This is a genomic window from Enterobacter cloacae complex sp. P18RS (genome assembly GCF_014982105.1).
Taxonomy (GTDB): Bacteria; Pseudomonadota; Gammaproteobacteria; order Enterobacterales; family Enterobacteriaceae; genus Enterobacter; species Enterobacter hormaechei_C.
Genome location: NZ_JADCKV010000022.1, coordinates 1 through 95282 on the forward strand (window position 1 = coordinate 1; position 95282 = coordinate 95282).

The following is a 95282-nucleotide window of genomic DNA, read 5'->3' on the forward strand; positions in this document are numbered from 1 at the left end:
TCCCCCAACCCTCTAAATTCCCCAACAAAAAAATAACTGTCATACTTTTCTGGCACTGTTGGACATATCGTGGAAATGCTCGCCATAATAAGGACGAGACGGATTTACCACGTCCTGTGATTGAACTGGAGTGTGAGCTGTAATGGGTCAGGAAAAGTTATACATTGAGAAAGAGCTAAGCTGGTTAGCATTCAACGAACGTGTACTTCAGGAAGCGGCCGATAAAAGCAACCCGCTGATTGAACGTATGCGTTTTTTAGGCATCTATTCCAACAATCTGGATGAGTTCTACAAGGTTCGCTTCGCCGAACTGAAACGCCGAATCATCATCAGCGAAGAACAGGGCTTGAACTCCCACTCCCGGCATCTGCTTGGAAAAATCCAGTCTCGCGTCATGAAAGCCGATCAGGAATTTGATGGCCTCTATAACGAGCTGCTGCTGGAAATGGCACGCAACCAAATCTTCCTGATCAACGAACGCCAGCTCTCCGCGAATCAGCAAAACTGGCTGCGCCACTATTTCAAACATTATCTGCGCCAGCATATCACCCCGATTCTGATCAACCGTGAAACCGATCTGGTGCAGTTCCTGAAAGATGATTACACCTATCTGGCGGTAGAAATCATTCGGGGTGAGACCATTAACTACGCGCTGCTGGAAATACCGTCTGATAAAGTCCCACGCTTTGTAAACCTGCCGCCGGAAACCCCGCGCCGGCGTAAGCCGATGATCCTGCTGGATAACATCCTGCGCTACTGCCTGGACGATATCTTCAAAGGCTTCTTCGATTACGACGCGCTCAACGCCTACTCGATGAAGATGACCCGTGACGCCGAGTACGATCTGGTGCATGAGATGGAGGCCAGCATGATGGAGCTGATGTCTTCCAGCCTCAAGCAGCGCCTGACGGCGGAGCCGGTGCGGTTTGTCTATCAACGCGATATGCCGGACGCGATGGTGGAGATGCTGCGCGATAAGCTGACCATCTCCCGCTACGACTCCATTATCCCCGGTGGGCGTTACCACAACTTTAAAGATTTCATTGGCTTCCCGAACGTCGGCAAGGCCAATCTGGTGAACAAACCGCTGCCGCGCCTGCGCCATATCTGGTTCGATAAGTTCCGCAACGGGTTCGACGCCATCCGCGAACGGGATGTGCTGCTCTACTATCCGTATCACACCTTTGAACACGTGCTGGAATTGCTGCGTCAGGCCTCGTTCGATCCGAACGTGCTGGCGATCAAAATCAACATTTATCGCGTGGCGAAAGATTCCCGTATCATCGATGCGATGATCCACGCGGCGCACAACGGCAAGAAAGTGACCGTGGTGGTTGAGCTCCAGGCTCGCTTCGACGAGGAGGCCAACATCCACTGGGCGCGCCGACTGACGGAAGCGGGCGTACACGTCATCTTCTCCGCGCCAGGGCTGAAAATTCACGCCAAGCTGTTCCTGATCTCCCGTAAAGAGGGCGAGGACGTGGTGCGCTACGCCCATATCGGTACCGGGAACTTTAACGAGAAAACCGCGAGAATCTACACCGACTATTCGCTGCTGACTGCCGATGCCCGCATCACCAACGAAGTGCGTCGGGTGTTCAACTTCATTGAGAACCCGTACCGCCCGGTGAGCTTCGATTATCTGCTGGTGTCACCGCAGAACTCACGGCGCCTGCTGTACGATATGATCGATAAAGAGATTGCCAATGCGCAGAACGGCTTGTCGTCCGGCATCACGCTGAAGCTCAACAATCTGGTGGACAAAGGGCTGGTGGACCGCCTGTACGCAGCCTCCAGCTCCGGCGTTCCGGTAAATCTGCTCATTCGCGGCATGTGCTCGCTCATTCCGGAACTGGAAGGCATCAGCGACAATATCCGCGTGATCAGCATTGTGGATCGCTATCTTGAACACGATCGCGTCTATATTTTCGATAACGCCGGTGATAAGCGCGTATACCTCTCGTCCGCCGACTGGATGACGCGTAACATTGATTACCGTATTGAAGTGGCGGCACCGCTGCTGGATCCTCGCCTTAAGCAGCGTATCCTGGACATTATCGAGATCCTGTTCAGCGATACGGTGAAAGCACGTTATATCGACAAAGAACTCAGTAATCGCTACGTACCGCGCGGCAACCGCCGTAAAGTGCGCTCGCAGCTGGCGATTTACGATTACATTAAATCACTTGAGCAATCCGATTAACCTATGCCAATAAACGATAATACCCCACGCCCGCAGGAGTTCGCCGCGGTCGATCTTGGCTCAAACAGTTTCCATATGGTCATCGCCCGCGAGGTGGATGGCGCGATGCAGATCATCGGTCGTCTGAAGCAGCGTGTGCATCTGGCCGATGGACTCGACGCGCGTAACATGCTGAGCGAAGAGGCCATGGAGCGCGGGCTGAACTGTCTGTCGCTGTTCGCAGAACGTTTGCAAGGCTTTTCGCCGTCCAGCGTCTGCATCGTCGGGACGCATACGCTACGCCAGGCGCTGAACGCGCCGGAGTTTCTTAAGCGCGCGGAAAAGGTTATCCCCTACCCGATTGAGATCATCTCCGGTAACGAAGAAGCGCGCCTGATTTTTATGGGCGTGGAGCATACGCAGCCGGAAAAAGGCCGCAAGCTGGTGATTGATATCGGCGGTGGTTCCACGGAACTGGTGATTGGCGAAGACTTCGAGCCGCGTCTGGTGGAAAGCCGCCGTATGGGCTGCGTCAGCTTCGCGCAGATGTATTTCCCGGGCGGCGTCATCACCCGCGAAAACTTCCAGCGCGCGCGCATGGCCGCCGTACAAAAACTCGAAAATCTGGCCTGGCAATACCGTATTCAGGGCTGGAACGTGGCGCTGGGCGCATCGGGTTCGATTAAAGCGGCCCATGAAGTGCTGCTGGCAATGGGTGAAAAAGACGGGTTTATTACGCCTGAGCGCCTGGTGAAACTCACCGAAGAGGTGCTTAAGCATAAGAGCTTCGACGCCCTGAGTTTGCCGGGTCTGTCCGACGAACGTAAAGCCGTGTTCGTACCGGGGCTGGCGATCCTCTGCGGCGTGTTTGACGCGCTGGCGATCAAAGAGCTGCGCCTCTCTGACGGCGCCCTGCGTGAAGGCGTGCTGTATGAGATGGAAGGCCGTTTCCGTCATCAGGATATTCGCAGCCGCACCGCGCAGAGCCTGGCCAACCAGTACAACATCGACCGCGAACAGGCGAAACGGGTGCTCGAAACCACGGTTCAGATGTACGAGCAGTGGGAGGAGCAGAATCCGAAGCTGGCGCATCCGCAGCTGGCCGCGCTGTTGAAATGGGCCGCCATGTTGCACGAGGTGGGGCTGAACATTAACCACAGCGGAATGCATCGCCATTCAGCCTATATTCTGCAAAACAGCGATCTGCCTGGCTTCAACCAGGAGCAGCAAACCATGATGGCGACGCTGGTGCGCTATCACCGCAAAGCCATCAAGCTCGACGATCTGCCGCGCTTTACGTTATTTAAGAAAAAGCAGTTCCTGCCGCTCATTCAGCTGTTGCGCCTGGGCGTGTTGCTCAATAATCAGCGACAGGCAACCACCACGCCGCCGACGCTGAAGCTAAAAACGGATGACTATCACTGGACGCTGAGCTTCCCGCACGACTGGTTTAGCCAGAACGCGCTGGTGCTGCTGGATCTGGAAAAAGAGCAGCAGTACTGGGAAGCGGTTACCGGCTGGCTGTTGAAGATTGAAGAAGAGAGTTCTGAGGCGGCAGCGTAACGGCTCAGGCGCTCTCCTGAGAAGGCTGCGTGTTGAGCAACGTATCAAGCTCAGTCGGCAACCCAATCAAATAGCCCTGCACATAATCGATACCTAGCGCGTGCACCGCGCTACGTATCTCTTCCGTTTCCACATATTCCGCCACCACCAGCATTTTCTTCATCCGGGCCAGATGGCAAATGGAAGCCACAATCTGGTAATCCAGGCTGTTGCTGACAATATTGCGAATAAAACCGCCATCGATTTTGAGAATGTCTGCGTCCACGCTTTTTAACCGCGCATAGCTGGCGTAGCCCGTGCCAAAATCATCAATGGCGATCCGGATGCCCATTTTTTGTAATTTCCTGAGGGTCGACGCCGCCAGATCCGCATGACCAAAGGCGCTGCTTTCGGTCACTTCAAAGATCAGCTGCCACGCTTCAACGGCGTATTTGGCTAACAGGCGGCTCACTTCAAGCGGGAACTGCGCCCGGTAGGCGGTAGAAGGTGCGAGGTTGATCGCAAAGCGCTGGCCCGGCAAACGCTGGCGGTGCTGTGCTAGAAAACTCAACGTATGCTCCAGTACCCATAAATCAACACGCGACGATAAACCAAACTCCTGTGCAATGGGCAGGAACTGCTCGGGAAAGATCAGCGCCCCGTTATCATCACGCATTCGCAGCAGCACCTCGTGATAACAATCACCGCGCAGCCCGCGAACGGGCTGAACCAGCAGGGTAAAAGCGTCCTGCTCCAGCGCGGCCTGCAAACGACTCATCATCGCGACCTTATCTTTCAGGCTACGCTGCAAATGAACAGCCCCGCGCTGCTGAAGATTTTCCGGGTGGTTGGTAGAAAGGGAGAGATCGGCCACGATGCCCAGCTCCCCCAGCACCAGATAGAGATGATTGACGGGTGAGCGTACATAGCAATAGCTCACGCCGACCTGAGGCTGTACCGGCATACCATCCCAGATAAAAACAAACTGCTTGATATGCTCGTCCAGCGTTTCAATGCGCTGTTGATGCGACTCCGCCTCCAGACGCACCGCCATGTCATACCCGGTGAGGTGATAGACTCGCTCATTGGGCCGAAGGGTGCCGTTTATCCATTGCGCCAGCTGCTGTTTATACTGGATCCGCAGCATCACGCCGTAATTGCGTCCCAGCACCTCCAGCTCGGGCACGCGCAGTAAACAGAGCGCTGACCACGGATGACTGGCCAGCTCGCGCGACAGCGCCCGCAGGTTGGGCATATGCACCACCGGATCGAGAAAAGCCTGACTGCGGGAGCGAATATTGATGGCCCGCTGACGTGTCGCCAGCATCGACATGTACGTCACAACGAAGGAAAAGACCAGATAGCTGGATGAGGTGATCGCCAGCTGAATGCCATACCCCTCTTGCACCGGAATGTAGTGATAAAAAAAGTGAATCGACACCAGCAGGACCGGCGTCCAGATGAGTGACATCAGCTTGTAGCCAAAGCGCATCGCCCCCCAGAGCATCACGGGCATCAGCAGGGACAAGGTGTAGTTGGTACTGAAAATGGAACTGTTTGCATTCATAGGCAGCAGCAGCATGACCAGCAACCCGCCCAGGGCTATAAACCACACCACAAACTCAAAGGCCGTCACCTTTTTGTCTATTTGCGCGCGGAGCTGGGACATCAGTCCCTTGATATAGCGCGGATGACGTATCAGACGGATCAGCAGGTAGCTTAGCGGCACGCCCGTCAGCCCGCTCACCAGCAGCCCCTGATTGTTAATAAGGGTCCGAATATTGAGGGGATTCAGTCCTGCGAGGCTCTGGCGGCTCTCATAGACGCCGAGATAGACCGCAAACTGAAACAGCAGCAGAAATAGCGTTGCCGGGCAAAACACCTGCCAGAAAATACGCTGCCCCATCAGGCGTATGTCACCGTAAGCGGTCATATTGCGCCGGGGCGCAAACACGCGATAACCGCCCCAGCAGAGCACCAGAGGAACGATAAAATGCAGAATGCCGGCCATGGCTTCAAATAACCCAACGGAGGGGTAATAACGTAAAAACAGCGACACCACCACCCCGGGGAGGGCTTCCAGGCCAAAGAATAACATCAGCGTCAGCAAAAAGGAGAGCGGGAGATAATAGAGCGCAACGATACCGTCGCCCAACTGCGTTAAGGTATTAGCCACACTAAGCACCGGGAGTAACACGACGGGTAAAATAAGAGGAAGTGCCCACCAGCGGTCTTTATTTTGCTTCAGGATGTGGTGAATATTCATAGATGCTCGTTTACAACCCTTGCGCTCCAGAGGGTAAATGAAGACAGGCATCCAACCTGACGTACACGTTGCCTGGAAAATTCCTGGCAAGCACAGTGGAGGAGGGATTTTAAATATCAACGACGGGATGCGGTTGACCTAAATCAAATTAATTTATCTGAATAAACCTTTCTTACGTTTTTTTTGAATATTTTTCCTGTAATTATCAATGCGATAAATAAAAGCGTTGTTTTTAATAACATAAATTAATGTAAGCATTGACGCTATTTTACATTTCGCCGAATTGACCCTGACTTGCGGCTGTGCCTTAATAGCCGTATCGCCCAAAAGGGTATACTCAGGAAAAGAAAGTGAGTCAGGCTACGCGTATGCGAAAACGACATCGATTTAACACCCGGATGACCCGCATCATACTGCTCATCAGTTTCCTGTTTTTCTTTGGCCGCTTTGTTTATTCCTCCATTGGCGCCTGGTATCACCATCAGGACAAAATTCAGTCACAGCAATCAGGTCTTGTGGTGGATTCGCCCGAGCGCTAAAGCGTGTTTGCTCCCGGCAGACAAACTGTATCGCACTGTATCCCGAGCGCTACGCTGACAAACCGGTACAACACGCCCGCAAAAGCAAACATCCCCGATACATAAAAATGGTCTTCTGTATCCCTCGCCATAATAAACTGATGAGGAGAGACACAGATGATTCGTCGATATTTCCTGCTTCCTGTATTTGCGCTGACGTCCTTTGCTGGCGCAATGGCCGCACCGTTGCATGGCCTGAGCGCCGCTGATGTCAACGGTCCAGCCGCCGTCGCCCCGCCTGAACACCCCCAGCCGCCAGCAAAACTGATTGTCGATCCGCCGCTGGCGGGACCGCTAAGTAAAGGTGCGGTCTTTATTCAGTACCGTGTCGAAAACCTGCGCATTGAACCTGTATTTGGACCCGACGCGCTGAAAGTCACTCCGCGTATCGGCCATATTCACGTTGTGGTGGATGACGCGCCCTGGCACTGGGCTGATACCAGCGGCGAGCCGGTGATCCTGGTCGGGCTGCCCGCAGGAAAGCACAAGGTGACGATCGTCGTTGCCGACCCGACGCATAAACCCATCGACCATAAAACCGTTGAATTCACCGTGCCGCCACACGCCGCGGTTCATCACTTTTAAGGAGCCTGTTATGAAAGCATTGTCTGTATTAACAGCGATGGTGCTGGCGGTTTCCACCAGCGCGCTGGCAGAGACGAAAGCCAGCGTAGTGCTGGTGCACGGGGCGTTTGCCGACGGCAGCAGCTGGAATAAGGTGATTACCCGGCTGCAAAAACACCATACCGAGGTCATTGCGGTACAACTTCCGCTCACGTCTCTGAAAGATGATGTCGCCACCACGCAGCGTGCTATCGCCCGGGCTCATGGGGATGTGGTGCTGATCGGTCACTCCTGGGGCGGGACGGTAATCAGCGAGGCGGGAAACAATGCCCGCGTGAAGTCACTGGTTTACGTTGCCGCTTTTGCGCCGGATTCCGGCCAGTCGACGGCAGCTCTGGCAAATAGCTTCCCTGCTCCGCCAGGGAGCGCCAGCCTCGCTAAAACCACAGAGGGGTATTTATATCTGCCGATAAAAGCGGTCAGCGAGAATTTCGCCCCTGACGTGAAGGACGTTGAGCGCAGCGTGATTGCCGCGACGCAGAGCCCCATTAAGGCCGATGCGTTTGGGGAGAAAATCGCGCATGCCGCCTGGCATGACAAACCGAGCTGGTATGTGGTCAGCAAAAATGACCGGATGATCAATCCTGAGCTAGAGCGCGCAATGGCGAAGAAAATCAACGCCAACACCACGGAGGTAGCGGCAAGCCATGTATCGATGGTCAGCCAGCCGGACGTCATTACCCGTACGATTGAACAGGCGTTATCGGGTCAACAGTGATAAAAAAGCCCGCATGATGAACGGTCCGACTTCGGGCCACGCCATCCTGCGGGCTTTATGCACTTCCGGCTCCTGCAACGGGGTTATGTGCGGTTTTGTCACAAACGCACCTTCCCCCTCGCTGAACCATCAGAAGCTGTACGTCACCTTCAAACTTCCCACAGGAGACGTTTTTCGCTGAACAATGGGGCTATCGCCAGCCTCTCCCGTCAGCTGCGTAACGCCAGCTGCGGCAAGCAGGCTCCAGCGGGAGGTAAGCTTATGGGTCCAGTCCAGGTTCAGCGAATACGCATATATTCCCGATCCGGCATCGTGTCGGGCAAAACCCGATGCGGCCGACTGGGCGGCATTCACCCCGTAGTAGGTTTGCACATACTTACTGGATCCCCAGCTACCGGTCAGCGCCAGCGTTAACGCATTTTTCGGAGATGTATAGAGCGGGCTGGCAATGCCGAAATGCACAGCTTCACCATTGTCTCTCTCAGAAACCGGGACCTCTGCCTGCAACTGCACGGTCAGCCAGTCAGTCACCCTGTATCCCAGCCCTGGCACAACGATAGCTGAGCCTTTAATGTCACCCATTCCTCGCAGGTCGTCGCTGCCGGAGGCGATCGAATCGCTGCTTACGTCGCGATCCTTACGTCCAGCGCGATAGCTCAGCGCTGCGTTGTAGTCCAGGTTACCAAAGCTGTTGCCGTAGCCGATCCCCCGCGTGGTGCTGACAAAAAAACCATTGGCCATCGCGTAATCAACCACCTGAGCCGCAGAGACCCGGCTCTTGTCCGAACCGGAATAGCGTGGCGCAACATCCACGCCGCCTCCCAGGGTTAACACGTTGCCCTGAGGCTGATCTGCCGCCAGGGTCGGGGTAGCCAGTAACGCCAGGACGGCCCCCGGCAAGATGCTTTTCATGCTGCGACGGATGCGTGAACGGGGGAAACTATTACGCAGTGTGATGTTTCTCATTAAAGAAGCCCTTTGGATTCAGATGATTGCGATACAAGCGGTGTTAAACGCCAGAGCGCTCATTCTGAATACTCACCCTAAGGTTCTTATGAGCCGTAAATGAAGAAATGCTGAAGCACGTGAAGGTTCTGTAAACCCTGAAGAATTCCTGTTACCGTTTTTTCTTCAGTTGTTCTTCATGCACTGTTGATACAGTTACCAATGTGAAAATTCTACTAATTGAAGACGACCTGGATCTCGGCAATGGCGTGCGTATCGCCCTTGCAGATCAAGGATTTGATGTCATATGGGTACGCCGCAAAGAGGATGCGCTGCATCAGCTTGGGATCTGCGTGCCGGAACTTATTTTGCTCGACCTGGGGCTGCCCGATGGCGATGGCATGAGCCTGATGACGCGCCTGCGTCAACAGCTTAAGGGCGTCCCTGTCATCATCCTGACGGCGCGAGGCACGCTACAGGACCGCCTGTGCGGGCTGGATGCAGGTGCAGACGATTATCTGGTCAAACCTTTTGTTCTCGCCGAACTGCTGGCGCGCGTGAGAGCCCTTGCGCGGCGCAGTTACGGTTTTGAAAATGAGGCAATAGAAATTCGCGGTTTGTCGCTTCATATTCCGACGCGTCGCGTAACGGTGAGCGCACGCCACGTTGAGCTGACGGCAAGCGAATATGCGCTGCTTGAAACGTTAATGCTGCGCGCCGATCGCGTGCTTACGCGACGGTATCTGGAAGAAAGGATATTTGGCACGAAAGAAAACCTCAGCAACGCGCTTGACGTGCATATGGGTAACCTGCGGCGAAAAATTGGCGATGGCTTTGTGCGAACGGTAAGAGGCGTTGGGTATGTCATCGATACCGTACCCGTTCAGAAGGCAGCAGGTTGATGCGTAATTTTTGGCACCACCTCCGGCTTCCCACGCTGGTCAGGCGAATGCTGGTCGCCCAGATGCTGCTGCTTACGTTGCTCTGGTGTCTCTTTTTAACCTTCATTTTGCTGGAAGACCTGCGTAGCCCTCCCATACTGACGGGCAGTGAGACTTATGAAACCCTGTTTTCCCTGGTAGAGAGCATGGACGATCGTCCGCAGGCGCGTGATGCTGTGCTGGCAGCGTTCAGCAAGGCGCTGCGGGAGGGCTATGGCGGCGGCGAAGATCCGGAGCTGTCCATCAACCTCATTGTTCGCAAGAATAACGAGATTATTTTTTCTTCGGATGGTGCGCCAACGGGGGTAAAAAATAGCCGTCTGGGGGTCATGCAGCATGTCCAGAGTGAGGACCATACATGGACGAGCCGTACCCTCAAATCCGCGCACTCCGACGTGGAAGTCACCCTTTTTACCCCTGCCGGTAGCTGGAATTTCTTTATCTATCTGAACTCGCGCGGCTACTACGTCATGCCGCTGATGATATGCATCCCTTTTCTTCTGTTCCCCGCGTGGCTGTCCATCCGCATCGCGATGCGCCCCTGGAACAAGGTGGTGAATGAAATTTCATTGCGCACGCCGGACGATCTCTCGCCTTTAAAAGCCGTCCCCAGACACAGGGAGCTTCGCCAGACAGTCGACGCGATTAATGACTTTCTGGCCAGGGTGCGGGAAAGCGCCGAAAGGGAAAGAATGTTTATTGCCGATGCCGCACACGAACTGCGTACGCCTCTGGCCGCGATGCGGATCAACGTCGAGGCGTTGCAGTCCTGGGTCATCAGCGAAAGCCAGCAGGAGCTGCTTGCGGGCATTGTTCGCAGCAATAGCCGTGCTGCGCGTCTCGTCAATCAGCTTCTGCTGATGATGCACAGCGAAGCGCACATCAGCACGGTGATGTCGCCTGTGCCGCTGACGACGCTTATTCAGGAGCGAATGGCTGCCCTGGAACCGCTGGCGTCCGGGCGCAGAATTGAGTTTGAATTCATCGCCGATGATGAAATCCATATCACAGGCATTCGGGAACGTCTGGTATCGCTGATCGACAATTTAATTGAGAATGCCGTGAAGTACAGCCCTGAGGGTGGACGCATTGAGGTACAACTGCAATCGCGTGATAAGTCCGCTCAGCTGCGCGTCTCAGACGCGGGTCCCGGCATTCCGGTTGAATTGCGGGAGCGTGTGTTCGACAGGTTCTTCCGCGATCCTAATCAGACCCAAAGCGGGAGTGGACTGGGGCTTGCTATCGTTAAAGCCGTTACGCAGCAACACAACGGCAGGGTCAATCTGAGTAAGTCAGCCGAAGGCGGTCTTATGGTGACCGTTGATTTCCCGAATCCGGCGTTCGCATGAACGTAAACGCGGCGCTACACGTCCTGACATGTGTCAGCGCAGCGTTACTTCACGTATGCCGCAGATTGCTTCAATAAAATTACCGTATTTGTTATATTGTTACTTACTGATTATTCACCTCTGCGGTGCCAAAAAGAACAAGATTCACCGCAACCCAGGACAGAAAAATGTTAGATTACCGCTTCCCGACAGCTTTGCAGATGGTTCTCAGCGTAGCGATGGCGGAGCAATCGGGTGAACGTTCGACGAGTGCAATCCTGGCTTACGGCCTGGAAGCGAATCCGAGCTTTATCCGCAAATTAATGGTTCCTCTCGCCCGCGACGGCATTATCGTCTCCACGCTTGGCCGCAACGGCTCTATTCACCTTGGCCGCCCGGCGGAAGAGATTACCCTGCGTGATATCTACCTCTCCGTCACTGAAGATAAAAAGCTGTGGGCGTCCCGTCCTGACGTCCCGGCCCGCTGCGTGGTCAGCGCCAACGCCTGCTGGTACTTCAAATCAATCGCTGATGAAGCGGAGCAGGCTTCGTTAGCGGTTTTAGCGCGCCATACCGTCGCCAGCGCGCTGGAAGAGGTGAAAAAAGCCGATACCAGCGGGTGCGATCCGGTGCCGGAACTCTGCACACAGCATAAAAAAGCGCCCTAATCCTGACAGACTGCGAAAAAAAAGCCGCCTTCATTGTGAAGGCGGCTTTTTGCTATCTGCTACGTCCTACGCAGGCAACACCTCTCTTTCCGCTTTACCGCGCGTCACGAACTTACGCAGCGTCACGTAAAAGACCGGCGTCAGGAACAGACCAAACAGCGTCACACCCAGCATCCCGGCGAACACGGTGATCCCGGTGACGCCGCGCACTTCTGCCCCTGCCCCGTGACCAAGGATCAGTGGAATGGTCCCGGCAATAAAGGCGATAGAGGTCATTACAATCGGGCGTAGACGCAGGCGGCACGCTTCCAGCGCGGCCTCCATAATGCCTTTGCCCTGAATTTCCAGCTCGCGGGCAAACTCCACGATAAGAATCGCGTTTTTACAGGCCAGCCCCATCAGTACCACCAGCCCTACCTGCACGAAGACGTTGTTATCGCCCCCGGTCAGCCAGACGCCGAACAGCGCGGAGAGCATCGTCATCGGCACGATGAGGATCACCGCCAGGGGCAGCGTCCAGCTTTCATACAGCGCCGCCAGCACCAGGAACGCCAGCAGCACCGCGACCGGGAAGACGATCAGCGCCGTGTTGCCCTGGGTGGCCTGCTGGAAGCTCAGGTCCGTCCATTCAATATTCATCCCGTTCGGCAGGATCTGCTTAGACATACCGTCCAGTTGCGTCATCGCCTGCGCGGAAGAGAGCACGCGCGGGTCAGCATCGCCAATCAGATCCGCCGCCGGGTAGCCGTTGTAGCGGATCACCGGGTCCGGACCGTAGGTGGTCGTGATTTTCACCATACTGCCAATCGGCACCATTTCACCCTGACTATTACGGGTGCGTAAATTCGCGATATCTTCCACGCTGTCGCGGAACTGCCCGTCGGCCTGTGCCATTACGCGCCAGGTGCGACCGAACTGGTTGAAGTCATTCACATAAGACGAGCCCAGATAGGTTTGCAGCGTCCCGAAGAGATCGGTGAGCGACACGCCCTGCGCTTTCGCCTTATCACGGTCAACCTGTACATCCAGCTGCGGAACGTTTGCCTGGTAGGTTGAGATAGGGAAATGCATCCCCGGCGTCTGCATAATCGCCCCGGACATGGTGTTCACCGCGTTTTGCAGCGCGCCATAGCCCAGACCAGCACGATCCTGAATGTACAGCGAATAGCCCGATCCCTGGCCCAGACCTAAAATCGGCGGCGGCAGAATCGAGAAGCCAAAGCCCTGCTGGATTTGCGCGATTTTCGCGTTGATCTCCGCGTTTATTTCCGCCGCAGTATGTTTACGCTGGTCGAAAGGCTTCAGGCCAAAGAAGACCGTCCCGGTGTTCGGCGTATTGGTGAACTGGAGCGCATTCAGGCCAGGAAACGCGACCGCATAATCCACGCCTTCGGTATTCATCCCGATTTCGCTCATTTTGCGGATCACCGCATCGGTGCGCGCCAGCGACGAGCCTTCCGGCATTTTCACGCCGCCGATCAGGTACAGCTTATCCTGCGTCGGAATAAACCCGCCGGGAACGGCTTTAAACATCACGCCCGCAGCGCAAAGCAGCAGCAAATAAACCACGAACACTGCCCCGCGTCGGCCGAGCGTTTTGCCCACCAGCCCCTGATAGCCAGTCGAGCTGCGGTGGAAAAAGCGGTTAAACGGACGGAAAATCCAGCCGAACAGACGATCGATAAGCCGGGTCGGGAAATCTTTCGGGGCGCCATGCGGCTTCAACAGCAGCGCGGCCAGCGCTGGCGAGAGCGTCAGCGAGTTGATCGCGGAGATCACCGTGGAAATGGCTATCGTTACCGCAAACTGCTTGTAGAACTGACCGGTCACGCCGGAGAGGAACGCCATCGGAACGAATACCGCACACAGCACCAGCGCAATGGCAATAATCGGTCCGGACACTTCACGCATCGCCTGATGCGCTGCCGCAAGTGGGGCGAGCCCCTCTTCGATATTTCGTTCGACGTTTTCCACCACCACGATGGCATCGTCCACCACGATACCAATCGCCAGCACCAGCCCGAACAGGCTCAGGGTATTCAGCGAAAAGCCCAGCAGGTAGAGAATACTGAACGTGCCCACTACCGATACCGGCACCGCAATCAGCGGGATTATCGACGCGCGCCAGGTTTGCAGGAACAGGATCACCACCAGCACGACCAGCACCACCGCTTCCAGCAGCGTTTGCACCACAGCGCGGATCGAGTCGCGTACAAACACCGTCGGGTCGTAAGGCGCCGCCCATTTCATATCGTCCGGGAATCGTGTGGACAGTTCGTCCATTTTGGCGCGTACCGCGTTAGACAGATCGATGGCGTTTGCCCCCGGCGACTGGAAGATACCAATCCCGACCGCGTCTTTATTGTTCAACTGGGAGCGCAGCGCGTAGCTGCCGGACCCCATCTCGACACGCGCCACGTCGCGCAGTCGGACGACCGTACCATCCTGCGTGGTTTTCAGGACAATGTTGCCGAACTCGTCTTCGGTATGCAGGCGGCCCTGGGCGTTAATGGAGATCAGGAAATCGCTCTCTTTCGGCAGCGGCTCGGCGCCAAGCTGCCCGGCGGACACCTGCACGTTCTGCTCCTGCATCGCCGTGACCACGTCCGAAGCGGTCAGCCCGCGGGCCGCGACCTTGTTCGGGTCCAGCCAGACGCGCATCGCGTATTCACCCGAGCCGAAAATCTGAATCTGCCCCACGCCGGGCAGACGCGCCAGCTCGTCCTTCACCTTCAGCGTGGCGTAGTTACGCATATACAGTGAATCGTACTTACCGCCAGGCGAAAACAGATGCACCACCAGCGTCAGCGTTGGCGACTGTTTCTGAGTCGTGATGCCCAGACGCCGCACGTCTTCCGGCAGACGCGCTTCGGCCTGCGCGACGCGGTTTTGCACCTGAACCTGCGCCTGATCCGGGTCGGTGCCCGGACGGAAGGTGACGGTAGTCACCAGCACGCCGTCGGAGCCCGCGACGGATTTCATGTACATCATGTTCTCAACGCCGTTGATCGCCTCTTCCAGCGGCGTCGCCACGGTCTCGGCAATCACTTTCGGGTTGGCGCCCGGGTACTCGGCGCGCACCTGCACGCTTGGCGGCACGACGTCAGGGTATTCGCTCACCGGCAGCAGCGGGATGGCGATTAATCCTGTGATAAAAATCAGAATCGACAGTACGGCGGCAAAAATCGGCCTGTCGATGAAAAAACGGGAAAAGTCCATGGATTGGATTCTCAGGTAAGGGATCAGTTGAGGGCGGCGCTGGCGGTCATGGCAACGGTTTTCGCGTTAACCGGCATACCCGGCATAAACACTTTTTGTAAACCATCGACGATGACTTTATCCCCGGGATTCAGCCCCTGCTGTACGATACGTAAACCGTCGGCCAGACGCCCGGGCGTAATGTCGCGGCGCTGCGCTTTCCCGTCTTTATCCACGATATAGACATATTTACGATCCTGATCGGTCAGCACCGCCTTATCGTCAACAAGCGTGGCTTTAAATTCCGCACTGCCCGGCAGACGCACGCGGGCAAAGAGTCCAGGCGTGAACTGACGCTGTGAGTTATCCAGCAGCGCGCGCATGCGGATCGTTCCGGTACCCGGTGTGAGCTGGTTATCCAGGAAATCCACTTTGCCCTGATGGGGATAGCCCTCCTCGCCCGTCAGGCCAATCTCCACCGGCAGCGCCGCATGATCGCCGGACACCCGCTGCCCGCTGCGGGCCAGGTTCTGATAGTGAAGGTAGGTTGACTCGTCCACGTCGAAGTAGACATAAACCGTTTTCTGCGAGACCAGGGTGGTGAGCACGCTGGCGCTGTCGCCCGCCGTCACCAGGTTACCGCTGGTGATCAGCGCCCGGCTGGCGCGACCGTCGATAGGCGCGGTCACTTTGGTGAAGTCGAGGTTAAGTTGCGCAGCGTCTACCGCCGCCTGCGCGGCGCGAATATCGGCCTGCGCCTGGGTAGCGGCGGAACGGCGCTGCTCCCACTCTTCGCGGGACACCACGTTGGTATTGACTAATTTATCGGTACGGTTAGCCTCGCTTCGCGCCAGACTGGCCTGCGTTTTGGCTCTCGCCAGGTTCGCCTGCGCCTGTTCCAGCGCGGCGCGATAGGTTCGGTCATCAATCGTGAACAGCACCTCGCCTTTTTTCACCTCCTGGCCGTCGGTGTAATTCACTTTCTCAATGTAGCCGGAGACGCGCGGACGCAGCTGAACGCTTTCCACCGCTTCAATGCGACCGTTAAAGCTGTCCCACTGGCTAATGGATTTCACCACCACGTCAGCAGCGCTGACAACGGGCGCTTGCGGCGCGGCATTTTGCGCGACGCTGTCATCGCACCCGACGAGAAGCGCGGAGAGTAAAACCACCCCCATCGCGCTCAGATGAAAGTTACCCCAGGTTTTTTGCAGGCTCATTATTTTTATTCCGGTTATTGTAGCCGCCGGGCAAGACGCAGCGGGAGGCGCCGCGCCACTTCCTTTGTCCGGTAGCTGGCTGAAGGCCATTTGTGTCGTTCATCGCCACAAAACTGTAACAGTTGCGAATACACTATCGCGGCGATTGTAGGAAGGCGCTTAATTAAGTGCAAGAATAATTGTTGCACTTTATGTGCTATTTGCGGCGAAGATAAATCACGCGTTTTGAGAAGGGATTTAAATGCAACAATAAAACTTGCAATTAATGTAAAAACGGGTCACCTTTAAGTGCAACAAACAAAGATGCTTTTTAATGCGTGGCGTAGGGGGAAGCAAAATGAACACGGGTGCATTCATTCACGATTTACTCGACTGGATCGACAACAACCTCGATAGCCGTCTGGACATTGAAACCGTCTCCAGGCGAGCCGGCTATTCGAAATGGCACCTCCAGCGGCTTTTCAAAGAACATACCGGCTCCCCTCTCGCCGAATATATTCGCGCGCAAAAGCTGCAAAAATCGGTTGAGCGCCTGGCCCACAGCGATGAACCGATTCTGAACGTGGCGATCGCGCTGGGCTTTGACTCTCAGCAGTCCTTCAACCGCAGCTTTAAGCGTCAGTATGGTCAGGCACCCGGCGCATGGCGACGCAGTATCGGCTGCCGTGAATCGCGGCAGATGAGCCAGTAGTTCACCGCCGGGCCGGATATCGGCCAAAAAGAAAAACCCTCTGTAAACAGAGGGTTTTATCAGTCTTACCTGCTTATAACTTCGCAGGAAAGGTTATGGGCTTACTCCCACTCGATCGTCGCCGGTGGCTTACCGCTGATGTCATACACCACGCGGGAAATACCGTTCACTTCGTTGATGATGCGGTTAGACACGCGGCCTAAGAAGTCATACGGCAGGTGCGCCCAGTGCGCGGTCATGAAGTCGATGGTTTCCACCGCACGCAGGGAGACAACCCAGTCGTACTTGCGGCCATCGCCCATTACGCCGACGGAGCGAACCGGCAGGAATACGGTGAACGCCTGGCTCACTTTGTTGTACAGGTCAGCTTTGTGCAGTTCTTCGATGAAGATAGCGTCCGCGCGACGCAGCAGGTCGCAGTACTCTTTCTTCACTTCGCCCAGCACGCGCACGCCCAGACCCGGACCCGGGAACGGGTGACGGTAGAGCATGTCGTACGGCAGACCCAGTTCCAGACCGATCTTACGCACTTCGTCTTTGAACAGCTCGCGCAGCGGTTCAACCAGGCCCATCTTCATCTCTTTCGGCAGGCCGCCCACGTTGTGGTGAGATTTGATGACGTGCGCTTTACCGGTTGCGGAGGCCGCAGACTCGATCACGTCCGGGTAGATGGTACCCTGCGCCAGCCACTTCACGTCTTCCAGCTTCAGCGCTTCTTCGTCGAACACTTCCACGAACACGCGACCGATGATTTTACGTTTCGCTTCCGGATCGTTCTCGCCTTTCAGCGCGTCCAGGAAGCGCTGCTCGCCTTCCACGTGAACGATGTTCAGACCGAAGTGGTCGCCAAACATGTCCATAACCTGCTGGGCTTCGTTCAGACGCAGCAGACCGTTGTCCACGAAGACGCAGGTCAGGTTTTTACCGATGGCGCGGTGCAGCAGCATCGCGGTCACGGAGGAGTCCACGCCGCCGGAGAGGCCGAGGATCACTTTGTCATCGCCAACCTGCTGGCGGATACGCTCCACGGCATCGTCGATGATTTTTGCCGGGGTCCACAGGGCTTCGCACTGGCAGATGTCACGCACGAAGCGCTCCAGCATGCGCATACCCTGACGGGTGTGGGTCACTTCCGGGTGGAACTGCACGCCGTAGAAGCGTTTTTCTTCGTTCGCCATGATCGCGAACGGGCAGCTTTCGGTGCTGGCAACGGTCACGAAGTCGGACGGGATAGCGGTGACTTTGTCGCCGTGGCTCATCCACACGTCCAGCAGCGGTTTGCCGTCTGCGGTCAGGGAGTCTTCGATACCGCGCACCAGCGCGCTGTCGGTGACGACTTCAACCTGTGCGTAGCCGAACTCACGCTCGTTAGAGCCTTCTACGTGGCCGCCCAGCTGCATCGCCATGGTCTGCATGCCGTAGCAAACGCCGAACACCGGTACGCCCGCTTCGAACACGTACTGCGGCGCACGCGGGCTGTTCTCTTCGGTGGTGCTTTCCGGGCCGCCGGACAGGATGATGCCGCTTGGATTGAACTCGCGAATCTGTGCTTCCGTGACATCCCACGCCCACAGCTCACAGTAAACGCCCAGCTCACGCACGCGGCGCGCCACCAGCTGAGTGTACTGAGAACCAAAGTCCAGGATGAGAATGCGATGTTTATGAATGTTTTCCGTCATTGACGCTAATTCCGAGGCAAGTGAAACAAAACAAAGCGCCCGGCATTGAGCCGGGCGCGGAAATTTATCAGGAGCCCAGACGGTAGTTCGGGGACTCTTTGGTGATCGTCACGTCGTGAACGTGGCTCTCCTGGATACCCGCACCGCTGATGCGTACGAATTCCGCTTTGGTACGCAGCAGGTCAATGGTACCACAGCCGGTCAGACCCATACAGGAGCGCAGGCCGCCCATCTGCTGGTGAATGATCTCTTTCAGGCGGCCTTTATACGCCACACGACCTTCGATACCTTCCGGCACCAGTTTGTCTGCGGCGTTATCGGTCTGGAAGTAACGGTCAGAGGAACCTTTAGACATCGCGCCCAGGGAGCCCATACCGCGGTAGGATTTATAAGAACGCCCCTGGTAGAGTTCGATTTCACCCGGGGATTCTTCGGTACCGGCCAGCATGGAGCCCACCATCACGGCTGCGGCACCTGCGGCGATCGCTTTGGCAATGTCGCCAGAGAAACGGATACCGCCGTCCGCGATGACCGGAATACCGGTACCTTCCAGCGCTTCAACCGCGTCAGAAACCGCCGTGATCTGCGGCACGCCTACGCCGGTGACGATACGGGTGGTACAGATAGAGCCAGGACCGATACCCACTTTCACCGCGCTGCAACCCGCTTCCGCCAGCGCGCGAGCGCCTGCGCCGGTTGCCACGTTACCGCCGATGATCTGGAGATCCGGGTATTTAGCACGGGTTTCACGAATACGTTGCAGAACGCCTTCGGAGTGGCCGTGGGAGGAGTCAATCAGCAGCACGTCAACGCCCGCAGCAACCAGCGCGTCAACGCGCTCTTCGTTACCCGCACCTGCGCCAACCGCAGCGCCGACGCGCAGACGGCCATGCTCGTCTTTACAGGCGTTCGGTTTACGTTCTGCTTTCTGGAAATCTTTAACGGTGATCATGCCGCGCAGGTGGAAGTTCGCGTCCACAACCAGCGCTTTCTCAACGCGTTTTTCGTGCATTTTCGCCAGCACCACGTCGCGGGTTTCGCCTTCACGCACGGTCACCAGACGCTCTTTTGGCGTCATGTAGACGCTGACAGGCTGGTTCAGGTCAGTCACGAAACGCACGTCACGACCGGTAATGATACCCACCAGTTCGTTGTCTTCAGTGACTACCGGATAGCCTGCAAAGCCGTTACGCTCGGTCAGGGCTTTCACTTCGTGCAGCGTGGTGGTTGGCAGAACGGTCTGAGGATCGGACACGATACCGGATTCATGCTTCTTCACGCGGCGAACTTCTTCCGCCTGACGCTCGATAGACATGTTTTTGTGGATAAAGCCAATGCCGCCTTCCTGTGCCAGGGCGATAGCCAGACGCGCTTCAGTCACGGTGTCCATTGCTGCGGAGAGCATAGGAATGTTCAGACGAATGGTTTTCGTCAACTGCGTGCTGAGGTCGGCAGTATTCGGCAGAACGGTGGAGTGAGCGGGAACGAGGAGGACGTCGTCAAACGTCAGTGCTTCTTTAGCGATACGTAGCATGGGCAATATCTCTGACCTGGGTGGTTAAATATTGCCGTGGCATTATACAGAGCGTAACCGATTGCATCCACACTTTTTTGAAAAAAATGCTTGCGCTCACCTCTCAGCAGGTTACTATCGACTGAATAACTTGCTGATTTAGAATTTGATCCCGCTCACATGTTATCCTCTCAATCCCCCTCAATTTATACTGTCAGCCGCCTTAATCAGACGGTACGTTTGCTGCTTGAGCAGGAAATGGGACAGGTCTGGATCAGCGGTGAAATCTCTAACTTCACGCAGCCTGCTTCCGGTCACTGGTACTTTACGCTGAAAGACGACACCGCTCAGGTGCGCTGCGCGATGTTCCGCAACAGCAACCGTCGCGTGACGTTCCGTCCTCAGCATGGCCAGCAGGTTCTGGTTCGCGCCAACATTACCCTGTATGAGCCGCGCGGCGATTATCAGATTATCGTCGAGAGCATGCAGCCCGCGGGCGAAGGCTTGCTGCAACAGAAGTACGAGCAGCTCAAAGCCATGCTTTCGGCTGAGGGATTGTTCGACCAGCAGTTTAAAAAGCCCCTGCCCTCACCCGCTCACTGCGTTGGGGTCATTACCTCGAAAACCGGTGCGGCCCTGCACGATATTTTGCACGTTCTGAAGCGCCGTGATCCTTCCCTGCCCGTCATTATTTACCCAACTGCCGTTCAGGGTGACGATGCGCCGGGGCAGATCGTGCGCGCGATTGAACTGGCAAATGCCCGTCAGGAGTGTGATGTATTAATCGTTGGGCGCGGCGGCGGCTCGCTGGAAGACCTTTGGAGCTTTAACGACGAGCGCGTGGCGCGGGCAATCTTTGCCAGCCTTATCCCGGTGGTAAGTGCCGTCGGTCACGAAACGGATGTAACGATTGCGGATTTTGTCGCGGATTTACGCGCGCCCACGCCGTCCGCGGCGGCAGAGGTAGTCAGCCGTAACCAGCTGGAGCTGCTGCGTCAGATCCAGAACGGGCAGCAGCGCCTGGAGATGGCGATGGACTACTTCCTCGCCAACCGTACCCGCCGCTTTACCCAGCTTCACCATCGTCTGCAACAGCAGCATCCGCAATTGCGTCTGGCGCGTCAGCAAACCGTGCTGGAACGTCTGCGTCAGCGGATGAACTTCGCGCTGGATAACCAGCTTAAGCGGGCGGTAGCTCGCCAGCAGCGCGTCACGCAGCGTCTGAACCAGCAAAACCCGCAGCCGAAGATTTATCGCGCACAAACGCGTATCCAGCAGCTTGAGTTCCGCCTCGCGGAAAATATCCGCTCACGCCTGAGCACCACGCGCGAGCGTTTCGGCAATGCGGTCACCCATCTGGAAGCCGTCAGCCCGCTCTCCACGCTGGCTCGCGGCTATAGTGTGACCACCGCGACGGACGGCAAAGTGCTGAAACAAACGAAACAGGTTAAAGCCGGGGATGTGCTCACCACCCGGCTTTCTGACGGCTGGGTCGAGAGTGAGGTGAAAGAGATCAAACCGGTGAAAAAAACGCGCCAGCGTAAAAGCGGATAAATCTTCGCCGGTTACAAACTATACTGCTGCTATTGCCTTTTTTAATAAGGAGAGCAGCATGCCCCATCTTCATAGCGTCATCCCTCCGTATATTCTTCGTCGAATTATCGAAAGCGGTTCTGAGCCGCAGCAGCGCTGCGCCCGTCAGACCTTAACCCACGTCCAGACGCTGATGGCCCATATGCCGGGCAAACCCGCCGCGCCGCATGTGAATAAAGCCGGTCAGCTTGAGCGTGACATCTACGATGCGAAACAGACCCAGGAGCTGCCGGGTAGCCAGGTGCGCTATGAAGGCCAGCCCTCCAACGGCGATGTGGCGGTGGATGAAGCGTACGATTATCTGGGTATCACCCATGATTTCTTCTGGAAAGAATATCAGCGCGATTCGCTCGATAACAAAGGGCTGATCCTCACCGGCACCGTGCATTATGGTCGGGAATATCAGAACGCCTTCTGGAACGGCCAGCAGATGGTCTTTGGCGACGGTGACGGAGAAATCTTCAACCGCTTCACCATTGCCATCGACGTGGTGGCGCATGAGCTGAGCCACGGCGTGACCGAGACCGAAGCCGGACTGATCTATTTTGAACAGTCGGGCGCGCTGAACGAGTCGCTGTCAGACGTGTTTGGCTCGCTGGTGAAGCAATACCATCTTAAGCAAACCGCCGATAAAGCAGACTGGCTGATTGGCGAGGGTCTGCTGGCGGAGGGTATCAACGGGAAAGGGCTACGTTCCATGTCTGAACCCGGTACCGCCTACGACGATCCGCTGCTCGGCAAAGACCCGCAGCCCGCGCACATGAAAGACTTCATCAAAACGCGCGAGGATAACGGCGGCGTGCATCTTAACTCCGGCATCCCCAACCGCGCGTTTTACCTGGCCGCAACGGCGATCGGTGGCTACGCCTGGGAAAAAGCGGGTTATGCCTGGTACGACACGGTTTGCGATCGCAACCTGGCGCAGGATGCGGATTTTGATGCCTTTGCAAAACTGACGATCGCGCACGGCGAGAAACGCTCCGGTAGCGACGTTGGGGCGGCCATTAAACAAGCCTGGGAACAGGTGGGAGTACTGTAAATGCAGGTTCCGGAACTGACGGATGACGCCGTGGTTGAGCTGGCCCGGGAAGGCGGCGTCGCCTTTATCCCTAAGCTGAGCGGCCAGCGCACCATTGCGCTCTCCTCGCTTAATGAGGCCCAGCGCCAGCGCCTGGTGAGCATTCTTGAGCAGGCTTTCCCGCGCGGCCAGCCGCCCGGGCAAGCCTCTTCCCCCGGCAGCGGTGACCAGCGCTATTTCCGCATCCAGATTATCTGGACCGGCCAAAATCAGGCGCACTACGCCGATATCATCGTGCTGGTACCCGAGCAGGAAGCACCCGAGTCGCTGGTGGAACTGTGGCAGAAAGGTGAAGGCTGCGTGTGCGATTAACCTTCAGCCCGAACAAACTCCACGCGTTTTTTAGAGATAAGACCGTGGCCGTTCTGGCAAAAATAGTCCACCGCACCGCAGGCTTTTAGTACCTGGAGTGGCTGATGACACTCCGGGCAGCGGGCTTCGAGCGCGATATCTTTATTACAATTTTCGCAGTGCGCTACCCCGTTCAGGGGCTCCAGCGGTGTCTGGCAATCCGGGCAGGTAATCGTCATGGTGACTCCTTCAAAGCGTTCAGGTCTGCGATAATTTTACCACGTCGCGTTCAGTGCGGGCCACGCAACTGTTGCTGTAAGGTCAGCAGCAGCGTCACCTCCTCGACCCTCCGGCGCGTCGTGCGGCTCACCTGGTGCGGATCCCGTTCAAAGAAACTTTTTGCCCCCAAAATATGCTCCGCAAGGCAATGCTCGTAGATCGTACCGGGAATATGCCAGCGCTGAATTTCTTTACCCTTAATCAGCTCCAGCACATCTTCTGCGCCGCGTCGGTCGTGGCTGACGATACGCCCGTCGCGCAAATGGAAGCGTAATCCCTTTTGCCCACCCGCAGGTCCCGCGTATTTGTTAAGCCAGATGTCCACCGGCACGCCGCTGATGCTTCCCTGCAAATGCGCCTCGCCTTCCGCCGTGGTCAGATCGCCCGTTGCGATTTCGCGGCCCAGGCGGTCTTTTGCTGTCACCACCTGCAACGTCATATCGTCACTGCCGCCCAGGTAACGCACCGTTTCACGCAGCATCGCCAGCACGTGCGTACCGATATCCAGAATCACACCATCTGGATGGCGAAGCATTCGCGCGTCTGGCTCGCCGGTGGCGAAGTTGAGCGCAATGGGCTCTCCTTCGGCGTTATACCCGCTTGGCTCCTGCAAAAAACCTTCGATTTTGACGATGTCAGAAACATGAGCGACCAGTGATTGCTTTACGCTATCGAGACGCGCCATCCAGTGATCGAGCGCCAGCACGCGGTCGGCGGCTCCCGGTTGAGCCAGCAGCGCTTTCAGTTTTTCAATTTGGGGCAGCGTGGCGACAATCGGTTTTTCTACCACAATACGCGACGCGGGTGAGGCCAGCGCCTGCTCAAGTACCTCGAGATGGTACAGGGAGGAAGTGGTGATAAACAGGGTATCCAGCGGGTGGGAAAGAAGTTCACCGAGCGACGCGCAACGTGTGACCCCTTCAGGCTGCTTCTCGGAATGAATATCAAAACCTAAACAGCGCGGAGTATCAGGAAAAAGATTTCGTATTGCCGGTAAGTAAGCCGTTTCAACCACAGCACCAAGCCCAACAAACCCTAACAGCATGTTCTTACCTCGTTAAGTCAATTGCCGGGGCATAACGCCACCCCGGCAAGGTCGAGGTTTATCAGGCGTTAGCGGCCGGTTTAGTCTGCGCATTTTCCAGCATGCGGCGCACCGGAACAATGAGGACGATCAGCACCGCAGCACAAATCAGCAGCGCAATGGAGCAACGGGCAAAGAGGTCTGGCAGCATATCCAGCTGGTCGGCCTTCACGTGACCACCAATCAGCCCCGCAGCCAGGTTACCCAGCGCACTGGCGCAGAACCACAGGCCCATCATCTGGCCGCGCATTCTCTCCGGCGCCAGCAGGGTCATGGTCGCAAGACCAATCGGACTCAGGCACAGTTCCCCGAGCGTCAGCATCAGGATACTGCCCACCAGCCAGAACGGAGAAACCCCTGCCCCACCGTTGCTCAGCACGTTCTGCGCCGCCAGCATCATCAGGCCAAAGCCCGCCGCCGCGCACAGAATGCCGATCACGAACTTGGTGATGCTGCTCGGACGAATGTTTTTGCTCGCCAGCTTCGGCCATGCCCAGCTAAATACCGGGGCCAGCAGAATGATGAACAGGGCATTGATCGACTGGAACCACACCGCCGGGATCTCAAAATCACCGATCATGCGGTTAGTGTAGTCGTTGGCGAACAGGTTGAAGGAGGTTGGCTTCTGCTCGAACGCGGACCAGAAGAACGCGGCGGAGACCAGCAGAATAAAGCACACCAGCAGCCTTGCGCGCTCTTTGCGATTCAGCCCGGCGAAGATGAACAGATAGATGAAGTAGAGCGCGACGGAGGCGGCAATCACATACACCAGCACGCTGGCGACCGCGACCGGATTAATCACAATCACGCCCTGGGCAATCAACGTTACGATGATTGCAACACCCACAGCCAGCGCCAGCAGCCAGGCACCCACGCCGTTACGTTTCACTACCGGACTGTTCCAGGTGGAGTCCAGACCGACTTCACTGTCGTAGCGCTTCATGGCCGGAACGGCAAACACGCGGAAGATAATCAGGGCGACCAGCATCCCGATACCACCGATACCAAAGCCCCAGTGCCAGCCGTGGGTTTTGATCAGCCAGCCGGAAATCAGAGGGGCAATGAACGAGCCCATGTTGATGCCCATATAGAACAGCGAGAAACCGCCGTCACGACGCGCATCGCCCTTTTTGTACAGTGTCCCCACCATGACCGAGATACAGGTCTTGAACAGGCCGGAGCCGAGCACGATAAACATCAGGCCGATGAAGAACAGGTTGTCGCCCATGATGGCCGACAGGGCGATCGACAGGTGCCCGAGCGCAATCAAAATCGAACCGTACCAGACGGCCCGCTGCTGGCCGAGCCAGTTATCCGCCAGCCAGCCGCCCGGCAGCGCAGCGAGGTACATGGTGCCGGCAAAGATGCCGACAATCGCCGAGGCGTTTTCACGCGCCAGGCCCATCCCGCCGTCATAGACGGTGGCGGCCATAAACAGAATCAGTAGCGGGCGAATACCGTAAAACGAAAAACGCTCCCACATCTCGGTGAAGAACAGCGAACCGAGCGGATAAGGATGGCCGAAGAAGGTTCGGCTCTCTTTTTGATTAACAGAGGATTGCATAATTCTCCCGAAAAGGTATGTGTCGTGCTTGTAAACACCAGCATGTACGCCGAACGGTTACGTATCCGATCGATTTTTTACATGCGGCGAAATGTTGGTTAACCATTTGATAACCAGGCGCTAGTTTTGTCTAGTACCGAACCCTGGACTTTAAGACGAAAATTCGATGATTGTCTACTTTCTTAGATATAAACATGGTTAAAAGCGAATAGTGATTGACATCACACAGGGAAGGCAGGCCTTTTGAATGGGCGAAAAAAACCCGCGACAGGCGCGGGTTTTAGTGAGTTCGGTAAGAATTATTTGCTTTTCTTAATGTGCTTAATCAAACGCTTACGCTTACGCATCTGGTTCGGCGTCAGGGTGTTGCGTTTATTCGCAAACGGGTTCTCCCCTTCCTTGAACTGAATACGGATAGGCGTACCCATCACGTCCAGCGACTTGCGGAAGTAGTTCATCAGGTAGCGTTTGTAGGAGTCCGGCAGATCCTTCACCTGGTTACCGTGGATCACCACGATAGGCGGGTTATACCCCCCGGCGTGAGCATATTTCAGCTTCACGCGACGACCGCGCACCAGCGGCGGCTGGTGGTCTTCAGCAGCCATGTTCATGATACGGGTCAGCATCGCCGTGCTCTGACGGCGGGTAGAGCTGTCATAGGCTTCACGAACGGATTCGAACAAGTTGCCAACACCACTCCCGTGCAGGGCAGAGATGAAGTGAACGCGGGCAAAGTCGATAAAGCCCAGACGGAAGTCCAGCGTCTCTTTCACCTGCTCGCGCACTTCATTGCTCAGGCCGTCCCACTTGTTGACGACGATAACCAGTGAGCGCCCACTATTGAGGATAAAGCCAAGCAGAGAGAGATCCTGATCGGAGATACCTTCACGTGCGTCGATGACCAGCAGCACCACGTTGGCGTCTTCAATCGCCTGAAGGGTTTTGATCACCGAGAATTTTTCTACCACATCGGTGATTTTCCCGCGCTTACGCACCCCTGCGGTGTCGATAAGTACGTACTCACGTTCATCGCGCTGCATTGGAATGTAAATGCTGTCACGCGTTGTGCCTGGCATGTCGTAAACCACCACGCGCTCTTCACCGAGAATACGGTTAGTAAGCGTAGACTTACCTACGTTTGGGCGACCCACGATAGCCAGCTTGATAGGCAGATCCTGCGGGTTGAAGTCGTCTTCCGGCTCTTCCTCGCCTTCCTCTCCGGCTTCAAACTGCGCCCAGTATTCAGCGTCCTCGTCCACCTCTTCCGGCGGGTTCACTTCATCTACCCACGGCAGCAGAACGGTTTCCAGCAGGCTGGTAACGCCACGACCATGCGAGGCCGCGATAGGATAAATATCGCCCAGGCCTAAAGACCAGAAATCCGCAACAGCCTGATCGGCATCGATGCCGTCAGTTTTGTTCGCCACCAGGAAGGTTGGCTTTTCGCGTGAACGCAGATGTTTAGCGATAGCAGAATCCGCGGGCATCAGGCCAGCGCGAGCATCCACCATAAACAGAACCACATCCGCTTCTTCGATAGCCAGCAGAGATTGCTCTGCCATGCGGGTTTCTACGCCGTCTTCCGTACCGTCAATACCCCCGGTATCGATACAGATGAACTCGCGTCCTTCCACCTCTGCACGACCGTACTTACGGTCACGCGTCAGCCCCGGGAAATCCGCAACCAGCGCATCACGGGTGCGTGTTAAACGGTTAAAAAGAGTGGATTTTCCAACGTTAGGGCGCCCGACAAGCGCGACCACAGGTACCATGTTTGAAGCCTCATAAAATTCAAAATAACGTCGCTTTCGCAGCGTTTTTAAAAATGTCAAAACGGCTCCTGAGTGAACAGGAGCCGTTTAGTATACTACAACCGCCGTGTAATTAACGCGTGATCGCGTACAGCGTGCCGTCTTTTGCCTGAATCAGCAGTTTGCCGTCAGCCACAACGGGCTCCGTCAGGAAGCCTGAGCTATCCACTTTCTGCTGTGCCACGAAGCGACCATTCTCTGGATCGATCCAGTGCATATAGCCTTCGCTGTCGCCCACCACCAGGCTGCCGTTATACAGTGCCGGTGCGGTCAGCAGACGGTGCAGCAGATCGCTCTGCGTCCACAGCGTCACGCCACCTTCGGTGCTCAGCGCCAGCAGACGGTCGTTCTGATCCACCATATAAATACGGTTGCCGTCGACGATGAAATCGTTCACGGAACCCAGCTCACGTTTCCACATGATCTGGCCGCTACGCAGGTCCAGCGCCGTCAGGTTGCCGTTGTATGCCAGCGCGTAAACCACACCGTCGACGATAACTGGCGTGGTGTCCACGTCACTCAGACGGTCAATTTCAGTTGAACCGGTCGCCTGGGAAATACGCTGCTGCCAGATCATCTGGCCCTGCTGCATCAGTACCGCGCTGACACGGCCGTTGTCACCGCCCACAATGGCGGCGCCAAAGGCGGTCGCCGGAGCAGATTCGCCACGCAGAGACAGCGCTGGCATATCCAGGTTAACCGTCCATTTTACCAGACCATCGGCTTCGTTCAGCGCCTGCAACTGGCCGTTGCTGGTATGGATCAGCACCAGGCCGTCGCTGACAACCGGACGCGACAAGGATTCACCGGCAACGGTGGTCTGCCATGCAACCGAACCGTCGCTGGCATTCAGCGCGTAAACCTGCGCTTTTTCGCTGCCCACATACACGTGACCGCCAGCAACGGTCAGGCCGCCAGAAAGCAGTGCAGGTTTACGGGAGAACCAGCCGTCTTTTTCCGCCAGGTTAATGGACCACACTTCTTTTCCGTCATCAGCGTTCAGCGCTTTAACGGTGCCTTTGCGATCGGCCGCATAGACAACGCCGTCAGCAAATGCCGGGTGCAGGTTGGAATAAAAATCGCCAATACCATCTCCCACAGAGGTGTCCCAGGCGGTGGATGGGGTGAACTGGTTTTCAACCGTCGGCAGCGGGGACATTTTAACAACGTCTTCTTCGCCACTGAACAGTGAACAACCACTCAATAACGTAACAGAAAGCAGTCCTGGCAGAAGTAATTTACGCAATTGCATTGGGTCCCTCTCAGACGGACAAATTATTTATTTTCATCTGCATCATTTCGCTCAGCGCAGGTGAAGCTTTACTATCCACGCCAGCTTGCCACGCTTTACGCGCGCCCGCTTTATCACCTTTACTCAGCAGTGCTTCACCGCGAAGATCGGCAACAATAGCGGCAAAGCCTTCGCCTTTGATGGTATCAAGCGTTTTCAGCGCGTCGTCGGCTTTTTTCTGCTGAACCTGGATACGCGCCAGACGCAGATTGATCACCGCTTTCAGATTTTCGTCACTGGCAGCAGCAAGCCCCTGAGACAGTTGCGCAGCGGCTTTGTCCAGTTCGTTTTTATCAACATACTGCTGAGCCACTTCCAGCGCAGCCAGCGCGCCGTAGGTGTTTTTGTTGTCAGCGGCAAATTTCTCCGCAGCCGTCAACGTTTGCGGCTGATCGGCACGGATTGCGCTAACGGTATTTTCGTAGTTCAGGGACGAACCGCGAGCAGAGTCAGCCTGATGATTGTTCCAGTAACGCCAGCCTACCAGCGCACCAACACCTAAAATAACCCCTACAACCAGTGCTTTGCCGTTTTCAGCAAAGAAGCGCTTAACCGCATCAACCTGGTCGTGTTCGTTCTCGTAAATTTCCACGCAGTCCTTCTCCTTAGCCCAATAGAGTGCGCAAGTGCGCCGCAACGCCATCCTGCGTTACCGTAGTTTGCTCACCAGAGCGCAGGTCTTTGACTACCACTTCGCCGTTGGCCACTTCGGACTCACCCAGCACCAGTGCGATACTTGCGCCCCACTTATCGGCACGAGCAAACTGTTTTTTAAAGTTGCCGCCGCCGTGGTTGGTCATCAGCTTAACGTCCGGCAGCGCATCGCGCACGCGTTCGGCAAGCTGCATCGCCGCAGACTGCGTATCCGCACCTGAGGCCACCAGGTATATATCGACAACAGGATCGGCTTTAAATTCCGGATTAACTGCCTGAACCAGCAAAACAAGTCGCTCAAGGCCCATCGCGAAGCCTACAGCCGGTGCTGCGCGACCACCCAGTTGTTCGACCAGACCGTCATAACGACCGCCGGCACAGACGGTGCCCTGCGAACCGAGGCTGGTGGTGACCCACTCAAATACGGTGCGGTTGTAGTAGTCCAGACCGCGCACCAGACGCTGGTTAACGGTATAAGCAATGCCCGCCGCTTCAAGCAGCTTGCACAGGCCGGCAAAGTGTTCGCGGGAGTCCTCATCCAAGTAGTCACCCAGCGCTGGCGCATCGTTCAGCAGCGCCTGTACGTCAGGATTTTTGGAATCGAGTACGCGCAGCGGGTTGCTGTACATACGACGCTTACAGTCTTCGTCGAGCTTCTCTTTGTGCTGTTCCAGGAACGCCACCAGCGCATCACGATAGTTCGCACGCGCTTCCAGAGAACCGATAGAGTTCAGCTCCAGGGAAACGTGCTCAGAAATACCGAGCGCACGCCACCAGCGGGCAGTAAGCATAATCAGTTCGGCATCAATATCTGGTCCTTGCAGACCAAACACTTCCACGCCAAGCTGGTTGAACTGACGGTAGCGGCCTTTTTGCGGACGTTCGTGGCGGAACATCGGGCCGATATACCACAGGCGCTGCTCCTGATTGTACAGGAGACCATGTTCGATGCCGGCGCGTACGCAACCCGCCGTCCCCTCAGGACGCAGAGTCAGGCTGTCGCCGTTGCGGTCCTCAAAGGTGTACATCTCTTTTTCAACCACGTCGGTTACTTCGCCGATCGCGCGTTTGAATAACGGGGTCTGCTCTACAATCGGCAAACGAATTTCGCTGTAACCGTAGCTGCCGAGCACCTGCTTCAGTGTGCCTTCAATGCGCTGCCAGATGGCGGTTTCGCCAGGCAGATAATCGTTCATGCCGCGGATGGCTTGAATGTTTTTTGCCACGTTTATTCTCTTTCTATATACAAAAAAGAACCCAAAGAATGGGTTCAATCATACATGGGAAGCAGCCTGCTTCCCATCACGTTATTTTTCAACCTGCTGAACGCTGATGCGCTTCGCTTCGTCCATCATCGTCGCTTTCGCGCGAATCCGGGCTTCGAGCTGGTCGATCATATCACTATTATCCAGACGATCTTTACGAACGCCATCTTCATAGAGACCACTTTTCTTGTTACCGCCGGTAACGCCCAGCGTGGACACCAGCGCTTCACCCGGACCGTTCACCACGCAGCCGATGATGGAAACGTCCATCGGGGTGATGATGTCTTCCAGGCGCTGCTCCAGAGCATTCACGGTGCCGATCACGTCAAACTCCTGACGTGAACAGGTTGGGCAGGCAATGAAGTTGATCCCACGCGCGCGGATACGCAGTGATTTCAGGATGTCGAAACCGACTTTGATCTCTTCCACCGGATCGGCGGCCAGGGAGACGCGTAACGTGTCGCCGATGCCTTCAGAGAGCAGCAGGCCGAGACCAATCGCCGATTTTACCGAACCGCTTCGCAGACCGCCCGCCTCGGTGATCCCAAGGTGGAGCGGCTGATCGATCTGTTTTGCCAGCAGACGATACGATTCAACGGCCAGGAAGACGTCAGACGCTTTCACGCTCACTTTAAACTGATCGAAGTTAAGGCGATCCAGATGATCGACGTGACGCATTGCGGATTCGAGCAGCGCCTGCGGCGTCGGCTCACCGTACTTTTCCTGGAGATCTTTTTCCAGTGAGCCAGCGTTCACGCCGATACGGATTGGAATGTTTTTGTCGCGGGCGCAGTCAACAACCATGCGAATGCGCTCTTCGTTGCCGATGTTGCCTGGGTTAATACGCAGGCAATCGACACCATATTCAGCGACTTTCAGCGCGATACGGTAATCGAAGTGAATATCGGCAACCAGCGGAACGCTCACCTGCTGCTTGATCAGTTTGAACGCCTCGGCGGCATCCATGGTCGGTACAGAGACGCGAACAATGTCCGCGCCTACGCGTTCTAATGCTTTGATTTGATTGACCGTCGCTTCTACATCCGTAGTACGCGTATTGGTCATCGACTGGACGGCGATAGGCGCCCCATCGCCGACTGGCACGTTCCCAACGTAAATCCGTTTCGATTTTCTACGTTGAATAGGAGCCTGATTATGCATGTAAAATCTCCCGCATTGCCCGTCTGTTACTGTGCTGCTGATTGTTCGGCATTAACGGTAAGACGCGCAACCTGGTTAGTTCTGATAAAGCGGCTCAGATCGACAGGTTTTCCTTGATACTGGATCTGTACCGCTGCCGGTGCGCCGATTTTAAGCTTGTAAGGTGCCTGGCCCGTTAGATTTAACGTGCCATCTTTACGTTGCAGGCCGCTGAACAGCTTTTTACCTGTCGCATCAGTCACTTCCAGCCAGCAATCCGCCGTGAAATTCATCACCAGCGCATTCGGGTCAACGGCAGGTGCCGCCGTACCCGCCGGGTCAGTTGGCAGTGACGCCGCGGTGTTATCTGCCGGTGCCGTTGCCGCAGGGGCGGTATCAACATTGGCCTGTGAAGGTGATACGACCGCGTTCTGATCCTGGGCCTGGGTGGCTGGTGCGGTATTCGCCGTCGCTTCTGGCGTCGTCGCTGGCTCGGTTGCAGGCGTGCTGCTTGCTGCCGCTTGAGGTTCGCTGGAGGTCGCAGCTCCTTCGGTGCTCAGCGGCACGCTTTGCGCGCCGTTATTACCAGACTGATTGAGCTCAGCGGAGGACTGATCGGCCATCGTCGTGATCTCTTCCTGCTGCGCTTTGTGGTTTTGCCACCACCATGCGCCCGTCAGGCCGACAACCACGAACAGGACCAGCCAGGTAAAGCTCATCAGCCAGCCATCGCGTTTTTTACGACGTTTACCCAGAGAGAAGCTCTGCATCGGCGCAACTTTTGCCGCACGCACAGGCGCCTGCTTCTCCATCATCGGCAGTAATTCGTCTTCAGGGATATGAACCAGTTTGGCGTAAGAACGGATATAACCGCGCAGAAACGTTGAAGCCAGATCGGCGGGTGCCTTATCTTCTTCAATATCGCGAACGGTGGAAACCTTCAGGCACAGGCGTTCTGCAACGGCTTGCTGGCTGAGTCCGAGTTGTTCACGGGCGTTGCGAAGACGAACGCCAGTGGAGAGTGCTGCATTTTGATCGTGAGTGGCTTCAGTATTCATTCGCTACAACTACTGGTACGTGAAAATAAGGGTTCAGGTGCCGGTGAGTCACAATGCCACCCGCACCGCGAAACTTTAGGTCAGTTAACCTGGAACAAACAGTATAAGACTGTCGGGCCGCAGATGACAGCGCTGGCAGGCCTTCACGCTAAACTGTTGTTACGTCGTTACATACTGCCCGAAAGTCGTATGAAACGCACCGTAATTATTAATCAGTCATAATGATTGTGACTGAATATTCAGTAAATTAATGCTTCACGGCGCAAAAAACGCGCCGTGTCTGCATAATAATCAAACGGTTTTGACCGCGATTGACTCACCCTGCATGCGCTTACGCAGCGTACGTTTGGTACGGTCAATAACGTCACCCGCCAGCTGACCACAGGCTGCGTCGATATCGTCGCCACGCGTTTTACGTACGATGGTGGTGAAACCATACTCCATCAGCACTTTTGAGAAGCGATCGATACGGCTGTTCGAGCTACGGCCATACGGCGCGCCCGGGAACGGGTTCCATGGGATCAGGTTGATCTTACATGGCGTATCTTTCAGCAGTTCAGCCAGCTCATGTGCATGCTCGGTACCGTCGTTAACATGATCCAGCATCACGTATTCAATGGTCACGCGGCCCTGGTTCGCGTTGGATTTCTCCAGGTAACGGCGCACGCCAGCCAGGAAGGTTTCGATATTGTACTTTTTGTTGATCGGCACAATTTCGTCACGGATGGCGTCGTTTGGCGCGTGAAGGGAGATGGCCAGCGCAACGTCAATCATGTCGCCCAGTTTGTCCAGCGCAGGCACAACGCCGGAAGTAGAGAGCGTAACGCGGCGCTTGGACAGACCAAAACCGAAATCGTCGAGCATGATTTCCATCGCCGGAACGACGTTGGTCAGGTTGAGCAGCGGTTCACCCATCCCCATCATCACCACGTTGGTGATTGGACGTGTACCGGTGACTTTCGCCGCGCCCACGATTTTCGCGGCACGCCAGACCTGGCCGATAATTTCCGACACGCGCAGGTTACGGTTAAAGCCCTGCTGCGCCGTAGAGCAGAATTTACACTCCAGCGCACAGCCCACCTGAGAAGAGACGCACAGCGTGGCGCGATCGTCTTCCGGGATATACACGGTTTCAACACGCTGATCGCCAACGGCAATGGCCCACTTGATGGTGCCATCTGAAGAGCGCTGCTCTTCCACCACTTCCGGTGCGCGGATTTCCGCCACTTCTTTAAGCTTATTGCGCAGCACTTTGTTGATGTCCGTCATGTCATCAAAGTTGTCGCTGCAATAGTGGTACATCCATTTCATGACCTGATCGGCACGAAATGGCTTCTCGCCCATCTCTTTAAAGAACTCGCGCATCTGCTGACGGTTCAGGTCCAGCAGGTTAATTTTTCCATTTTTATTGGGAACCGCAGGAATGGCGACTTCGGAGGTATTCACTAATTCAGACATAATTTTTTCCGGCCTCGTTGTTACACGTTGTGGCCCTTGGTGGGTTGAAAAGAAACGCCCCGGTAAGCAGTCTGCTCGTCCGGGGCGTTGCATTGTACAAAGTCTGGCGCAGGGATGCCACGTTTGCACGCGGCATTTACGAAATTATTAGCGAGTGCGCGGGCACACTTCGCCTTCAGCGAAGAAGAACGCGATTTCGCGCGCAGCAGATTCAACAGAGTCGGAACCGTGGGTGCCGTTCTCGGTGAAGCTGTCTGCATAGTCGGCGCGCAGAGTACCTGCCAGCGCGTTGTCCGGGTTGGTTGCACCCAGCAGATCGCGGTGACGCTGTACCGCGTTTTCGCCTTCCAGTACGGATACCACGATTGGGCCAGAGGTCATGAACTCGACCAGACCATCAAAGAATGGGCGACCTTCGTGCTCAGCGTAAAAACCGCGAGCCTGCTCAACGGTCAGGTGCAGCATTTTGGTGCCAACGATCTTAAACCCTGCTGATTCAAAGCGAGCGAAGATGCTGCCAATAACGTTTTTTGCCACCGCGTTTGGTTTGATGATGGAAAAAGTACGTTCAATAGCCATTGATAACCTCTGTAAAATGTTCTGTTGTTTTTGCATACCTGAGTATGGTGTGGCGCGGATTATAAAGAGCAATAGCGCCATTGCCTATGGTTATGCATAACATTTTTTTAAAATGAGACGAAGATTAGCAACAGCTCGTATTTCTCATACCGTGTTGATGATGAAAACAGAGCGGACACTGCTTTTCATCAGACGTAAATGACCAGAAATGACGGTGGCACGTCAGGCAAACGGCTTCATATGCCGGTATGGTCACGCTTTTCGCTGTTCCTTCTGTTTGCGTCACGTTTATCGCCGCATGCTGGCATACCGCTTCGCAGCCGCCGCACCCCGTACAGCGTCCGGTTTCCACGACCAGTTCAGCGTTCTCAAACCGAATCGCGTTTTCCGTACAACTCCGCCAGCACGCGCCGCACAGTACGCAGGATTCGGTATCGAGAGTTATCTCTGCCTCGCTAAACGCAGAAAACGCCCTGCGCAGTTCACGCTGACCGGGCACGACGCTACAGGCCTGGACATCCTCTCGGGGAACGTGCATCAGCACACGCCGGGCGGTATTAACCTCGTTGACGGGTATATATTTAAACGCCCACGCCGCTTCACCGCGTCGGCGAAGCGCCAGATTCAGCCGGGCAATCGCCAGCAACCAGTCAGGATTCTGCTCCGCGTCGATACTGATAAAACGAACGTGGTACTGCGCGTGCCACAGCAGAAGCTCATTCACCCCTGGCGCACGGTCAGTAAACGGCCCAACAAGCGTATCGCCACACAGAAAGCGTTTTCGCGGCGTGATGCCGGTGATGGCCTCAGCGGGGCAGACGAACAGGCAGTCACCGCATTCAATACAGCGGCTGTCATCAACCGAGACGCTTGAGTCGGTAAAAGTAAAAGCCTGCACAGGACAGACGTCCGCGCAGGCGAGGCAGGAAGAGTGGCGAAAACGGCGACGGACGCACGCATGCGTCACGTCCATCGCCGGGGCAAAGGTCAATCCGCCCATCAGCCAATACTGAAGAAAACGAAGCGCAGCATCAGCTCACCGACAATCAGCAATGCGCTTCCCAGCAGCATGGGAGATCGCGCCGCTTTCAGACCGCCCGCAGCAAAGCACAGCATACCCGCAACGGATACGCACCAGCTCAGCAGATGCACGGTTCGAAGTTGCTCCAGCATCTGTAGCGGTGCGTGAGGGAACGTCACCACGGTGTTGTCCAAAGCCGCAATATCTGCCAGCCAGACGGGCTGCATCACCAGACGCACAAGCACCAGGAGCGTGATAATGACAACCGCCGCACGCACGGTAGTCTGGGAACGCGTCCCAACGGCCATGCAGGCTGAACCGATAATCCCCACCGAACCGATAAACAGAACCAGAGTGTTAACGTGCTGCCATGTCACCACGGATGCGTGCATGTAGATCTGCGCCATGCAGAACACATCGACTAAACCAACCAGACCTGCCACAACCAACAGTGGCTTCCAGCCTGGCTTTTTGACAAACATCAGCAGCGTTGCGAAGCCAAGTGCCGCAAGATAAAGACTGGCAAAGATAATCTCACGACTCAGCCAGGAGCTGGATACGTGGCGCAGCGCGTTAAGAGCATTAAGCGGATAGCCCATGTGCAGCGCGGAGGCGAGCAGCCCCAGGCTCGCCAGCACAAACGCTCCGGCTGCCGGCAGCAGCGCGCTGCGTTGCGTGCTTCCGAACGCCAGCCACAGCGTAACGCCAACCGATCCTTGCAGGAACAGCGTAAAAATCAGCAGCGGTAACTCATGCATGACGTTTCCCCTCTTTCTCTGCGCCCTGATGCGCTTTGATCACCAGGTTTGGTTTGGTGATGGAGGAATCAGGCAAGCCTTTCACATCACAGACCGCACCATACTTCGCCCGCAGTTCATCAATCGGCCCGAATTTAATCGCTTCGAGTGGACAGGTTGCCACACAGACGGGCTGCTCTCCCTTCGCCTGGAGATCCACGCAGAAATCACATTTGGACATCTGCCCGGTCTGCTCGTTGAGCTGTGGCGCGCCGTAAGGGCAAGACCATGCGCAGTAGCCGCAGCCGACGCACTTATCAGTATCAACGCGCACAATGCCGTCCCCCGGACGCTTATGCATCGCTGTGGTCGGACAATTTTTGGTGCAGACAGGGTCTGCGCAGTGGTTACAGGAAATAGAGAGCGTGTAGGCAAAAACGTTGTTGCTGACGCCGCCCTGCCCGGTCGGGATAAAACTCCCGCCGTTGACTTCATAAACGCGACGGAAACGACGTCCGACCTCAAGGTTGTTTTTATCTTTGCACGCCACCTGGCATGCCTTGCAGCCCGAGCAGCGAGAAGAGTCGATATAAAAACCCAGCTGTTTGTCGCTCACCGGCGCGTAATGTTTAAACTGACTCATGCTTTAGCTACCTCCACCAGCATGGTTTGATGGGAATTCCCTTTCGTAAGCGCGGTAATACGGGCGGAACTGAGCACGTTCGCGCAGCCGCCTTTATCGATACCCTGCTCGTCCGGCTGCCACCAGGCGCCTGCCTGCATGGCCACCACGCCTGGAATGATGCGCGGCGTGACCTCCGCCGGGATCTCGCAAATGCCGCGCGCGTTATGAATACGCACGGTATCCCCCTGCGCAATGCCGCGCTTTTGCGCATCCTGCGGGTTGATCCACAGCTTTTGCTGCTGCGCCTCAATTAACCACGGGTTGGCGTACTGGGTGGAGTTAGCGCGGTTTTTTCCTTTCCAGGTGATCAGCTGGAGCGGGAAGGTTTTGACCAGCTCGTCTTCCGGCCCTTCATGGGCAGGCACGTAGTGCGACAGCGCCGGAATTTCCGGGTGCTGCATGTCGTACAGACGCTTCGAGAAGATCTCAATTTTACCGGACGGCGTCGGGAACGGATGATTCTGCGGATCGCGAATGTTGTCTTCAAAGGCAACGTACGGCGCGCTTTTGAAAAGATGCTGACGCGTCTTCTGTAGCGTCGCGAAGTCCGGCAGTTTTTCATCCGGCATGGACAGCCGCGTCTGCTCCCAGATGTGCTCAATCCACGCTTTTTCGTCACGGCCCTCGCTGAACGCTGGCTCGACGCCAAGCTTAGCAGCGACCTCCCGCAGCCAGTCGTAGTCTGAACGGCGTTCAAATTCAGGTTCAATCAGCTTTTCTGACAGGATCAGATAGCTTGCCGTGCCCCAGGTTTCGCCGATATTCCAGCGTTCCATGAAGCTGGTTTCCGGCAAAAGCAGGTCGGCGTATCTGGCGCTCGGCGTCATAAACAGATCGCTTGCGACGATAAACTCGATTTTCGACTCGTCTTCCAGGACACGGGTTGCCTGATGAAGATCCGGGTTCTGGTTAGCCAGATAATTGCCCGCCAGCGAGAACAGGATGCGGATATTGCTGTCCAGCTTCTCAGCATCCTTCAGGCCATCTTCCGCGGTTACCTTAGAAGCATCATCCGCGGCCTGCACCCAGTTCATGACCGAAATTTTGGCGTTGACCGGGTTGTCCGGCATCTCTGGCCCGGCCGCAAATTTGCGGTTTGCGCAGCCGCCATAGCCTGCTGCCCAGCCGCCTTTCACCCCGACGTTACCCGTTAGCGTGGCCAGTATCGTCGAGCCGCGCGCGGTGCGCTCGCCGCAGTTGTGACGCTGCGGTCCCCAGCCCTGGATCAGCGCGGCGGGTTTGGTGGTTGCGTAGTCACGCGCCAGCTGACGAATAGTTTGTGCAGGCACGTGGGTGATTTTCTCTGCCCACTCAGGCGTTTTCGCCACGCCATCCTTTGCACCGCTCAGGTAAGCCATCAGGGATTCATTGGCCGGAACGCCCTCTGGCATGGCGTCTTCGTCAAAGCCCAGGGTGTAGCGTTGAATAAAGTCGCGATCGTGCAGATTCTCCGTGACGATCACATACATCATCGCGTCCATCAGGGCGTTGTCTGTTGTGGGAAGCAGCGGGATCCACTGATCGGCAAGGGAGGAAACCGTATCGGAATAGCGTGGGTCGACAACAATGAAGCGCGTGCCGTTTTGCTTCATCTTCTGGTAGAAGTGGTTGCTGTGCCCGAAGATGGTTTCCGTCGGGTTATGCCCCCAGAGAATGACCAGTTTGGTGTCCAGCAGCGTGTCCAGAGAGCTGCCGCTGGCGGCGGTGCCATAGGTATACGGCGTTGCCGCCGCCGTGTTACCCATACTGACCGAGTGATAGCTTTCGAGATAGCCGCCGGTTAAGTTGAGCAGACGACGAACCATTTTATCGCCGGAAAAGGTCCCGCCGGACACCGCGGTGCCCACATGAACATAGCGTGACGCAGCACCGTATTTTTGCGTAATAGTTTTTAATTGATTCGCAATGAGGGTGGTGGCTTCATCCCAGGTAATACGCTCGAATTTTCCTTCGCCACGTTTACCTACGCGTTTCATTGGATATTTCAGTCGATCGGGGTGATAAACAAATTTCCGATAAGCCCGACCACGAACGCAGGCGCGCATTACTGGCATCTGCGGATCCAGCGCGTTATCCGGACGCGTTGAAATTCGGGTCACAACGCCATCACTGACGTGAGCACGAATATCACACTTCCCGCCGCAGTCAAACGTACTACAGGTTTGCACCACTTTTTCTTCAGGCGTAGCGTCTGAAACCGCCGCGCCCTGTGCCTGTACTTTGCCGGTTTTGACGACAAACGGCAGGGCGGCGAGCGCCGACCCTACCTGAATAAACTGACGCCGGGATATGGCGGGAATAAGCCCTTCTCCCTGATGTTTATTTTTTTTCATTGCTCGTTCCTTCAAATAAAAACGCATTCTCGTTTTTTTTCAGGAACGAATATTGATAATTATCAAGCTAACTCTTGAGGGGTAATACTTAGCGATCTAATTCAAAATTCACTGTCGCCGTTTGTCCTGTTTCATCTAATACAATTAATTGATATTTACCCGGCAAATATAATTGCAGTGAATAATTCTTCTGATGCCCGTCCAGCGGTTCGCCATTCAAAAACCACCATCGTTGTCCCTCCCCGCCGCTGGTTGAAACGTTAAGGGTCATATTTTTCTCACCCGGAAGACGTTTAATTACCGCCCCTTCTCTGACGCCTGACAACATCATCGGCGCCGCATTATGGTTATCCAGCGGAGGGCAAATAGCTGAACGGGCGGGAAGACGAGCAGCCCGTTTTTCAGCAGCAGGCAGCCAGGGCTCCAGCGGTAGCGGCCAGACATCCAGCACTTTCTCTGTCGCATCAGGACAATCCGCCGCAACGCGTTTGCCTTCTTTATCCAGCCAGACCGGGAAACGGATCCCGCGAATACCTTCCTGTTCCGGCAGCAACAGCGTAGGCGGTTCACTGCCTTCCAGCAGCCAGGTTGACAGCCGACGCCGACAGTTTTCGCTCCCTTCAGGCAGGGACTGGCCCCCCGGCCAGCAAATCACGCCCCGTCCTACGCTTGCAGGACGCGGATCGCGCGGCAGGCGCGCTTCATCCACCATCGAGCGGGACTGAAGCATGTTATTGACCTGATTCAGGAGCGGTACCGCGCTGGCGAAACCAAACTGCCCGGCAACGGGCGTGCCGTCCGGGCGTCCGGTCCAGATTCCAATGACATACCGGGCATTCAGGCCGATGGCCCAGGCATCCCGGTAGCCATAGCTGGTGCCCGTTTTCCACGCCAGCGGCGCAACCTGGGGCAACGCACTGTCCGGCAGGGGCTGTGCTTCATTAGCGAGAATGCGTCGAATGATCCACGCCGCCCCCTGCGACAGCAGCGGACGTTCGATCAGCGGATCGCCCGGCTGTAAACGCAGCCGGCCCGCCTTACCCTGACGCGCAAAGGCGCTATAGGCGGCAGCGATATCAGCCAGGCGTGCGCCTGCGCCCCCCAGGATCAGAGAGAGGTTGGGCTGTGCCCCCGCAGGCAGAATGAGCGGTAATCCCGCGTTGCTCAGCATTCCGGCAAAACGTTTTGGGCCGTACGCTTCCAGAACCTGCACCGCAGGCAGGTTGAGGGAACGCACCAGGGCTTCGCTCATACTGACCGGCCCATGGAAGCCGCTGTCAAAGTTGCCGGGACGATAATCCCCCGTTTTTCTTGGCACATCCTGCAATAACGAAGCGGGATGGATCAGACCATCGTCCAGCGCCATGCCATAGATGAATGGCTTGAGGACCGATCCCGGCGATCGGATCGCATTGACCATATCCACGTGGCTGAAACGGCTGTCATCATTGATATCTACCGAGCCTACCCAGCCACGCACTTTCATGGATGTATGATCCACGACGATCATCGCCAGCGAACTGCGGGCAGGCAGGCGTGATTTCCAGTTCATTGCCAGCTCTTCAAGCTGTCGTTGCAAAGCTGCATCCAGCGTGGTGACTATTTTTGTGTCACGACTTTTACTCAGCATCATGCGGGAAAAGAGCGGCGCCAGCTGCGGCATCTGCCGGGGAGCCAGCCAGACCGGCTCTTCACGGGACTCTTTCACCTGCTTCTCAGACCAGACACCCTGAGTCAGCATACGGTCGAGCACTTTGTTCCGCGCCGCTTCGGCACGTTTCGGCCAGCGATCCGGGCGCAGACGGCTGGGTGCCTGCGGCAGCACTGCCAGCAGCGCCGCGTCGGAATAGCTCAGCTGAGACGGCGGTTTGCCAAGGTAAGTCCAGCTTGCCGCGCCCACGCCCTGCAACGTGCCGCCAAACGGGGCACGGTTGAGATACAGCGTCAGGATTTCACGCTTGGAGAGATGCCACTCCAGCTGCATCGCCCGCCACAGCTGACGGATTTTGCCGCCAAAGGTACGCGGATGCGGATCCAGCAGGCGCGCCACCTGCATGGTAAGCGTGCTCCCGCCGGAAACCACTCTCCCGGAGGTGAGATCCTGCCAGGCGGCACGCAATACAGAAAGCGGATTGACGCCCGGGTGATCCCAGAACCAGCGATCTTCATACTGGATCAGCGCCTCAAGATAGCGTGGGGAAACCTCTTCAATGGTAACCGGATAGCGCCAGATGCCTTCGCTGTCGGCAAAACGCCACAGCGGAACACCCTGCTCATCCACCACCACTCGCGCTGGGTTGACCTCTTTCAGGGGCAACGGCCACACGCGGTCAGCGACGACAATCAGCCCCCCTGAAACGAGAAGCGCTCCCGCCAGCCACAGCCAGCGGGAGCGAATCAGGCGTGCTATCCGCATCTTACGGAACAACGATCAGCGGGCCACTGGCCGCCCCCGTTGCCCGCCACTGCGGAACATACATGGACTCGACCATCGGAACAGGCACCTGATAGGTTCCCGGCGTAACGGCACGGGCCAGGTAAACCAGCGTGACCGGCTGACCTTCATTGACCGGCACCGCGGCCACAAAGCGATCGTCGCGGAATTCCATGTGCTGAATATCAGACTGTTGCATCTGATTCAGCAGGTTTTGCACTTCACTGCCGCTGTCCTGCAAGCTGGCGCTGCTGCTCGCCAGATTCTGGTTTTCCAGCTCCAGACCTGCCGGGAGCAGATCCACCACCAGCGCATCCGGCACGTTCTGGCTGGCCTTCACCTCCAGCCACACCAGAACCAGCTCACCGCTCTTCAGAGAAGAGAGCGACTTGCTGCTGCCGTCTGTCGCCAGGATATGACGTTCAATCTGCAAGACATTAGAGGATGGCTGAGGCGCATACTCCGGATAGCCAGTCGTGTCCAGTCGTACCCACAGCGGCGTAGTGCCGGTATTCGTCACCTGCAACGCATCAAGCTGAGCGCCGTTCAGGTTTTCTACCTGCGCTTTATCACTGCTCTGGGTCTGTTCAGAGAGGGTGGTCGTTGCCTGCCACGCACCTGACAAGGTTTGCAGTGAACGTCCGGCCAGGAACAGCGCATTGCTCTCCTGGGTAGACAGCCAGCGCTGGCTGAACGCGTCTTCAGATAACGCGTTCAGCAGCCTGTTTTGCGCATCCGGTAGCAGCTTGTACTCTTCCAGCAGGGAGAGCATCAGGGCATTATCACGCAGCTGGCTGCCGTAATCCGCCATCCAGTTTCGGCTGTCGTTACGGGGAGTTTTGAGAGCCAGATCCAGCGCCTGCTGGCTGCGCGGTGCATCCCCCATCAGTTTGAGTGCCATGCCCAGCTGCATCAACGGAAGCCCGGAAGCAGCCTGAGCGTGGCGATCCCAGATTTCACGCAGCGCACCGAGCGGCGCTTTTTGCTGACGCGCCAGCACCAGCGAAGCGTACGCCTGGACAGCAAATTTGCTGGCCTGGGTGTCGTCGCTGTAGCGGATGGACATCATCCCCGGATCCTGTAAATAGCGCAGCAGTCGGCTGTTGGCGTTATTCACTGCCTCGGCAGGCACGCTGTAACCCTGCTCCCCTGCCCGCACCAGGAAGTCCGTGACATAGGCGGTCAGCCAGTACTCTTCCGGGCCGTTTTTATCCCACAAGGCAAAACCGCCATCGTCACGCTGCATTTGCAGCAGACGGGAGATCCCGATATCAATGGCCGCACGGCGTTTATCGTCGGTATCGCCTTTAATGCCCAGTGCCTTCAGCTGTGCCGCGTTGGTGTAAAGCGACGGGAACAGGCCGCTGGTGGTCTGCTCAAGACATCCGTATGGATAGGCCTGAAGTTCACGAATGTAGCGTGCCAGGTTCAAAGGTGGTTTACCGCTGAGCAACAGCTGCCCCTGTAGCGTGGCAGGCGAGAAACCGGCGATATGCTGTGCTGGCGCGCTCCAGGATTCGCCAGGGTTCAGCATCGTGCCCGTATTCACCGTTTGCGCCGGGAATGCGGGACGCACGCCAATTTTCCAGCTCTTCTGCTGCGGCGCAAACGTCTCACCAGGGAGCTGAAGCCCCGACACCTGAGCAGTCACTTCACCATCACCATAGCCTTCCAGGGCGCGCACCGGAATAAACAGGGTGCTACGTGCGCCAGGCGGCAGCTTAACCGGCTCTGGCTGAGCGCCTTCGAGCGACAACTTACCGGTTGCGGTTAACGCAATGTTCAGCGTTTGCGGCTGGTCCGTCAGGTTAGTCAGGTCCAGCGTCAGGCGGGAGGTATCGCCACTGGCGAGGAATCGCGGCGTGTTAAGCTCGGTGATAATCGGAGCCGCCACAATGATTTTGCTTTCGCTGCTGCCGAAATCGTCTTCCGTCCAGGCCTGCGCCATCAGACGCAGTTCGCCGTTGAAATCGCCAATCGGCAGCGTGATGGTGCCTTCGCCGTTGGCATCAAGCGTAACCGGCTGCGCCTGCTGGGCAATAATGGTGACATGGTTCACCGGTGGCTTACCGCCGCGTTTCAATTCATCGCCGTCTCCGCCAAAGCGCAGTGCGGCCAGACGTCCCTGACCTTCAATCACCTGGCCGTAAACATCATAGATGTCCGCGCCATAGCGCTTCTGACCGAAGAAAGCTTCCCACGGATCCGGCGTGACGTAGTCGGTAATGTTCAGCACGCCGCTATCGACAGCCGAGACCAGTACGTTCACCTTCTGTGGCACAGTCCCCTCTTTTACGCTGGCTTTCACTTTCACAGAAAGCGTCTGGTTCGGACGCATTTTTTGCGGGTTATCCAGTGCGATGGCCAGGCGACGATTTTCGTCCCCCATTGGCAGATGCAGCAGGCCAACCGCCCGTTTTGGCGTGGCGGATTTGGATTTATCGCCAGGACGAACCACCAGCGTGCTGAGGTAGAGATCGTGACGTTTCCAGTCCTTATCCACCGGAATGGCGAGATCCAGACCGTTTGCTGGCACGTCGATCTCTTTCCACCACAGCGGTCCTTCGCTGGATTCGATCATTGCATAGCCCTTGCCTGCGGCCGGCGCTGCAATATGCAGGTTGATGGTATCGCCTGGCTGATAGGATGGCTTGTCCAGTTTCAGCGTCACACGATCCGGGCGAGCAGCGCCCGTGCCATCGCTGTTATCCTGCCAGCTGTACCCCGCCCAGAAGCGCACGCTGCTGACCATGTCATCAGGGGCTTTCACTTCCAGACGGTATGAGCCCCACTCCACCGGGAAGGTGACTTTACCGGTTTCATCGGCCTTGAGGTTTAGCTCCTGCTCGCCCTCAACCAGATCTTTTTGATCAAACTGAGACTGCCAGCCCTCACTCTCGGACCAGTTCCAGAAGTAGTCGCGACGCTCACGGATCAGACGCACCTGCAAACCAGATACCGCTTTTTTTGTCCCGCTGGCATCGGCATAGACGATGTCAAAGCTGGCGTTGCCGTTTTCATCGACAATCGGCTGATTGACGGTGGTATCGGTACGGTAGTCGTAAACGGCCTTGCTGGCGAACTGTGGGCGGATCCCCGGAAGTTCAGCCGCAGGCCAGATAGTCTGCTCGGCGCGTCGCGTTACCGGACGCCCACCTGATTCCAGCAGGCTGGCCTGCAAAATCAGTTGCAGCGGCGAGTGCGCCTCTTTCCACTGGCTTTCGGTGGTAACCTGCCCACGCCCCTGTTCGTCCAGCGTAAGCTGCACTTCATCCAGGCTGCGGCTCAGGTTCTCCTCGGCAATATCACCGAACTGGAAGCCAGGCAGCGCAGGCACCGCGTCACGTAGCGGACGCAGGAAAAGCTGGCCTTGCAGAGAATTGCCGTTAGCCGGCGCGCCATACAGGTAATAGCCCACAACGTTAAAGTCGACATTATCCTGCGGGGAAACCGGCGTTTTTTGCCCGGTCAGATTCAGCGCCATACGCTCAGGCATAAAATCTTCGACGTGGAAATCCCACATGCGCTGCTGGTTATCGCCCGTATTCGCGCGAATATGCCACATGCCGGTCTGGGCGCCGCTATCGAGCGGATAGTTGAAGCGATAAAGGCCGTTCTCAGGTTGCACAACGACCGTACGCGCCACCTGTCCGTCCGGGCGCAGCACGTCAAGTTTTACCGGCTGATCGGGAAGCGGTTTGCCATCGCTGTCGCGAAGCAGGCCGTTCAGGATCACCGTTTCACCCGGACGATAGAGATCGCGCGGGCCAAACATAAAGAACTGTTTGCTGTAACCCGGGTTACCGGCGATATCAAACTCCGCCAGATCCAGCGCCGGAAGTTTGAGGTCGAGAAGCGTCGTCTGGCCATCTTTACTGGCCAGGATCAGCGCGGCTTCTTTATCGGTTTCCAGTTTCGCATGACCATCGGCGTCGCTGTTCGCCTCGGCCAGGGTCTGCCCTTTATCGTTCAGAAGGGTAATGGCCACACCTGACTGCGCCGCACCGTTTTCAAGACTCTGGGTGAAGATGTCCAGGCGGTTATGATAACGGTGAGCGGACAGCCCAATATCACTTAAGGTAAAGAGCGTCGCGGCGTTACTGTAGTTATAGTGACCAGCCTGATTCATCACGGCGATATAGACGCCAGACTGCTGGAGCGGCTTAATATCTTTGAGCGGCAGGAGCAGTTTTTCACGCGTATTGCGCGCCGGGTTGAGGTCGAAACGGCCGGTGTAGACCAGTTCCGCCATCTTCAGCAGGTTGTCAGATTCCCAGTTGGTCAGCGAGTTACGGTACTCCCACTGGCTGACAAACGAGGCCAGCGACTCCGGCTTCACACGATAGAAGTTCACGTCCACATTGTTGACGTTGAGCGCCATCACCGGCAACCCTTCCACCACCTTACCCGGCAGCAGCGATCCGCGGCTGGCGAATCCGACCGTCGGTTCAACATCCCGGGTGGTGATCGCTTTTTCATAGTCGATGCCGAATGTCGCTTTGTTCAGCGCCAGCAAATTACGTTCGACGGTGACGACCAGATTACGATTCGGCTCCAGATGGCGCAGGCGCAGCTCTTTCAGATTGGGGGCCAGTTCCCAGGCGCCGTCCACTTTGCCGCTTTTTTTATCCACCACATGCACCGTTTTCGCAAAATCCTGGCTGGGCTCCAGCGGTACAGAGAAGGTCAGAACCAGCGTCGCAGCGCCGTCGAGTTGCACTTCAGAGGCATCCAGCAGCGTCAACGCCTTGCCCTGACTCTGCGCGGCCAGCTTAGCCAGCTTTTCAGGATCCGGTTTTGCCGGGGTTTTCTGTTCTGATGCAGTAGACGCTGCGGGGGCAGCGGCCTGAGGTTTGTCGTCGCTGTTATCACAGCCGACAAGCGTAAAGGTGGTGAGCAGCGCGAGAGAGATCGCAGCTAAGCGAAACGGTTTCATCCTGTGTCCCTGGCCTGAGGGGCCTGTTGGTCGTCGTCCGGATAAGTATTATCCGCAAGTTTCGTTAATACAAAAAGTCCAATTTTATAATCTGGAAAGCGCCTCGCAGATTGGCATCACGCTGCCACACCGTGTTGGAACCGCGATCACACAGCGTAACGTAACATGTTACCTTTCGCGTCATTTGTTTTTAAAACAAGAAGATAGCTGGATAAGCTCGCATCAAGCCTGCTAGTTTTATGACCATGACGCACCCCGAGTGCGCGGTTCAATAAGAGAGAAAGCCATGAAACGAGCCGTGAACGCCCTACAAAATTTCGGAAAATCATTGTACGGACCTGTACTTATCTTACCCATCGTCGGCCTGTTTATCGCCTTCGGGAATGTACTGGGTAACGGCAATCTGGCCGAGTACCTGCCGTTTCTCGGCCACCCGCTGATCCAGAGTGTCGGCCAGCTGATCGCCAAATCTGCCGTGTCGGTGCTGGTCAACCTGGCGCTGGTATTTGCCGTCGGGATCCCCATTGGACTGGCAACACGAGACAAAGGCTACGCGGCGTTGATTGGGCTGGTGACCTTTATCGTATTCATTAACGCGATGAACGTGACGTTACAGCTTCAGGGAGAACTGGCCCCTGCGGAACAGATGAAAGCCGCCGGACAAAGCATGGTGCTGGGCGTTCAGGTGCTGGAGATGGGCGTTTTCGCCGGGATCCTGACCGGGGCGCTCTCCGGTTATCTGTACAACAAATATTCCGGTGTCCAGTTTAACGGCGCGATGGCGATTTACTCCGGCCACTGCTTTGTCGCGATTGTAATGCTGCCTGTCTCTATGCTGCTCGGCGTGGTCATGAGCGAACTCTGGCCGTACGCACAGCATGGAATAAGCGCCCTGGCGCTGGCGATCAAAGGGTCCGGTCCGTTTGGCGTGGCGATCTACGGTTTCCTTGAACGCATTCTGGTGCCGACGGGCCTGCATCATCTGGTCTATACGCCGTTCCTGTATACCGAACTGGGCGGTACGCAGGAGGTGTGTGGCGCAACCTATCAGGGCGCGCGCAATATCTACTTCGCCGAGATGGCCTGCCCGGACGTGAAGCAGCTCAGCAGTACCGTGGTGTGGGATGCGCGCGGCATCAGCAAGATGTTCGGCCTTCCTGCCGCCGCGCTGGCGATGTACATGACCGCGAAGCCAGAGCGTAAAGCGATTGCGAAAGCGATTCTGATCCCGGCGGCGCTGACCTCGCTGCTGGTCGGCGTAACCGAGCCGATTGAATTCTCCTTCCTGTTCGTCGCCCCGCTGCTGTTCGTGGTGCATGCGGTGCTGACCGGCATCGGCATGATGCTGTTCTCGCTGTTTGGCGTTCACGCCATCGGCGCCAACGGGATTATCGATTTCATCCTCTACAACCTGCCGCTCGGCACGGAGAAGTCCAACTGGCCCATGTACATCGTGGTCGGGCTGATCATGTTCGCCCTTTATTTCGTGGTATTCCGCTTCCTGATCCTGCGCTTCAACATGAAAACGCCGGGGCGTGAAGATGAGGACCAGGAGACACGCCTTTACAGCAAGCAGGAGTACCAGGCGAAGGGCAATAACGACGAGCTGGGCGAATCCATCGTGGTGGGTCTGGGCGGTCGGGAAAATATAGAGGTAGTGGATAACTGCTACACCCGCTTACGCGTCACGGTGAAGGACGTCGACATCATCGACGAACCGCGCCTGAAAGCGACCGGCGCGAAAGGGGTTATCAAACAAGGTAACAACGTTCAGGTGGTCTACGGGCTGCATGTCAAAAAAATGCGAGAAGCCGTTGAGACGTTTCTCTGAAAGGAGCTAAAGATGTTTACATCCCCATTTATTCTGTCGATTGCCGGCGGCGGTAGCACCTACACGCCAGGTATTGTGAAAAGCCTGATGGTACGTCTGCATGATTTCCCTCTGGCAGAGATCCGCCTGTATGACATTGACGAGGCGCGCCAGAACACCATTGCGCCCGTGGTGGAGAAGGTTATTCGCGACCACAGCCAGAGCATCAAATTCACCGTCACCAGCGATCCGGAAGTGGCCTTCAGCGGCGCGCATTTTGTTTTTGCCCAGATGCGCGTCGGACAGTACAAAATGCGCGAGCAGGATGAAAAGATCCCGCTGCGCCACGGGGTGGTCGGCCAGGAAACCTGCGGACCCGGCGGGCTGGCATATGGCCTGCGTACGATCCTGCCGATGGTAGAGCTGATCGATCGGGTGGAACGCTACGCGCACGAAAAGGCGTGGATCGTGAACTACTCCAACCCGGCGGCGATTGTCGCTGAGGGCGTGCGTCGCCTGCGCCCCAACGCACGCGTGCTGAACATCTGCGATATGCCGGTTGCCGCGATGCGCAATATGGGTGCCATTCTGGGCGTGGATCGCCATCAACTGGAGGTGGACTATTTTGGCCTCAACCATTTCGGCTGGTTTACCCGCGTGCGGGTGGACGGCGAGGACAAGCTGCCGGAGCTGCGTAAACATATCGCGAAGTTTGGCCTGCTGACGGAAGATGCCGCGAAAACCGACCCGCAGCACTCGGATCCGTCGTGGGTGAAAACCTGGCGCAACATCAAGCCGATTATGGATAACTTCCCGGAGTACCTGCCGAACCCGTATCTACAGTACTACCTGATGCCAAACCAGATTGTGGAGCATCAGAACCCTGACTATACCCGCGCCAACGAAGTGATGAACGGGCGTGAGAAAAAGCTGTTTGCCGCCGCCGAAGAGTACCAGCGCACCGGAATTTTACCGGACGCCTTCCACGTAGGTGTTCACGGCGAATTTATCGTCGATGTCGCCTGCTCACTGGCGTTCAACCTGCGCCAACGCCATCTGGTGATGGTGGAAAACCGCGGGGCGATTACCAACCTGCCGTACGATGCGGTGGTGGAAGTGCCTGCCTATATCACCTCCGAAGGGCCGGAGCCTGTCCGCGTGGGTCAAGTGCCGCTGTTCCACCAGACGCTCCTGCAACAGCAGCTGGCCTCTGAACAGCTGCTGGTTGAGGCAACCATCGAAGGCAGCTACGAGAAAGCGTTGCAGGCGTTTACTCTGAACCGCACCGTGCCGACCATGGAGCACGCGAAAGCGATTCTGGATGAGATGATCGAAGCCAACCGCGACTACTGGCCTGCGCTGCAAAAGGCCTGGCTGGACGGTGAAGCGGTGAAAAAATAGGGGCTTGCTCGCGAGTTGAACGTGGTTAGCTTGTCGGTGTCAGAAAAAACACCGACAATCCTTTTTTACGGAAAAGAATGGAGGCAACCATGTCCACCTCATATTTTGTCGCTGCCGACTGGCTGATTGAGCACGGCGACGACCCGGAAGTTCAGATTATCGACGCGCGCATGGCCCCTCCGGGCCAGGAGCATCGTGACGTTCCCGCTGAATACCGTGCAGGGCACCTGCCTGGCGCGGTATTTTTTGATATCGAAGCCCTCTCCGATCACACCTCTCCCCTGCCGCACATGCTGCCTCGCCCGGAAGCGTTTTCCGTGGCGATGCGCGAGCTGGGCATCAGCAAAGATAAACATCTTGTTGTTTACGATGAAGGTAATCTGTTTTCCGCGCCGCGAGCGTGGTGGATGCTGAAAAACTTCGGCGTGGAAAAGGTATCGATTCTGGCGGGCGGACTTGCAGGCTGGAAGCGCGACGAACTACCGCTTCAGCAGGGTGACGTCACGCTGCCGGAAGGGGAATTTGATGCCACGTTTGACGCTAACGTGGTCAAGCGCCTGACCGACGTGCTGGTCGTGAGCCACGAAAACACGGCACAAATCGTCGATGCGCGTCCCGCTCCACGTTTCAACGCAGAAGCGGACGAGCCGCGTCCGGGACTGAAACGCGGACATATCCCGGGGGCGCTGAACGTACCGTGGGGCGATCTGGTGTTTGAAGGCGAGCTGAAAACCACCGATGAATTGCGTGCCATTTTTGAACGTCAGGGCGTGGATTTGCATCGTCCGGTTATTGCCAGCTGCGGCTCTGGCGTGACGGCCTGCGTGGTGATCCTGGCGCTGGCAACCCTTGGCGCGAATGACGTGACTCTGTACGACGGCGCCTGGAGTGAATGGGGTGCACGGGACGATCTGCCGGTTGAACCGGCGAAATAATGGATAACCGCCTGGCAACGCTGTTAACGCGCGGATCGTCGCTGACCCGCGCGGAGTATCGCGTCCTCGCCCACCTCACTGAGCATCCATTGCTGGTGGGCAACATCACGGTGCGCGAGCTGGCGCAGGCGACATTTGTCTCTACCGCGACGATTATGCGGCTGTGTCAGAAGCTGGGGTTTAGCGGCTTTAGCGAGTTTATCTGGCACTGCAAGCAGCTGCTTTCTGACACGCCGCATATCACCGTACAGCCTGAGCAACATGCGGAAATGCCCGCGCTTTTTACCCGGTTCGTTGCCAACTATCAGCAGACCTTCCAGTGGGTCACTCAGGACAAACGCCAGCAGTTTGCCAGCCTGCTGCGCCAGAAAGAGAGCTTCTTTCTCTACGGCGCCGGGTTTTCGTACCTTTTTGCCGAGTACCTGACCAAGAAGTTGCAGGTGCTGGGAAAAACGGCGTTCATCTCCGGGCCGGGAGACAGCCGGAATATTTTTCTCAGCAACGCCGCGCGCTATCAGGTGTTTATTGCCGTTTCACGCAGCGGCGAAACGGAGCAGGTACTGGATAAAGCGCGGATCGCCAAAAACGTCGGCATGACGATCGTCGCCTTTACCCGCGCGTCGGCCAATACGCTGGCAGGCATGGCGGACGTGCATTTTGCCCTCTATGACGAAGCGGTACATTTCGCCGCCGAAGCCGCAGGGGTAACGTCGTTTGAGTCGAATCTGGTGCTGCTGATGGATTTACTGCTGCTGGAAGCAACGGGGTGAAGGTCACCCCGCCGTAATCAGATAATGCGGTTGGTCTTGAGATCGCGCAGGAAGCCGCCCCAGCGACGCTCGTAGAACGGGGTGATGTGCTCGGTAATAAAGTGGCTGATCCCCTTCTCACCTTTCTTCACCTGACAGATATCAATCGGCTCATCGCCCGGCAGGGTGTCGGTTGCCACGCTTCCCGCTGCCTGGATGATCTCGTCGATATCGCCGTCGGCCTCAATCCCTATCAGCAGAACAGGCTTTTCGTCAGCGCTCTCTTTGATGGAGCAGAGAAACGCGCGTTTTACCGGCTTGATGGTTTTAAACAGCGTGGTCAGGGAGTCAATCATCTGCGCGGGCGGCTCGGCCACTTCAGACAGCAGCAGCGTTTCGCCCCCTTCCAGCACCTCCTGAGTGCTGAGCGGGTTGCCCTCGTCACCAATCAGGTGGCTGATTTCGCGCGGAGTAAACTCTTTCCCGGTCGGCAGTTTGGCGTTGAGGAACAGCGTCTGCCCCAGGGTCATTTCGAACAACGTGCGCACCGGCATCACCACGAACGCCTGTTCGTCTTCTACCGCTTCCTGCAAGGCCTCGAGCGAAGTAAAGAACGGGATCACCGAGGTGCCGTCGTCTTTCTCCCAGTGCAGCAGATCCAGCGCGCTGTCTTCGACAACCTGCTCCCCTTCCGCCGCGGTGCCCGGCACCCAGACGGTGGATTCCAGCAGCGTGCGGAAAAAGGCCGGACGGTGGGCGGGTTCGGTCGCCGCCTGCTCCAGCAGGGTTTCTAATTCGTTTTTGGTTTCTGACATAGTTTGGCTACTTCAAAAAACGCCGGGTGGCGCTTCGCTGACCCGGCCTACAAAACCGTAGGCCCGTGCAAGCGCAGCGCCGCCGGGCAATATGATGACTCCGAAGGCGCGCGTAAGCGTAGCGCTACCCGGCAAAAAAGATCACTCAGCCGTCAGCAGGTTCGCCACGGTACGCACGCCCAGACCGGTCGCACCCGCAGACCACTGCTCAACCGCCGCTTTACGGTAGGTTGCGGAGCAGTCAATGTGCAGCCAGCCTTCATGGTAGTTCTCAACGAAGTGAGACAGGAAGCCTGCTGCGGTGCTTGCCCCCGCCGGGTACGCTGCGCTCGCGGTGTTGTTCAGCTCGGCGAAGTTAGACGGCAGCTGGCTACGGTGGAACTCGGCCAGCGGCAGACGCCAGAACGGTTCGTTTTCCGCCGCCGCGCTGGCCAGCAGGCGAGCGGCCAGCTTGTCGTCGAAGCTGAACAGGGCGTGATAGTCGTTACCCAGCGCCGTTTTCGCCGCGCCGGTCAGGGTTGCCATGTCGATAATCAGCTCCGGCTTCTGCGCAGAGGCGTCGATCAGGCCATCGGCCAGCACCAGACGGCCTTCGGCGTCGGTGTTCATCACCTCAACGTTTTTACCGTTGCGGTAGCGAATGATGTCGCCCAGCTTGAAGGCGTTGCCGCTCACCATGTTGTCCGCGCAGCACAGGTAGAGCTTCACGCGCTTGTTCAGGCCGCGGGTGATGGCGAACGCCAGCGCGCCGGTAATGGTGGCCGCACCGCCCATGTCGGACTTCATGGAATCCATGAACGCGCTCTGCTTCAGGCTGTAGCCGCCGGTGTCGAAAGTGATGCCTTTTCCGACCAGACAGGCAAAGACCGGCGCTTCTTTATCGCCGGTTGGGTTGTAATCCAGCGCCAGCAGGACCGGAGGACGCTCGGAGCCACGGCCCACGGTGTGGATGCCCATGTAGTTCTGCTCGCGCAGGTCTTCACCTTTGGTGATGCGGTAAGACATCTTGTCGCCCGCCACGCCGCACAGCAGGTCGACGGCGCGCTGCGCCAGCTGCTCAGGGCCTAACTCTTCCGCCGGGGCGTTGATGGTGTCGCGCACCCAGTCGATGATTTGCAGGCGGCTTTCCAGCTCTTTCTGACCGGCTTCGTCGAGGTTCGCCCACTCGATTTTGCGGGTGCCTTTCGGCCCTTTGTAGCCTGCCCAGAACGCCCAGCTGCGGTCGGTGTCCCAGCCTTCGCCTTCCAGCGACACATGCTTAATGCCAAGGCCGTCAATTTTACGCGCGGCGCGCTGGATCAGGCCCAAATCATCATTGCCCGTCAGGTGCAGGGTAATACCGTCGTTGTTGATGCTGTAGGTGGCTTTTTCGCCCCAGCGTGCGTCGGCTGGCTGCGTGGAGAGCGTAATCTTCATCGCTTCGGTCATTTTATTTATCCTTATTAGCAACTAGCAAACGGGCCGCCTGAAGGCAGCCCGTTTATGTTATCTATTCTGCTTCATCTAACCAGACTAACAGAATCGCCTCCAGAATTTTTTCATTGGATGCGTTTGGATCGTCGTCAAAATCTTCCAGATCGCAAATCCACTGATGCATATCGGTGAATCGTACGGTCTTCGGATCGAGATCCGGGTTCGCGTCGTAGAGCGCCTCGCCGATTTCACGGCTGTCTGTCCACTTCAGTCCCATATCAATGCTCGCGTGCGTGGTTGATGGTGTAACGTGGGAACTCCACGACCAGATCTTCATCGGTCACCGCAGCCTGGCAGCTTAAGCGGCTGTCGGGCTCCAGACCCCATGCTTTGTCCAGCATGTCGTCTTCGTCTTCGGTGCTCTCTGCAAGAGAGTCGAAACCTTCACGCACGATGCAGTGGCACGTTGTGCAGGCACAGGATTTTTCACAGGCGTGTTCCACTTCGATACCTGCACGCAGGGCTACATCGAGAATGGTTTCACCGGTCTTCGCTTCCAGAACAGCGCCATCCGGACAGAGGTCCGCATGAGGCAAAATTACAATCTTTGGCATATTAAACCTCGTCCACGGACTGGCCTTTCAGCGCGACGCGGACAGATTTGTCCATGCGGCGAGCAGCGAAGTCCTGGGTTTGTTTATCAACGTTTTTAATGGCTTCTTCTATTGCGTCAGCGTCATTGCCTTCGGCGACTGCGCTTAAGCGCGCGGCAGCATCGTCAATCACCTGGCGCTCAGCGGCGCTTAACAGCGCGGCATCGGCAGCGAGCGCGCCGTTCAGGCTTTCCAGCACGCGTGCGGCTTCCACTTTTTGTTCGGCCAGCATACGCGCCTTCACATCCTGCTCGGCGTAGCTCATTGAGTCCTGAATCATGGAGGCGATTTCGCCATCGGTCAGGCCGTAGGACGGCTTCACCTGGATGGACGATTCCACGCCGGTCGATTTTTCCATCGCCGTGACGCTCAGCAGGCCGTCCGCATCCACCTGGAAGGTAACGCGAATATGCGCCCCGCCCGCCGGCAGCGCCGGAATTCCGCGCAGCGCAAAGCGCGCCAGAGAGCGGCAGTCCTGCACCAGCTCGCGCTCGCCCTGCATCACGTGGATGGACATCGCGGTCTGGCCGTCTTTGAAGGTAGTAAACTCCTGCGCGCGCGCCACCGGAATGGTGGTGTTACGCGGAATGACTTTCTCCACCAGGCCGCCCATGGTTTCTAAACCCAGAGACAGCGGGATGACGTCCAGCAGCAGCATTTCGCTGTCCGGCTTGTTGCCGACCAGGATATCGGCCTGGATAGCGGCGCCCACGGCAACCACTTTGTCCGGGTCGATAGAGGTCAGCGGCGTGCGGCCAAAGAATTCGCCCACGCGCTCGCGCACCAGCGGCACGCGGGTTGAGCCGCCAACCATGACCACTTCCAGCACCTCGCTGGCCTCCACGCCCGCATCTTTCAATGCGCGACGGCAGGCCAGCAGGGTACGCTTAACCAGAGGCGCGATCAGTTCGCTGAACTGATTGCGGGTGATCTCACCCTGCCAGCCCGCAACGTTAACCGTGACCGATTGCGCGTCGCTCAGGGCGATTTTGGCGTCGATGGCCGCATCCAGCAGTTCACGCTGTACGCGCGCATCGCTGCGATCGCTGATGCCCGCCTGCTCGCGGATGTAGTCTGCCAGCAGATGGTCGAAGTCATCGCCGCCGAGCGCGGAATCCCCGCCGGTCGCCAGCACTTCGAACACGCCGCGGCTCAGGCGCAGGATTGAAATATCAAACGTCCCGCCGCCGAGATCGTAAACCGCAATCACCCCTTCCTGACCGGAATCGAGGCCGTAGGCAATGGCCGCCGCCGTCGGTTCGTTCAGCAGACGCAGCACATGCAGGCCCGCCAGACGCGCAGCGTCTTTGGTGCCCTGACGCTGTGCATCGTCGAAGTAGGCCGGAACGGTGATTACCACGCCGTCGAGATCGCCGCCGAGTGTCGCCGTGGCGCGCGCCGCCAGCGCTTTGAGGATGTCAGCAGAAACGCGAATCGGGTTCAGCAGACCGGCAGACGTCGCGATCATCGGCAGGCCGTTTTCGCTGGCCTGTAGCTGATACGGCAGATGCGGGTAACGGGTCTGGATATCAGCCAGCGAGCGGCCCATCATGCGCTTAACCGAGCTGATGGTATTGGCCGGATCGCGCGCGGCGTTGGTGCGGGCATCAAACCCGACCGCGTGACCCTGCTGCTGGTAGTGGACCACGGAAGGCAGCAGATGGCGCCCCTGCTCGTCAGCCAGCGTTTCCGCCTGGCCGCTACGCACGGTCGCCACGAGAGAATTGGTGGTGCCCAGATCAATACCGACCGCCAGACGACGCTGGTGCGGTGCGGCGCTTAAGCCAGGCTCACTAATTTGTAATAAGGCCATAATTGCTTCCGAAATTAAAAATCGAGCAGCTTTTCTTCGAGTTGTTCAGCACTGCTTCGCAGTTTATCGAGAAAACGGAGTTTGCGCACAGTGTCTGCCGCCACGTCCCAGGTCTCGTTGTTCAGTTGCTCCACCATCTGCTGATGGCGGGTATCGAACATGCCCTTTACGCGCGTGATAAAGCTTTCCAGGCGCGCTTCGTCTTTAGCCTGTTCAATTTCATCCAGCTCTTCGCGCAGCTCCAGCTGTTCCATCAGAAAGGCGGTGTCGCGCACGGTATGCTGTTCGCTCGCCAGATCGAAACCGTGGAGCGAGAGCAGATATTCTGCACGCGCCAGCGGATGACGCAGCGTTTGCCAGGCCTGGTTGATGGTTGCGGAGTGTGACACCGCAGCCAGCTGCTCTGCCTGCGTCCCGCTGGCGAATTTATCCGGATGGTACTGACGTTGGAGATCCTGAAAACGGACCGTCAGCGCCTGGAGATCGATCGGGTATTGAGCGGGTAGTCCGAAGAGAGTGAAGTAATCCATAACAATCTCAGGGGTAGCCTGTTAGAACAAACCCCACGCGTAGCAAAGCCACGGTGGGGTTTCGGATGACGCGCGGTTAAACGTGGAAGCTTTCGCCGCAACCACACTCGTCTTTGACGTTCGGATTCGTGAATTTGAACCCTTCGTTCAGGCCTTCTTTTACGAAGTCCAGCTGAGTGCCGTTGAGGAATTGCAGGCTTTTGCCATCGACCACCACCTTCACGCCCTTGTCTTCAAACACGGTGTCATCAGACGCCGGTTCGTCAACAAACTCCAGTACGTAAGCCATACCAGAACAGCCGGAGGTACGTACGCCCAGTCGCAGGCCAAAGCCTTTACCACGGTTCGCCAGAAAAGAGCTTACTCGCGCGGCAGCGCTGTCGCTAAGGGTAATCGACATACTCAAACCTCAATTATTTTGCTTCACGTTTGCTTTTGTAATCCGCAATGGCGGCTTTGATCGCGTCTTCTGCCAGAATTGAGCAGTGAATTTTCACCGGCGGCAGTTCGAGTTCTTCAGCAATATCCGTGTTCTTGATTGCCTGTGCTTCGTCCAGAGACTTGCCCTTCACCCATTCGGTGACCAGGGAGCTGGACGCGATAGCTGAACCGCAGCCGTAGGTCTTGAAGCGCGCGTCTTCAATGATACCTTCATTGTTGACTTTAATCTGCAACTTCATCACGTCGCCACACGCTGGCGCGCCAACCATACCGCTACCGACAGATTCATCGCTGTTGTCAAAAGAGCCAACGTTGCGCGGGTTCTCGTAATGATCGATAACTTTTTCGCTGTATGCCATGATTGAATTCTCCTTATGTACCGATTAGTGATGTGACCATTCAATGCTGTTCAGATCCACGCCCTGCTTGAACATTTCCCACAGTGGAGAAAGGTCGCGCAGACGGCCAATGGAGTTACGAACCAGTTTGATGGTGTAGTCAATCTCTTCTTCGGTAGTAAAACGACCTAAAGAGAAACGGATAGAGCTGTGTGCCAGCTCGTCAGTCATACCCAGCGCGCGCAGCACGTAGGATGGCTCCAGGCTTGCAGACGTACAGGCAGAACCGGAAGAAACGGCCAGGTCTTTCAGCGCCATGATCAGCGATTCACCTTCAACATAGTTGAAGCTGACGTTGAGGATGTTTGGCGCGCCCTGCTCGAGATCGCCGTTCAGATACACTTCTTCCATATCTTTCACGCCGTCCCACAGACGGTTACGCAGCGTACGCAGGCGTGCCATCTCGGTTTCCATCTCTTCTTTCGCGATGCGATACGCTTCGCCCATGCCCACGATCTGGTGAACAGGCAGCGTACCGGAACGCATGCCGCGCTCGTGACCACCGCCGTGCATCTGTGCTTCGATGCGGATACGTGGCTTACGACGAACGTACAGCGCGCCGATACCTTTCGGACCATAGATTTTGTGACCGGAGAAGGACATCAGGTCCACTTTCAGCTGGCTCAGGTCGATAGGCAGTTTGCCCACGCTCTGGGTCGCATCCACGTGGTAGATGATGCCGCGCGCACGGCACATTTCGCCGATGGTTGCGATGTCCTGCACAACGCCGATTTCGTTGTTAACGTGCATGATGGAAACCAGGATGGTGTCATCGCGCATGGCCGCTTCGAGCTCTTTCAGGTCGATGATCCCGTTGCTCTGCGGCGCCAGGTAAGTCACTTCGAACCCTTCACGCTCCAGCTGACGGCAGGTGTCCAGCACGGCTTTGTGTTCGGTTTTGCTGGTGATGATGTGCTTGCCTTTTTTCTGATAAAAGTTGGCTGCACCTTTGATCGCCAGGTTGTCGGATTCGGTCGCGCCGGAGGTGAAAACAATTTCACGCGGATCGGCACCAACCAGGTCAGCAATCTGATTACGGGCGATATCAACCGCCTCTTCAGCATGCCAGCCAAAACGGTGAGAACGGGAAGCTGGGTTACCAAAGTTTCCGTCCAGGGTCAGACACTGCATCATTTTCTCGGCAACACGCGGGTCCACCGGCGTGGTTGCGGAGTAATCGAGATAAATCGGTAATTTCATTGCTCTATAAACTCCGTACATCGCTTCAATGCAAGGAATCAGGCAACCGGCTGGATGTACGACCGAGTACACGGGGCGAGCTAACGCCCCGGCCTGATTCTGAAATACTTATCTTTTTATTACGCGCGCAGTTTAACGTCGATTGCGTCCTGCGAACGGGTGCTGCGCTGTGATTCATGGCTTTGCTGACGACCCGACACGTCCAGAACTTCCTGGTTATTCACCAGTTCACCCAGGGTGATGTTGTTCAGGAAGCCGGTCAGACGGTCGCTCAGATCGCGCCACAGCGCGTGGGTCAGGCACTTATCGCCGCCCTGGCAGCCGCCTTTACCCTGGCAACGGGTCGCGTCAACGGATTCGTCAACCGCGCTAATCACTTCGCCAACCGCAATACTGCCTGCGTCTTTACCCAGCAGATAACCGCCGCCCGGGCCACGAACGCTGGACACCAGTCCGTTTTTACGCAGTCTGGAGAACAGCTGTTCCAGGTAAGAGAGGGAGATCCCTTGTCGTTCAGAAATATCAGCCAACGGAACCGGGCCCGCTTCGGAGTTGAGCGCAACGTCCAGCATCGCGGTCACGGCATAACGCCCTTTAGATGTCAGTCTCATGTCTTACTTAACCTCAAACTCGCCCCTGCCCGGGGTTTTTTATTGTAAAATGGGGGTATTGCATAGCAGGGCCAAGTCTGACATTCCTGACTAAATTGGTCAACTATTTACTTGACTGTTTTAGTCAGGTATTTAACCTTCTGTGCCGTATTTTGCCCGGCGGCGCTGCGCTTGCACGGGCCTACGGGCTTTGTAGGCCGGGTAAGCGCAGCGCCACCCGGCGAACACACTGCACTACTCTTTATTCTTCTGCTCAATCGACGCCAGAATCCCGCGCAGGATGTTCAGCTCCTGGCTTTCCGGACGCGCGCGGGTGAACATACGGCGCAGCTTGTTCATCACCTGACCCGGGTGGCCTTCACGGATAAAGCCGGTTGAGAGCAGCGTCTGCTCCAGATGACCGTAGAAGCGCTCGAGGTCGTCCACCAGCGGGTAGGCCGTCTCTTCTTTAGGTTCCACCGGTTTCTCCTGCGTCGCCAGCCATGCCATGCGCACTTCGTAGGCGATCACCTGCACCGCCATCGCCAGATTCAGCGAGCTGTATTCCGGGTTGGCGGCAATCGCCACATGATAGTGACACTTCTGTAATTCCTCGTTGGTCAGGCCAACGCGTTCACGGCCAAACACCAGCGCAACCGGCGCCTGTTCCGCTTCTGAGATGCTTTTCAGGCCGCATTCGCGCGGGTCCAGCATCGGCCAGGGCAGCGTACGGGAGCGCGCGCTGGTCCCCACCACCAGGCTGCAACCGGCCAGAGCTTCATCAAGGGTGTCCACGATCTGCGCATTCCCGATCACGTCGCTGGCGCCGGCTGCCAGAGCAATAGCCTGAGAGTCTGGTTTCACCAGCGGATTCACCAGCCACAGGTTCGTTAAGCCCATGGTTTTCATAGCGCGGGCCACAGAGCCCATGTTGCCGGTGTGCGATGTTTCGACCAGCACGATTCGAATGTTTTGCAGCATAATTTTTAGATGTCTGGATTCAGTGTCTGAAGAATATTCGGGCATATTATCATAAACGAGAGACATAATCCGATCCCGCTGCTATACTCTGCGCCGATTTTCCTGTTCTTTAACATCCAGTGAGAGAGACCGATGCATCCGATGCTGACCATCGCCGTGCGCGCAGCGCGCAAGGCGGGTAATGTAATTGCCAAACACTACGAAACCCCAGACTCCGTAGAAACCAGCCAGAAAGGCAGCAATGATTTCGTGACGAACGTCGATAAAGCCGCAGAAGCGATTATTATCGAAACGATCCGCAAATCTTACCCACAGCACACCATCATCACCGAAGAAAGCGGTGAACATGAAGGTACCGATCAGGATGTTCAATGGGTTATCGATCCACTGGATGGCACCACCAACTTCGTCAAACGCCTGCCACACTTCTCTGTGTCTATCGCAGTACGCATCAAAGGCCGTACTGAAGTCGCCGTTGTTTACGATCCAATGCGTAACGAACTGTTCACCGCGACCCGCGGTCAGGGCGCGCAGCTGAACGGCTACCGTCTGCGTTGCAGCAATGCACGCGATCTGGACGGCACGATTCTGGCGACCGGCTTCCCGTTCAAGGCGAAGCAGCACGCAACCACTTATATGAATATCCTGGGCAAGCTGTTCACCGAATGCGCGGACTTCCGTCGCACCGGCTCTGCTGCACTGGATCTGGCCTACGTCGCGACCGGCCGCGTTGACGGTTACTTTGAGCTGTCTCTGAAGCCGTGGGACTTCGCGGCGGGCGAGCTGATCGCTCGTGAAGCAGGCGCGATTGTTTGCGACTTCACCGGCGGCCATAACTATATGTCTACCGGCAACATCGTTGCAGGTAACCCGCGCGTTGTTAAAGCCATGCTGGCAAACATGCGTGATGAACTGAGCGATGCGCTGAAGCGTTAATCCCGGTAACTGCACTCAGCGGTTATTTCCCCAATGCTGTCTGTTTTTATAAATCCCCGATATTCATCATCGGGGATTTTTTATTAGTCGTTCCTGTTACGCCTAAATAATCATCAGTATTTACTCTGTAATTTGATTTATAGCAGATTGCCTTTTCGTTTTTATCATTACGATACTTCTTAACTAAACACCTCACTCAGGAAAAATAAATGAGCAACCTTATTTATTTAACGCTTGAGGGCAATATTCAGGGAAAGATTTCTGCTGGCTGTGGTTCTCAGGCTTCAGTCGGCAACCGCTATCAGCTGGGGCATGAAGATGAAATCTTTGTTTTCAGCCTGATGCAGGAAGCGGGCGGTACCGGTGGCCGGCTTCATCATCGCGGACTACAATTCTGTAAGCTCCTGAATAAAAGCTCTCCGTTAATCAGTAATGCTATTAATAATAATGAACGTCTTAAGCTTACCTTTGATATTTACCGCACTAATCGATACGGTCAAATGGAGAAGTATTATCTTATCGAATTACGTGGTGCATCAATACGGTCCATTCAGCTGCATTCAAAAATGAATGATATGGACTATGAATATATCTCGGTGGATTATGATTATATTCTGAGTCGCCATCTTATTGCCGGTACCGAATTTGATTATCTGCTGACGCCTGAAAATTACAGCCGTCTTTTTCCGGTGGTGCAGAAGACTATCCTCCCCGAAGAGCAGCCTGAACGGAGAGTGACATTGGTGCTGGGGATATTCTTTGATGGCACCGGTAATAACGCGGTAAACACCCGGAACATGCTTGAGGCCCTTACGGCGCAGCACTTTGATATTAACAGCCCGGATGCGGTAACCATTCTCGCCAGAAATGCATCGGAAAAGATGGGGATTAGTGGGATCGGGGCGGGCAGCTATCTGGGGTATTACACGAATATTCACTGGTTGAATGAACTGTATGTAATAACTTTTCCCCCAGAGAGTAGTTACATTCAAAATACTGTTTATGTCGAAGGCATTGGAACTCGAGCTGGAGAACCCGATAATCCGATAGGGCTTGGGTTAGGTACAGCAGAGACTGGTATTATTGCCAAAACTGACGATGCGGTAGCGCAGTTGGCGACAACCATAGATGCAGCGCTTGGTTTACTGAAAGGGAAGTTTATCGTCGACAAATTGCGATTTGATATCTTCGGCTTCAGCCGCGGCGCTGCGGCGGCTCGCCACTTCGCCAACCGTGTCCAGGCGGAAGACCAATCCATTATCAGCGCCATTTCAGCGGGTATGGGTAAAATTAGCTACCATGGTGCTCCGGCAGGCAGAAACCGTTTTCTCGGTATCATGGACACCGTGGCGGCCGTCGGCACGCTGGCGAACGGTCTCAATCCACACAGCGCCGATACCGGCAATGTCGACATACGCCTGCGTCCCGGCGTGGCGGAAAAAGTATTCCACATCACCGCCCAGCACGAATGCCGCTATAACTTTGCCCTCAACAGCGTTGCTCCCGCCTGGCCGGAACTCATACTTCCCGGCGCTCATTCTGATATCGGCGGCGGCTATCTGCCCCAGCTGCGGGAAGACCTTTTTCTCACCCGTCCACTGGTGGAAACCCTGCCTCACAACCAGCCAGGCGCGCAGTCGCACGCTTACCAGCAAACGATGGCGCAGCTACGCGCGCTGGAGCATTCACCGGCCATCATGCCCATCATTCGTACCAGTGCCATCACCCCGGACGTATGGGAAGACGATTTTGCCCCGCCGGACCACTACAGCCAGCCGCAGAAACGGACCTTTTCCGCTCTGACGCTGCGCCACCGGACGGTCTTTTTTGACTGGTCGAAAGTGGCGCTGCGGCTCATGGTTGATGCAGCGGTAGAGGCTGGGGCGTTATTTGCTGACGTAGATGGCAACAAAACGCACGGCTTACCTGATGAGCTAAAGCCGTTGTCTGACCGCGCCCGAGAAATGGGAAAAGCGGCCCGTCAGCAAAGAAGCGTAACCGGCTTTACACCTGATGAAGTGGACATAATTGCCCGGAAATATATCCACTGCTCAGCCCACTGGAACGCTGTTGAACTCAAAAAGTCCGGTGAATTACAGGGTGGTGCCTCAGCGTCCGAAACCGTCGGCTTTGTCAACCGGCCGGATGAGAACTGGAGCAGAACGATTTACAACATGGATGGAACCAAACGATGAAAAAACGCAACGTGCTGGCGCTTGCCCTGCTGCTTACGGCTGCAGGCTGCAGCCCACAAAAATCTCACCCTTTACAGTCAAAACAGGCCGCCAGCGGTGACTGGACGCTTCCCTATGACAAGTGGTTTTTTTTATTTATCACACCCAGAGAATTACCGTCTATGGTAAATCACGCCAGAGTCATCGACACGGATGGTTATCTGTATACGTTCAATACTCTTGATCCGACGTCCAGAGATCCTGGCTCTGTTGATAGATGGCCTGAGAATGCACATGGCTTTGGCGGTCAATTTAACAAAGTCAAAGCCCCCCCGCAGTATATTGTCTTCTGCTGGGAATCCTATATTGACCAGCAAACCTACGAAACCAGCGCCGTCTTCGGCCCGGACACCTGGCTGCGAATGAAAACACCTGCCGATCATATCAGTCCCACGGGCAGAACTGTCTGGTACAACAGAATGGTATTTGGCCTCTCCCCCGGAGGAAAAGTCAAAATCTGGTTTTCAGATGTCGCCGGACGCCCCAGCCTGCCCGTCAAACCGCTGAAACTGACGACCCGCTCCGGCAAGGACCTTACCCTGTGCAAAGGCTACGTCGTTCCCGGCGGTACGTTTAACGTCATCCAGTCAACGCAGGATTTCATCAAAGGCAAAACCTACCCCTACGGTAACTGGGATTAACAAGAAGCGACAGACTCGTGGTTATGGGGGATCAGACCGTACGTCGCTAAAACGGCCGCACCCCCCTTCCCACCGGCACCGCGCTCATCCACATTGTCACCGCAGCCACCAGCAGAATCACCCCGCCCGCCAGCGCCAGAGTCGTCCAGCCAACCTGTCGCCACAATACCGGCGTTTTATTGCCGCTGAGTTTTACCGCCAGCTGACGGAAGCTGTGCACCAGCAGGGCTAACGAAGAGATCGTCAGAGACGTTCCCGCCGCCATCGCCAGCGCCGAGAGCATGCCCCAGCCAAATACGCCTGTCACTTTGCTGAACAACAGCACCATGATTGCGCCCGAGCATGGACGCATCCCCATTGAGAGAACAATCATCAGGCGCGCACGCCAGTCCTCACTGTTCTGTAATTGTTCCTGCGTCGGCAGATGCTGATGCCCGCACCCGCAGTTTTCATGGTGAACGTGATGCGGTGTAAAGGATTTGAATTTTGGTTTTCGCAGCAACGCGCGCAATTTTTTCAGCGCCCGCCAGCAGAGGATCAGCCCCAGCACGCCTACCAGCGCGTAACTCCCCTTCTCCAGCCAGAAGCTGCTCATATGCAGCTGGCGGGCCGGCAGTTGTAGCAGCGAAAGGACGACCACGACCAGCGCAATCGCCACTCCGCCCTGAAGTAAAGAAGAAGCCAGCGTCAGGCCGATACTCGATTTCAGCTTCGACGGATGCGTGGCAAGCCAGGTCGTGATGACGATTTTGCCGTGCCCCGGTCCCAGGGCATGCAGCACGCCATAGATAAAGCTGAACGCCAGAAGAGCGCCGCCCGCTTTGGTCGGATTTTCCGCCACCGCTTTCAGCAGACCGCTCATCTGCTGATTAACTTCCCGCTGCCAGAGGATGCTTTTCATCATCACCTGCGGCCATGCCTGCCACAGCCAGAGCGCGCCGCCAACCGCTAACAACAAAAAGAGCGCCAGAGGCCAGAGGTGCAGCCAGCGACGCGGCTTACTGACGGGAGAGGAGATCACTGACATTGTAACGTCACCTCCTGCGCAAACTGTTTACCTAACTCCATGTCTTCGGGGGGCGCATCCTCTTTATCAAGAGAAACGGCAAAGTTCAGCATCTCTTCGCTGGGTTTCGGGGTGTGCACGGCAATTTTGCAGCTTTTTTGTAGCGCGTCCGGCAGCCGTACGTCGCTGTCATTGTCATAGCGCATATCGACATAGTAGGTTGGGTCAAACGTGGAAAACCTGTACTTCTGCCCGGCCAGCGGTTGAGGGTGCGCCAGCGGAAGGATAAAGGTCAGCACCGCCTGATGTCCGTCGCGGGTCATACCGTACACCGTGGGACGGTTGAGAAATTTCACCTTTTGTCCGTTGTGCCAGAACTCGGTGAAGTAGTGCTGACCCAGCACGTTGGCCATCACTTCCGCCGCCAGCTTTTTCCAGATCTCATCGCCGGGCTTTGCGTTTCCGGCATCGTACAGCAGGTCGGCGGAGGTGATTTCATCCATCGTCCAGCGCATTTTCAGGCCGCTGAGCTGCGTGCCGTCCGTCACCAGTTCGGTTTTCAGGCTGATAAAACTGTGAGGATGTGCGCCGGCGGCAAAAGTGAAAACCGCCAAAAATAACGCTACCGCGCTTTGTTTAACTATTTGCATCTGTTCCTCACGTCAAAAATTCTGTGATGTTCGCCAGCAATCCTGAGTGAAAGGCCTGCCGGTGCGCTTTTCAGCGCCCATCCTTTAGCTATTCTTATCAAACATTCACACTGGATACCCGACAGATGATGACGACGCTTGAAATTCCATCTGTGCTTTCCAGTTCGCAGCGCCGCTGCCAGGTGCTTTTGATGCTTTACCTGCCCGATGCTGCCATCACCGCACAGAGCATAATCGCTGCCAACGGCGTGGACGACGTCATGGCACGGCAAGATATAGCCGAGACGCGCGATGAAATCCAGCGCTATCATCGGCTTGATATTGTCACGCACCATGATGGCTGCTACCGAATTGAGGGTTCCGCCCTGAATCAACGTTTGTGCCTGCTGCACTGGCTGCGCAGGGCGCTTCGGCTCTGTCCACATTTTGTTGCCCAACAGTTTACCCCTGCCTTAAAAACCGCGCTTAAACAGCACGGCATTGCCCGCCCGCTTTATGACGATGCGAACCTTCGGGCGCTTATCAACTTTTGTGCGCGCAAGCTTCAGCGCCAGTTTGAGTCCCGCGACGTACAGTTTTTACAGCTTTATCTGCAATATTGTCTGATTCAGCATCATCTGGGCAATACGCCAGAGTTTTCGCCCGTTCAGCGCAGCTGGACGCAGTCCCGAGGGGAATACTTTACGGCGCAGGAAATTGTCCGCCACTGGAAACGGCGCGTCCCGCAGGGAACTCACAGCGATGAACAGCTGTTCCTGGCACTGCTGTTTATGATGCTTCGCACACCCGACCCGGTGATGGATAAACACCAGCAGGATCAGCGCCTGCGTCGCGCCATCGTGCGTATGATTGCCCGTTTCCGGGCGCAAACCGGGATGAACTTCAGCGATGAGCAAGGGCTGACCGATCAGCTTTATATTCATCTGGCTCAGGCGCTGGACCGCTCCTTATTTGACATCGGCATCGACAACAGTCTGCCGGAAGAGATCCACCGTTTATACCCCCGGCTGCTGCGCACCACTAAAGAGGCGCTGTTTGAGCTGGAAGCCGAATTTGGTCTGCGATTCTCCGGTGAAGAGATGGCTCTGGTGGCGGTGATTTTTGGTGCCTGGCTGATGCAGGAGACCGACCTGCATGAAAAACAGGTGGTTCTGTTAACGGGGGAAGATAAAGCCTGCGAAGCGTTAATTGAGCAGCAGCTTCGCGAGCTGACGCTGCTGCCGCTCAATATTCGTTATCTTAGCCTGGAGGCGTTTAAGAAGGAGGGCGCCCCCCGCGAGGCGGCGCTGGTCATTACGCCTTATCCAACCGCCTTGCCGCTGTTCTCGCCGCCGCTCATTCATGCCGTTGAGGCCCTGAACACGCAGCAGCAGGAACATATTCGCGTTATGCTCGAATCATAGTTACGAGCGAGCAGCCACCTTTGGGCGGATGACGATGGCAGGTAAAGCGACCAGCGCCATCACCCAGAACACACCGTGCCCCAGGTGCTGATAGAGGAAACCGGCAAATACGGTCATCACCGCAATACTGCCGCCCATCGCCACCGCTGAATAGACCGCCTGAAGACGAATAACGTCCCCACCCTCTCGCGCCGCGATGTAGCGCATCGCCGCCAGATGGCACACGGTGAAGGTTCCGCAGTGCAGAATTTGCGCCACAATCAGCCACGGCAGCTCAGTCGTCCAGCCCATGATGCCCCAGCGCACCACGCCGCAAACGGCGGAAAGCAGCAGCAGGTCACGCGCCCCGAAACGACGGAAAAGTTTTTGGCTCAGCGCGAAGATAATGACCTCCGCCACCACGCCGAGCGACCACAGGTAGCCTACCGCAGAAGCCGAGTAGCCCGCCCCCTGCCAGTAGATGGCGCTGAAGCCGTAATAGGCCGCATGTGCCCCCTGGAGCAGACAGACGCAGGCCAGGAAACGCCAGCTTTGCGCCACCAGCGAGCGCCAGGCGGGCCAGCCGGCGCTCTCCTGATGGCGGCTTTCGCCCTGCGGCATTACCGACGGACGCAGCAACATACCGAGCAGCATCGAGGCGATGCCGAGCGTTAACAGCGCCAGAATGGCACGATAGTCATAGAGGCTGACCAGTTTCCCGACCAGCGCAGAGCCGATCACGAAGGCAATCGATCCCCACAGGCGCACGCGGCCATAGTCCATGGTGATCTGCTTTTGCCAGGTGTTCGCCAGGGCATCCGTCAGCGGCACCAGCGGGGAGAAGAACAGGTTAAAGCCAACCATTACCACCATCAGCCAGGCAAACTGATGGCTGACCCAGAAGCAGGCCGCAAAGACCAGCGTCAGCAGGGCCAGAATTCGCACCGCTTTAATCAGTAAGGAGGGATCGCTGACGCGGGGCGCAATCAGCAGGCTACCCAGGAAACGTGCCACCAGCCCCGCGCCCAGCAGGATGCCAATGGTCTCAGGCGTCAGACCAATTCCCTTGAGCCAGACGCTCCAGAAAGGCAAAAAAATACCGTAACTAAAGAAATAGGTGAAATAGCTGAGCGCCAGCCAGCGCGTGGAATGCAAGACCATGAATCCCTCCCGAAATGGAGGCGATAGTCTGGCGTTAATCCCTGACTTTAGCAAGTCGTTAGCGCGCTATAAATTAACGATAAATTAACATCATGGACAGCCGGTCGGCGTATGGCGAGAGCGGCAAAATTGTATTACGTTTAAAGAACATCGCCTGAAGAGGTCGTTTGCCATGAACAACTTACGTTATTTCGATTTCGGCTCCTCTCGTTCTTTCCTGCTTTTAACTGCCCGCATTGCTATTGTGGTCCTGTTTATTATTTTCGGTTATCCCAAGCTGACGGGGTTTAGCGGCACTGTTCAGTATATGACGTCGCTCGGCGCCCCCATGCCCATGCTGGCTGCCATTATTGCGGTGGTGATGGAAGTCCCCGCCGCGATTCTGATCGTGCTGGGCTTTTTCACCCGCCCCCTCGCGGTGATCTTTGTCTTCTATACGCTGGGAACGGCGGTGATTGGTCACCACTACTGGGATATGACGGGCGATGCGGTTCTGCCAAATATGATTAACTTCTACAAAAATGTGAGTATCGCTGGCGGCTTTATTTTGCTGGCGATTACCGGGCCGGGGGCCATCTCCCTCGACCGACGTTAGCCCATAAAAAAAAGGCCGCATGAGCGGCCTTTTTCAGTTCTGCGACGCAGAGAATTATGCGTACACCGGGAAGCGTGCGCAGATGTCCAGAACTTTACCTTTAACGCGCTCGATAACCGCGTCGTCATTGATGTTGTCCAGAACGTCACACATCCAGCCCGCCAGCTCTTTCACTTCCGCTTCTTTAAAGCCACGGCGAGTTACGGCCGGAGAACCGATACGGATACCGGACGTCACGAACGGGCTCTTCGGATCGTTTGGCACGCTGTTTTTGTTGACGGTGATGTTGGCGCGGCCGAGGGCTGCGTCAGCTTCTTTACCGGTCAGGTTCTTATCAACCAGGTCCAGCAGGAACAGGTGGTTTTCAGTCCCACCAGAGACCACTTTGTAGCCACGGTTCAGGAACACTTCCACCATCGCTTTGGCGTTTTTAGCAACCTGCTGCTGATAAACCTTGAACTCTGGCTCCATCGCTTCTTTCAGCGCGACGGCTTTCGCGGCGATAACGTGCATCAGCGGGCCGCCCTGGGCGCTTGGGAACACGGCGGAGTTCAGCTTTTTGTACAGCTCTTCGTCACCGCCTTTCGCCAGGATCAGGCCACCACGTGGACCCGCCAGGGTTTTGTGGGTGGTGGTGGTCACAACGTGCGCATGTGGAACCGGGTTCGGGTAAACGCCTGCCGCAATCAGACCGGCAACGTGCGCCATGTCGACGAACAGGTACGCGCCGATGCTGTCAGCGATTTCACGCATTTTGGCCCAGTCAACGATGCCGGAGTAAGCAGAGAAGCCACCGATGATCATCTTCGGCTTGTGCTCTTTGGCCTGCTTCGCCATGTCTTCATAGTCAATTTTACCGGACTCATCAATACCGTAAGGGATGATGTTGTACAGTTTGCCAGAGAAGTTAACCGGGGAGCCGTGAGTCAGGTGGCCGCCCTGCGCCAGGTTCATACCCAGAACGGTATCGCCCGGCTGCAACAGCGCGGTGTAAACAGCGAAGTTAGCCTGAGAGCCAGAGTGCGGCTGGACGTTCGCGTAGTCAGCGCCAAAGAGTTCTTTCGCACGGTCAATCGCCAGCTGCTCAACGATATCAACGTATTCGCAACCGCCGTAGTAGCGCTTGCCCGGATAACCTTCAGCATATTTGTTGGTCAGCTGAGAACCCTGCGCCTGCATTACGCGCGGGCTGGTGTAGTTTTCGGAGGCGATCAGTTCGATGTGCTCTTCCTGACGTACTTTTTCCTGCTCCATAGCCTGCCACAGTTCGGCATCATAATCGGCAATGTTCATTTCACGCTTTAACATCCGCATCTCCTGACTCAGCTAACAAGTAAATTTTTGGCCTGAAAAGGCAGTCCTGTTGGACGACGGGCAACAGTATAACTGAATAGTTCTGCGATAACAGGTCTTGACAAACGATTTTACGCAAACGTTTACCTCCACGCCACGCAAGGGTTTGAGCAATAAAGCTCTCGCCATTTTCAACGGATTTCTTTTCAGCTTTGTGATGCATATTTTTCACGATGCAAAGAACCATTTACATTGCATGGGTATTTTTATAAGATGCATTTAAAATACATCATTAAAGTAACATCAGAAGGAAGCTGCTATGCTCGACGCCCAAACCATCGCTACCGTGAAAGCCACAATCCCCCTGCTGGTTGAAACGGGTCCTAAACTGACCGCCCATTTCTACGATCGCATGTTCGCGCATAACCCGGAGCTCAAAGAGATTTTCAACATGAGCAACCAGCGTAACGGCGATCAGCGCGAAGCGCTGTTTAACGCTATTGCCGCCTATGCCAGCAACATCGAAAACCTGGCGGCTCTGCTGCCTGCGGTGGAAAAAATCGCCCAGAAGCACACCAGCTTCCAGATCAAACCTGAGCAGTACAACATCGTCGGCAGTCACCTGCTGGCAACCCTGGACGAAATGTTCAGCCCGGGCCAGGAAGTACTGGATGCCTGGGGTAAGGCCTATGGCGTACTGGCAAACGTATTCATCAACCGTGAAGCGCAGATCTACAGCGAAAACGCCAGCAAGAATGGCGGCTGGGAAGGCACGCGCGCCTTCCGCATCGTTGAGAAAACCCCGCGCAGCGCACTGATCACCAGCTTTGAGTTTGAGCCAGTGGACGGTCAGCCGGTTGCCGATTACCAGCCGGGCCAGTATCTGGGCGTCTGGCTGAAGCCTGAAGGCTTCCCGCACCAGGAGATTCGCCAGTACTCCCTGACCCGCAAGCCAGACGGCAAAGGCTATCGCATTGCGGTTAAACGTGAGGAAGGCGGTCAGGTATCCAACTGGCTGCATAACGAAGCCAGCGTGGGCGACGTGGTCCATCTGGCGGCACCGGCGGGCGATTTCTTTATGGCCGTTGAAACGAATACCCCGGTGACGCTGATCTCCGCAGGCGTAGGTCAGACGCCAATGCTGGCGATGCTGGATACGCTGGCGAAAGCAAACCACAGCGCGCAGGTTAACTGGTTCCACGCGGCGGAGAACGGTGATGTGCACGCCTTTGCGGATGAAGTCAAAGCGCTCGGAGCGACCCTGCCGCGTTTCACCGCGCATACCTGGTATCGCCTGCCGACGGAGGCAGACCGCGCAGCGGCTCGTTTCGACAGCGAAGGCCTGATGAATTTAGGGCAGCATGAAGGGGCGTTCAGCGCACCGGGGATGCAGTTCTACGTTTGTGGGCCAGTAGCGTTTATGCAGTATGCCGCGAAGCAGCTGGTAGACCTGGGCGTGAATAAAGACAACATTCATTACGAATGTTTCGGCCCGCATAAAGTGCTGTAATCGCCCGGCGGCGCTGCGCTTGCACGGGCCTACGAAGGGTTTTTTAGGCCGGGTACGCGCAGCGCCACCCGGCAAGAATGTTAAATCGCCGCGTCGTCTTCTTCGCCGGTACGGATACGGATCACGCGCGCCACGTCAAAGACGAAGATTTTCCCGTCGCCAATTTTACCGGTCTGCGCCGTGCGGATGATGGTATCCACACAGGTATCGACGATATCATCGCTCACCACGATCTCGATTTTCACTTTCGGCAGAAAGTCCACCATGTACTCTGCGCCACGGTATAGCTCGGTGTGGCCCTTCTGACGACCAAAACCTTTCACTTCAGTTACGGTCATCCCGGTGATGCCTACTTCTGCCAGCGCTTCACGTACATCATCCAGTTTGAAAGGTTTAATAATCGCATCAATCTTTTTCATGGTGGGTCCTTAAACTCTTGCCAGTAAGCAGCCTCGTAATCGGTTGCTCACAGTATCATATTCAGGCGAATTTTGCGGTATTACTCTTTAAAATCGTTCGCTTCCAGCTCGTGGCGTGAGAGCAATTTATAAAACTCGGTACGGTTACGACCGGCCATGCGCGCCGCGTGGGTCACGTTGCCTTTGGTGATTTGCAGCAGCTTGCGCAGATAGTTCAGCTCGAACTGGTTTCGCGCTTCCGCAAACGTCGGTAAGGCCGTGTTTTCCCCCTCGAGCGCCTGCTCCACCAGCGCATCGCTAATCACCGGTGATGAAGTCAGCGCCACGCACTGCTCAATCACGTTCACCAGCTGGCGTACGTTGCCCGGCCAGCTTGCGGTCATCAGGCGTTTCATCGCATCGGTGGAGAACGCGCGCACGAATGGTTTGTGGCGGTCAGCGGCCTGGCGCAAAAGGTGATTTGCCAGCAGCGGGATATCTTCCGCACGCTCGGCCAGCGCCGGGATTTTCAGGTTGACGACATTCAGTCGATAGTAAAGATCTTCACGGAACTCGTTGCGCGCCATCACCTTGGGTAAATCGCGATGGGTAGCGGAAATAATACGCACGTTGATATCGATATCGCGGTTGCTGCCAAGCGGACGCACTTTTCGCTCCTGCAACACGCGCAGCAGTTTGACCTGCAACGGCGCGGGCATATCGCCAATTTCATCAAGAAACAGCGTGCCCCCCTCAGCCGCCTGGAACAGCCCTTCACGGCTGCTCACCGCGCCGGTAAAGGCGCCGCGGGCATGGCCGAAGAGCTCAGACTCAAGCAGCTGTTCCGGCAGCGCGCCACAGTTGATGGCAATAAAGGCATTTTTACTGCGCGGGCTGGCGTTGTGGATAGCCTGGGCCAGGATCTCTTTCCCGGTCCCGCTCTGGCCGTTGATCAGCACGCTAACGTCGGATTGCGCCACCATCCGCGCCTGTTCCAGCAGGCGCAGCATCACAGGGCTACGCGTCACGATGGATTCACGCCAGGCGTCGTCGCCGGATGGCGCCGCATGCTCAAGGGCGCTGTCGATTGCTTTATAGAGGGCGTCTTTATCCACTGGTTTGGTGAGGAAGCTGAATACCCCCTGCTGCGTCGCGGCCACCGCATCAGGAATAGATCCGTGAGCGGTGAGGATAATCACCGGCATCCCGGGCTGCTGCTTCTGGATCTCCGTGAACAGTTGCAGGCCATCCATTTCATCCATGCGCAAATCACTGATCACCAGATCGATTTTCTCGCGGCTGAGCACTTTCAGCCCCTCCTGCCCGCTTTCAGCGGTGACCACGCTGTAGCCTTCGCTGACCAGACGCATTCCCAGCAGCTTTAACAGCCCGGGATCGTCATCCACCAGTAACAGATGGGCAGGTTTACGGCTTGTCATGGCTTCACATCCTCTTGTTTCGGCGTCTCACTGTCTGGCGTCGTGGCAGAGTTGCCTTTCGACCCATCGGGCAGATAGCTGCCTGCCGGCTTACGCGTCGAGAGCTGTCTTTCGATATCGGTCAGATTTTCGAGCTTGCGGGTGGTGGTTTCCAGCTGCTCGCGCAGCGACTCCTGCTGCTGGCGAAGCGCATCAAGCTCGCTGTCGCTCGACTGCTGCAATTTGCTGTAGCGGAAACGCTCTTCAGACAGTTGTAATTGCAGGGTTTGTCCATCCCGCCAGAGCTGATAGACCGGGCGCACCTGCGGGGGAATATTGATCACGTAAGTATCCAGCCGCGTCACGTTGGCGCGGCGTTCGACAGGCGTGATTCTGGCATCCGCCATCACGATCCCACGTTTAAACGCGTCCTGCCAGGTATCGTCCACCAGCATCGCCGCCTGGGCACGGGCCTCGGCGGGCGCCAGCCGCTGGGCGCAGTCTATTCCGCGCAGCCAGAACAGCGGATTGGATTCAACATCACGCCCCGACAGGTTCCAGATATCATCGCAACGTGTTGAAAGGAAATCGGCCAGCTGTTTTTGCGGCCATTTATCTTCCTGTTTGTGGCTAATTGCACTTTTCGGCGCATGGGTTACACAGCCGGCCAGCAGTAAGCAGGGCAGGCTCAGGCGCACATTTTTGCTGGAAAACACCGCGCGCAGTGCGCGGTAAAAGACGTGTGACATACTCACCAGGTTGTTATTCATTTCATTGATTTTTCCGGCTCAAGAGGCAGTTCGATACGAAAACAGACATCGGCGCGTTCATCACTGACGATGTTAAGCTCACCCTGCATGCGTCGTATGCAGTCGCGGGCAATACTCAGCCCCAGACCACTTCCTTTTACCGCACCTTTTCGCTGATGACTCCCCTGGAAGAAGGGCTCAAAGATCATCGTTTTTTCATCATCCGGAATCGGGCTTCCCGTATTCGCTACGTCAATAAATACCCGCGAACCGTTGTTATTGCTTCTGATATAAATGGTACCGGATTCAGTACCATAGTGCACCGCATTGGAATAAAGATTATCCAGTACGCTCATTAACAGCATCGGCTCTGCCAGGCAGGAAGGCGCATTGAGATCCACCTGGGTATGCATCATTTTAGCTCTTGCTGGCAGGCTATGGGCGGAGATCACCATGTCCACCAGCGGTTCAATCTCAACGCTTTCAAGCACCACAGCACCATCCGCCAGCTTGCGGTTATAGTCCAGCAGTTGTTCAATAAGTTTTTGTAAATTGCGGCTACTGGCATCCAGAATCGCCACGATCTCTTTTTGCTCAGGGGTTAACGGCCCCGCTACTTCGTCTGCCAGCAGCTCCGTGCCTTCACGCATACTGGCCAGCGGTGTTTTGAGTTCGTGTGAGAGATGGCGCAGGAACTGATGACGCTGCGATTCCAGCCACGCCAGGCGTTCAGAAAGCCAGATGATACGCTGACCGACCGAGCGCAGCTCGCGCGGGCCTTTAAAAACAACCGTATCCCCGAGAGATTTGCCCTCCCCCAGGCGGTTAATCATCCGCTGGATCCCCTTTACGGGGCCGATGATCATGCGGGTAAAGAGCAGTACCAGCCCAAGGCTGACGAGGAACAGCACCAGCGCCTGCCAGCCGAAGAACTGGCCGCGCTCGGCAATCTCCTGCTGGAGTTGCTGCCCACGGGAAAAGATAACCGTACGGGTGGACTGCACCATCTCCGTATTGGCGTTCGCGAAGGCTTCAAGTCGGGCGGCGGCGGCGGCATCAGGACCGCTGTTTTTGCACTGGAGCTGCGCCAGATCGTTCAGATCCTGACGCAGCGCCTGATAGAGTTTGTCATCCGGCAAGACCCCGGCATGGGCATCCAGCATTTCGCTGTAGCGTTTACGCTGGTTCTGATAGACCCTCTCCAGCGTGCGGTCGTCCAGCACGCAGTACTGGCGATAGCTACGCTCCATCTCCAGCGCGGCATTGGTCATTGCCTCGCTACGGCGGGCATCAATAAGCGTGGTGCGGTTAGTCAGGGCCGCCTGGGCACTTAACGCATTCAGGCTTTGCCATGCCTGCCACGCCAGAACCAGCAAAGGTAGCAGGATCAGCAGGAAGGCCATCATAACGAGCTGTCGCAGGGAGCGAGGGAAAGCGGGCCAGCGTTTCAACACATTACTCTCATCATCCGGGTTTGAGGAGAGCGTAACTGAGTCTGCCCTTCAGATACAACAAAGCCGGGTAAAAACCCGGCTTTGTCATGGAATAAGGCGGTGCCTAACTCGACGTTTCGCCCTGGCCTGATAAAGCATTGCAATAATCAGTAGTTGGACGGCAGGCACCTTTTTGTGCGTCATTCGAAGTTTATGTAGCACGTCCCGAAGGGGCTGACATAAGAAGGTGAATGAGCCACTGGTTACTATTATGCAACGCGCGTGCCAGATTGCAAAAATTGATACTATCCTTATGATTAATAATCGTTTTATTATTAAAATGCATTGATTGTCAGGTGAATGATTCCCAGGCTAAGTGTCGCTATTAAGCAACACCTTAACGGGAACCCGTCCTGACATATATAAATCAATAAGTTAAATGTCTCTTATTGGAGACACTCAACCCAGAGGATTGTCGCGATTTTGCGACAGGTACAAAAAAGCCCGGTGGCGCTCGCGCTTACCGGGCCTACAGTCAGGGCGTTGAAACTTAACCCAGTTGTTTACGCGCGTTGCGGAAAATGCGCATCCACGGGCTGTCCTCGCCCCAGTTTTCCGGGTGCCAGGAGTTGCTCACGGTACGGAAGACACGTTCCGGGTGCGGCATCATGATCGTCACCCGACCGCTTTCGCTGGTGACGGCGGTAATGCCATTTGCCGAACCGTTCGGGTTAGCCGGATAGGTTTCGGTGACCTTGCCGAAGTTATCAACAAAGCGCAGCGCCACCAGTCCTTTGCTTTCAAGCTGAGCCAGGTGCGCCGCATCACGCACTTCAACCTGACCTTCACCGTGCGAAACCGCGATTGGCATCTGTGAACCGACCATTCCCTGCAACAGCAGAGACGGGCTTTGGGTCACTTCTACCAGGCTGAAGCGCGCTTCGAAGCGGTCAGACTGGTTACGCACAAAGCGCGGCCAGGCTTCGCTGCCCGGGATCAGCTCGCGCAGGTTAGACATCATCTGACAGCCGTTACACACGCCCAGCGCCAGCGTCTGCGGACGATGGAAGAAGGCTTCGAACTCGTCACGCACGCGGCTGTTGAACAGAATAGACTTCGCCCAGCCTTCGCCCGCGCCCAGCACGTCGCCGTAGGAGAAACCGCCGCAGGCGACCAGCGCCTGGAAATCATCCAGCCCGGTACGCCCGGCCAGCAGGTCGCTCATGTGGACGTCGATGGCGTCAAAGCCCGCCCGGTGGAAGGCCGCCGCCATCTCAACGTGGGAGTTAACGCCCTGCTCGCGCAGCACGGCTACTTTCGGACGCGCACCGGTCGCAATGTACGGCGCGGCAATGTCTTCGTTAATGTCGAAGCTGAGCTTCACGTTCAGGCCAGGATCGTTGTCGTTCGCCTTCGCGTTGTGTTCCTGATCGGCGCATTCCGGATTGTCACGCAGGCGCTGCATCTGCCAGGTGGTTTCCGCCCACCACATACGCAGCGTGGTGCGGCTTTCGCTGAACACCGCGTGGCCGTCGGCTTCAATCACGAAGCGGTCGCCCTGCACCGCTTTACCGAGATAGTGTACGCAGTCTGCCAGACCGTGCTGCGCCAGAATCGCTTCCACCGCGTCGCGATCTGCGGCGCGTACCTGAATGACCGCGCCAAGCTCTTCGTTAAACAGCGCTGCCAGGCGGTCTTCGCCAAGCGTGGCAATGTTTGCTTCAACGCCGCAGTGACCGGTGAAGGCCATCTCTGCCAGCGTCACCAGCAGGCCACCATCGGAACGGTCGTGGTAGGCCAGCAGCTTACGCTGCGCCACCAGCGCCTGAATTGCGTCGTAGAAGCCTTTCAGCTGAGCGACGTCGCGCACGTCGGCTGGCTTATCGCCGAGCTGGCGGTAAACCTGCGCCAGCGCGGTGGCGCCCAGTGCGTTATGGCCTTTGCCGAGGTCAATCAACAGCAGGGCGTTATCTTCAGTGGAAAGCTGCGGCGTAACGGTATGACGCACGTCTTCCACGCGCGCAAACGCGGTGATCACCAGCGACAGCGGAGAGGTCATCTCGCGCTGCTCGTTACCTTCCTGCCAGCGGGTTTTCATCGACATGGAGTCCTTACCCACCGGAATGGTCAGGCCGAGCGCAGGACACAGCTCTTCACCCACCGCTTTCACCGCTTCGTACAGGCCGGCATCTTCGCCCGGGTGACCGGCAGCGGCCATCCAGTTCGCGGAAAGTTTGATGCGTTTGATATCGCCAATCTGCGTCGCGGCGATGTTGGTCAGCGCTTCACCGACCGCCAGACGGGCAGAAGCGGCGAAGTCCAGCAGCGCCACTGGCGTGCGTTCGCCCAGCGCCATCGCTTCGCCGTAGTAGCTGTCGAGGCTCGCGGTGGTCACGGCGCAGTTAGCGACCGGGATCTGCCACGGGCCGACCATCTGATCGCGCGATACCATACCGGTCACGGTACGGTCGCCGATGGTGACCAGGAAGGTTTTCTCTGCCACGGCAGGCAGGTGCAGCACGCGGTTAACCGCTTCTGCCACGGTGATGCCCTGGCGATCCAGCGCTTTGCCCGCCGCTTTGCGAGTCTGCACGTCGCGGGTCATCTTCGGCGTTTTGCCGAGCAGCACGTCCAGCGGCAGATCGATCGGCTGGTTGTCAAAGTGGGTGTCGCTTAAGGAAAGGTGCTGCTCTTCGGTCGCTTCACCGATGACCGCATACGGCGCGCGCTCGCGGCGGCACAGCTCGTCAAACAGCGGCAGCTGATCGGCGGCAACCGCCAGCACGTATCGCTCCTGGGATTCGTTACACCAGATCTCCAGCGGGCTCATGCCCGGCTCATCGCTCAGGATATCGCGCAGGTTGAAGCGTCCGCCGCGACCGCCGTCGCTCACCAGCTCAGGCATAGCGTTGGAGAGTCCACCCGCGCCCACGTCGTGGATGAACAGAATCGGGTTGGCATCGCCGAGCTGCCAGCAGCGGTCGATCACTTCCTGACAACGGCGCTCCATTTCCGGGTTGTCGCGCTGCACGGACGCGAAGTCGAGATCCGCATCAGACTGGCCGGAAGCCATAGACGAGGCTGCCCCGCCGCCCAGACCGATGTTCATTGCCGGGCCGCCGAGCACGATCAGCTTCGCGCCGACGACGATCTCGCCTTTCTGCACATGATCGGCGCGAATGTTGCCGATCCCGCCCGCCAGCATGATCGGTTTGTGGTAGCCGCGCAGCTCTTCGCCGTTGTGGCTGTCCACTTTCTCTTCGTAGGTACGGAAGTAACCGTTCAGCGCCGGACGACCAAATTCGTTGTTGAACGCCGCGCCGCCCAGCGGGCCTTCGGTCATGATATCCAGCGCGGTGACAATGCGCTCTGGCTTGCCGAAGTCTTCTTCCCACGGCTGCTCAAAGCCCGGAATACGCAGGTTGGAAACGGAGAAACCGACGAGACCCGCTTTTGGTTTCGCGCCGCGACCGGTCGCACCTTCGTCACGGATTTCACCGCCGGAGCCGGTCGCTGCACCCGGCCACGGGGAGATCGCCGTCGGGTGGTTGTGGGTTTCCACTTTCATCAGGATATGCGCAGGCTCCTGGTGGAAGTCATAGCGCCCCGCTTCGCGGTCGGCGAAGAAGCGGCCCACTTCGGAACCTTCCATCACCGCGGCGTTGTCTTTATAGGCAGACAGCACGTGGTCAGGGGTTTGCTCCATGGTGTTTTTGATCATTTTGAACAGCGACTTCGGCTGCTGTTCGCCGTCGATAATCCAGTCGGCGTTGAAAATCTTGTGGCGGCAGTGCTCGGAGTTGGCCTGCGCGAACATATACAGTTCGATGTCGTTCGGGTTGCGATTCAGCTTAACGAATGCATCCTGAAGGTAGTCGATTTCATCTTCTGCGAGCGCCAGACCAAGACGCAGGTTTGCGTCGATCAACGCCTGACGCCCCTGCCCAAGCAGATCCACGCTCTGTACCGGCGCAGGCTGATGGTGGGAGAACAGTTTCTGCGCATCATCCAGAGAATCAAACACGCTCTCCATCATGCGGTCGTGCAGCTCTGCGGCAACCACCTGCCACTGCGCGTCGCTCAGGGTTGACGCTTCCACATAGTACGCCACGCCGCGCTCCAGACGGTTAATCTGGTTCAGGCCGCAGTTGCGAGCGATGTCGGTGGCTTTGGAAGACCAGGGGGAGATGGTGCCAGGGCGTGGCGTGGCGAGGATTAATTTGCCGGTCGGCGTATGGCTGCTCAGGCTTGGGCCATATTTAAGCAGGCGTTCCAGCTGTACGCGCTCCTCTGCATTCAGGGGGGCGTTCAGGTCAGCAAAATGGACATACTCAGCGTAAATATTGCTTACCGGAAGGTCGGCCGCCTGAAAACGTGCCAGCAGTTTGTTAATACGGAAGGCAGACAGTGCAGGCGAACCACGCAGAATTTCCATCATAAGTCTCTCGTCTTCGAAGCGCCGGGGCGCTTACAGTGTGCGCAAGGGGGGAAAACGGGCGTCATTATAGAGAATCCTGAGCGCCGACGAAACCGTTTGCGTCGAAATAAAATCATCCTTTATGTTTAACAATAGATGTGACCTGTCTCTCTAATTGGTTGCCAACTGGCGCTACTTTGCGCAAAATGCCGCTCAATCAATGGCAAACTCTACTCTTAACATGACTACAGCACACTGAGGCAACCGGCGTCGCAGAGAATTAACTAATTGAAAAAATTAAAGATTAATTATCTGCTCATCGGCATTGTTACGTTGCTGCTGGCAGTGGCCCTCTGGCCGTCTATCCCCTGGTTCGGCAAGGCCGAAAACCGTATCGCCGCCATTCAGGAGCGGGGGGAGTTGCGCGTCAGTACCCTCTCCTCCCCGCTTATTTACGACGATATCAACGGTAAAACCATCGGTCTTGATTACGAACTGGCACAGCTGTTTGCGGACTATCTGGGCGTGAAGCTGAAAGTTACCGTGCGGCAGAACATCAACCAGCTGTTTGATGATTTGGACCATGACCGTGCCGATATTCTCGCCGCAGGTCTGGTGTACAACAGCGAACGCAGCAAAAACTATCAGCCGGGTCCGACCTATTACTCCGTGTCGCAGCAGGTGGTTTATCGTGTGGGTAGCCTGCGCCCGCGCTCACTGGCCGACATCACCGACCAGCAATTGACCATTGCGCCAGGCCATGTGGTGATTGACGATCTGCGGGCGTTGAAAGAGAAAAAATACCCTAACCTCAGCTGGACGGTCGATCCTAAACTCGGCACGACTGAATTGCTGGAGCAGGTAAAAGATAAAAAGCTGGCCTATACCATTGCTGATTCGGTGGCGATCAGCTTTTTCCAGCGCGTTCATCCTGAAATCGCCGTGGCGCTGGATGTGACCGACGAACAGCCGGTGACCTGGTTTACCCAGCTAGACGACGATCAAACCGTCTCTGCGGCTATGCTCGATTTCTTTAATTCCATCAATGAAGACGGCACCCTGGCGCGCCTGGAAGAGAAATATCTCGGTCACGGGGACGATTTTGATTACGTTGACACCCGCACTTTCCTGCGCGCGGTGGACAGCGTGCTGCCGGACCTGCAACCGCTGTTTGAGAAGTACGCCGAGGAGATTGACTGGAAGCTGCTGGCGGCAATTTCCTACCAGGAATCGCACTGGGATGCTCAGGCCACCTCCCCCACGGGCGTGCGCGGGTTGATGATGCTGACCAAAAATACCGCCCAGAGCCTCGGCATCAGCGACCGGACCGATGCGGAACAGAGCATCAGCGGCGGCGCGCAGTATTTACAGGATATGATGGCGAAAGTGCCGGAGACGGTCCCGGAAGGGGAGCGTATCTGGTTTGCGCTGGCCGCCTATAACATGGGTTATGCGCACATGCTCGACGCGCGGGCGCTGACGGCGAAAACCAAAGGTAACCCGGACAGCTGGTCAGATGTAAAACAGCGCCTGCCGCTGCTTAGCCAGAAACAGTGGTACCAGAAGCTGACGTACGGCTATGCGCGCGGGCATGAAGCGTATGCCTACGTGGAAAATATTCGTAAGTACCAGATAAGCCTGGTGGGATATCTGCTGGAGAAAGAAAAAGAGGCGGCCGAGGCGCAACAGCTGGCTGAAAGCTATCCGGTGGTCGCACCGGACGAGCTTAATCATCCTGCGGTTTCAATTCTGCCTTTTGTTGCTTTTTCTGCTGCCGACGCATTCGAAAAAAGTCACTTAACAGACCCGAACATTCTGGTGCAAGTACCCCGCCGATAGTTTTCACCTGGTGGTTCATCCCCGGATGCCCAAGTACGTCCATCAGTGAACCAGCAGCGCCCGTCTTTTCATCCCGCGCGCCAAACACCAGCGTACCGATTCGGCTGTGCACCATCGCCCCGGAGCACATTACGCACGGCTCAAGGGTGACATACAGGGTGGTATCAAGCAGACGATAGTTTTGCAGCACCAGTCCGCCCTGACGCAGCGCCATAATTTCAGCATGCGCGGTAGGATCGTGACGGCCAATCGGACGGTTCCACCCTTCCCCAATCACCTGATTGTTATGGACCAGAACCGCGCCCACGGGCACTTCGCCCTCTTCCCAGGCGCGCTGAGCCAGCGCCAGCGCATGGCGCATCCAGTATTCATGATTGTGTTCAGGGTTGGACAAGGGCTGATACTCCAGTCGAAAAGCGGGCGGCATTATACACAGCCGGTACAGATAAGACTATTCGAGTTGCTGAAGTTCGCCCAGAGGCGTGACGCGCCAGCGGTGCTGGCAAAAATAGAGCAGCGGGTTGTCCTGCTTGCTGTCGCTGTAGCCGCTGTACAGACGCAGCGGCGTACCGATGCGTTTCTCCAGCTGCACCACTTTTTCATGTCCGAGGCAGCGCATAGTCAGCACCCAGCCGCCGTAGCCGCGCGCGATTTGTGTCGCGATAAGATTCACGCGCGGCAGCCAGGGCGTATCAAAATAGACATGCTCCACCAGCGTCTGCGGGGAGCCGGTAATCAGCCAGATATCGGCATCGTTGGCGTCGAGATAGCTGGTCAGGCGCGCCTGTACCACGGGAAACGCGGCGACGTGCCCGCGAAACCAGTGCGCAAAATCCTGTTCGAGCTGCTTAAGGCGCGCTTCGCTATGACCAAACGTGCATCCCCAGAGCAGCAGGCTCATCGGCCAGCGCGCTGCACGGCCTTTCACCAGCAGCGCGATACCAATAACGGGTAACAGGGGTAATACCAGCAACGCGTTAAGGGGCTGGCGCCGCAGCAGGTAGCGCATAAAGGTGCCGAACATATCCTGCTGATGCAGCGTTCCATCCAGATCAAAAAAGACAACGCGACGCTCGTGACTGGCCAAACCTTACTCCTCTGGGTCGTTGAATCCTAACAGCCAGGTAAACAGGAACCCGGCGATCACCGCTACCAGATAGCCTAACAGATAGAGCATCACTTTTCCGGTCACGATGGTTAATGCCAGCGGTAAACCGGAGATCCCGAAGGTAATGACGGTCGCCACTTTCCAGTAGCTGATTAACGCCCCGCCCACCGCGCCACCGAGGCAGGCGGCCAGGAACGGCTTACCCAGCGGCAAGGTCACGCCGAAAATCAACGGTTCGCCGATACCGAGTAACCCGACCGGCAGCGCCCCTTTAATGACCTTTTTCAGACGCGCGTTGCGGGTTTTCATCAGCACCGCGATGGCCGCGCCGACCTGCCCAACGCCCGCCATCGACAGGATCGGCAGCAGTGCGTTATAGCCGTGCGCCTGTACCAGTTCGACGTGGATCGGCACCAGCCCCTGATGCAGACCGGTCAGCACTAACGGCAGGAAGGTCCCGGACAGCACGGCCCCCACCAGCAGCCCGCCGCGATCGATCGCCAGAGACGCGCCGTGGGCGATGGCTTCAGAGATCGCGCCGCCTAACGGTTGTAGCGCCACAATCGCCACGCTCCCGGTAATCAATGTGGTCAGCAGCGGGTTGAGGATCAGCTCAAGCGAGCCTGGCAGCAACGCGCGCAGCTTTTTCTCGATCCAGCACATCAGAATGACCACCAGCAGCACGGCAATCACCCCACCTCGGCCAGGCTGAAGCGCCTCGCCAAACAGCGTAATCTGCGCCAGCTGCGGGCTGGAGAGGATACCCGCCATTACGCCGCCCATCGCCAGCGAGCCGCCGAACACTTTGGCCGTGTTTACCCCCACCAGAATGTTCATGATGGCAAACACCGCGCTGCCGAAAATCGCCAGAATACCCAGCAGGTTCGGATACTGGGTGGCGAAATTCCCGACAATATCCGGACGCTTGAGGATATTGATAATCCCGGTGATCAGCCCCGATGCGATAAACGCCGGGATCAGAGGAATAAAGACGTTTGCCAGCTGGCGCAGCGCATCGCTCATGGGGGCTTTGTATTTGGCTTTCGCCTGCGCTTTGGTGCGTTCGGCGTCGTCAAAGGCGGGAGCCGTTTCACTGCCCGTCATCAGGGCGCGCATGGCATCAACCACCTGCGCCGCTTTGCCCGGACCGACAATCAGCTGGTGCTGTTGCCCCTGTTTAACGTACCCGCTCACGCCGGGAAGCTGCTTCAGGCGCGTTAAATCAAGCTTTTCGTCGTTGTGCACCTCGACGCGTACACGCGTCATGCAGTTTTCCAGACGCTGAATATTTTTTTCCCCACCGATCCCAAGCAGGATGTCGCTGGCGAGCGCTGCTGTTTTGTCCATACACGCCTCTTATTGGTGTTCTAATGCCGCCCGTAAAAACCCGTGATGGGCTTCGAGCCTGGCTCTGGCCGCGGCTGCATCCAGCCCGGTTAATATCATCAGAATGGCGGGTTTGACGTCGTAATCGGTCTGTTTGAGTACCGCTTCCGCCTCTTCCCGACCTGCCCCTGTCGCCTCTATCACCATGCGGCAGGCTCTGTCCACCAGCTTGACGTTGGTGGCCTGCATATCCACCATCAGGTTTTGGTAGACCTTGCCGAATTTCACCATCGCGCCAGTGGAGATCATATTGAGCACCAGCTTCTGCGCGGTTCCCGATTTCAGGCGCGTGGAGCCGGTGAGCGCTTCCGGCCCGACGACCGGAGAGATGGCAATGGCGGCCACCTGCGCAATCGGCGAACCCGGGTTACAAGAGATGGCCACCGTGGTACATCCCGTCTGTCTGGCGTATTCCAGCCCACCAATGACGTACGGCGTACGACCAGAAGCCGCCAGCCCGACGACCAGATCCTGCGCGGTCAGGTTCAGCGCCCTGAGATCGTCTTCCCCAAGCTGTTTATTGTCTTCTGCCCCTTCCACCGCTTTCAGCAGCGCGCCGGGGCCACCGGCAATCAGGCCAACGACCAGACCGTGCGGAACGCCAAAGGTCGGGGGACATTCTGAGGCATCCAGCACACCGAGTCGCCCACTGGTACCCGCCCCCATGTAAATAATGAGTTCTACTGCTTTCTTTGCGTCGGCAGCGGCGTCTACGGCTTTCGCCACCTCGGGCAATGTCTCTTTGACTGCCAGCGCGACGAGGGTATCCTGTTGATTAAAGCGGTTTACCAGCTCCAGCGTGGACAGTGCATCAAGATCCATGGTTTGCGGGTTACGCGTTTCAGAAACAAGAGAGCCTAGATTCATGTTATTTACCTCTGGAATTTTTAATTCATAATAAACGCACTATAATGGAATATAAAATTCATTCAGGCGAGCAAAATTCGTATTTGCGCGGGTAATCACATTTTCGCCAGGAGACCGTATGAACTGTTTAATTCGTATTCGCCAGCGCTACGCAGGGTTTGCCCAGAGTGACAAAAAGCTGGCGGATTATTTACTTTCCCAGCCCGATCGCGCGCGACACCTCAGCTCCCAGCAGCTGGCAGGCGAAGCCGGGGTGAGCCAGTCGAGCGTGGTGAAATTTGCCCAGAAGATAGGCTATAAAGGCTTTCCGGCGCTAAAACTGGCGATCAGTGAAGCACTGGTAAGCAACCCTAATCCGCAGTCAATGCCGGTGCATAACCAGATCCGCGGCGACGATCCGATGCGTCTGGTCGGCGAAAAGCTGATCAAAGAGAACGTGGCGGCAATGCATGCCACGCTGGATGTGAACACGGAAGAGAAGCTGCTGGAAAGCGTAGCCATGCTTCGCGACGCGCGGCGTATTGTATTGACCGGGATCGGCGCCTCCGGACTGGTTGCGCGTAACTTTGGCTGGAAGCTGACAAAAATCGGCTATAACGCCATCGTTGAACAGGATATGCACGCGCTGCTGGCGACCGTGCAGGCCATGGATCCTGACGATTTACTGCTGGCCATCTCCTATTCCGGCGAGCGTCGTGAAATTAATATGGCTACCGACGAAGCCCTGCGCGTAGGAGGAAAAATTCTGGCGATTACTGGCTTCAGCCCGAATGCGCTCCAGCAACGGGCCACCCGCTGTCTGTATACCATTGCCGAGGAACAGGCCACTCGCAGTGCGGCGATTTCGTCGACGAGTGCGCAGATGATGCTGACGGACCTGCTGTTTATGGCGCTGGTTCAGCAGGATCTGGAGCGTGCGCCAGAGCGTATTCGTCACAGCGAAGAGCTGGTAAAAAAACTGGTCTGAACAACGAATGAGCGTATAATGCCCGCCCTGTTTGTGATGTTTCTGAGAATTTCCTGATGGCGCTGTTAATCACCAAAAAATGCATCAACTGCGATATGTGCGAACCCGAATGCCCGAACGAGGCGATTTCGATGGGCGACAGCATTTATGAGATTAACAGCGACCGCTGCACCGAATGCATCGGCCACTATGAGACGCCGACCTGCCAGAAGGTGTGCCCCATTCCCAATACGATCTTAAAAGATCCGGCACACGTCGAGAACGAAGAACAGCTGTGGGATAAGTTTGTCCTGATGCACCATGCGGACAAAATTTAACTCTCGATGATCACCGTCGCACAGGCGTAGTGGCGTTCATCGGCAAGCGTTACGTGCATGTGCGCCACGCCCAGCTTTTCCGCCAGCTTAAGCGCCTCGCCCCATAAACGTAGACGTGGCTTACCCAGCTCATCGTTAAACACTTCAAACTGGTTAAACGCCAGGCCGTTACGAATGCCCGTGCCGAACGCTTTCGCCGCCGCCTCTTTTACCGCGAAACGCTTTGCCAGAAAGCGCACCGGCTGTTGATGCGCCTCCCAGATAGCCCATTCGTTATCGCTCAGCACGCGTCTTGCGAGGCGATCGCCGCTCCGGGCGATCACCGCTTCAATGCGGGCTATTTCAACGATGTCGGTGCCTAAGCCCAGAATAGCCATTACTGACGCGCTTCCAGCATCAGGCGCTTCATCTCGGAAACCGCTTCTTTAAGACCGCTCATCACCGCGCGGCCAATGATGGCGTGGCCGATGTTCAGCTCGTGCATTTCCGGCAGGGCAGCGATGGCTTTTACGTTGTGATAGGTCAGGCCGTGACCGGCGTTAACCTTCAGTCCCAGGCTCGCGGCGTAGGTTGCCGCTTTGGCGATTCGCTCCAGCTCTTTCGCCTGCGCTGCATCGTTTTCGGCATCGGCATAGCAGCCGGTGTGAATTTCAATATACGGCGCACCCACGTCGGCAGCGGCTTTAATCTGGGTGAAATCGGCGTCGATAAACAGAGAAACCAGGATACCGGCATCCGCCAGGCGTTTGCAGGCATCGCGCATTTTGTCGAGCTGCCCGGCCACATCCAGACCGCCTTCGGTGGTCACTTCCTGACGCTTTTCCGGCACCAGGCAGCAAAAATGCGGTTTGGTCTCGCAGGCAATCGCCAGCATCTCTTCGGTGACCGCCATCTCCAGATTCATGCGGGTGTCCAGCGTCTGACGCAGGATGCGCACGTCCCGGTCGGTGATGTGGCGACGATCTTCACGCAGGTGAACGGTAATGCCGTCGGCGCCAGCCTGCTCAGCGATAAACGCCGCCTGAACCGGATCGGGATACGCGGTACCGCGTGCATTACGTAACGTGGCGATGTGATCGATGTTGACGCCTAACAGTAATTCAGCCATGACAATCCTCGGTATTTTTGTTCATTTACCTTCTCCCTCCCCCTCCGGGAGAGGGCTGGGGTGAGGGGTAAAACATTAGCGTTTCGGCATAAACTGCCTGAATAATTCGCGGCTCTTTAAAGGTTTGCCCCCAAGATACGGCTTGAGCGCAATTCGGGTAAAGCGTTTTGCCGCACGCAGAGTGTCGGCGTCCGGGAACTCGCGTTCATACAGTGCTCTGAGCTGGCGCCCGGTAAAGGTGCTGTTATCGACGACGACACTGGCAATAAAGCCCTTTTCCTCACGATAGCGATAGGTCATGGTGTCTTCTACCTCGTCTCCGCTTCCCGCACAGTGCAGAAAATCAACGCCGTAACCAAGGTGTCCGAGCAGCGCCAGTTCGAAACGACGCAGCACAGGCTCAGGGGTGCCGGTTGCGCCAGCAAGTGCCTGAATACAGTGCAGGTAATCAAAGAAAAGTTCAGAGAAGCGGGTCTCATGTTCAAGAACCCGTGAGATGAGTTCGTTAACATACAAACCGCTGTAGAGCGTGATACCAGAAAGAGGAAGCGCCAGGGAGACGGCTTCAGCACTGTGCAGGGTTTTGACTTCCCCTCGCCCGCCAAAGCGGACCAGCAGCGGGGTGAAAGGCTGCAAGGCACCTTTCAGATTAGAACGTCTGGAACGTGCGCCTTTGGCAACAAGGCGCACGCGACCGGACTCTTCCGTGAAGACGTCCAGCATCAGGCTGGTTTCGCTCCAGGGACGACTATGCAGGACAAAGGCGCGCTGCCATCCATCCATATGCTCGTCGTCTTAGGTTACTGATCTTCGCCGTAACCGAGGCTGCGCAGCGCACGCTCATCATCGGCCCAGCCAGATTTCACTTTCACCCACAGTTCCAGGTGAACCGGTGCTTCAAACATGTCCTGCATGTCTTTACGGGCTTCGATTCCGATAGTTTTGATCTTGGCGCCTTTATTGCCGATCACCATCTTCTTCTGCCCTTCACGCTCAACGAGGATCAGACCGTTAATATCGTAGCCGCCACGCTCGTTGCTCTGGAAACGCTCGATCTCCACCGTCACAGAATACGGCAGTTCAGCGCCCAGGAAACGCATCAGCTTCTCACGGATGATTTCAGACGCCATAAAACGCTGAGAGCGATCGGTGATGTAGTCTTCCGGGAAGTGATGAGTCGCTTCCGGCAGATGCTTGCGCACGATACCCGCGATGGTATCAACGTTCAGACCCGTTTCCGCAGACAGCGGGACGATGTCCAGGAAGTTCATCTGGCTGCCCAGCCATTGCAGGTGCGGCAGCAGATCGGCTTTTTCCTGCACGTTGTCCACTTTATTGACTGCGAGGATCACCGGCGTTTTGCCGTCGCGCAGCTTGTTCAGGACCATTTCGTCGTCCGGCGTCCAGCGGGTGCCTTCCACAACGAAAATCACCAGCTCTACGTCGCCAATGGAGCTGCTCGCCGCCTTGTTCATCAGACGGTTGATGGCGCGCTTCTCTTCCATGTGCAGGCCCGGTGTATCGACGTAGATCGCCTGATACGCGCCTTCAGTATGGATACCGACAATGCGGTGACGCGTGGTCTGCGCCTTACGCGAGGTGATAGAAATCTTCTGCCCAAGCAGATTATTCAGCAGGGTGGATTTGCCAACGTTCGGACGTCCGACGATGGCAATAAATCCGCAATAGGTTTTGTCGATGCTCATTCCAGCTCCAGCATTTTTAACGCCTGTTCGGCGGCAGCCTGTTCAGCCTTACGACGGCTTGAACCCGTGCCGACCACCGGTTCACTCAGGCCACTGACCTGGCAATGGATGGTAAATTCCTGATCGTGGGCTTCGCCACGCACCTGCACCACCAGATAGGATGGCAGCGGCAGATGACGACCCTGCAAATATTCTTGCAGACGCGTTTTAGGATCTTTTTGTTTATCGCCCGGGCTGATTTCGTCCAGGCGGGTCTGATACCAGTTAAGGATCAGCTTTTCTACGGTCTGGATATCGCTGTCCAGGAACACGCCACCGATCAATGCCTCGACCGTATCGGCAAGGATGGATTCACGACGGAAACCACCACTTTTCAGCTCACCTGGCCCCAGACGCAGGCATTCACCCAGCTCAAATTCGCGTGCGATTTCAGCGAGGGTATTGCCGCGCACCAGCGTGGCGCGCATGCGGCTCATATCACCTTCGTCCACGCGCGGAAAACGATGATAAAGCGCATTTGCAATCACAAAACTTAAAATAGAGTCGCCTAAAAACTCGAGACGCTCATTATGTTTGCTGCTGGCACTGCGATGGGTTAATGCCTGTTGCAACAACTCCTGATGATGAAAAGTGTAGCCCAGCTTCCGTTGAAGCCGATTAATTACGATGGGGTTCATGCGATACCAATAAATGAATGCGTCAAAAATGCAGCACACGAAACCGACCTGAGAAAACCAACGCGGTTTCGTGTGCCGTGGCACCCTTGCAGGGCCAACCTTAAACTTCGGGGGAATATTCTATACACAACGACAGGGGATGTCGTTAGTTCAAAGAGATTTATCGCTGAAATAATTCACGTAGCGGCGAATAAAAGCCGCTACGTGTTATTTTTGGCGAAAATTAATGAATTCCGCCAATACGATTCAGGCGAACGCCGGTCGGCCACTCGCCTTCCTGCTTCTCAAAACTCATCCAGATAGCGGTTGCTTTACCGACCAGATTCGCTTCCGGCACAAAGCCCCAGTAACGGCTGTCCGCAGAGTTATCGCGGTTGTCACCCATCATGAAGTAGTGTCCCGGCGGCACAATCCAGGTCGCCAGCTGTTGGCCTGGCTGCTGGTAGTACATTGCCAGCTGATCCTGTGCGATGGGCACGGTCAGAATGCGGTGAGTAACATCGCCCAGCGTCTCTTTGCGTTCAACCAGACGAATGCCATTCTCTTTGGTTTCACCTTTTGGCACCTGGAAGAATCCGCTGGTCGCTTCACCGCCGTTACGGCGGGCGAAGGTCTGCACAAAATCAGCTGGCTCAACGTTGGAGTAAGTGACTGGCAGCGCATTTTCACATGCGGTGCCAGAGCTACAGCCTGGCTGAATGGTCACCTCTTTCGCCACCGGATCGTAGGTCACTTTATCGCCCGGCAGACCTACCGCGCGTTTAATATAATCCAGCCGCGGATCTTCCGGATATTTAAACACCACGATGTCGCCACGTTTCGGATGACCCGTTTCGATCAGCGTTTTCTGATAGATCGGATCTTTGATGCCATAGGCAAACTTCTCAACCAGAATGAAATCACCGATCAGCAGCGTTGGCATCATCGATCCTGACGGGATCTGGAACGGTTCATAGATAAATGAACGCACCACCAGCACAATCGCCAGCACCGGGAATACCGATGCCCCTGTTTCCAGCCAGCCCGGTTTTGGGCCGACTTTTTTCAGGGTTTTCGCGTCCAGCGCATCGCCCGTGGCTGCCTGCGCGGCAGCCTGACGTTCACGGCGTTTTGGGGCGAAGATAAACTTATCGAGGCACCACAACAGACCTGTCACCAGGGTAGCGATGACCAGGATCAGGGCAAACATGTTCGCCATGCCAACTCCTTAAGGTTATTTACCGTTACCGTCTTTACCAACATGAAGGATGGCAAGGAATGCTTCCTGCGGCAGCTCAACGTTACCGACCTGCTTCATACGCTTCTTACCTTCTTTCTGCTTCTGCAACAGCTTTTTCTTACGGCTGACGTCGCCGCCGTAGCACTTAGCCAGAACGTTTTTACGCAGCTGCTTCACGGTTGAACGGGCAATGATGTGGTTACCAATGGCCGCCTGAATCGCAATGTCAAACTGCTGACGCGGGATCAGATCTTTCATCTTCTCAACCAGCTCACGACCACGGTACGGTGCGTTATCGTTGTGGGTGATCAGCGCCAGCGCATCCACACGCTCACCGTTGATCAGCACGTCCACACGAACCATGTTCGAGGCCTGGAAGCGTTTGAAGTTGTAGTCCAGCGACGCATAGCCACGGGAGGTAGACTTCAGACGGTCGAAGAAGTCGAGCACCACTTCTGCCATCGGAATTTCATAGGTCAGCGCCACCTGGTTACCGTGGTAAACCATGTTGGTCTGCACGCCACGCTTCTCAATACACAGGGTGATCACGTTACCGAGGAACTCCTGCGGCAGCAGCATGTGACACTCTGCGATTGGCTCGCGCAGTTCCTGAATATTATTCAGCGGCGGGAGCTTGGACGGGCTGTCGACGTAGATCACCTCTTTCGATGTGGTTTCTACTTCGTAGACAACCGTCGGGGCGGTGGTGATCAGATCCAGATCGTATTCACGCTCCAGACGTTCCTGAATGATCTCCATGTGCAGCAGACCGAGGAAGCCACAGCGGAAGCCAAAGCCCAGCGCCGTTGAGCTTTCTGGCTCGTAGAACAGGGAGGCATCGTTGAGGCTCAGCTTTCCGAGCGCATCGCGGAAGTTTTCGTAATCGTCAGAGCTGACCGGGAACAGACCCGCATAAACCTGCGGTTTCACCTTTTTGAAGCCTGGCAGCGCTTTATCTGCCGGGTTACGTGCACCGGTCAGGGTATCGCCCACCGGCGCGCCGAGGATGTCTTTAATTGCACAGACCAGCCAGCCCACTTCGCCGCATTTCAGTTCGGTACGGTCAACCTGTTTTGGCGTGAAGATGCCCAGACGGTCAGCGTTGTAGACCTGGCCGGTGCTCATGACCTTGATTTTGTCGCCTTTACGCATGGTGCCGTTTTTAATACGCACCAGCGAGACAACGCCGAGGTAGTTATCAAACCAGGAGTCGATGATCAGCGCCTGTAGCGGCGCATCCGGGTCGCCTTCCGGCGGCGGAATATCACGCACCAGACGTTCCAGTACGTCCGGAACACCGACACCGGTTTTCGCCGAGCAGCGCACTGCATCGGTCGCATCAATACCGACGATGTCTTCAATCTCTTCCGCTACGCGCTCAGGATCGGCGGCTGGCAGGTCGATTTTATTCAGAACCGGCACCACTTCAAGATCCATTTCCATGGCGGTGTAGCAGTTTGCCAGCGTCTGGGCCTCTACGCCCTGCCCGGCATCCACCACCAGCAGCGCGCCTTCGCAGGCCGCCAGCGAGCGTGACACTTCATAAGAGAAGTCAACGTGCCCTGGGGTGTCGATAAAGTTCAGCTGATAGGTTTCACCATCGGAAGCTTTATAGTCGAGCGTCACGCTCTGCGCTTTGATGGTAATACCGCGTTCGCGTTCCAGGTCCATGGAGTCCAGAACCTGGGCTGCCATTTCACGATCAGACAGGCCACCGCAAATCTGGATAATACGGTCAGACAGCGTCGACTTACCGTGGTCAATGTGAGCAATGATGGAGAAATTTCTTATGTTCTTCATATGTATGAATTTATTTACTCGCTATGCGGATTAAATCTTCTTGATGGACACAGCGGTGGACACTCCACAGTAACTACCCCATCAACGACTGGCATGCATATTACACTGTAGCGCCCAAATCGTCAGCATACGATCTCCTGTTCATCGTGTGATAACGAGTGCCTACGGTTAAGCAATGAAAATTAAATTGTTGGGCAGTCATCAACGCCCAGAGCACGGTTGATGAAGAACGTCACTCTACCCAATACCTCAACTTCTTCCAGCGCAGACCCTTCGATCGCTTCGCCGTCGTCTGTTATGAGCGATCGTCCCATCAGCTTGGCAAACTGTGTGTGGCCGTCGCACAAAATTAACAACACATCTCCAGGTGTCTTTTTCGTTGCTGGCTCTATGACCGCAAACCCCACATCCGTTTCAAGCACCCTACTATCAGCCCCCATATTGCAAAGAATTGCTGGGGTTAGTCGGCGCTCAATGTAGTCTGTTGCTGGTGAAGGAAATCCCATTAGAGAACTCTCCCCATGTTTCTCAGGATCCAGTACCGGTTATCACTACCGTCTGTCGTCTTGTCAGCGAAGCCTGGCTGATTGCGCTCTATCCATGCATTGGCGTCGGATCGGGTGAAGTGCCAGTTAAAACCACGCAACTTTTCTATAAAGCTGTCTGTTCTCAGGTAGCGGTAGCCCTTTGGGTTAAGCTCTATGGCCGCAACAAAGGCGGCCTGAATATCTGAAATTCGGGGCATAATCTGCACTCCCTTTATTACTGTGTTTATATACAGTAGTTTCAAATGGAATGCAGATCAATTTGGGTTCGCCTATTAATTTTTAAGGCTGAATGTCCCCAGGCTGCTCTGTCAGTTCAAGAGAAGCTTCGGAAGCTCTTGTTTTCCAGATGCTATCCTCTGGCATATCGAGGCGAACGTCGATCCAGCTATTGGCAGGAACATCTATAGGAGCCCCTTTCGTTTTAACAATTTCGCCTTCTTCGCTGAGTATGTATTTCCGCTTAAAAAGCCGAATCGTCAGCCCACCGCTTTCTGTCTGCTCAGCTTCAACTACACCCAGTTCTCCCATGCCGCCAGGATCCATTGGCGGCAGCAGTTGCCATCCCTCCGATGCCAGGCCTGCCGAACCGGTGAGAACATATACCCCAACATCGAGCCGGGAAAGCTTAATACCTTCTGCCTCAGCGTTCGCCGTTCCACAGCCGCACCAGGAGAAACCATCATCGGCTACGTCAGTACGCTGACTCTCTTCCTGAGACTTAACGATACGTGCCACCGGCGATGCCGCTTTAAGAGTTCCATCACTGGCTTTAGTGGTGTTGGCTGTTGAGTAATTTTCATACCA

The 95282-nt window shown here is 56.3% G+C and carries 81 protein-coding genes and 1 pseudogene; 25 read left to right on the forward strand and 57 right to left on the reverse strand.

Features of this window, described 5'->3' with window-relative positions; all coding sequences use genetic code 11:
* The first annotated feature begins 142 nt into the window (after window positions 1-142).
* Window positions 143-2203 carry a polyphosphate kinase 1 gene (gene ppk1, locus INF61_RS17150; protein WP_032669402.1) on the forward strand — a complete coding sequence of 687 codons (2061 nt, stop codon included), beginning with the start codon at window positions 143-145 and terminating at the stop codon, window positions 2201-2203.
* A 3-nt stretch (window positions 2204-2206) separates the two neighbouring features.
* Window positions 2207-3745: an exopolyphosphatase gene (gene ppx, locus INF61_RS17155; protein ID WP_003860570.1), complete on the forward strand. Its 1539-nt coding sequence runs from the start codon at window positions 2207-2209 to the stop codon at window positions 3743-3745.
* A 4-nt stretch (window positions 3746-3749) separates the two neighbouring features.
* Here the strand turns inward: ppx and INF61_RS17160 are convergent, their stop codons facing one another.
* Entirely contained in the window at window positions 3750-5990 is a 2241-nt protein-coding gene (locus INF61_RS17160; protein ID WP_193547942.1) for an EAL domain-containing protein, read from the reverse strand.
* 368 nt (window positions 5991-6358) lie between these two features.
* Here INF61_RS17160 and INF61_RS17165 point away from each other — a divergent pair, with 368 nt between their 5' ends.
* The 3 genes from INF61_RS17165 (at window position 6359) to INF61_RS17175 (ending at window position 7910) form a co-directional block, all read left to right on the forward strand.
* Window positions 6359-6529 carry a YfgG family protein gene (locus INF61_RS17165; RefSeq protein ID WP_017383512.1) on the forward strand — a complete coding sequence of 57 codons (171 nt, stop codon included), beginning with the start codon at window positions 6359-6361 and terminating at the stop codon, window positions 6527-6529.
* A 156-nt stretch (window positions 6530-6685) separates the two neighbouring features.
* A complete protein-coding gene (locus INF61_RS17170; RefSeq protein WP_040117934.1) occupies window positions 6686-7153 on the forward strand; it encodes a DUF6130 family protein in 468 nt (155 codons plus the stop codon).
* A 10-nt stretch (window positions 7154-7163) separates the two neighbouring features.
* Entirely contained in the window at window positions 7164-7910 is a 747-nt protein-coding gene (locus INF61_RS17175) for an alpha/beta hydrolase (protein ID WP_193547943.1), read from the forward strand.
* A gap of 129 nt (window positions 7911-8039) precedes the next feature.
* On the opposite strand, the gene INF61_RS17180 is transcribed toward INF61_RS17175, so the two are convergent.
* Window positions 8040-8876, reverse strand: a complete 837-nt coding sequence (locus INF61_RS17180) for a MipA/OmpV family protein (RefSeq protein ID WP_023304201.1) — start codon at window positions 8874-8876, stop codon at window positions 8040-8042.
* Window positions 8877-9079: 203 nt separating this feature from the next.
* Here INF61_RS17180 and INF61_RS17185 point away from each other — a divergent pair, with 203 nt between their 5' ends.
* The 3 genes from INF61_RS17185 to INF61_RS17195 all read left to right on the forward strand — a co-directional run bounded on the left by INF61_RS17185 (window position 9080) and on the right by INF61_RS17195 (window position 11792).
* Entirely contained in the window at window positions 9080-9757 is a 678-nt protein-coding gene (locus INF61_RS17185; protein ID WP_017383516.1) for a response regulator, read from the forward strand.
* Window positions 9757-11145 carry a HAMP domain-containing sensor histidine kinase gene (locus INF61_RS17190; protein WP_045142500.1) on the forward strand — a complete coding sequence of 463 codons (1389 nt, stop codon included), beginning with the start codon at window positions 9757-9759 and terminating at the stop codon, window positions 11143-11145. Before INF61_RS17185 ends, INF61_RS17190 begins: the two co-directional genes overlap by 1 nt.
* Window positions 11146-11312: 167 nt before the next feature.
* Window positions 11313-11792: an Rrf2 family transcriptional regulator gene (locus INF61_RS17195; RefSeq protein ID WP_003860591.1), complete on the forward strand. Its 480-nt coding sequence runs from the start codon at window positions 11313-11315 to the stop codon at window positions 11790-11792.
* A gap of 66 nt (window positions 11793-11858) precedes the next feature.
* Here the strand turns inward: INF61_RS17195 and oqxB are convergent, their stop codons facing one another.
* Together oqxB and INF61_RS17205 are read right to left on the reverse strand one after the other, a co-directional pair.
* A complete protein-coding gene (gene oqxB / locus INF61_RS17200; protein ID WP_017692935.1) occupies window positions 11859-15011 on the reverse strand; it encodes a multidrug efflux RND transporter permease subunit OqxB in 3153 nt (1050 codons plus the stop codon).
* Between the two features lie 23 nt (window positions 15012-15034).
* Window positions 15035-16210 carry an efflux RND transporter periplasmic adaptor subunit gene (locus INF61_RS17205; protein ID WP_023295135.1) on the reverse strand — a complete coding sequence of 392 codons (1176 nt, stop codon included), beginning with the start codon at window positions 16208-16210 and terminating at the stop codon, window positions 15035-15037.
* Window positions 16211-16547: 337 nt separating this feature from the next.
* Here INF61_RS17205 and INF61_RS17210 point away from each other — a divergent pair, with 337 nt between their 5' ends.
* A complete protein-coding gene (locus INF61_RS17210; protein ID WP_015572178.1) occupies window positions 16548-16901 on the forward strand; it encodes a helix-turn-helix domain-containing protein in 354 nt (117 codons plus the stop codon).
* Window positions 16902-17002: 101 nt separating this feature from the next.
* Here the strand turns inward: INF61_RS17210 and guaA are convergent, their stop codons facing one another.
* Entirely contained in the window at window positions 17003-18580 is a 1578-nt protein-coding gene (gene guaA / locus INF61_RS17215) for a glutamine-hydrolyzing GMP synthase (protein ID WP_006811514.1), read from the reverse strand.
* Window positions 18581-18647: 67 nt separating this feature from the next.
* Complete coding sequence (gene guaB, locus INF61_RS17220) at window positions 18648-20114, reverse strand: IMP dehydrogenase (RefSeq protein WP_003860601.1); 1467 nt, start codon at window positions 20112-20114, stop codon at window positions 18648-18650.
* 159 nt (window positions 20115-20273) lie between these two features.
* On the opposite strand from guaB, the gene xseA reads away from it, so the two are divergent.
* From xseA to INF61_RS17235, 3 genes are read left to right on the forward strand one after another with little or no spacing between them, the layout of a single operon-like run.
* A complete protein-coding gene (gene xseA / locus INF61_RS17225) occupies window positions 20274-21647 on the forward strand; it encodes an exodeoxyribonuclease VII large subunit (RefSeq protein ID WP_017383521.1) in 1374 nt (457 codons plus the stop codon).
* Window positions 21648-21705: 58 nt separating this feature from the next.
* A complete protein-coding gene (locus tag INF61_RS17230) occupies window positions 21706-22725 on the forward strand; it encodes a M4 family metallopeptidase (protein ID WP_017692931.1) in 1020 nt (339 codons plus the stop codon).
* On the forward strand, window positions 22726-23076 hold the full coding sequence (locus INF61_RS17235) for a protealysin inhibitor emfourin (RefSeq protein WP_006811517.1): 351 nt from the start codon (window positions 22726-22728) through the stop codon (window positions 23074-23076).
* Here INF61_RS17235 and INF61_RS17240 read toward each other — a convergent pair.
* From INF61_RS17240 to INF61_RS17320, 17 genes are all read right to left on the reverse strand, one after another.
* On the reverse strand, window positions 23073-23294 hold the full coding sequence (locus INF61_RS17240) for a zinc ribbon domain-containing protein (RefSeq protein WP_017692930.1): 222 nt from the start codon (window positions 23292-23294) through the stop codon (window positions 23073-23075). The genes INF61_RS17235 and INF61_RS17240 overlap by 4 nt on opposite strands.
* Before the next feature lie 50 nt (window positions 23295-23344).
* Complete coding sequence (locus INF61_RS17245; protein WP_193547944.1) at window positions 23345-24379, reverse strand: Gfo/Idh/MocA family oxidoreductase; 1035 nt, start codon at window positions 24377-24379, stop codon at window positions 23345-23347.
* Window positions 24380-24440: 61 nt separating this feature from the next.
* Window positions 24441-25982, reverse strand: coding sequence for a peptide MFS transporter (locus INF61_RS17250; protein WP_015572174.1), 1542 nt, complete (start codon window positions 25980-25982; stop codon window positions 24441-24443).
* A gap of 299 nt (window positions 25983-26281) precedes the next feature.
* Window positions 26282-27754, reverse strand: a complete 1473-nt coding sequence (gene der, locus INF61_RS17255; protein WP_022648998.1) for a ribosome biogenesis GTPase Der — start codon at window positions 27752-27754, stop codon at window positions 26282-26284.
* Window positions 27755-27866: 112 nt separating this feature from the next.
* A complete protein-coding gene (bamB, locus tag INF61_RS17260; RefSeq protein WP_017383525.1) occupies window positions 27867-29045 on the reverse strand; it encodes an outer membrane protein assembly factor BamB in 1179 nt (392 codons plus the stop codon).
* Window positions 29046-29055: 10 nt separating this feature from the next.
* A complete protein-coding gene (locus tag INF61_RS17265) occupies window positions 29056-29676 on the reverse strand; it encodes a YfgM family protein (protein WP_017383526.1) in 621 nt (206 codons plus the stop codon).
* A 13-nt stretch (window positions 29677-29689) separates the two neighbouring features.
* Entirely contained in the window at window positions 29690-30964 is a 1275-nt protein-coding gene (gene hisS, locus INF61_RS17270; RefSeq protein WP_022649001.1) for a histidine--tRNA ligase, read from the reverse strand.
* 81 nt (window positions 30965-31045) lie between these two features.
* A complete protein-coding gene (ispG, locus tag INF61_RS17275) occupies window positions 31046-32164 on the reverse strand; it encodes a flavodoxin-dependent (E)-4-hydroxy-3-methylbut-2-enyl-diphosphate synthase (protein ID WP_017383528.1) in 1119 nt (372 codons plus the stop codon).
* 26 nt (window positions 32165-32190) lie between these two features.
* Window positions 32191-33201, reverse strand: coding sequence for a cytoskeleton protein RodZ (gene rodZ, locus INF61_RS17280; protein ID WP_032649072.1), 1011 nt, complete (start codon window positions 33199-33201; stop codon window positions 32191-32193).
* Window positions 33202-33492: 291 nt separating this feature from the next.
* On the reverse strand, window positions 33493-34659 hold the full coding sequence (locus INF61_RS17285) for a bifunctional tRNA (adenosine(37)-C2)-methyltransferase TrmG/ribosomal RNA large subunit methyltransferase RlmN (RefSeq protein ID WP_003860623.1): 1167 nt from the start codon (window positions 34657-34659) through the stop codon (window positions 33493-33495).
* A gap of 147 nt (window positions 34660-34806) precedes the next feature.
* Window positions 34807-35238: a nucleoside-diphosphate kinase gene (gene ndk / locus INF61_RS17290; RefSeq protein WP_003860625.1), complete on the reverse strand. Its 432-nt coding sequence runs from the start codon at window positions 35236-35238 to the stop codon at window positions 34807-34809.
* 124 nt (window positions 35239-35362) lie between these two features.
* Window positions 35363-36238, reverse strand: coding sequence for a 4Fe-4S binding protein (locus INF61_RS17295; RefSeq protein WP_193547945.1), 876 nt, complete (start codon window positions 36236-36238; stop codon window positions 35363-35365).
* Window positions 36238-37017, reverse strand: coding sequence for a DmsC/YnfH family molybdoenzyme membrane anchor subunit (locus INF61_RS17300; RefSeq protein WP_193547946.1), 780 nt, complete (start codon window positions 37015-37017; stop codon window positions 36238-36240). Before INF61_RS17300 ends, INF61_RS17295 begins: the two co-directional genes overlap by 1 nt.
* Window positions 37010-37639: a DMSO/selenate family reductase complex B subunit gene (locus INF61_RS17305; protein WP_015572168.1), complete on the reverse strand. Its 630-nt coding sequence runs from the start codon at window positions 37637-37639 to the stop codon at window positions 37010-37012. The genes INF61_RS17300 and INF61_RS17305 overlap by 8 nt, the downstream gene beginning before the upstream one ends.
* On the reverse strand, window positions 37636-40014 hold the full coding sequence (locus INF61_RS17310) for a DMSO/selenate family reductase complex A subunit (RefSeq protein WP_305043888.1): 2379 nt from the start codon (window positions 40012-40014) through the stop codon (window positions 37636-37638). Before INF61_RS17310 ends, INF61_RS17305 begins: the two co-directional genes overlap by 4 nt.
* Before the next feature lie 88 nt (window positions 40015-40102).
* The gene (pbpC, locus tag INF61_RS17315) at window positions 40103-42430 is read right to left on the reverse strand and encodes a peptidoglycan glycosyltransferase PbpC (RefSeq protein WP_017692922.1); all 2328 of its coding nucleotides are present in this window, start codon (window positions 42428-42430) and stop codon (window positions 40103-40105) included.
* A 1-nt stretch (window position 42431) separates the two neighbouring features.
* Complete coding sequence (locus tag INF61_RS17320; protein WP_193547948.1) at window positions 42432-47384, reverse strand: alpha-2-macroglobulin; 4953 nt, start codon at window positions 47382-47384, stop codon at window positions 42432-42434.
* A gap of 286 nt (window positions 47385-47670) precedes the next feature.
* On the opposite strand from INF61_RS17320, the gene INF61_RS17325 reads away from it, so the two are divergent.
* From INF61_RS17325 to INF61_RS17340, 4 genes are all read left to right on the forward strand, one after another.
* Window positions 47671-49215 carry a PTS transporter subunit EIIC gene (locus tag INF61_RS17325; protein ID WP_032671865.1) on the forward strand — a complete coding sequence of 515 codons (1545 nt, stop codon included), beginning with the start codon at window positions 47671-47673 and terminating at the stop codon, window positions 49213-49215.
* A gap of 12 nt (window positions 49216-49227) precedes the next feature.
* Window positions 49228-50595, forward strand: coding sequence for a 6-phospho-alpha-glucosidase (locus INF61_RS17330; protein WP_193547949.1), 1368 nt, complete (start codon window positions 49228-49230; stop codon window positions 50593-50595).
* An 89-nt stretch (window positions 50596-50684) separates the two neighbouring features.
* Entirely contained in the window at window positions 50685-51530 is an 846-nt protein-coding gene (sseA, locus tag INF61_RS17335) for a 3-mercaptopyruvate sulfurtransferase (RefSeq protein ID WP_017383536.1), read from the forward strand.
* Complete coding sequence (locus INF61_RS17340) at window positions 51530-52300, forward strand: MurR/RpiR family transcriptional regulator (protein WP_015572161.1); 771 nt, start codon at window positions 51530-51532, stop codon at window positions 52298-52300. The genes sseA and INF61_RS17340 overlap by 1 nt, the downstream gene beginning before the upstream one ends.
* Window positions 52301-52317: 17 nt before the next feature.
* Here INF61_RS17340 and sseB read toward each other — a convergent pair whose 3' ends face one another.
* The 11 genes from sseB to trmJ form a co-directional block, all read right to left on the reverse strand.
* Window positions 52318-53094 (reverse strand): enhanced serine sensitivity protein SseB, encoded by a 777-nt coding sequence (sseB, locus tag INF61_RS17345; protein ID WP_023325069.1) that lies wholly within the window; start codon window positions 53092-53094, stop codon window positions 52318-52320.
* A gap of 141 nt (window positions 53095-53235) precedes the next feature.
* A complete protein-coding gene (gene pepB, locus INF61_RS17350; protein ID WP_047736714.1) occupies window positions 53236-54522 on the reverse strand; it encodes an aminopeptidase PepB in 1287 nt (428 codons plus the stop codon).
* A 61-nt stretch (window positions 54523-54583) separates the two neighbouring features.
* Window positions 54584-54784, reverse strand: a complete 201-nt coding sequence (gene iscX / locus INF61_RS17355) for a Fe-S cluster assembly protein IscX (protein ID WP_003860650.1) — start codon at window positions 54782-54784, stop codon at window positions 54584-54586.
* Window position 54785: 1 nt separating this feature from the next.
* Entirely contained in the window at window positions 54786-55121 is a 336-nt protein-coding gene (gene fdx, locus INF61_RS17360; protein WP_003860652.1) for an ISC system 2Fe-2S type ferredoxin, read from the reverse strand.
* Window position 55122: 1 nt separating this feature from the next.
* Complete coding sequence (gene hscA, locus INF61_RS17365; RefSeq protein ID WP_032654486.1) at window positions 55123-56973, reverse strand: Fe-S protein assembly chaperone HscA; 1851 nt, start codon at window positions 56971-56973, stop codon at window positions 55123-55125.
* Between the two features lie 14 nt (window positions 56974-56987).
* Window positions 56988-57503, reverse strand: coding sequence for a co-chaperone HscB (hscB, locus tag INF61_RS17370; RefSeq protein ID WP_003860657.1), 516 nt, complete (start codon window positions 57501-57503; stop codon window positions 56988-56990).
* A gap of 76 nt (window positions 57504-57579) precedes the next feature.
* On the reverse strand, window positions 57580-57903 hold the full coding sequence (iscA, locus tag INF61_RS17375; protein ID WP_003860659.1) for an iron-sulfur cluster assembly protein IscA: 324 nt from the start codon (window positions 57901-57903) through the stop codon (window positions 57580-57582).
* Between the two features lie 13 nt (window positions 57904-57916).
* Window positions 57917-58303 carry a Fe-S cluster assembly scaffold IscU gene (iscU, locus tag INF61_RS17380; protein WP_003860661.1) on the reverse strand — a complete coding sequence of 129 codons (387 nt, stop codon included), beginning with the start codon at window positions 58301-58303 and terminating at the stop codon, window positions 57917-57919.
* A gap of 24 nt (window positions 58304-58327) precedes the next feature.
* On the reverse strand, window positions 58328-59542 hold the full coding sequence (gene iscS / locus INF61_RS17385) for a cysteine desulfurase (RefSeq protein WP_003860663.1): 1215 nt from the start codon (window positions 59540-59542) through the stop codon (window positions 58328-58330).
* A gap of 119 nt (window positions 59543-59661) precedes the next feature.
* On the reverse strand, window positions 59662-60153 hold the full coding sequence (gene iscR / locus INF61_RS17390; protein WP_015572158.1) for a Fe-S cluster assembly transcriptional regulator IscR: 492 nt from the start codon (window positions 60151-60153) through the stop codon (window positions 59662-59664).
* A 234-nt stretch (window positions 60154-60387) separates the two neighbouring features.
* Window positions 60388-61113, reverse strand: a complete 726-nt coding sequence (gene trmJ / locus INF61_RS17395; protein WP_015572157.1) for a tRNA (cytosine(32)/uridine(32)-2'-O)-methyltransferase TrmJ — start codon at window positions 61111-61113, stop codon at window positions 60388-60390.
* A 132-nt stretch (window positions 61114-61245) separates the two neighbouring features.
* On the opposite strand from trmJ, the gene suhB reads away from it, so the two are divergent.
* The 3 genes from suhB (at window position 61246) to INF61_RS17410 (ending at window position 64924) form a co-directional block, all read left to right on the forward strand.
* Window positions 61246-62049 (forward strand): inositol-1-monophosphatase, encoded by an 804-nt coding sequence (suhB, locus tag INF61_RS17400; protein WP_003860668.1) that lies wholly within the window; start codon window positions 61246-61248, stop codon window positions 62047-62049.
* Between the two features lie 209 nt (window positions 62050-62258).
* Window positions 62259-64244, forward strand: a complete 1986-nt coding sequence (gene tssD, locus INF61_RS17405; protein ID WP_193547950.1) for a type VI secretion system tube protein TssD — start codon at window positions 62259-62261, stop codon at window positions 64242-64244.
* Window positions 64241-64924 (forward strand): DUF2931 family protein, encoded by a 684-nt coding sequence (locus INF61_RS17410; RefSeq protein ID WP_045142488.1) that lies wholly within the window; start codon window positions 64241-64243, stop codon window positions 64922-64924. The genes tssD and INF61_RS17410 overlap by 4 nt, the downstream gene beginning before the upstream one ends.
* A gap of 46 nt (window positions 64925-64970) precedes the next feature.
* On the opposite strand, the gene INF61_RS17415 is transcribed toward INF61_RS17410, so the two are convergent.
* Both INF61_RS17415 and INF61_RS17420 read right to left on the reverse strand, forming a co-directional pair.
* Complete coding sequence (locus INF61_RS17415; RefSeq protein WP_045333743.1) at window positions 64971-65951, reverse strand: nickel/cobalt transporter; 981 nt, start codon at window positions 65949-65951, stop codon at window positions 64971-64973.
* The gene (locus INF61_RS17420) at window positions 65942-66580 is read right to left on the reverse strand and encodes a DUF1007 family protein (RefSeq protein ID WP_048973745.1); all 639 of its coding nucleotides are present in this window, start codon (window positions 66578-66580) and stop codon (window positions 65942-65944) included. Before INF61_RS17420 ends, INF61_RS17415 begins: the two co-directional genes overlap by 10 nt.
* 125 nt (window positions 66581-66705) lie before the next feature.
* On the opposite strand from INF61_RS17420, the gene csiE reads away from it, so the two are divergent.
* Complete coding sequence (gene csiE, locus INF61_RS17425) at window positions 66706-67983, forward strand: stationary phase inducible protein CsiE (protein WP_015572154.1); 1278 nt, start codon at window positions 66706-66708, stop codon at window positions 67981-67983.
* Here the strand turns inward: csiE and INF61_RS17430 are convergent, their stop codons facing one another.
* Window positions 67984-69123, reverse strand: a complete 1140-nt coding sequence (locus tag INF61_RS17430; protein ID WP_032669382.1) for a 3-phenylpropionate MFS transporter — start codon at window positions 69121-69123, stop codon at window positions 67984-67986.
* A gap of 172 nt (window positions 69124-69295) precedes the next feature.
* On the opposite strand from INF61_RS17430, the gene INF61_RS17435 reads away from it, so the two are divergent.
* The gene (locus INF61_RS17435) at window positions 69296-69718 is read left to right on the forward strand and encodes a DoxX family protein (protein WP_193547951.1); all 423 of its coding nucleotides are present in this window, start codon (window positions 69296-69298) and stop codon (window positions 69716-69718) included.
* A 54-nt stretch (window positions 69719-69772) separates the two neighbouring features.
* Here INF61_RS17435 and glyA read toward each other — a convergent pair whose 3' ends face one another.
* The gene (gene glyA, locus INF61_RS17440) at window positions 69773-71026 is read right to left on the reverse strand and encodes a serine hydroxymethyltransferase (RefSeq protein WP_003860678.1); all 1254 of its coding nucleotides are present in this window, start codon (window positions 71024-71026) and stop codon (window positions 69773-69775) included.
* Window positions 71027-71330: 304 nt separating this feature from the next.
* Here glyA and hmpA point away from each other — a divergent pair, with 304 nt between their 5' ends.
* Window positions 71331-72521 carry an NO-inducible flavohemoprotein gene (gene hmpA / locus INF61_RS17445; protein WP_023304225.1) on the forward strand — a complete coding sequence of 397 codons (1191 nt, stop codon included), beginning with the start codon at window positions 71331-71333 and terminating at the stop codon, window positions 72519-72521.
* Between the two features lie 80 nt (window positions 72522-72601).
* Here the strand turns inward: hmpA and glnB are convergent, their stop codons facing one another.
* From glnB to purL, 5 genes are all read right to left on the reverse strand, one after another.
* Window positions 72602-72940, reverse strand: a complete 339-nt coding sequence (gene glnB / locus INF61_RS17450) for a nitrogen regulatory protein P-II (protein ID WP_003860685.1) — start codon at window positions 72938-72940, stop codon at window positions 72602-72604.
* 80 nt (window positions 72941-73020) lie between these two features.
* The gene (gene glrR, locus INF61_RS17455) at window positions 73021-74358 is read right to left on the reverse strand and encodes a two-component system response regulator GlrR (RefSeq protein WP_015572150.1); all 1338 of its coding nucleotides are present in this window, start codon (window positions 74356-74358) and stop codon (window positions 73021-73023) included.
* Window positions 74355-75107, reverse strand: a complete 753-nt coding sequence (gene qseG, locus INF61_RS17460; RefSeq protein WP_015572149.1) for a two-component system QseEF-associated lipoprotein QseG — start codon at window positions 75105-75107, stop codon at window positions 74355-74357. Before qseG ends, glrR begins: the two co-directional genes overlap by 4 nt.
* A complete protein-coding gene (gene qseE, locus INF61_RS17465) occupies window positions 75104-76537 on the reverse strand; it encodes a two component system sensor histidine kinase QseE/GlrK (RefSeq protein WP_193547957.1) in 1434 nt (477 codons plus the stop codon). Before qseE ends, qseG begins: the two co-directional genes overlap by 4 nt.
* A gap of 532 nt (window positions 76538-77069) precedes the next feature.
* Window positions 77070-80957 carry a phosphoribosylformylglycinamidine synthase gene (gene purL, locus INF61_RS17470; protein WP_160176806.1) on the reverse strand — a complete coding sequence of 1296 codons (3888 nt, stop codon included), beginning with the start codon at window positions 80955-80957 and terminating at the stop codon, window positions 77070-77072.
* 267 nt (window positions 80958-81224) lie between these two features.
* On the opposite strand from purL, the gene mltF reads away from it, so the two are divergent.
* Window positions 81225-82775, forward strand: a complete 1551-nt coding sequence (gene mltF, locus INF61_RS17475) for a membrane-bound lytic murein transglycosylase MltF (RefSeq protein WP_193547952.1) — start codon at window positions 81225-81227, stop codon at window positions 82773-82775.
* Here mltF and tadA read toward each other — a convergent pair.
* Genes tadA through murQ form a run of 4 tightly spaced genes read right to left on the reverse strand, consistent with a single transcriptional unit; the run spans window position 82663 to window position 86136 of the window.
* Entirely contained in the window at window positions 82663-83202 is a 540-nt protein-coding gene (gene tadA, locus INF61_RS17480; protein WP_022649032.1) for a tRNA adenosine(34) deaminase TadA, read from the reverse strand. The genes mltF and tadA overlap by 113 nt on opposite strands.
* A gap of 24 nt (window positions 83203-83226) precedes the next feature.
* Entirely contained in the window at window positions 83227-83862 is a 636-nt protein-coding gene (yfhb, locus tag INF61_RS17485; protein WP_017383550.1) for a phosphatidylglycerophosphatase C, read from the reverse strand.
* A gap of 3 nt (window positions 83863-83865) precedes the next feature.
* Window positions 83866-85230, reverse strand: coding sequence for a PTS transporter subunit EIIC (locus INF61_RS17490; RefSeq protein ID WP_032649114.1), 1365 nt, complete (start codon window positions 85228-85230; stop codon window positions 83866-83868).
* Window positions 85231-85239: 9 nt separating this feature from the next.
* On the reverse strand, window positions 85240-86136 hold the full coding sequence (gene murQ, locus INF61_RS17495) for an N-acetylmuramic acid 6-phosphate etherase (protein WP_193547953.1): 897 nt from the start codon (window positions 86134-86136) through the stop codon (window positions 85240-85242).
* Between the two features lie 118 nt (window positions 86137-86254).
* Between murQ and INF61_RS17500 the strand changes: the two genes are divergently transcribed.
* Both INF61_RS17500 and INF61_RS17505 read left to right on the forward strand, forming a co-directional pair.
* Window positions 86255-87103 carry a MurR/RpiR family transcriptional regulator gene (locus INF61_RS17500; protein ID WP_003860702.1) on the forward strand — a complete coding sequence of 283 codons (849 nt, stop codon included), beginning with the start codon at window positions 86255-86257 and terminating at the stop codon, window positions 87101-87103.
* Window positions 87104-87159: 56 nt separating this feature from the next.
* Window positions 87160-87420, forward strand: a complete 261-nt coding sequence (locus INF61_RS17505) for a YfhL family 4Fe-4S dicluster ferredoxin (RefSeq protein WP_003860704.1) — start codon at window positions 87160-87162, stop codon at window positions 87418-87420.
* On the opposite strand, the gene acpS is transcribed toward INF61_RS17505, so the two are convergent.
* From acpS to INF61_RS17555, 10 genes and pseudogenes are all read right to left on the reverse strand, one after another.
* Window positions 87417-87797 (reverse strand): holo-ACP synthase, encoded by a 381-nt coding sequence (gene acpS / locus INF61_RS17510; protein WP_015572144.1) that lies wholly within the window; start codon window positions 87795-87797, stop codon window positions 87417-87419. The two genes, INF61_RS17505 and acpS, sit on opposite strands and share 4 nt — an antisense overlap.
* Entirely contained in the window at window positions 87797-88528 is a 732-nt protein-coding gene (pdxJ, locus tag INF61_RS17515) for a pyridoxine 5'-phosphate synthase (RefSeq protein ID WP_015572143.1), read from the reverse strand. The genes acpS and pdxJ overlap by 1 nt, the downstream gene beginning before the upstream one ends.
* A 75-nt stretch (window positions 88529-88603) precedes the next feature.
* The gene (gene recO, locus INF61_RS17520; protein ID WP_193547954.1) at window positions 88604-89311 is read right to left on the reverse strand and encodes a DNA repair protein RecO; all 708 of its coding nucleotides are present in this window, start codon (window positions 89309-89311) and stop codon (window positions 88604-88606) included.
* A 17-nt stretch (window positions 89312-89328) separates the two neighbouring features.
* Window positions 89329-90234 (reverse strand): GTPase Era, encoded by a 906-nt coding sequence (gene era, locus INF61_RS17525; protein WP_003860709.1) that lies wholly within the window; start codon window positions 90232-90234, stop codon window positions 89329-89331.
* The gene (rnc, locus tag INF61_RS17530) at window positions 90231-90911 is read right to left on the reverse strand and encodes a ribonuclease III (RefSeq protein WP_003860711.1); all 681 of its coding nucleotides are present in this window, start codon (window positions 90909-90911) and stop codon (window positions 90231-90233) included. The genes era and rnc overlap by 4 nt, the downstream gene beginning before the upstream one ends.
* A 223-nt stretch (window positions 90912-91134) precedes the next feature.
* Window positions 91135-92109, reverse strand: coding sequence for a signal peptidase I (lepB, locus tag INF61_RS17535; RefSeq protein WP_006811565.1), 975 nt, complete (start codon window positions 92107-92109; stop codon window positions 91135-91137).
* Between the two features lie 15 nt (window positions 92110-92124).
* Window positions 92125-93930 (reverse strand): translation elongation factor 4, encoded by a 1806-nt coding sequence (gene lepA, locus INF61_RS17540; protein WP_003860714.1) that lies wholly within the window; start codon window positions 93928-93930, stop codon window positions 92125-92127.
* A 182-nt stretch (window positions 93931-94112) separates the two neighbouring features.
* A complete protein-coding gene (locus INF61_RS17545; protein ID WP_193547955.1) occupies window positions 94113-94436 on the reverse strand; it encodes a hypothetical protein in 324 nt (107 codons plus the stop codon).
* Window positions 94436-94675 carry a hypothetical protein gene (locus INF61_RS22930; protein ID WP_227413507.1) on the reverse strand — a complete coding sequence of 80 codons (240 nt, stop codon included), beginning with the start codon at window positions 94673-94675 and terminating at the stop codon, window positions 94436-94438. The genes INF61_RS17545 and INF61_RS22930 overlap by 1 nt, the downstream gene beginning before the upstream one ends.
* 82 nt (window positions 94676-94757) lie before the next feature.
* Window positions 94758-95282, reverse strand: a pseudogene (locus INF61_RS17555) (phage tail protein); the annotation flags it as partial.

Coding starts and splice junctions, on each gene's coding strand:
- INF61_RS17245 (WP_193547944.1), bottom strand. CDS start 24,379: ATGCTGTTAGGGTTTGTTGGGCTTGGTGCTGTGGTTGAAACGGCTTAC.
- INF61_RS17285 (WP_003860623.1), bottom strand. CDS start 34,659: ATGTCTGAATTAGTGAATACCTCCGAAGTCGCCATTCCTGCGGTTCCC.
- era (WP_003860709.1), bottom strand. CDS start 90,234: ATGAGCATCGACAAAACCTATTGCGGATTTATTGCCATCGTCGGACGT.
- INF61_RS17230 (WP_017692931.1), top strand. CDS start 21,706: ATGCCCCATCTTCATAGCGTCATCCCTCCGTATATTCTTCGTCGAATT.
- INF61_RS17415 (WP_045333743.1), bottom strand. CDS start 65,951: ATGTCAGTGATCTCCTCTCCCGTCAGTAAGCCGCGTCGCTGGCTGCAC.
- iscS (WP_003860663.1), bottom strand. CDS start 59,542: ATGAAATTACCGATTTATCTCGATTACTCCGCAACCACGCCGGTGGAC.
- glrR (WP_015572150.1), bottom strand. CDS start 74,358: ATGACAAGCCGTAAACCTGCCCATCTGTTACTGGTGGATGACGATCCC.
- der (WP_022648998.1), bottom strand. CDS start 27,754: ATGGTACCTGTGGTCGCGCTTGTCGGGCGCCCTAACGTTGGAAAATCC.
- pepB (WP_047736714.1), bottom strand. CDS start 54,522: ATGACCGAAGCGATGAAGATTACGCTCTCCACGCAGCCAGCCGACGCA.
- qseG (WP_015572149.1), bottom strand. CDS start 75,107: ATGAATAACAACCTGGTGAGTATGTCACACGTCTTTTACCGCGCACTG.
- glyA (WP_003860678.1), bottom strand. CDS start 71,026: ATGTTAAAGCGTGAAATGAACATTGCCGATTATGATGCCGAACTGTGG.
- INF61_RS17235 (WP_006811517.1), top strand. CDS start 22,726: ATGCAGGTTCCGGAACTGACGGATGACGCCGTGGTTGAGCTGGCCCGG.
- ndk (WP_003860625.1), bottom strand. CDS start 35,238: ATGGCTATTGAACGTACTTTTTCCATCATCAAACCAAACGCGGTGGCA.
- INF61_RS17490 (WP_032649114.1), bottom strand. CDS start 85,230: ATGGACAAAACAGCAGCGCTCGCCAGCGACATCCTGCTTGGGATCGGT.
- xseA (WP_017383521.1), top strand. CDS start 20,274: ATGTTATCCTCTCAATCCCCCTCAATTTATACTGTCAGCCGCCTTAAT.
- oqxB (WP_017692935.1), bottom strand. CDS start 15,011: ATGGACTTTTCCCGTTTTTTCATCGACAGGCCGATTTTTGCCGCCGTA.
- suhB (WP_003860668.1), top strand. CDS start 61,246: ATGCATCCGATGCTGACCATCGCCGTGCGCGCAGCGCGCAAGGCGGGT.
- rnc (WP_003860711.1), bottom strand. CDS start 90,911: ATGAACCCCATCGTAATTAATCGGCTTCAACGGAAGCTGGGCTACACT.
- INF61_RS17240 (WP_017692930.1), bottom strand. CDS start 23,294: ATGACGATTACCTGCCCGGATTGCCAGACACCGCTGGAGCCCCTGAAC.
- sseA (WP_017383536.1), top strand. CDS start 50,685: ATGTCCACCTCATATTTTGTCGCTGCCGACTGGCTGATTGAGCACGGC.
- ispG (WP_017383528.1), bottom strand. CDS start 32,164: ATGCATAATCAGGCTCCTATTCAACGTAGAAAATCGAAACGGATTTAC.
- murQ (WP_193547953.1), bottom strand. CDS start 86,136: ATGAATCTAGGCTCTCTTGTTTCTGAAACGCGTAACCCGCAAACCATG.
- bamB (WP_017383525.1), bottom strand. CDS start 29,045: ATGCAATTGCGTAAATTACTTCTGCCAGGACTGCTTTCTGTTACGTTA.
- iscR (WP_015572158.1), bottom strand. CDS start 60,153: ATGAGACTGACATCTAAAGGGCGTTATGCCGTGACCGCGATGCTGGAC.
- ppx (WP_003860570.1), top strand. CDS start 2,207: ATGCCAATAAACGATAATACCCCACGCCCGCAGGAGTTCGCCGCGGTC.
- iscX (WP_003860650.1), bottom strand. CDS start 54,784: ATGGGACTGAAGTGGACAGACAGCCGTGAAATCGGCGAGGCGCTCTAC.
- csiE (WP_015572154.1), top strand. CDS start 66,706: ATGATGACGACGCTTGAAATTCCATCTGTGCTTTCCAGTTCGCAGCGC.
- tssD (WP_193547950.1), top strand. CDS start 62,259: ATGAGCAACCTTATTTATTTAACGCTTGAGGGCAATATTCAGGGAAAG.
- INF61_RS17210 (WP_015572178.1), top strand. CDS start 16,548: ATGAACACGGGTGCATTCATTCACGATTTACTCGACTGGATCGACAAC.
- INF61_RS17170 (WP_040117934.1), top strand. CDS start 6,686: ATGATTCGTCGATATTTCCTGCTTCCTGTATTTGCGCTGACGTCCTTT.
- ppk1 (WP_032669402.1), top strand. CDS start 143: ATGGGTCAGGAAAAGTTATACATTGAGAAAGAGCTAAGCTGGTTAGCA.
- INF61_RS17330 (WP_193547949.1), top strand. CDS start 49,228: ATGTTTACATCCCCATTTATTCTGTCGATTGCCGGCGGCGGTAGCACC.
- INF61_RS17165 (WP_017383512.1), top strand. CDS start 6,359: ATGCGAAAACGACATCGATTTAACACCCGGATGACCCGCATCATACTG.
- hscA (WP_032654486.1), bottom strand. CDS start 56,973: ATGGCCTTATTACAAATTAGTGAGCCTGGCTTAAGCGCCGCACCGCAC.
- INF61_RS17500 (WP_003860702.1), top strand. CDS start 86,255: ATGAACTGTTTAATTCGTATTCGCCAGCGCTACGCAGGGTTTGCCCAG.
- guaB (WP_003860601.1), bottom strand. CDS start 20,114: ATGCTACGTATCGCTAAAGAAGCACTGACGTTTGACGACGTCCTCCTC.
- INF61_RS17180 (WP_023304201.1), bottom strand. CDS start 8,876: ATGAGAAACATCACACTGCGTAATAGTTTCCCCCGTTCACGCATCCGT.
- INF61_RS17250 (WP_015572174.1), bottom strand. CDS start 25,982: ATGCAATCCTCTGTTAATCAAAAAGAGAGCCGAACCTTCTTCGGCCAT.
- lepB (WP_006811565.1), bottom strand. CDS start 92,109: ATGGCGAACATGTTTGCCCTGATCCTGGTCATCGCTACCCTGGTGACA.
- iscA (WP_003860659.1), bottom strand. CDS start 57,903: ATGTCGATTACCCTTAGCGACAGCGCTGCCGCGCGAGTAAGCTCTTTT.
- INF61_RS17505 (WP_003860704.1), top strand. CDS start 87,160: ATGGCGCTGTTAATCACCAAAAAATGCATCAACTGCGATATGTGCGAA.
- INF61_RS17545 (WP_193547955.1), bottom strand. CDS start 94,436: ATGGGATTTCCTTCACCAGCAACAGACTACATTGAGCGCCGACTAACC.
- INF61_RS17295 (WP_193547945.1), bottom strand. CDS start 36,238: ATGGGCGGATTGACCTTTGCCCCGGCGATGGACGTGACGCATGCGTGC.
- glnB (WP_003860685.1), bottom strand. CDS start 72,940: ATGAAAAAGATTGATGCGATTATTAAACCTTTCAAACTGGATGATGTA.
- INF61_RS17300 (WP_193547946.1), bottom strand. CDS start 37,017: ATGCATGAGTTACCGCTGCTGATTTTTACGCTGTTCCTGCAAGGATCG.
- sseB (WP_023325069.1), bottom strand. CDS start 53,094: ATGTCAGAAACCAAAAACGAATTAGAAACCCTGCTGGAGCAGGCGGCG.
- recO (WP_193547954.1), bottom strand. CDS start 89,311: ATGGATGGATGGCAGCGCGCCTTTGTCCTGCATAGTCGTCCCTGGAGC.
- pdxJ (WP_015572143.1), bottom strand. CDS start 88,528: ATGGCTGAATTACTGTTAGGCGTCAACATCGATCACATCGCCACGTTA.
- INF61_RS17160 (WP_193547942.1), bottom strand. CDS start 5,990: ATGAATATTCACCACATCCTGAAGCAAAATAAAGACCGCTGGTGGGCA.
- hmpA (WP_023304225.1), top strand. CDS start 71,331: ATGCTCGACGCCCAAACCATCGCTACCGTGAAAGCCACAATCCCCCTG.
- INF61_RS22930 (WP_227413507.1), bottom strand. CDS start 94,675: ATGCCCCGAATTTCAGATATTCAGGCCGCCTTTGTTGCGGCCATAGAG.
- INF61_RS17410 (WP_045142488.1), top strand. CDS start 64,241: ATGAAAAAACGCAACGTGCTGGCGCTTGCCCTGCTGCTTACGGCTGCA.
- iscU (WP_003860661.1), bottom strand. CDS start 58,303: ATGGCATACAGCGAAAAAGTTATCGATCATTACGAGAACCCGCGCAAC.
- INF61_RS17325 (WP_032671865.1), top strand. CDS start 47,671: ATGAAACGAGCCGTGAACGCCCTACAAAATTTCGGAAAATCATTGTAC.
- trmJ (WP_015572157.1), bottom strand. CDS start 61,113: ATGCTGCAAAACATTCGAATCGTGCTGGTCGAAACATCGCACACCGGC.
- INF61_RS17320 (WP_193547948.1), bottom strand. CDS start 47,384: ATGAAACCGTTTCGCTTAGCTGCGATCTCTCTCGCGCTGCTCACCACC.
- hscB (WP_003860657.1), bottom strand. CDS start 57,503: ATGGATTACTTCACTCTCTTCGGACTACCCGCTCAATACCCGATCGAT.
- INF61_RS17310 (WP_305043888.1), bottom strand. CDS start 40,014: ATGAAAAAAAATAAACATCAGGGAGAAGGGCTTATTCCCGCCATATCC.
- INF61_RS17190 (WP_045142500.1), top strand. CDS start 9,757: ATGCGTAATTTTTGGCACCACCTCCGGCTTCCCACGCTGGTCAGGCGA.
- INF61_RS17175 (WP_193547943.1), top strand. CDS start 7,164: ATGAAAGCATTGTCTGTATTAACAGCGATGGTGCTGGCGGTTTCCACC.
- INF61_RS17430 (WP_032669382.1), bottom strand. CDS start 69,123: ATGGTCTTGCATTCCACGCGCTGGCTGGCGCTCAGCTATTTCACCTAT.
- rodZ (WP_032649072.1), bottom strand. CDS start 33,201: ATGAATACTGAAGCCACTCACGATCAAAATGCAGCACTCTCCACTGGC.
- guaA (WP_006811514.1), bottom strand. CDS start 18,580: ATGACGGAAAACATTCATAAACATCGCATTCTCATCCTGGACTTTGGT.
- INF61_RS17305 (WP_015572168.1), bottom strand. CDS start 37,639: ATGAGTCAGTTTAAACATTACGCGCCGGTGAGCGACAAACAGCTGGGT.
- INF61_RS17420 (WP_048973745.1), bottom strand. CDS start 66,580: ATGCAAATAGTTAAACAAAGCGCGGTAGCGTTATTTTTGGCGGTTTTC.
- fdx (WP_003860652.1), bottom strand. CDS start 55,121: ATGCCAAAGATTGTAATTTTGCCTCATGCGGACCTCTGTCCGGATGGC.
- INF61_RS17340 (WP_015572161.1), top strand. CDS start 51,530: ATGGATAACCGCCTGGCAACGCTGTTAACGCGCGGATCGTCGCTGACC.
- INF61_RS17205 (WP_023295135.1), bottom strand. CDS start 16,210: ATGAGCCTGCAAAAAACCTGGGGTAACTTTCATCTGAGCGCGATGGGG.
- INF61_RS17435 (WP_193547951.1), top strand. CDS start 69,296: ATGAACAACTTACGTTATTTCGATTTCGGCTCCTCTCGTTCTTTCCTG.
- INF61_RS17195 (WP_003860591.1), top strand. CDS start 11,313: ATGTTAGATTACCGCTTCCCGACAGCTTTGCAGATGGTTCTCAGCGTA.
- lepA (WP_003860714.1), bottom strand. CDS start 93,930: ATGAAGAACATAAGAAATTTCTCCATCATTGCTCACATTGACCACGGT.
- acpS (WP_015572144.1), bottom strand. CDS start 87,797: ATGGCTATTCTGGGCTTAGGCACCGACATCGTTGAAATAGCCCGCATT.
- tadA (WP_022649032.1), bottom strand. CDS start 83,202: ATGCCGCCCGCTTTTCGACTGGAGTATCAGCCCTTGTCCAACCCTGAA.
- pbpC (WP_017692922.1), bottom strand. CDS start 42,430: ATGCGGATAGCACGCCTGATTCGCTCCCGCTGGCTGTGGCTGGCGGGA.
- purL (WP_160176806.1), bottom strand. CDS start 80,957: ATGATGGAAATTCTGCGTGGTTCGCCTGCACTGTCTGCCTTCCGTATT.